Below are 104,726 nucleotides of genomic sequence, written 5' to 3' on the forward strand. Positions count from 1 at the left end.
GCCGAAGAAGTTCGTCATCGATCCGCACGGCAGCGTGAAGAAAGCCGCATAGAGCTGGAAGTTGTTACGAGGCGCTCGACTGCTCCTCTCCTTCGGGCGCCCCGATCCGTCACATGAGGCGGGTGAGATAACCGGACGGGTCACCGACTCGCGAGGGCGCCCGAGATAATGGAGCAAGAAGTCGTGGCAAGCAATCTCGGCGTCGTCTATCGAGCTCCCGGCAAAGTCGCCGTCGAGGCCCTGCGAGACCCAGCTCGCGCGCAAGCTGGATCACGGGGTCTAACAGACCTTGGCAATTTCCTGCTGATAGCAGCCATCCGCCGAATCGCAGGCGCGAACGACCCATGTTCGGCTTTCGCGATGCGCGTCGCACGCAGGCGTTTCTCGCATGCTTGGGCCGATCAGGCAGCACGTCGCCTTGCCCAGACATCAGATGAACGCGGCATGTCATCACGACATACTCAAGAAACGCATCACCGCCTGGCATGGTTGGACCGTCGACGATGAAATCGAGCAGGATACCCATGTTTAATCAGAAACATAGCCTATGCAGCGCCTGAGCCGGTCCACTACGCATTCAGGATACCCGCCTATACGATGATCAACCTGCGCCACTACGACTGGGCGTCAGTGAGCGCAAGGCGCCACCAACAGGCGCGTCATTGCCCTATGGTTTCCTGACGATATTGGTGTGTTGAACAACACTCGCCGGCTGCAACTAAAACTTTCATTTTTGTGGAGTACGTATGAAAGCTGTGGTCTATAACGAGTCGGTCCCGCTCGGTTCACCGGATGCCCTGACCGACACCACATTGCCCGAGGCTGAGCCAACCGGGTACGACCTGTCGGTGCAAGTGCATTCGGTCTCGGTGAACCCGGTCGACACCAAGATCCGTGGCGGCGTGCTGCCGCCCCCAGTGGTGCCAAAGGTGCTGGGTTGGGATGCGTCCGGCGTGGTACGCGCCGTGGGCGACAAAGTCACCCTGTTCAAACCCGGCGATCGCGTCATGTACGCCGGTTCGCTGTTACGGGCGGGCACCAACAGCGAGCTGCACCTGGTCGACGAGCGCATCGTCGGTCCGATGCCGAAGAGCCTCAGCTTCGAGCAAGCGGCCGCGCTGCCGCTGACCTCGATCACGGCCTGGGAGTTGCTGTTCGACCGTTTGCAGGTGCGCGATGGCAAAGACCCGATCGGGACGCTGCTGATCATTGGCGGCGCCGGCGGCGTCGGCTCGATACTGACCCAGCTGGCGCGCCGGCTGACCGGCCTGACCGTGATCGCCACCGCATCGCGGCCGGAAACACGGGAGTGGGTGCGCGAGCTTGGCGCGCACCGTGTGATCGACCACACGAAGCCGATGCCGGCGCAATTGCGCGGCCTTGGCATTGACGAGGTCGATTACGTGGCGAGCCTCACCCACACTGACAGGCACCTGGTCGAGATCGCCGAGATGCTGGCGCCGCAGGGCAGGCTGGGGCTGATCGATGACCCCGTGTCGCTCGACGTGCCGATCCTCAAGCCCAAGAGCATCTCGCTGCACTGGGAATTGATGTACACCCGCTCGATGTACCAGACCCCAGACATGATCGAGCAGCACAATATTCTGGTCCGGGTCGCCGAACTGGTCGACGCCGGCGTACTGCGCACGACGCTGGCGGAGCATTTCGGCACCATCAACGCGGCCAATCTGCGCCGCGCCCATGCCTTGCTCGAGAGCGGCAAGGCGCGCGGCAAGATCGTGCTGTCCGGGTTTTGAGATTTCGAGCTCCCTTGCGTCGGGCTGACGGCCTGGCAGCCGGAGCACAGGAAACTGAAGCTGCAGCAGCCAAGGGCAGGCGGTCCTGATTACGGGCGCTGGCGGCGGCGTAGGGGGTGCGGTGCAGATGTGCGGCCAGGGCGACGCGCTTGCCTGGTTCATGCGCCTGACTCAGGCCCGCGGGGTCGATGCGCTGATCGATCTGGTGTCGGCTGACCCGGCCACGGCCCTGCTGCCGTTACTCCGCCACAACGGCGAGATGGTGTGCGTGGTCGGAATCAAGTGCCGCTTTGGCTATTTCCAGACGGATCGGGCGGTAGGCGCGAGGCTGCCCGTCAGCGTGTCCTCGCGTTCTTATCGGTGCGTCACTATGATCAATACACCCGGTGCGGAGCACGTATCATTGTCCGCCACCTCAATGCGTGCAACAGGAGCCATGTCATGGTCAAGACCGCGTTATTCGTCCGGCTGGAAGCGAAGCCGGGCAAGGAGCAGGAAGTAGAAGCCTTTCTGATGGGCGGATTGCCGCTCGTCGAAGCGGAGCCCGCAACGATCGCGTGGTTCGGCCTGCGCCTCGGTCCGTCCACGTTCGGCATCTTCGATACTTTTCCCGACGAAGCTGGCCGCCAGGCGCATCTCGCGGGCAAGGTCGCCGAGGCGCTGATGGCGAAAGCCGCGGACCTCTTTGCCAGGCCGCCCGAAATCGCGCGCATCGACGTGCTCGCGGCGAAGCTGCCCGGCTAGCTGGCCTGCGGATTGCTGCTCCGCAGCGGATGAACTCCCGTCCGAAACCCTTCCCCGAAACCGCGCGCGATGGCTTCGTGCGCGTGCGCGGCGCGCGCGAACACAACCTGAAGAATATCGACGTCGACATTCCGCGTGATGCGCTAGTTGTATTCACGGGCGTGTCCGGCTCCGGCAAGTCGTCACTCGCATTCGGCACGCTCTACGCCGAGGCGCAGCGGCGCTACTTCGAGTCGGTCGCGCCTTACGCGCGCCGCCTGATCGACCAGGTCGGCGTGCCCGAATTCGATTCGATCGAAGGACTGCCGCCCGCCGTCGCGCTTCAGCAGCAGCGCGGCACGCCGAGCGCGCGCTCGTCGGTGGGAAGCGTCACGACGCTTTCCAGCCTCGTGCGCATGCTGTACTCGCGCACCGGCAGCTATCCGCCGAAGCAGCCGATGCTCTACGCCGAGGACTTCTCGCCGAACACGGTGCAGGGCGCCTGCCCGACGTGCCACGGGCTCGGACGCGTGTACGAAGTCACCGAAAAGTCGATGGTCCCCGACGACACGCTCACGATCCGCGAGCGCGCGATCGCCGCGTGGCCGCCCGCGTGGCACGGGCAGAATCTGCGCGACATCCTCGTCACGCTCGGCTACGACATAGATACTCCGTGGCGCGAGTTGCCGAAAAAGGACCGCGACTGGATCCTTTTCACGGAAGATACACCTACGGTGCCCGTCTACGCCGGCTTGACGCCCGAGGAAACGCGGCGTGCGATCAAGCGCAAGATGGAGCCCAGCTATCAGGGCACGTTCACCGGCGCGCGCCGCTATGTGTTGCACACGTTCGCGAATACGCAAAGCGCGCTGATGAAAAAACGCGTGTCGCGCTACATGATCGGCAGCGAGTGCCCGGCATGTCACGGCAAGCGATTGAAACGCGAGGCGTTGTCCGTGACGTTCGCCGGACTCGACATCGCCGCGTTCTCGCAGATGCCGCTCGTGCGCCTCGCCGACCTGCTCGGCCCGATCGCGCGCGGCGAGCTGCCCGCGCACACCCACGGCATCGACGGCGACAGCGCAATCCTTGGCAGGCAGGCGATGCGCGAAGCGACCGAGAAGCGCGTCGCAGCGGGCGGCTCCGCGCACAAGGCGGCGCCGAACGTGCGGCGCACGCCCAACATGTCGGACGAGAAGCGCGTCGCAGCGCAACGCATCGCGGAGGAATTGCTCGAACGCCTCACGACGCTGATCGACCTCGGGCTCGGCTACCTCGCGCTGGATCGCTCGACACCTACGCTTTCATCGGGCGAGTTGCAGCGCTTGCGGCTCGCGACGCAGCTTGCCTCGCAACTGTTCAGCGTCGTGTACGTGCTCGACGAGCCGTCGGCAGGGTTGCATCCTGCCGATGGCGAAGCGCTTTTCACGGCGCTCGAGCGGCTGAAGGCGGCGGGCAATTCGCTTTTCGTCGTCGAGCACGATCTGAGCGTGATGCGACGCGCGGACTGGCTCGTCGATGTCGGCCCGGCCGCGGGCGAAGCAGGCGGTCACGTGGTGTACAGCGGGCCGCCGGCGGGACTCGCGAAGGTCGAAGCGTCGCAGACGCGCAAGCATCTCTTCGCCACGCACAAGCGTGCCGCGCACACTCCCCGCACGCCTTCAGGCTGGTTGCGGCTCGCGAAAATCACGCGCAACAATCTGCACGGACTCGATGCGGCGTTTCCGCTCGGCTGCTTCACGACCGTGACGGGCGTATCGGGCTCGGGCAAATCGAGCCTCGTCAGTCAGGCGCTGCCGGAGCTCGTCGCGGGACGCCTCGGCCGCACGATCACGCCGGACGCCGACGAAGAACTCGACCCGCTCCTCGCCGCCGATACACAGCCCACCAGCGGCGACATCGTCGAAGGAATGGAGGCGATCCGGCGGCTCGTGCGCGTCGACCAGAAGCCGATTGGCCGCACGCCGCGCTCGAATCTCGCGACCTACACAGGCCTCTTCGATCACGTGCGCAAGCTTTTCGCCGAGACGCCGGCCGCCCGCAAACGCCGCTACGACGCCGGTCGCTTCTCGTTCAACGTCGCGAAAGGCCGCTGCCCGACGTGCGAAGGCGAAGGGTTCGTCAGCGTCGAACTGCTATTCCTGCCGAGCGTGTATGCGCCCTGCTCCACCTGCCACGGTACGCGCTACAACGGGCCGACGCTCGAAATCGAATGGCGTGGCAAGAACATCGCGCAGGTGCTCGGATTGACGGTCGATGCCGCCTGCGACTTCTTCGCCGACGAAGCGCAAGTCATGCGCGCGCTGCAAGTGCTGCGGGACATCGGCCTCGGTTATTTACGGCTCGGACAGCCCGCGACGGAGTTATCGGGCGGTGAGGCGCAGCGCATCAAGCTCGCGACCGAACTGCAGCGCGCGCAGCGCGGTGACTCGCTCTACATCCTCGACGAGCCGACGACAGGCCTCCACCCCGCCGACGTCGACCGGCTGATGACGCAGTTGCAGGGTCTCGTCGACGCGGGCAACACGGTGATCGTCGTCGAGCATGACATGCGTGTCGCGGCGCACAGCGACTGGCTGATCGACATCGGACCGGGCGCGGGCGACGACGGCGGAAGGACGGTTGCGTGCGGCCCGCCTGCAGAAGTCGCGAAAGTGGCAGAAAGCCGCACGGCCGCTTATCTGCGCGAGCGTTTGTCGCAAACTTGAAAACTGCGGTGAAAACAGCGGTGAAAACAGCGGCCGAAGCCGCAGTGCTGTTCAGTTAAGTTATTCAGGTATTGAACGGTGTAGCGGCGAGGTCTGGCGCTGTGGAATCCGCTGACGGAAAACGTGATCGACAGCCTGGCCTGTCAACTGCTCGATGCCGTTCAGACATGGCGTCTCATCCAGGTCAGGCATCCAAAGCGGCCGATCGGTCCCGCCGCACAGGCGCTCATCACGTTTATCACTGACGAGATAAAGCGCGTGACGACGGGAGTTTTGGGGAAACAGGCGCCTTAGCGGCCGCGTCCCAACGGTTCGCGCGCACCACTCGGAACGTCGCTGCGCGTGCCGAACAGCGTGTCGCAGATCGGGAACGTGAGGTTGAAGTTCTGCGTCGCCATCACTTCGGGATCATGGTGTGTGGCGTGCAGGCGCCGCACTGTGTTGACGAACGGAACGCGGTCGAGGAACGGGCTGTCGGTGACGTGTGAGAGCGTATGCAGGCCCTCGTACATCAGAAAGTACGCCGCCATCGTCAGCAGCGCGATATAGCCTGCGTTGCGGGAGAATACGAACCCGATCACGAGCGCGAACGGCACGGCCGCCAGCACGAACGCAACGGGCGCAAAAGGCGGAAACAGCAGCGCGCGCCAGTGACGGTGGCCCTTGTATTCAAGCGTCACATGCGTGAAGAACCGGTGATGGACAGCGCAATGACGCTTGTAGATCATGCTGAAATACTTTGTCGGACGATGCAGCACGTAGCGGTGCGCCGCCCATTCCGCCCAGTTGCCGAACAGAAAGAGCGGAATGACGGCCAGCCATTCGGCGAGCGTCGGCGCATGAAGCTGCATCAGGCAATACACGATCACGCCGCCGGTGAAGAGCAATGTGAAGCCGAGGTGCATTTCGCCGCGATACCACCATGGCGTGGCATTGACATACTCGTCGCGGAACTTGTCGGAACGCGCACGAACGTCTTCTTCGTATTTCATCGATGTCTCCGGCTGTTGTGAAAGGCGTACGCCCGTTGGCGTCCGCCGTTATGCCCAATGACTCAGGAGGAACTGCGCGCGGAACCGCCTTCGAGCTTGCCGAGCGTCTCGGGCACGACGAAGGCGCCCACGAGAAAGATCACGCTGATCGCGCCGACGAAGATGGCCAGCGTCATCGGCAGCTGGCTCGCGTCCTTCGCCACCAGCGACACAGCCGTCGGCATCACTCCGCCGATCGCGAAACCGATATTCCAGGAGAGGCCCGTGCCCGTCGCGCGGATCGAGGTCGGGAAGCGTTCGTTCAGGAAGATCAGGATCGGCGCATAGCCGGCGCTGCCGAGCGCGCTGAGAAGGACTGCATAGACGCCGACCATCACGATGCTGTCCGCCGTAGGCAGCAGCAAAAATAGCGCGGGCAACGCGACGAGCCGGATCAGCCCGATCCACACGAATGCACCCTTGCGGCCGATGAACGTACTGAGGTGCCCTGCCGCGACCGATGCGATCACGACCGCGATGCTGCAGATCATCAGGATCGCTGCGGCGGCACCGTTGGGGGCGTGGCTAACTACCTTCAGGAACGTCGGCAGGTAGCCCGATGTCAGGTAGTAGCCGCTGCCGCCGCCGATCGTCAGGAGCAGGTTGACGAAAAGGATCTTGCGATAGTCGCGCGAGAACAGCGTCTTTAGCGGCGAGCGCACGACTTCGACGGGCGCGCTCTTGGCCTGCGTGGTGGCCCTCGCAGCCTTTTCGGCGGCGAGCTTCTTCCACAGAGGCGACTCTTCAAGGCTGTTGAACACGAAGAGACCCAGCACCGAGCTGATGATGCCGGTGAAGAACATGCAGCGCCAGCCCCATACGTCAAAGGCATCGCCGGGGAAAAGCGCCGACATCGCGAGGAACGTTACGGAGGCGAGCAGCGCGCCGAGCCCCGCCCCGCCACCGCCGATCAATCCCGATACCGCGCCGCGATACTTCGGCGCGACGGATTCCGTTCCAATGGTATGCGTCGAAGCAACCACGCCGCCGACAAACACGCCCTGGATGAGCCGCAGCAAGAGAAAGAGAATCGGCGCGAGCAGGCCGGCTTGAGCGACGGTCGGCAGCAGGCCGAAGGCCGCCGTCGACATGCCGACGCCGACGACCGCGACGATCATCGCCCCCTTGCGGCCGTGACGGTCCGCGTAAGAGCCAAAGAGCGCGGAGCCGAGCGGCCGCATCAAAAGCGTCACCGCAAAAGATGCGTACACCGCAGCGAGCGAAAGCATCGCGTGTTCGGACGGGAAGAACAGACGCCCGACAACCGGCGCGACGTACAACAACACGAACAGGTCGAACAGATCGAGCGCCCAGCCCATGCACGACGCCACCACTGCGCCCATGATCTGCCGCTGATTTACCGGAAGCACGGCGGCCCCGTCTTGCGCTGCTACAGACATTTGCATCTCCTTGTGTTTCACAGGCGCGCTTTGTTGGATGCGCGCTCTTGTCGAGGTTGAAAAATCGTCAGTGCTCGGCAACGGACGGCGATGCCACGCTCGCCCGTCGCTGGGCAACCATCGCGTCGGCGATTTTCTCGGCGATCATGATGGTCGGTATGTTCGTATTCGCCGATGGCAGTCGCGGCATCAGCGATGCATCCACGACGCGCAACCCTCGCGTGCCTCGCACGCGGCCTTGCGCGTCGGTGACGGCGTCGCGGTCCCGCGCGCCGCCCATGCGACAGGTGCCGCTCGCATGCCACACGCCGAACACGTTCGCGCGGATGAAATCGGCGAGCGCGCGCTCGTCGTGGATCAGCGAAGTTATCTTCAGGCCGCGCGTGAAGAAGCGGTCGATCAGCAGACGGCGCAGCGGCGCCGGTGTGTCGAGCAGCGCACCGAGGATCGAAGTCACAAAAGCATTGCCATCTCCGACCTTGCTCAGCGCCTTCACGCGCGGCGAGAAAGCCGCCGGAAAGAAGTCGCGCGCATCGCGTCCCAGACCCGATGCATCGACAACGCGCGCCAGCATCCGCACGCCAGCGGCGAGCCGTTGCAGATCGCGTTCGTCGTCGAGCAGATTCAGATCGACGCGCGGCGCAACGGCCGCATCGGGCGACGCCAGTTGCACGCGGCCACGCGAATACGGCCGGTTGCACCACAGGAAGAAGAGGCCGAGCCGGTTGCCGAGCGCATGCCACGCGGCGCGCGTCGCGCTCGACAGATACAGATCCGACTCGTCGCAGCCCGCGACGCCCGAACTCATGCGCGCGGCCATGATGCTCGCGCGGCGTCGCGCGAGCGGCATGCGAAAGCGCGGCTCGAGAAAATGACAGAACGTGAGCGAAGGATGATCCTGCAGATTGCGTCCGACGCCCGGCAAATCCACCGTACACGGAATACCCATCGTCACGAGTTGGCGCGCATCGCCGATCCCGGCGCGCATCAGCATCGCAGGCGACTGCAACGCGCCCGCGCTCAGCACCACTTCGTCCGCATCGAAACGCACGCGCTCGCCGTTCGCCGCAATCGCGACGACACCGCGCGCCGTCGCGCCTCCCATCACGATGCGTTCGACGCGCAGGTTCGAATAGATGTTGAGATTCGGGCGCTTGCGTGTGGCTTCGTCGAGATAGGCGATAGCCGTCGACACGCGCTTGTCGTCGAGGTTCGAGAACGCGCCCGGAAAGAAGCCGTCGCCGAATTCGCCGTTCTGGTCCTGAAGTTCCGCGAAGCCGTTCGCGCGCAAACCCTTCGCGAATGCATGACAGAACGCTGGCCAGTCCTTCGGCATGATGCGGCGAATCGGTACGGGACCGTCGCCGCCGTGCAATTCGCCGCCGGGAAAGTTCACGTCGCGTTCGAGCTTGCGAAAGTACGGCAGCACGTCGCGCCACGACCAGCCGTCGGCTCCGTTCGCGGCCCATTCGTCGTAGTCGCGCGGCAGGCCGCGATTGGCCGACTGCACGTTGATGCTCGACCCGCCGCCCATCACGCGACCCTGCTCGTAGACGCGCGGCGCGGCGTGCTGCGTGGCTTTCGCTTTCAGATCGGGCCAGATATACGTGTCGCCGCAGAAGACGGGCATCGGATAGCTGTCGAGTATCGCCGCGGGCACGGCGCCCGGCGGCGTGTCGGTGCCCGCCTCGATCAGTGCGACGCGCACCGACGGTTCCGCCGACAGCCGATGCGCAAGCACGCATCCCGCCGAGCCGCCGCCTACGATCACGTAGTCGAAGCGATCCATCGCGTTGTCTCCTCTTGTCTCGTCCGCTGCGCGGCGTGTCAGATATCAGCTGCCGCGAAACACCGGCTTGCGCTTGCCATGAAATGCTTCGACGCCTTCGCGGAAATCGTCCGACGCGCGCAGCCGGCTATAGCAATGCCCTTCGAGTTCGATCGCGATCGAAAGCGGCGAGTCTTCCGTATCGTTCAGCAGCTTCTTCGCGGTGCGCTGCGCGAGCGGCGAGAACGCGCGCAGTTCGTCGACGAGCGCATCGGTTGCCGATTCGAGTTCCGCGTCCGCGACGCAATCGACCGCGATGCCCCACTCGTACGCCTGCTTGCCCGGAATGCGGCGCGAGCGCATCACGATGTCCTTCGTGCGGCCGATGCCGACCATCGACTGCAGACGCGCCGAGCCGCCCGAGCCGGGAATCTGGCCGAGCTTTTGCTCCGGCAGCGCATAGAAGGTCGTATCGGTGACGATGCGAAAATCACACGCCAGCGACAACTCGAAGCCCACGCCGAAGCAGAAGCCGCGATTCGCCGCGATCACCGGCTTCGAGCACCGCGCGGGTGCCGCGATGTTCCACGCGAGCTTTGATACGTGCTCCGGCGAGGCTTCCAGAAAGCCCTTGATGTCGCCGCCGCTCGAAAAATGCTCGCCCTTCGCGCGCACGACGATCACGCGCACGCGGTCGTCCTCGTCGAGGGCTTCGAACACGGCGCGCAACTGGTCGCGTGCGTGCATCGAAATGACGTTGAACGGCGGCCGATGCAGGATGATGTCGGCGCGCTCGCGCTGCGCATCGATTTCGACCGAGAAGCCGTCGAGGTCTTGCAGCAGCGTCTGGCCGCGATGGTTGAGATCACTCATTGTGGGTTACTCCTTGGTGGTTTCTGCAGGTTGCACGGCCTGCGCTTTCGAATCGGGCGTGTACTCGCCCGCTTGCAGCTTGCGGCGCAGAATCTTGCCGACCGGCGACTTCGGGATATCGTCGACGAAGACGTAATCGCGCGGGCGCTTGAAGTTGACGAGGTCGGACTGGCGGCACCATGCATCGAGCGAGTCGGAATCGACGTACTCGCGGCGCTTGATGAATGCAACCACGCGCTGGCCCCAGCGCTCGTCCTTGACGCCCGCGACCGCGACTTCATCGACGGCGGGATGCAGCGACAAAACCGATTCGATATCCACCGGCGAGATGTTTTCTCCGCCGCTGATGATCATGTCGTCGACGCGGCCCGTCACGTACAGATCGCCGTCCCGGTCGAGATAGCCCGTGTCTCCGGTGAAGTACCAGCCCTCGCGCAGGCACTTCGCATTCGCGTCCGGGCGATTCCAGTAGCCTTCGAAGGCTTCGTCGCCGAGCAGGTCCACGATGATCTGCCCTTCTTCGCCGACTTCGGCGATCTCATTGGGCGCGAGCGCATCGAGCTTCACGACGCGCAGCCGCGTATTGATGCCCGCGCGGCCCGCGCTGCCGGGCTTCTTCGTCGCGTCCTGGTCGATGCTGAACGTGTAGACCTCGGACGAGCCGTAGTGATTGACGAACAGCTCCGGCTCGAACGCGGCCGAGAGGCGCTTGAGCAGGCCATCGTTCATCGGTGCGCCCGCGAAGCCGAGCTTTCTGACCGACGACGTGTCCGTGCTCGCGAACGCGCTGTCGCCGAGCAGATCGTGATAGAGCGTCGGCACGAGATAGAGGCAGGTGAGCGCGTACCGGGAGATGCATTCGAGCGCGAGCTTCGCGTTCCAGCGCCGCACGCAGACGAAAAGGCCATCGACGAGGGCCATCGCGAGCAGCGAGCGCACGCCCATCGTGTGATAGAGCGGCATCACGCCGAGCGTGCGTTCGCCGCGCCTGTACAGGTTCTGCGCGACGTGCGCGAGCGCCCCCGCGCGTTCATGCCGATGCCGGCGCGGCACGCCCTTGCCTTTGCCCGTCGTGCCGGACGTGTAAAGGATCAGCGAGATGTCGTCGGCGGTGGCGTGCGTCGTGTCGGTCACGTCGCCGCTGCCCGTTCGTTCGACGACGAGCGCATCGAAGGTGGCGGTGCGGCCGGGCGCATCGTCGAGTCCGACGCGCGGCACTTTTTGCGCGGCGGGACTCTGCGCGACGGAATCGGCGCTGACGGGTTCGTAGACGATTGCCTTCACCCCCGCGTCGGTCACGCAGTAGTCGACTTCCTCCGGCTTTGCGCGCCAGTTGAGCGGCACGATCACGATGCCCGCAAACTGTCCGGCCCAATGCAGCGTCGCCATTTCCCAGCGGTTTTGCAGCACGACGAGCAGCCGGTCGCCGCGTTGCAGGCCGAACTCGCGCAGGCCATCGGCGACATTCAGGATCAAGCGATGCCACTGCGCGTACGTCAGTTGCACATCGCCATCGACGAGCGCGAGCGCGTTCGGACTGCGCTCGACGCTTTGCAGAAACGTGCGGCCGAGATCAAGCATGTTCGACCTCTTCCGTGCTTGCCTCGGCCCGGCGGCGCGCCGCGACGTCGAGCACGGCGGCTACGATCGGCGTGTAGCCGGTACAGCGGCAGATATGACCCGAGAGCATCTCGCGCACTTGCGCTTCGGACGGATCCGGCACGCGCCGCAGATAATCCGCGCACGACATCAGAATGCCCGCCGTGCAGAAGCCGCATTGCAGCGCGTGATGCCGCTGGAACGCCTGCTGCAGGTCGCCAAGCGTCTGATCGGGCGCAAGGCCTTCGACGGTATCGATATGCCGCCCATCGGCCTGCACCGCGAGCATCAGGCACGAGCGCGCCGCGACGCCATCGACCTGCACGGTACATGCGCCGCACACGCCATGTTCGCAGCCGACGTGCGTGCCCGTCGCGCCAAGTTCGTGCCGGATGAAGTCCGACAGCAGTTCGCGCGGCTCGCAATACCCGCTTCGTTCGCGGCCGTTCAGCGTCAGCGCGATACGCTGCGCTTTGCCGTGCCGCATGATGGTGTCCGACATCTTGCTCACTTTGCCTCCTCGATCACACGCAATCCGAGTTGCCGGACCAGATTCCGGCGATATGTCGCGCTGATGTGCGCGTCGTCTTGCGCGTTCAGTTTCCAGCTCAAATCGTTCAGTGCGCCGCGCAGGTCATCGCCCTGCAGACGCGGCCATTGCTCCGTCACCGGCCGGTCCGCGACGCCGCCCACTGCTATACGGATCGACTCGTCGGTGACGACGGCCGCGCATGCGGCGATCGCGAAATCGCCGTGTCGCGCGGAAAATTCCGCGAACGCGTAGCGCTCGCCTGCCTTGCGCAGCGGGAAACGCACCGCTTCCACGAGTTCGTCGGGCTCGCGCGCGGTCATCAGCATTCCCTGAAAGAAGTCCTGCGCGGCGAGCGTGCGGCGCCTCTTTCGCGAGCGCAGCATCACGTCGCCGCCAAGCGCCGACAGCACGAGCGGCAACTCCGCGCTCGGGTCCGCATGCGCGATCGATCCGCACACGGTTCCGCGATTGCGAATCTGAAAGTGCGAGATATGCGGGAAGGCCATCGCGAGCAGCGGCGCTTCGTCGGTGAGCGTGCTGCGCCATTCGACGCTGCCTTGCGTCGCCGCGGCGCTCACGACGAGGTGCCCCGCCTGCTTGTCCACCCGCACGGCCTCGAGTTCGGCGGTGCGCGAGATATCGATGAGCACCTTCGGCTGCGCGAGCCGCATGTTGAGCACGGCCATCAGCGACTGGCCGCCCGCCAGCACGCGCGCGTCCTCGCCGTATTCCGCGAGCGCGTCGAGCGCGTCTTGCGCGCTCATCGCGCGCAGGTAATCGAACGGTGCGGGCTTCATGCGTGTCCCCTGAAACGTGCGAAGAGTCTTGCGATCCACGATCCATGCGCTTGCACGGGCTTGCCCGCCGCCTGCCGTCCGAGCGATTCGAACAACTGCTTCAGCACGACCTTCGCCGCGCCTTCGAGCATGCGGCCGCCAACCGCCGCGACCTTGCCTGACACCTGCGCTTCGTAGTCGTACGTGAGCCGCGTGCCGCTGCCTTGCGGCGTCAGTTCGACGAGACCGCTGCCGCGCGCGCTGCCGAGCGGCGAGTTTCCCGCGCCAGCGAGTCGCAAGCGGCGCGGCGCATCGATCTCCGACAAGCCGATACGCGCCTCGAAACGCGCCTTGATCATGCCGACGCCGACGGTCACATCCGCGCGATACTGGTTCGGCGCCGTCTCTTCGAGCGCGTGACAGCCGGGAATGACGTTCGCCAGTGCCTTCGGATCGAGCAGCACGGCGAATACAGCTTCGGGTGTTGCGGGCAGGTCGACCGCGCCCTGCGCCGTCAGCGCGCGCCCGCCGCCTGGCGTCGCGGGCTTCGTGGCGGCCGCTTCGCGGTATTCCGGACGCGACGGTTCGGGATCGTCCATGCCGATCATCGCCATCACTCGGGGCGGCGTGAGCGGCAGGCGAATGTCTTCGACGCCGAGCGCGTCCGCCACCGCATTCGCGATGCACGGCGGCGTGCTCATGTTGTTGCCTTCGCCGAGACCCTTCGCGCCAAGCGGCGTGAAAGGCGAAGGCGTCTCCAGGTGCACGATCAGCGGATCGGGCACTTCGCAGGTCGTCGGCATCAGATAGTCGGCGAGCGTGCCGGACTGGAAGCTGCCGTCCGCGCCATAGCGGAACTCTTCCATCAGCGCCGCGCCGACGCCTTGCGCGAACGCGCCGCGAATCTGGCCATCGGCGAGTGCGGGATTGAGGATGGTGCCGGCGTCGTGCACGGTCACATATCGGTCGACGCGCACGCGCCCCGTCACGCGATCCACTTCGACGCCGCACATGTCGAACGCGAAGCCATATGCCGCCGATGTATTGATGCGATCCTGTTCGTCGGGTGCATCCATGTGCGGCGGCGACCAGAACACGGTTTCGCGCAGACCCGGCTCTTCGCCCTCTGGCAGGAGCGCGGGCGCCCAGTGCGGCGCATTGCTCGCGGCGCGCGCGAACGGCAGCCCACGGTCTTCGGCGTCGTGCGGAAAGATGCGCGCGCCTTCGAAGCGCACGTCGCCGGGCGCGCAGTCGAACTGCTTCGCGAGCACGCGCGCGAGCTTGTCGCGCACGCGCGTCGCGGCGAGATGTACCGTACCCGCCACCGCGCCCGCGAAGCGACTCGAATAATTGCCCGCCGCGACGGACCAGGCGTCCTTGTGCGTATCGAATTCGACGTTGACGACGATGTCCTTCGGATCGAGCCCGAGCACATCGGCGACGACTTGCGCGCACACTGTCATGTGCCCCTGGCCCGCGGGCGTCGATGCGATCGTGACGACCACGCCGCCGAGCAGATCGACGCTGACGGTCGCGCTCGCGATCGCGCCGTTCTTCGGCCCGGCTTTCCTGCGCGCGTCGGCGGGCATCACGGTCGTGATGTAGCCCATGTTCGATACCGACGGCTCGACGATCGCCGCGAAGCCGATGCCATACAGCCGCCCTTCGTTGCGTGCGGCGTCGCGGCGCGCGACGAGTTCCCGGTATCCGCCTTCGTCGAGTGAACGGCGCAGCGCTTCCTGATAATTGCCCGAATCGAGCAGCGCGCCCGCCGCCGCGCGATACGGGAACGCATCGGCGGGAACGAAGTTGCGGCGATACACGTCGAGCACATCGAGCTTCAGTTCGATCGCGATGCGCTGAATCAGCCGCTCCAGCGCGAAGTACACCTGCGGCCCGCCGAAGCCGCGCACGAGCCCCGTCGGCGTCTTGTTCGTCAGCACGACGCGATTGCGCACGAGCAGATTCGGGATCGCGTACGCGCCCGTCAGGCAGCCGTGCATCCGGTAGAACGTCGCGGGCTCGGGCGCGCGCACGTAGCCGCCAACGTCTTCCATCTGGTCGTAGGACAGCGCGACGATGCGGCCATCGGCTTCGACGGCGGCTTCAACGGTCGAGAGGCGGGCCGTCGCCGATGTCGCCGCGCTCAAGTGTTCGAGACGATCCTCGACCCACTTCACCGGCGCGCCCGCCTTGCGCGACGCGAGGCACATCAGCACGACATATGGAAACACGGCCTGCTTCACGCCGAAGCTGCCGCCGGAATCGCGCGGGGCCTTATGACGCAGCCGATTGGCGGGCACGTTCAAGGCCATCGCCATGACCGCGTGCAGAGAGAACGGCCCCATGAAATTCGACGTGACGTCGTAGCCTTCGTCGCCCGAAAGATACTCGGCGATGACCACGCCGCACTCGATCGGCGCGCAGGTGTTGCGCGGATAATGCGCGACCAGCTTCACGCGATGCGGCGCGCGCTCGAAGGCCGCTTCCGGCTCGCCGTAGCGGAAATGCCGGTCGCTGATGACGTTGCTGCCGACGCGTTCGTGCAGCACCGGCGCGTCGTCCTTCGCGGCTTGTTCAATCGACGTCACGGGATCGAGCACCGCGTAGTCGACCTTGATCAGATCGAGCGCGTCTTCCGCGAGCGCACGCGATTCGGCCATCACGACCGCGACCGGCTCACCGACGTAGCGCACGCGGTCCATCGCGAGCGCCCACTGTTCCATCGGCGATTTCACGCCGACGACGAACGGTCTCGACCACGGACGCAAATCGTCGCGCGTGAGCACGGCGCGCACGCCCGCGAGTTTCGACGCGGCTTGCGCATCGATCGACAGGATGTCCGCGTGCGCGTGCGGCGAACGCAGAATCGCGGCGTGCAGCGTGCCCGGCTTGACAGCGATGTCATCGCCATAGCGGCCACGGCCCGTCAGGATCGCCGGGTCTTCGAGGCGCTCCATCGAGCGTCCGATGTGACGCTGCGGCGCGGTCGCTTCGCGCGCCTGGTTGCCGGCGACGCGCGCGTCCATGTCGGCAAATGCGGTTTCGCGCTGATTCATGACGTTACTCCTCGTGCGGCGCCGCCGCCGAATTCATCTGCGAGACCGCTCCAGCGGCGGGCAATCTCGTCGTGCTCGATGCCGAACAGATCGAGAATTCGCCCGACCGTGTGATCGACCACATCGTCGATAGTCTGCGGATGCGCGTAGAACGCGGGCACCGGCGGCATCACGATCGCGCCCATTTCCGTGGCGAGCGTCATGTTGCGCAAATGCGCGAGATTGAGCGGCGTTTCGCGCGCGACCAGCACGAGGCGGCGGCGCTCCTTGAGCATCACATCGGCGGCACGCGTAAGCAGGTTGTCCGCGAAGCCGTTTGCGACGCCCGCGAGCGTTTTCATCGAACATGGCGCAATCACCATGCCTTCCGTCAGAAACGATCCGCTCGCCACGGCCGCGCCGATATCGCGTACGTTGTGCACGACATCGGCAACGGCTTCGAGATCGCCGCGCGTGAAGCCGAGTTCCTGTGCGGCCGTCACCGCGCCCGACGACGACACGATGAGATGCGTCTCGTGCGTGCCGAGCCGGCGCAACGCGGCGAGCAAACGCACGCCGATCACCGCGCCGCTTGCGCCCGAAATGCCGACGACGATGCGCTTCTTTCGTTCAGCCATGATCGCGCGACACATAAGCGTCGAACGCGCTGTTGTCAGCGGCGACGAGTGCGTGCAGGTCGACCGTGTCCTGCCCCGGTATGCGCACGCGCGTGAACACATGCTCGGGATACACGACCGGGCGCGTCGCATCGAGACCCATCTTCGCGCTGACGCCTTGCAGATGCGACGGCGCATCGTCGGGCTGACCCACCGTCGTCGATGGATCGAGCGGCGAACCTTGCGCGCCTGCTATCACGACGAGGTCGCGATCAGCCTGGAAGCGCGTCGCGATCGCCCATTCGATTTCGGCGGGATCGTGCACGTTCACATCGGTATCGACGACGACGACCTGCTTGATGTCGTAATGCGCGCCGAACGCGCACAGGATGACGTTCTTCGCTTCGCCTTCGCGCTTCTTGTCGAATTGCACCCACAGGTGATAGCGGCACACGCCGCCCACCGACAGATGCACGTCCTTCACGGCGGGATGGCTGCGCTGAAGATGCGCGAGCAACGTGGCTTCGCGGGGAATCGCGCCGAGCAGCAGATGCTCCATTTCGGCGGGCACGATCGTATGAAAGATGGGATCGCGCCGATGCGTGACGGCCGTCACTTCGATGACTTCGCGTGCTTCCTTCGCGCTGTAGTACTTCGGAAATTCGCCGAACGGACCTTCCGGCTCGCGCACGTTCGGCAGAATGCGCCCTTCAATGACGATCTCCGCGAACGCCGGCACGTGCACGCCGCTCGTCACGCATCGCGCGACAGGCAGCGGCGCACCGTGCAGCGCGCCCGCGATTTCGAGTTCGTCGTGATCGATCGGCGTGATCGCTTGCGACGCGAGCATCGTCAGGGGATCGACACCAATCACGATGGCGACGTCGAGCGCATCGCCCGCGGCTTCCGCGTCGCGCTGGAATGCGTAGAGATGACGCGGCAGCAACAGGATCGCCATGCGATCGGGGCCGTGCACCTGAATGCGGTTGATCGAGACGTTCTGCACGCCGGTGCGCGGATTGCGCGCGATCACGAGACCGGCGGTGATGTACGGGCCGTTGTCGTGTTCGCTGTGGGTGGGAATGGGCAGCAATGCGTGCAGATCGATGCCGTTCGTATGCACGATCTCCTGACAGGGCGCGTCCGCTCGATCGACCACCCGCGATGCGACCGGCTGCGCGACCGCCGCCGAAAAGCGCGCGAGCAGGCCCGCTTCCTCGACGCCCAGCGCCTCCGCGATCCAGCCGCGCTTCGACATGAAGCCGGAGACGACCGGCACGCCCTTGCCGCCGGGCTGCGTGAAGAAAGCGGCCTGCGTACCGTCGAGCCGTTTGGCGATCGCGGCGAGCTCGTGCTCGAGCGCAACCGGCCGCTCGATGGTCGCCAGGCGGCCGGTCTTCGCGAGATGCGCGAGCCAGTCGCGCAGCGTGAGCGCTGACGTCTCTGAACGATTCGAGGCCCACGGAAGAGCAAAGGTGGAAAGGGTGCCGTGCGTCGCGGCGTCGCGAATATTCATCTGCGTCTCCATCAGTCCCTTGCGTTTTTGCAGCCGGAGCGCCGCGGCAAGGGATGAATGAAGCGTAGCGAGATCGCGATATAAGTTCTAATATTGTTTTTTGATGTCTTGGATCATTAATGTTGATATCAGCGTTAGCCCCAATGACACGGGTCTTTCATGCCGATATCAATACACGGGTGGCATCTCTGCGCACAGCACAGGGCATTTCATGAAATTGCCAGTAAGCCCGGCCTGCGATCACAGACTGATAACGCGGTCGAATGTTATTAGTCTTACTGATACAAATCCGAACGAGAAATGGACCTCAAGCAAATCCAGTACTTCATCGCGCTCTTCGAGGACGGATCGGTCACGCGCGCGGCCAAACGGCTGAACATCGTGCAGCCCGCACTCAGCATGCAGATCGCGAAGCTGGAGGAAGAGCTGCACCAGCAATTATTCGAGCGCGGCGCGCACGGCATGGCGCCGACGGCCGCCGGACGCCTGATGTATCGGCTCTTTCTGCCGATCATGCGCGACCTTGCGCACGCGCGGCAGCAGCTTCAGCAGCGCGACGAAGTGGTGACGGGGCATGTGAGCATTGGGCTCATCGCATCGGTGACGGAGAGCGTGCTTGCCGATTCGCTCTCGCGCTTTCATGCGCGTTATCCGCATGTCGAAGTGACGGTGGCGGACGGCTTCACCGCGACCTTCATTGACTGGGTCGCGGGTGGCCAACTCGATGCGGCCCTCATCAACAAGCCCCGCGCGCGCCTATCGCTGGATTCGCAGACGCTGCTCGATGAAGAAATGGTGCTGGCGACGAGCGTCGAGCACGGCCCTGACCTGCCGCACACGATCGAGCTTGCGCAGTTGCCCGAACTCGAACTCGTGTTGCCGACCAAGCGCCACGGCCTGCGCGGCGTGCTCGATACCGCCGCACAGCACGAAGACGTGCTGCTTGCGCCGCGTTTCGAAATCGACGTGCTCAGCACGATCGTGAAGCTCGTAGAGAGCACCCGCTTTGCGACGATCCTGCCGCGCATCGCCGTTGGGCGGGCCGTGCAGCGTGGGACACTGCGGGCCCATCCGATTCTCGCGCCACGCATCGTGCGGCATATCGTGCGCGTGAGCCACCCGCGCAGGCCGTTGTCCGCTGCGGCCGAGACGCTGATCGAGATCATCGCCGACGAACTGCATCGCGTGTCGAACGCATCCGTCACGAACGCCCCTCTTATCTCCAAGGAAACTGCATGAAAGCACCACACTGGATAGCCGGCGCATGGGTCGGCGTGCCTTCGGTCGACAGCATCAATCCCGCTACGGGCGAAAGCATCGGCCAGTTCGCCGACGGCGGGGCGGCGCAAGCCGATGCGGCCATCGCCGCGGCACGGAAGGTGTTCGACCGCACGACGTGGGCACAGGACGCGCGCCTGCGTCAGGACGTGCTGCTCGCATGGGCCGGCGCACTGGATGCGCAACGCGAGCCGCTTGCGACCCTGCTTACGCGCGAAAACGGCAAGGCAATCGCGCAGTCGCGCGGAGAGGTCGCCGCCGCGATTTCCGAGGTCCGATATTACGCGGGACTCGCTCGGCACATCGCGGGGCACGTGCTGGAACCAGAGCCGGGAACAATCTCGACAATGCTGCGTGAGGCCGCTGGCGTCGCGGCCATCTTCGTGCCATGGAATGCGCCCGCGGTGTTGCTGGTGCGCTCGCTCGCGCCCGCGCTCGCCGCCGGCTGCACGGCAATCGTCAAATCCGCCCCACAGACCCCGCTAGTTATCGCAGCCATGCTGCGCTGCTTCGAGCAGACCGCGCTGCCGAAGGGCGCAGTGAACCTCGTCAACGAGATCGGCTATGCGGCAGGCGAACGGCTGGTCGAGTCACATGACGTCGACGTGGTGAGTTTCACGGGATCAACCGCGACGGGCAAGAAGATCATGGCGGCCGCCGCCGAAAGCATGAAGAAGCTCTCGCTGGAACTCGGCGGCAAGTCGTGCTGCGTCGTCTTCGAGGATGCGGACGTCGCCGCGATCGCGCCGCGTATCGCGCGAGCCGCGACGATCATCTCAGGTCAGCAATGCACTGCTGCGCGGCGGGTGCTCGTACATGCCCGGCGAGCGGCGGAGATGCGTGAGCATCTGACGCGTGCGCTCGAAGCGCTGAAAGTGGGCGACGGCATCAACGAGGCAATGGACATCGGTCCGCTAATCGACGCGGCCACGCGCGACGCAGTCGATCAAACCATTGCCCGCGCCTGCGACGAAGCCGATCGCGTACTGCTGCGCGGCACGCGCTCAGGACACGCGTTCCTCTCGCCAACGCTCATCGAACACCGCGACCCGAAAGCATTCTTCTGTCAGGAAGAAATTTTCGGACCATTCGTCACGCTGGAGACGTTTGACACTGAAGCGCAGGCAATCGACAGAGCCAACGACACCGTATTTGGCCTCTCCGCGAGCGTGTGGACCAACGACGGCGCCCGCGCGTTTCGCATCGCGCGCGCGCTGCGCAATGGCACGGTTTGGATCAACGATCACAACAAGCTCTTTGCCGAAGCGGAAACGGGTGGCTACCGGCAAAGCGGTCTCGGCCGCCTGCACGGCTACGATGCCCTCGCCGACTTCACGGAAATCAAGCACATCTGCATGCCGGCCGGCGTTGCGGAAGGTATCGCGCCGTTGCGGTGAATGGCAGGAAGCGCTGAAAACGCCTGCGTTCTGGCGCGAAGGTGGCCCGGGAGATGGCGGGCAATGCAGTGAGCTGTCGCGCCTTGTAAGTGGAGCAGAAACGGATCTTGCGTGGTTTCTGCATGATGCGAAGCGTTCAGGATAGCAAAGCGAACGCCTCGTCGACACATTGGCGCCTGTCGCGGCATTGATCGCCATGCATGATGAAGACGTTGGTGAACCGGGTTCGCGCGGCAAAGGATGAAACGATTACCCCTTGTTCGAAATGCCAAGGCGCACCGCTTCCGGCGTGATGGGAATATGGCGAAGGCGAGCCCCCACGGCGACAAAAATTGCGTTTGCGATGGCGGGGCCAACGACGGTTGTCGCTGGCTCGCCCAAGCCGACGGGCACCTCGGTGCTCTCCACAAAACTGATGTCCATATCCGGCACATCGCCGATGCGCAGCGGCGTGTAAGTATTCAGATTGGTGTCCTTCACCTGGCCGTTCTCGAATACGGTGCCTTCGTACAGGGCCATGCTGAGCCCCCAAAGCGCGCCGCCTTCGATCTGCGCGCGCGCGCTTCCCGGATCGACGATGGTTCCAGCGTCGATTACGATCGTCAGCTTCTCCACCGTGACCACACCCGTTTGCCTGTCGACGCGGACGCGGGCCGCGCATGCCGACCAGGTCGGCATGTCGCGTTCCTGACCGAAACTGGTGGCAAGGCCGAGGCCAGTATCGGGCGGCAACGCAGCGCCCCAGCCGGCGCGCGCGGCAGCTCGGCGAACGACCTCCGCCTGCCGGTGCGCCCCGCCGACGGAGTTCGGTGCAGAACCGGCGTTGCGCCCTTCAGCCGTAAGTAGCTTCAGACGGAAGGCAACGGGATCGGTTTTCGTGTGGTGGGCAGCCTCGTCGATAAAGCTTTCCACTGCCCAATTGGTCCAACCCGGTCCCACCGAACGGAGCCAGCCGGGACGGAATGTGCTGTTGGCAAGATCGTTCGAAATAGCGCGGACCTTCTGTGCGCCGACCTCATACCAATGATCCGCGCCTGAAATGGCGAATGGATCATAGGGTGCGCCACCCTTCCCCTTCGGCATGAAGAAGGCTGCCATGATCTGGGTGGGCCACCCCGCAGCGGCGGCATGCTCCATCGCCGTCACCTGGCCATCCTCCCCGAAGGCCATGCGCAATGTCTGCACCGAGGGGGAGCGGACTGAATCGAAACGTGCGTCGTCTGAGCGAGTCAGCACCATCTTCACCGGCCGGCTCAGCGCTTTCGCCGCGAGCGCGGCGGGCACGGCGTAGTCGCCGTTCAGCCGTCGGCCAAAGCCGCCGCCGACCCGATAGGTACGCAATACGATACTCGTCTGTGGCCGGTCGAGCGCCTTGGCGAGCGTCGGCAGGATCAGGCTTTGCCACTGGTTGCCAGTGTGGATTTCAAAGATGCCGTCCTTCTCGAACGCGAGCGCGTTCAACGGCTCGAGCTGGAAATGCAGCACGGTCGCGGTGGTGTATGTCTGCTCCAGTGTCGATTTGGCTGCGCGGAAGGCCGCAGCCGTATCGGCGCTACCGGTGTCGAGCAGCACGCCGCTATCCGCCCGTCCGATCTGCTGAACGGCGTGATCCAGAATATTCTTCTCGGATACGGTTGCGCCGGGGCCAGGCGTCCAGTTGACGGTGATCAGATCAGCTGCCCGGATCGCAGCAGGATAGCTCTCCGCGATAACCATCACCCAGCCTGGCACCGTGTCCGACGGATCGTCGATCACGATGGTCTTGATGTAGCCTCTCACCTTGCGCGCCCGGCTGTCGTCGAACGAGTTCACTTTCGATCCGTTGCGCGTCGGTGGGATCTTGGGCCTGCCGTAGACCATGCCGGCTACTTTCGCGTCGATGCCATAGCGCGCAGTGCCGTTCGTCTTCTCGGGGACGTCCAGCGCGGCTACCGGTTTGCCCACCAGACGGCGCTCGGAAGCTGGCTTGATCGGCAGTTTGTCCAGTTCCTCGGGTGTATAGCGGCGATCGAGATTACCGCGTTTAACGATGTCGCCATACGCGATAGAACGGCTTCCTGCCACAACCGCGCCGGCACGGGCGGCGCAGTCGGCCGTCGACACGCCCAGGAGCTTCGCGCCTTCCTCGATCAGGACGATCCGGCCGGCCGCACCCGCGTGGCTGAAGACCGGCCACGTCTGCCAGGTCGACCAGCTTCCGCCCGTCACCATTAACCCCCATTTGGGATCCGTGTCGACATGGATGATTCGGACCTTATCCCAATCGGCCTCCAGCTCGTCGGCCAGAATACGGGCGAGCGCGGTGCCGACGTGCTGGCCCATTTCTGCGCGGATGATGTTGACGGTGACGATGCCGTCACCGTCGATGGAGAACCACACGGTCGGCTCGAACCGGAGATCGACAGCGGCAGGTGGCGGCACCCCGTCGGTCGCCGTGTGGTCCATCGCAGTGGCGGCGACGCCTGAAAACCCGAACGCGGCTCCCGCGCCTAGCGTGGCGATCAGGAAGTCGCGGCGGGTGAACGGTCGGGCACCCTCGCACATGAAGCGCGGCCTAGTCATGTGTTGCGTCACTCCGTAGGGCTGCTGCAGCTTGCTTGATCGCCGCGCGAATGCGCACATACGTCATGCAACGGCAGAGATTGCCGGACATGACCGCGTCGATATCCTGGTCGGTGGGGGACGGAAAATCCTTGAGCAAGGCTACGGCCTGCATGATCTGCCCGGATTGGCAATAGCCGCATTGCGGCACCTGCAGCGCTTGCCAGGCCTTTTGCACCGGATGCTCGCCCGCGGGATCGAGTCCCTCGATCGTCGTCACCTGCGCGCCGTCGATCGCGCTAACCGGCGTGATGCAGGAGCGCGTCGCCCTCCCGCCAACATGTACGGTGCATGCGCCGCACATGCCGATGCCGCAGCCGAATTTCGTCCCGGTCAACCCGATATCGTCACGGATCACCCACAAGAGCGGTGTGTCCTCCTCGACATCCATGGAGACGGCCTGGCCATTGATGGTGAATCGTGTCATGGTTGCAATGCTCCGGACTTCATCGCGGCCTCACTCTTGCCCACGGCCTTGCGCACGTATGGCGGCAACTTTTTTCTCGAGATCGGGCCAAGGTGCGAGGTTGGTGTGCGTCGCGCGAAGATAGGCAGCGATCCGCGCGACGTCTGCATCACTGAATCCATGAATAAATCCCGGCATCACAACGCCAGGCGCGCCTTCCTGCGCGCCGACTCCGTAGAAGATGACCTGGATCAGATTGGTTGGATCTGACAAGCTCACCGCGCTGACGATCGCGAGATCCGGGCGAAGTGGATGTGGGCCGTTGCCGCCGTTGTAATGACAGGATGCGCAGGCGGCCGTATAGAGCCTCACAGCGGGATCGTATTGCTGTCCACGGCCGCCCCGGTCAACAACAAGCGCTCGCTGGATCGCGGGCTGGACTTCTGAGCCGCGCCCAGCGGCATCATTGATATCGGCAAAATAGACAGCGAGCGCCTCGATGTCGGAATCAGGCAGTTTGGCGAGACCCTTGTGAACGACGGGTGACATCGGACCCATCACTGTGCCGTGAAAGCGGCTGATGCCGGTGCGCAAATAGGCAAAGAGCTCCTTCTGCGTCCACGGTACGGGTGAAGGGTTGGCCTTTGTCAGTGGCGGAGCCAGCCAGTTGTCAACCGCGGCACCCGAATAGGCATGTCCGCGCTCTTCGGCGCCCAGGCCGTTGCGCGGCGTGTGACAGGCGCTGCAATGACTGATGCCTTCGGCGAGGTAGGCGCCCCGATTCCATTGCGGCCCACGCGCCGGCTGCGTCTCGAACCGGCCTGGTCGGAAAAACAGCAATTTCCACCCAGCCTGCAAGGCGCGGATGCCTAGCGGGAATGGCAACGTATTTTCGTGCGCCGATGCGTTGACCGGCTCCCGAGTCATGAAATAGGCGTAGAGCGCCGAAATGTCGGCATCCGACATCCTGGTGAAATGGTCATACGGAAATGCGGGAAACAGATGCGATCCGTCGCGCGCCACCCCTTCTTGCATGGCCCGGCGAAAGGCCTCCTCGGACCATGTACCGATTCCCGTCTCCGGATCGGGGGTGATGTTCGTCGAATAGACGGTGCCAAATCCTGTCCGCATCGCATAGCCGCCAGCGAAGGGCCGGCCGCCCTTCGCCGTGTGACACTCCGCGCAAAAACCAGCTGCGGCCAGCACTTCGCCGCGCATGACAAGTTCACGTGCAAAGGCGGATGGGACGGGCGGCGAAATCGGCGCAATCGTTGGTCGCCAGGCAAAATAAAATGCGCCGATGACTCCGATGAGCAGAACAGCCGCCACACCGATAAGAATCCGCTTGAGAATGGGGCTAGTCCACACGATGCACCTTCTTTCCTCCAACGCAGGCTTGCTGGATTCTCATCGCTGCTCCTCGTCGGTTTGTGAATGGACTCACGCGCGCACGCGGGCCACGCCCAGCACCCCATAGGCATCCGTCTACGATCGGGCGCGCCGGGCCGATTTTCCCGCCACCGGTCGATGCTGCTACGTGAGGGTCCCGGTCTCGCAATCCTGGCTGCAGCAACGGTCGAATCCATCGAAAACGGCTGATGCGAGGATCATTCGGTTCCAGTTACCGGGCACACAGGTCGCGGTACGTCGAGGGCGGAATACCCGGTCGCCAAAGGCGATCGGACGGCCGGAAAGCGCGCAAGCGCCCTCGACACGTGCCAGTCCCAGCCGCCAGATCTGGTCAACGTAATGCCCTGTCTGTGAATCGCTCCAGCACACGCTCAAGGTGTGACCGCTCAACACCTCCTGAACGACAATTTGCGACGGTCGCGGCAGCCATTCGACCCAGTCGACACTGCGTTCACGCCGCGAATTACGGCGGCGGAACTTCTGTTTGAACGATGTTTCGACGGCAGGCGTCGCAGGCCGTGCGTCGGGGCACAAAAGGCGCAACAGCGCCAGCTCGAACAGACGAACGTCAGATGGATGACTCATAGTCATATCGATCTCGTTTCATGCGGAAAGGACTCAAACGCAACCCATCGATTTGCTCGATTTCTCTGGAAAATATGTGGAGACCCTTCCGCGGAATTACGGTTGAATTCATGCTCCGCGCCGCGCGCGAGCCGGCCTACCGCGCAGCAAGGCCGTTGACGCGATGACGATAACAACCAGACTAGGCTCTTGCCGGTCGCACTTCTTTCTCATTCCTGCGAAGACGTGTCGGATCTCTGCGCTCCTGCTGCGCGGCTTTCAGTTGCGAAAGTACAGCAGCATTACGCTGTGTCAGGTTGGTCGACAGGCGGCGGTGGAGTGAAGCAATGAACAAGACGAAATTGCTTTACCGCGCTCACCGGCTCCCTGCCATCGAAGCGGCGCGACAAGACCGCGGCCAGGCGCTTCTTTCGACATGTGCTGCGATCAAACCCGGTGCCGCGGAAGGTGTGCATTTCGTCGTCTTCGCCATGCTTATGCTTGTCCATGCAATCCGTCTAACGCCTGCCCAAGAAAGAACACCCAGTGAACGGCCTCGGGGAAAAGAAAGGCCTTACGCTGCGCCTGGGCAACATATCTCGCCGCATCGAAAATGAAACTCTCGACGCAAATTCAAAACCACTGGCAAGCGCTGAAGTCACCATTGAACATGGATAACCCAATAAACGGCCACGCTGCTCGGTGATACTGCTCCATATCGTGGAAATTCCGTTCGTTACCCGGCGGGAACGACGACGGATCGAATCATGCCTCACACATCCACACGAAGCACCCACCTTATAAATAACAACGACTTATCCAAATAAGGCGAGACGGGCGCCGTGGCATATACCGTAGTCCACAATACGGAATTCTTTGTTTTTGACACGCTTGAAAACAAATGTGGTGACTCTATAGTTGACTTCACGTACGAACATGACTGACCAAGGCGGACACTCCGCTACCTACCTCCGCCCAACTCCGAAGTAGCGGTTAGAAAATCGACCTACCAAGACGCAATCTAATGAGGATTCCCCAATGAGTATGACCAGTAGTCGGACCCAAAAAGTGGTTGTGGTCACCGGTGCCGGAATCGGGATCGGACGAGCCACTGCAAAGGCATTCGGCGCGTTGGACTATAGAGTGATCGTCACTGACGTTCTACAGGCAGAAGGAGAGACGGTCGCGGCGCAGATTCGGGAAGCCGGAGGACAAGCCGAGTTCTATCCGCTCGATGTTCGCGACACCAATGCCTGTAACGGACTCGTCGCGACCGTTGAGAAGAAGTATGGTGCAATCGATTCGGTGATCGCAAACGCAGGTATCGCCCATAGAGTTCCTCTCGATGAATTGACGGACGAGAAGTGGGATCTCACGATGGATATCGACCTGAAAGGCGTCTTTCGCATCATTCGCGCAGCGTTGCCGGGAATGAAGCAGAGGAAATCGGGAAGCATCGTGGCTGTATCTTCCATCATGGGCGTCGCCTACGGATGGGATGAACACGCACACTACTCGGCGGCAAAAGCTGGCGTAGTGGGTCTGGTACGCGGCCTCGCCGTCGAGCTGGGACGCCACGGGATCCGCGTCAATGGCCTCGCCCCTGGGTTCATCCGTACTGCGCAGGCACTGTCCGAGCAGCATTCGAAAGGAGAGGCAGGCCTTCAGGCTGTGTCGGCGTCAATCCCGCTCGGCCGTGTCGGTGAGCCGGAAGACATGGCGGATGTCATTACGTTCATGGTGTCGGATAAAGCCCGGTATCTCACAGGACAGACGATTATGGTCGATGGCGGCTTGGCCATCCAGAGCCATTAGCCAATTCAACCGCTCATCATCACGTTTGGAGGAAATCATGGGGAGCCTGGCCGGTAAGACTGCTTTGGTCACAGGCGCGGCGCGCGGAATTGGGCAAGCCATCGCCCTGGCCTTCGCGAAGGAAGGCGCACACGTCGCGGTACTTGATCGCCGGAAAGAAGACGCAGAGCAGACGGCAGCCCGTATCCGCGACCTCGGGGTAAGAGGCGTTGCTATCTCTGCTGATGTTGGCGAAGAATCGCAGGTGAACGCTGCGGTCGATACCGCTATCGCAGCGCTTGGCCGTATCGACATACTGGTCAACAACGCCGGAATCGAGTCCGCATCGCTCGTCGCCGATATGCCAACGGAAATGTGGGACAGGATGATGCTGATTAATCTGCGCAGTGTCTTCCTGTGTTCGCGAGCTGTCCTCCCTGGCATGCGCGCGCGCAAGCACGGACGAATTATCAATATCAGCTCTCAGCTCGCACATAAAGGGGCGAAGGAACTTGCCCACTATGCTGCAGCGAAGGCCGGCGTAATCGGCTTTACACGCTCGCTCGCGTATGAGGTGGCGGACGAGGGAATCACTGCTAACGCGATCTGTCCAGGACCGGTCGACACGGAACTGTTCCGTAGCCTCCCCGAAACGTTTCGACGCGCCAAGCTCGCGGAATTGCCGATCGGACGAGCGGCTTCCGTCGACGAAATCGCACCCGCTGCCGTATTGCTTGCGTCCGACGCCGGATCCTACTTCCTCGGCGCCACGATCAATCCTAACGGCGGCGACTATATGATCTGACGGCTGGCCGTAGCTGAGACGTTATCCACGCTCAAGCTACGGCTCACAGACCGACCAGGCAAGTGACTAAACTAGTTATTTCGCCATCCTAATTACATCTGAAGAAACACTTACTTTTGCCGTAAGGCGAAGGAGTATTTTTAAATGGCCAAGTTAAAAAGGACCTTTGACTTTCGGGTCGATCCGATACTGCCGAGTGACGTAAAGCGAGCCACCATTGTCGCGTTCTTCGCGTGGGTGTTCGCCGTCTATGACTTCATCCTGTTTGGCACGCTCCTTCCCGAGATTGGCGCTCATTACAAGTGGGACGCCGCGGAGCAAGCCGAAATAGCAACGTTGGTTGCGGCTGGAACCGCTCTGATCGCGTTTGTAATTGGGCCGATTCTCGACAAGGCAGGACGCAAGAACAGCCTCCTGTTCACCGTCGCAGGCGCGGCGGTCTGCTCCGGGCTCACTGTGGTCGGCGGATCTCTCGGGCGCTGGCCCCTGATTTTGATCCGCTCGCTTTCTGGTCTCGGGTATGCAGAAGAGACGGTCAATGCCACGTATTTGAACGAACTTTACACTGCGGCCAACGACGCGCGACTGAACAAGCGCAAAGGCTTCATTTATAGCCTGGTACAGGGTGGCTGGCCGATCGGCGCGCTCGTCGCCGCAGGCCTCACGGCTTTGCTGTTGCCGCGTGTAGGTTGGCAAGGATGCTTCGTCTTTGCGACGTTCCCTGCAATCGTCATTTTCTTCATGACGCGTCGTTTGAAGGAGAGCCCCCAGTTCCTGGTGCACAAGCACGTGAAGCATCTTCGTGACTCCGGCGAGGAAGAAGCTGCCCGCAAGATAGCAGCGCGTCACGGGATCGATTACGAACAACATTCTTCGGCTGGAATTGGGGCGGCCTTTCGCGGCGAATCGCTCCGACCCACGCTGGTTCTCGGCGGCGGCTTCCTCTTGAACTGGTCCGCCATTCAAGTCTTCGGCGTACTCGGCACGACGGTTTTGACGCAAGTCCACAACGTTTCATTCGAGAACTCACTGTTGATCCTCGTCCTGTCGAACGTGGTCGGCTACCTTGGTTATCTTTCGCACGGCTTCATTGGCGACAAGATCGGTCGGCGAAATACTCTGGCGCTTGGATGGATGCTTGGCGGCTTCGCATTCGCGGGGATGCTCTATGGTCCTCATGACCTCTACGTCGTGGTCGGGCTCTACAGCCTCGGCCTGTTCTTCCTGAATGGCCCGTACGCCGCGGCATTGTTCTTTATCGGCGAGAGCTATCCGACCGCAATTCGCGGCACCGGCAGCGCAATTGTCCATGCGATGGGGCCGATTGGCGCAATTTTCGCTGGCCTTGGTATCACGGCGGCACTCAGTTCGGGAAGCGACTGGCTCCACGCAGGTCTGTTCTTCGGCGCAGTTCCGTGCTTCCTCTCCGGTTTGCTGATCTTCGCGACGCGTCACGTTGATCCGGAACAGCATACGTGGAGCGAGGCAGTGCATGAACCGAGCTTTGTGAAGGCGCAGGAAGCTGGCCGCTATGACACAGTAATCGAATAAGCCAAATCAATCTGACGCCAGGCGCCGGGATCAAACAACCGTGCGCCTGCGTTTTGTCCCATGTTCCGCCGCCAATTACGAGACTGCGTCGCCTCTGCCGAGTCACGCGGCTAGACGCGTCCGCGCAGGTCCGAGATGTCGAGGTTAGCCTGGTGCACGAGGTTCTGAATTTCGCGCGACTCAGTGCGTAGAAGTGAAACCAGTTCTTGCTGGCGCGCTTGCGACAGACTGCCAGCAAGTGCAGTAACGCTAAGCGCGGCCAGCGGAGCACCAGCACTGTCCCGGATGACTGTGCCCACTCCGCTGAGACCGGGAATAAGACTACTGTCGTGCGTTGCGTACCCGACGTCCTGAGAGTGCTTCACGATCTTCAGCAATGACGGCACGGACAACCCGCCATAGGTGAAGAGCCGCTTCGCGTTTGCGTGGCAAATTCGGGAAATCTCGTCATCTGGGAGGAGCATCAGCAGCGCAAGACTTCCTGCGCCCACCCCCAGCGGTCGATGCACACCGATCTGTATGGCCGGTACAGTCACGGGCTCGCCGCCCTCGGCTCTCGCGATCGAAATGGCGTCCGAGTCGCTACGAATGGTCAAGAACGCGATGTCCCCGGTCGACTGGGCGAGCCGCTTCAACGACGGCTCGCAGATCGCCTGCAACTTGAACTGCGTTGCAGCGGTCAGTCCGAGTTCGTACAAGCCGTGGCCGAGCAAATACCGGCGCGTTTGTGGGTGCTGCATGACCAGCCCTTCCCTCACCAAACAGCTCAAGATTCGGTGGATAGTCGGACGCTCCAGCTTCAACTGAGTGGCCAGGTCCGATAAGCGCAAACCGTGCACGCTGAATGACGCGATCTCTCGCAAGATCCGAGCCGCGCGTTCGATGCTTTGTGTTCCCGATCCTTTGTTCATCGCTGACGATTGGCTCCCGATATCAATATCCATGTCGCTACATTCCCATTAAAGCAATCATCCTACACGCTTATAGTCCACAAAGCGGACTCATTTTTAGCGGTGCCCCGTTGTTCTTGGTAATTTGGGAGGTTATGGTTGTATCGAACGAACAGCGTTGATTAATCAGGGACTTGAGGATGGTTCCAGAGCGCTGACCCATGACCGATGGCCGCTAGAACTGTTGGTCATCTTCAGCCGTTGTCCGTATTGCGGATCTACGGCACAGAAGGTGCGCAGCGCATGCGCCCACCACCCCGCTCACTTCTGGAAAGAGACATTAGGGAGACTCACCATGCCGCAACGAATCGTCGATCTGACATTGACCCTGGCGGACAACATGCCCGCACACAAGCTGTTTCAGCGGCCCATCATTGCGCCTCACCTTACTCACGAAAAGTCACTCTCATTGGGCTTGGGCGTGCCAGAGGACCCGATGACTTTCGCGACCACCTTCATCAGCACCTTGGATCACATCGCAACGCACGTTGACGCCTTTTATCACACGAACCCGAAAGGCCAGCCAGTCGACGAGATGCCGCTGTCGATGTTCATGGGCAAAGCGGTCTGCCTGGACATGATGCACATCCCTGACCTTGGTGACATCGACGTCAGAGATCTTGAGGAAGGTGAAGAGAAGGCAGGCGTGAAGATCGACGGCCACATTGTGCTGATGAATACCGGTCTCCATAAGCGACACTATCCAGATCTGAAGGTCGTGTGGAGTAACCCAGGTCTGACTGCTGAAGCAACCCATTGGCTTGCGGATCGCGGCTCCAAGCTGCACGGAGTAGAGGGACCGTCCACGGACAAACCTTCGCATAACCTGTTTCCGAGCCATCGCGTATGTCGCGACCGGGGAATTACTCATTACGAGTGGCTGGTCAATCTCGAGGAACTGGTCGGTAAAGGTGAGTTCATGTTTTTCGGGCCGCCGCTCAAGATCCAAAACGGAAGCGGCTCGCCTGTCCGCGCCTGGGCCGTCCTCAACGACTGATCCTTGTCAAACCGGTGTACTGAGCAAGCAAAAGGGAATCTGATACGGGTTCCCTGCCGCACAACCACGCAATCGTGCAGGGCAATACCATGAACGCCTCCGCTGACAACGATCAACGCATCCCCATCACTCTTCTTACAGGTTTTCTCGGCGCAGGAAAATCAACCTTGGTGAACCACATTCTGTCGAACCCCGACTCGGGAAAAATCGCGGTCATCGTGAACGAGTTTGGGGAAGTCGGTATCGACGGCGATCTGATCAACAGGGCCTCGGAAGACATGTTGGAACTGAGTAACGGATGCATCTGTTGTTCCAGCAAGGATGACCTCATCGAGTCGCTGTACAAGCTATATATGCGAAAAGCGGGACTTTCAGAGCCCAGGATCGAGTTTGATCGTGTGCTTATAGAGACCACAGGGATCGCAAATCCTCTCCCGCTTGCGCAAGCTTTCTACAGCGATATGTCGCTGAGCCTTACCTACCGCCTGGACGCTATCGTCACGCTGGTCGACCTGAGACACGTGAAAGATCAGTTGCAGAACGCGCCGGAGGCAGAGCGGCAGATTGCACTTGCAGACAAGATCATATTCAACAAGCGCGATTTGGTCGATGACGAGCAATATCACTCGGCAATCTCACTGGTACAAGCACTGAATCCGATTGCAGCGAAGACTACCACCAGTTTCAGCGACGTGGCTGCCACCGACTTGCTGGACCTCGGTTTATTTGATCCAAGCACACGCGAAGAAGCAGTCGCAAGCTGGATCGGCATGGAGAGTGAATCGGAAAGCGCGTCCGAGAACGCGTCCTGTACCTTGTGCGCTTCTGGAGAACATCACGACCACCATGATCGGCTACATCCTCATGCTGACGTGTCGTCTGTAAGTTTTCGTGAGCCTGAGGCAGTTGATTATGAAAAATTTCTCGCATTTTTGACGGAGCTGACGCAGAGCTACGGTACGAATCTTTATCGCGTCAAAGGATTGATCAAGTTCTCTGGAGCGGACCGTCCCGTCATCGTACAGGGCGTTCAGACCGTCTTCAGCCCCCTTACCTACGCGGAGGCGTGGCCTCGAGGCCTATCAGAGACTCGCTTCGTCGTAATTGGAAAGCGCCTCGAACGGGAGAGGATCATTGCAGGTTTCAGATCCTGCATCGCGAATGAATGCGACGTCGTAAAAGACGGCGTGATCATGATCTAAGAAGAAGATCTTTGACAATGTACTCATCCGATTTCACCACCGCGCTCGAAATGCGCGATTCAATTGCGAGGAAACAGATCTCGCCTGTCGAGTTATTGAAGGACGTCTACGAGCGCATCGACGCGCTTGAGCCGAAGTTAAACTGCTTCACAACGTTGACTCCGGAACTTGCCTTCGAAAGCGCTCGACGCGCTGAGCAGGCCGTCATGAGAGGCGAGTCACTCGGGCCACTGCACGGGCTTCCCGTCTCGGTCAAAGATCTCATCGCTGTCGGCGGCGTTCGCCAAACCTTTGGTTCAAGGGTAATGGCGGACAACCTCGCCGCCGGCGACGCCCCTTCAGTTGAGCGGATTAAAGCTGCTGGAGCCTGCATCGTCGGCAAGACAACAACCAGCGAGTTCGGGTGCAAAGCCGTTGGGGACTCGCCGCTCACGGGCGTTACCCGAAACCCATGGGATCTGTCCAAGACTCCCGGAGGCTCCAGTTGTGGCGCCGCAGCGAGCGTCGCGGCCGGCGTCACTCCGTTTGCCCTGGGCACGGACGGCGGCGGCTCAATTCGCGCCCCGGCCTCATTTTGCGGAGTTTTCGGAATTAAGCCTCAATTTGCGCGTGTACCTGTGTTTCCTGTTTCAGCAACACCTACACTAGGTCATGTCGGCCCCCTCGCAAGGAGCGTTCGGGACGCAGCATTGTTGCTGTCAGTCATTGCCGGTGGAGACCGACGCGATCCGTTCTCGCAGCAAGGCCCCGTTCCAGATTTCCTGGGCGCGTGCGAACACGGCGTCGAAGGCATGCGCATCGCGTGGAGTCCAACTCTTGGATACGCAAGGGCGGACTCCGAGGTCGTGAAGATCGCCGAAACTGCACTCCGCACGTTCGAGGATATGGGTTGTGAAGTCGTCGTTCTAGAGAATGGAATTGGAGATGACCCGGCCGACATATGGACGGCTGAGTTCTATGCTGGAGTCGGCACCAGTTTGAGACACGTACTTCTTGAGTCCCGGGAACTACTGGACCGGGCGGTAGCCGGAGTACTAGACAATGCCCTCGAGCAAAGCCTGTTGCAGTATTACGGTCGTGTTTTCGAACGCTACCAATTCCGCGAGAGGGTGCGGACCATATTTGAACCTTTCGACCTTCTGCTGTCGCCTACTGTTCCAATACCGGCATGTGATATTGGCATCGAGATTCCCGGGCAAGCGCAGGGAAGAAACCTTTGCACCTGGCAGTGCTATACCTACCCGTTCAACCTGACCGGTCAGCCCGCCGCGTCGATCCCAGTCGGCTTTACAACCAGCGGACTCCCCGTAGGCCTGCAAATGGTCGCCAAAACCGGCTGCGAGACTGACATTTTCCGCGCGGCCGCTGCGTTCGAGGTTGCTCGACCCTGGCTTCACAAAGCACCACCCTTAAACGGGGAACGGACTGCGAATATTCAAGAACAGGATCGTGTCCGTCACTTATAGTAGATAGCGCTCGGATCGGCTTGTCGTGCAGCTCTTGGGCCGGCGGCGATCAAGATCGACGACGCTTGATGACATGAGTCCGATAACGAACTCCGCAACTTCTTTGGACCAAGACCTGATTGCCGATACGAGCGCCTGCTGGCCGTCGCCGATCCAGCACCTAAGCGCGACGAATGATCCGGCAGCATGCGAAAATCCGTGCACATAGTGTGCTGATAGATGTACATCTTTCTCTAATTCGTGTCGACTTCGCATGCAGGCTTATCTCGCAGTTGCGCTGGTGTTCATGATCAACATGGCAGGCACGACGCTGCCCACGGCGATCTACCATGATTACCAGACGGCCTTCGGCTTTAGTCCGGCGACCATCACGGTGATCTTCGCGTCTTATGCGGTCGGCGTGCTCGGCGCGTTGCTGACGATGGGAAACTGGTCCGATCTGCTCGGTCGCAAGCGCATGCTGATGACGGGTCTCGCGGCATCCGCTGTCTCCGCCTTGACGTTTCTTTTTGCCGACTGCCTCGCCATGCTCCTGCTCGGACGCCTCATCTCAGGCATCTCGGCGGGTATCTTTACCGGCACGGCGACTGTTGCAGTCATTGAATCCAGTCCGCCCGAATCGCGTGCGAAAGCGATGCTCGCTGCGACGTCATCGAACATGTTGGGACTCGGCCTCGGACCCGTGCTGAGCGGCGCGCTCGTCGAATTCGCGCCTTGGCCGATGCGTCTTTCCTACGTCGTGCACATCGCCTTGTTGCTAATCGCCGTGCTGTTGCTGCGCAGCGCGCCGGAGACCGTGCGCGTTGCCGAGCATCCGAAGCTGCGGATGCAGCGCCTCGCGCTGCCGCGTGAGGTGCGTGCCGCGTTCCTTCCCGCGGCCTTGTCGGGTTTTGCGGGATTCGTCGTCGTCGGCTTCTTCACCGCTGTGTCGCCGCAACTGATGCGCAATGTGCTCGGCTACGGCAGCAGCTTGCTGATCGGGCTCGCTGTGTTTCTGATCTTCCTCTGCTCGGCGATCGGGCAGGCGGTCGAGAAGCGCATCGCGAGGAAATGGCGCCCGCGTGTCGGTTGCGCGGCGCTCGTGGTCGGTTTGGTGTGTCTAGGCGTGTGCGCGTGGCTGCGCTCGACCACTGCGTTCGTGATCGGAACAATGCTGTGTGGAATCGGGCAAGGAATCAGCTTCCGGGCGTCATTGAGTGAGTTGTCGATTCGCAGCCCGGCCGAGCGCAAGGCCGAAGTGACATCGGCCTTTTTCGTGGTGCTCTACGTGGCGATATCCCTACCGGTGATCGGCATCGGCGTCGCGGTGCAGAGCCTCGGCATCGCGCGCGCGACGATCATGTTTGCCGTGATCACGATCGTCATCGTGCTGATATCGCTCGTGCTGCTGCGGCGGGTGGAGAAGGCGCAGTGATGCGGAATCCCTTTCGAGGAAATAACCTACCCCTAGCGAAGCTAGCTTAGCTTCCCTGATAAATATCGCACGACAGTCCGATCACGCACGGTTGACCTCCCCGGGTTTTGCCATAACCATTCCGTCCGCCGGGCTGGGCGCCGTAGTCCCAGATATTGTCGCGGTCCTTCGGTCTCGCCGACTGGGTTGCATTCGTCGGCTGCTGCCCGGATGACTGGTCAACAGTGCCCGACGGCTGCATTCCTTGAGCGTCGGCGGCACCAGCCGCCGCGAGCAGAAATATCGCAACGACTGCGGACGGTTGCACTCTCATTTCATCACCTCTTCGTAGTCAACGGGTCGCGTCAGCGACACCGGTTTAGCTGGGGAACAAGTCCCCACGAGAGAACGGACGACTGAACCGTCGCTTCAAGTGAGCCGCGCCGAGAAAGCCTGATCGACGCGAAAAGAGATTGGCCCTTGAGCGCAGCCAAGATCTACTTCATACCCCGCGTCTATCGCCAGCAACTATTTCGAACTCGAGCTTCCCGAGCGAACAAGCGGTCGCTATGACGCCATTTCCGCTTGCTCTTGTAGTCGGGCGAGCCTGTCGCGTGTCGAGGCACATCGGCTGTCAGAATTTTCCAGACCCCGAAAGAATGGCACCGCATACGGTAAGCCGGACCAAGAATTTCGTTCCCGCTCAAGACGGACATCCGCTGCTTTCCGACTTGGTTCACGCTTTAACCCCATCCAAAGAAAACGTAGCATCACTTAGCTTGAGCTGCCGCGCTTTGCTGTCAGGCGCGTCGAGGCGCTTGAGGCGTCTCTTGCGAAAGCGCCCCCCGCCATGACAAACGCCCGGCAGAGGACGCGACCATCGGTCGCAACTTTATGTTTGCGCCTTAAACTACGTTGAATCTCCATCGGCATGTAGTGATCGCCTCTGCAAGTATGTTATAGCGCAGGAAATGACACAGGGTTAGCGAATAATTGATTCAGCTATCCGGATAATGTGGAGAAGGCCTTTGGCGGCTAGATCAAGTTGGCCGCAGCTAGTTGCTCTGCGCTCCAACTTCGCTATCTGATCATCGTTCTAAGCGTGTCACAGCCTGGAAATTTGACCGATCGCCTTGCAGCGTCCCGACTACCAATGAAGGGGTTTTGTAGCCCCGTTGCACCAAAGAGCGCGTCGCTCTGCTGGTCTTTCATCGCGAAACAATCCAGATGACTCACTCGTTTGTTCTCAGCTCTGCTATTGAACCTGTCACCAACGTCTCTACGCCAGCCACGCCGTGTGCCCGCACACATCCGTCGACAGTACAGTGTGCCCGCTGTCATTTCTTCCCGGCGCGTGCGCAGTTATGTCGAAATACCGATCCAGTAATTGCGCGACGAAGCAAAATTTCGACATGTTTTGGCAGGAACTGGAAAGAAACGCCGCCCCCCTCCAGCCTACACTTAGACTTGGGGTTGAAATGATTTCGCAATGCCTGCGGGACGGTCATGGCGCGTCGATGCTTGGCTTCGACCGTTTCAGGAGCGGGGCCACCGCAGGAACGGGCGTTGAGTCGATGCATCGTATTCGCAAGGGGCAACTTCGCATGACCGCTTGTACCTCAAAGATGCCATCAATCCCTACCGGCTGGAATGCGACCCTGACTGTTCAATACGGTATCCTTATCTGTTTCGCTTATTGCCGAAATCATCTATTTGCATCACAACCTTCTCCAGTACGCGGCGCTACTGCCCGCACGGGAAAGTGCTGGTGCTCGCTTTTGATCGCAAACACGCGCTGGCGTTGGTCAAACACGACGCCGACTACATAGTGCAGGGAAATCTTGGAGTCCGCCCTGCTGCTAGCCGTCGGGCTGTGCGTTCCAGGTGGCTTTGAAAGCGCTGATTAGATACTTGCTCACAGGCGTTTTTTCGGCCCCTCATGAATCTATATTTTGAAATATGTGGGCCAGAGCATGTTTACTCCGAGTTCCATTCCCTATCAGCAACAATCAGGCTTTCAGCGCACCTACCGCCAAGGCCGCCTGAGCCTGGGTCTTTTCTTTCCGCTCGAAGCCTTCACGGGCGATACGCCGAGTATGCTCGACCAGGTGAGCCTGGCCCAACGTGCCGAAAAGCTGGGTTTCTCTGCCCTCTGGTTTCGCGACGTGCCATTACGCGACCCCAGCTTCGGTGATTCGGGCCAGGTCTTCGATACCTGGGTCTACCTGGGTTTTATGGCGGCACACACTCGCTCGATCGCGCTGGGTACGGCGTCGGTCATCCTGCCAATCCGCAATCCCCTACACACCGCCAAAGCGGCGACCAGTGTCGATCAGCTCAGTGGTGGCCGCCTGCTACTCGGCGTGGCTTCCGGTGACCGTCCAGTAGAGTTTCCAGCATTCGGTGTCGACCCGGAGCAACGCGGCAGCCTGTTCCGCGAATACCTCGAGGTATTTCGCGCGGTTCAGCTCACCAGTTTCGTGCCTTTGGCCTGGTCCGGCGGCAGGCTTGAGGGTGCAGATCTGATTCCCAAGCCAACCACGGCGGAGATTCCTTTCTTCGTCACCGGCCATAGCCGCCAGACGCTGGAGTGGATCGCCCGCAGCAGCCATGGCTGGATCACCTATCCGCGTGTACCGAACGCTCAGCAGATGATTGTCGAGCGCTGGCGCACGGCGGTTCGTGCCGAATGTGGTGAACAGTTCAAACCCTTCACCCAGTCTCTATACATTGACCTGACAGATAACCCGCAGATACCACCGCGGCCGATCCACCTTGGCTATCAACTGGGGCGATATCACCTGATCGCGCTGCTGCACAGCTTGCAGGAGGAGGTCGGCGTTAACCATGTGATCGTCAATCTGAAATTAGGTCAACGCCCCGCAGGGGAGGTCATCGAGGAGCTCGGTGAGTTCGTTCTGCCTGACTTCGTCATGTCAACGTGAGCCGGCATCGTGCTGGAAAGCGACGACGGGCGCTTTCTATCCGGTCACGTCCACGCGCGGCGCATCGGCACTGCCCGTTCAAGGTGGGCAAAACCTAACCAAGGGAGGCCAGGGTGCGAGCCTCGATACTCTCGCGCGGCGCGACTCCCGGCTGCGTATGGGATCCTCGAAAGGGGCGGTACGCAGGGTGAAGCGGGCACCGCCGAGTAGCAGATGCCGAAGTCGCGATTGGCTGAATATTCTCGTCACGAATCTCTGGAGAGCGGACGAACATGAAAACGGTAGTCGTAGCCGGCGCGGTCGGCGTTATCGGACGCGGAGTACTCGTGCACTATGAAACCAAGGGCGTCGATCTGGTAGCCGTTTCCCGACGCGCACCTGATTTCCCGACGCGTGCCAGGCATTTGGCGGTCGACTTGCTTGACAGAGAGTCGTGCGAGGCGCTACTTGCACAAGTACCCGAAGCGACGCATCTCGTGTTCGCAGCCTACCAGGAGAAGCCGACGCCTGCGGAACTGGTCGAGGTGAATCTGCGGATGTTGAAGAACATGGTTGAGGTCATGGAGAAGCACGCTCCGAACCTGCAGCACGTCACCCTTATGCAGGGAGGCAAGGCATACGGCGTGCATATTGGCCCGTTTCCGTCGCCCGCGAAGGAGAGCGACCCGCGTCATATGCCACCGAACTTCTATTACGACCAGGAGGATTTTCTTCGGGAACGTTCAGTCGGCAAATCATGGTCCTGGACTGCATTTCGTCCCGAGGGTGTTGCAGGAATTGCCGTGGGCAATCCCATGAATCTGCTGATGGTGATTGCTGTCTATGGAACATTAGCGAAGGCCCTGGGCGTTCCAATGTCTTTTCCCGGCTCGCGTGCCGCTTACGACGCGCTCTATCAGATTACGGATACTCGAATTCTCGCGAGCGCCGTCGATTGGGCAGGCGAGACCGATGCATGCCGAGGCGAGATTTACAACATCACGAATGGTGACTACTTCAGATGGTCTCGCGTCTGGCCGCGTCTGGCGGAGTTTTTCGATGTGTCGGTCGGTGAGCCGTTCCCGATGCTGTTACAGCAGATGATGCCCGACAAGGCAGAACTGTGGAACAGGCTGGTCAAGAAGCACAACCTTCGAGACTACCCGTACGACCAAATCGTGTCGTGGAAATTTGGCGACATGATTTTCAAAACGACCTTTGACAACATTTCTAGCACGATAAAGGCGCGCAAACATGGCTTTCATGATTGCATCGATTCAGAGGAAATGTATATCGAGATGCTGACCGATCTCAGGGAGCAACGTTATATTCCCTGAAGGTTCTGTCGTGCGAAGGCCGTCATATGAAAATCCGGCGACCGAAACTGGCGACGCATCCGCGTCTGGCGGGCACTCCATGGCGAGGAGCGCGAGCTTGTGTTCCGACAGGGCATTCTGCCTTACCGTACCGGTCAACTCTTCCCTCTACGCGCACGGAACAGCAGGCGGCGTCATTGACAATAGACCGTCCTCGGCCCAACTGGGAAACGCCTGCACCTCGCGGCCACACGTCCTCGTGTCTGGCGGCCTCGTGGACCGACGCATGATTCCCCGACGGAACCGCTTCCCGCAACGCCTCATCTCGCCCGGGTAGCGCGTTTTCAGCCGCGCGAACTGTCCGCGCATGGTTTGCGTGTCCGGCCGGTTTGTCACCACGGCTGGAGAATCATCGTGACCCCGTGCTGGCGCAGCAACGTTGGGAGTCCGGTTGAACCGACCATGTGCAAAGCACCTACGATTATGAGTCCAGGGACTGGTTGACGAACGCCCTATGTGCCGTACGACGTGGCAGGCTTTCAGTAAGCGGCTTCTCCCTCTTCGTGCTCTTCTCGCTCGCGGAACGGCGGCGTGCGCCACTGCTTCGCGAGCGGGTTCGACGCATGCTTACCAGTGGTAATTCATGCCCGCAAAAACCTGGCGTCCATAACCGAACGCGCACCAGCTTCCGTAGTAGCACGACGCGACATATTCCTTGTTGAACAGGTTCTGCGCGTTCACGTAGATTTCGGCACCCTTCAACTGCGAAGCAGCACGGCCGAGATCGTAGCGCGCCGTGGCGTCGACGAGGAAGAAGCTCTGCACCTTGAAACTGTTGTCGCTGCTGTAGGTCGTGCCCGTGTAGCGGCCGCCCGCACCCAGCGACAGACCGGCAAGCGGACCCCGGTCGATCGTGTAGTACGCCCACAACGAGGCCTGATTCTGCGGGATGGCAGCCAGATGCTTGCCTTCGAGCCCGCTGTTGTCCTTCGTGTAGACGGTGTTCAGGTATGTGTAGCTCGCCGTGACGTCCAACGAGTTGGTCAGGCTGACCTTCCCTTCGAGCTCGACGCCGCGCGAGCGCGCCTCGCCCGCTTGCGACTGGAAGTTCGGGTTCGCCGCGTCCGTCGTCAGCAGATTCGAGCGCGTCAGGCTGAATAGCGCTGCCGTGAACATCGCGTTGTAGCCCTTCGGCTGGAACTTCACGCCGACTTCATACTGATGGCCGCGCTCGGGATCGAACGCCTTGCCGTTGATGTCGGTGCCCGCCTGCGGCGTGAACGACTGCGTGTAGCTGACATACGGCGCGATGCCGTTGTTGAACACATACGTCAGGCCGGCGCGGCCCGTGAACGCGCGATCGAACTGGTGTGACGCGGTATCGTAGGTCGTGTTGCGCGTGTCGCTGCTGGCCCAGTCCTCGCGTCCGCCCAGCGTGAGGATGACGTTGCCCAGACGCGCCTGATCCTGTGCGTACACGCCGTACTGCGTGCCGCTGAGGATCTGATGGTAGCGGTCGGGCGCCGTGATCGTCTGGTAATACGTGGGCGCGAACAGGTCGATCGACGGCGCCGTGCCGAAGCCGGCGTCGAAGTTGCTCGCGTAGTGCTGGTAATCGAAACCGACCAGCAGCGTATGGTCGATCGGCCCCGTGGAGAAATTGCCTTCCACCTGGTTGTCGATCGCGAAGGTGTTCAGATTATCCAGCGATGCCGCCGTCCCGCGGTCGAGCGTGCGCAGATCGTCTTCGAGCGCGGAGCCATAGACGCTCTTGTAGTCCTGCGCGAGATGCAGGAAGCGGGCGTTCGAGCGGAACGACCATTTGTCCGTCAGACGCCGGTCGAACTTGTAGCCGATCGACTCCTGCACGCGATTGAAACTCTCGAAGTTCGGGTCGCCGTCGTAGAAGTTGCCCGGCAGCTTGCCGTTCGGGTTGAACAGCACCGTGCCTTGCGGCGGCACGCTGCCGTACGACGTGCTGCGCGGATCGTGCTGATAGAGGCCGAACAGCGTCAACGACGTCGCGTTGTCCGGGTGCCACGTGAACGTCGGCGCAAACGCGATGCGCTCGTTCTTCGTCATGTTGACCTGGCCGTCTTCCTTGCGCGCGATCCCCGTCACGCGAAACAGATAGCGGTCGTCGCCGGCAATCGGGCCGGAGAGATCGAATTTACCCTGCACATGGCCATAGTTGCCGAATTCGACGCCGACTTCGTGCAGCGGCTGCACGGTCGGCATCTTGCTCTCCATATCCAGCAGGCCGCCCGCCGCCGCCTGGCCGTACAGCACCGAGACCGGCCCCTTCACGACTTCGACGCGCTCCATCATGTACGGGTCGAGCTGCGGCACGGCGTACCAGTTGTTGCCGATCAGCTTCAGGCCGTTCCAGTACGTGTCGGCGTCGAAGCCGCGCACTTTCAGCATGTCGTAGCGCGTCGCGATGCCGCCGCGCGTCTCCGGCGTCACGCCCGAGGTGTAACGCACGACGGCGTTCAGCGTCTGCGCATTCTGCTGGTCGATCTGATCGCGGGTGATCACCGACACGGACTGCGGCGTCTCCAGAATCGGCGTGCCGGACTTCGTTGCGCTCGAGTTCCATTCCGCGACGTAGCCGTGTGTCGGCCCATACGGCTGGTCCTGGTCGTTCTGTGCGCTCACGCTGACGGCCGGGAGCGTGGCTTCTGCCTGGCTGTCCGCCGGTTTGGGCACAGGCGGCGTGTCCGTGGACTGCGCCCCTGCGTGATGGGTCGCGAACGCAAGCAGAACGGCGATCGTAAGGGGCCGCAGTACAGTCGAATTGATCTTTCCCGTTTTCATTTTCCTCTTGCCAGCCTCATAAATGCGAATGATTATTATTCGCGACGCATTTTGGCCTGCCGTTTCGCATTTGTAAAGTTGTGTTGGAAAATTGTTGGGTATGCGCGTCGGCTAAAAATCCGATTTCCCTGCGGACATTGCTCGATGCGAACTGACGGAAAGGTCCGCAGCGCCCCCATCGGGCGATGGTTGCGGTCGCACCTTTTTGCCACAGGCGGCGACATGTCAGCCGATCATTGGGATGGCGCCGCCGGCCGCGTCGAAACAACGGCCGGCCGCTGACCGGGACGCTTCAGCGAGCGCCGCGCGGCAAGGTTGCCGGTAGGAGGATGGGTAGTGGTGAGCGCGCCGCGTCGGGTGTCGGCCTGGCGCGTTTGATCTCGTTAGGTCGCGGGGGCCTGGATCATTTTCCAGCCGTTGCCGGCGGGGTCGCGGAAACCGGCATCGACGCTGCCGAAGCGCTCCACCGGCTCCTGGATGAACTCGACGCCCCGTGCCTTCAGTTGCGCATAGCTCGCGCGGCAGTCAGCCACCGCAAGCACAAGGGGCGGCATGGCGCCCTTCGCAATCATGGCGCGCAGCGTTTGAGCCGTGGCCTCGTCATGCACGGGCGGGCCGGGCGTAAACAGGCCGAGCTGGAACGAAGGCTGTTCCGGATGCTGCACCGTGAGCCACCGATACGCGCCGTTGCGCACGTCCGTATGGATGCGAAATCCGAGCTTGTCGACATAGAACGCGAGCGCTTCGTCCTGATCGTCGACATACAGGCCCACTACGTTGATTCCCTGGTTCATTTCGACATCTCCTCGATAGGTGGTCGAAATGTACCTTTCGCCTTGCGTCGGCGCTTCTCCAAAACTGCTGTAGTGAGGTCCGGCCGCTGCGCGGCCTTCAGAATGCACGCCGGCACATGGGCAAGCTGGCGCCCGTTGGCACGCGCCTCGACGCGCATCGCGCCGGGGCTTCGGCCCGTCACGTCGCGAAACGTGCGGCCAAACGTGCCGAGGCTCTCCCAGCCGGTGGCGAAGGCAATTTCCGTGATGGTGAGCCCGGTGTCGCGAAGCAGTGTCGTAGCTTGCTCGATGCGCCGGGTCAGCAGGTATCGATGCGGCGGAACGCCGAAGGCTCGTTTGAAGCAGCGCGCGAAATGGGCCGTGGAAACACCGCCGATCCCGGCAAGGCGCTCGACGGGCCAGGCCTCGTGCGAGGCTGCATCCATGCGGTCTTTGGCGCGCAGCAGGCGGCGCAGCAGAGCTGGGTCTCGCAACGGGTCATCGACCGCTTCGGCCGGCGGGTGCGCGTCGTGGTCGTGGTCGTTGCGAGCGTGCATGGTGGCGGGAACGGGCGGCGAGAGGCTAGTTTAGGCCGACCGCCAGCACCCGCAAAGCGGCGCCTGCTTCGCGCCATGCTGCTGCCGTTCGCGTCGGCGCGCCTGTCATCGCTTCGAATCGACGACTATCCGATCCAGGGCAGCACGTCGCTGTTACTTTGGAAAGAGAGGTCGGCATGTTCAAGAGTCGAGTGACAGGAACGGGACAACACGCATCGCTGCCCGCCACGCATACCGGCACGAAGGACGATAAAGCGACACTCGACAATCAAACGCGACGGTCCGCTGCGCCGTCGCAATTCAGTCCGTTGCTCGCGCGAAGAGGCAGCAGCAGTTCGATCTCGTCCGAGGGTTCGTCGTCGGGCGACACCGAAGCGTCCGGCGACGAGTCGGACGTGGGCAGTCCCGCATCGTTTCGCCACGCGAGTTTCTCGACATCGGATTCGCGCGCGCGCTCGCCGACAGGCCGATATTTCGAGAGCCACACGTCGTTGAGCGACTTCGTCAGCGAAGACTTCGAGAAGCGGCATCTCGCCGCGAGCGACGAAGAAGCGAAGACCAACGCCAGGCAGCGGCTCACCGGCAACTCCCGTCTGACAAACAGCACCGTGGTGGTGCTTTCCAGCGAGGACAGAAACACACTGCGCGACGAATTGAAGTTTCGAAACGAAACCGGCCACTTCAAAACGTGGCCGTCAGGCAAGATCGACGGCGTGGATCATCGGCTCGTCGCCACCGACCACAATCCGCCCAGCAAGCCCGGCAAGCCGGTCAAGGAAGGGCCAGTCGAGAACCTGACGTACCGGACCAATCATCCTTATCGGTTCTACAACATGAAGAAAGGCGATAGCGAACCTGTGGAAGACAGCGGCCATCTGCTCTACAACGTCACAGAAAATGGACATACGCGTGTCGCTTCGCATCTGACGGGAATCGATCCCGTCAACCTCGATGAAAACGGAAAGGCGACTCCAAAACCCGGTTATGAGCAGTACACGACAACGCTCAAGCGAATGGATGACAAGAAACAGGCGGACGGTTGAACGACAGCGCGCCGCCCATCACAGCACCGGCAGCATCAGGCGGATGTGCTCCGCAAACGCTGCCGTCAACAGCGACGGACGCGCCCTCGCGAACTTCAGCGAAACACCGATAGCAGGCAACGCCGGAAGCCCGGCATCGGCATTGAGCACGCTCAGATCGGCGGGCACCGCCGTCTGCGTCATGACGGCGAACGCCTGCCCCGAGCGAACCAGCGCGATGAGACCCGCCAGACTGCTGCTCGCATACGCGATGCGGTAGGACCTGCCCGCGCGTTGCAGCGCGTCGCGGGCCGCGATGTGATCAAGCGTGTCCGGGTCGGAAAGCGCCAGCGGCAACGGTTCGAAATCCGCCGTGTCCAGCCCCGGATAACCAATCCAGACAAGTTGCTCGCGTCGAATGATGTCGTCGTGCGCGCCCCCTTCGGGCAACGAAATCATCGCGAGATCCACCGCGCGCTTTTCAAGCCGCTCCAGCAGCCGTGGCGTCGGCCCGCACACGACTTCGACCAGCGCCTGCGGATGCTGGCTCGAAAACTGCCGCAACAAGGGCGGCAGGAACACAGCGGCATAGTCGTCCGGACAACCGAAGCGGATCGTTCCCGACAGCCCCTTGCCGGATAGATCGGCCATCGCTTCATCGTGCAGCCGCAAGATACGTTGCGCGTGAATCAGCAGACGCTCGCCGGGATTCGTCAGCACCACGCCCCGGCCGGTACGCTGAAAGAGCGGCTGATCGACGATCTCTTCGAGCCGCTTCATCTGCTGGCTCAACGCCGACTGCGTTCGGCCGACCCGTCCGGCGGCGCGGCTGAACGCCCGTACCTCGGCGATCACGGCAAACGACCGCAACAAATCGATCTCCAGAGCAAGACTCAAGATATTAGATCCTCTTCTATCTCACATTAAAACTATTCGATTCTATAAAACCAGAGAGCCGCCTAGACTGCAAGCTATTCCCACCCTCGGCGAGGAGAAGCACGGTGTCCAACAATAACGACGCAGCCTTCTGGCACAACGCCCGGCAACACCTGATCCGCTACGGCGGCACGTTCGAGCCGATGATCATCGAGCGCGCGCAGGGCAGCTTCGTCTATGACGCGGACGGCCGCGCGATCCTCGATTTCACGTCGGGACAGATGAGCGCGGTGTTGGGGCACAGCCATCCCGAGATCGTGTCGGTGATCAGCGAGTACGCCGGCAAACTGGACCACCTGTTCAGCGGCATGCTCTCGCGCCCGGTCGTCGATCTGGCCACCCGGCTGGCCGACATCACGCCCGACGGACTCGACCGCGCGCTGCTGCTCAGCACGGGCGCGGAATCGAACGAAGCGGCCATTCGGATGGCGAAGCTCGTCACCGGGAAATACGAAATTGTCGGCTTTGCGCAGTCGTGGCACGGCATGACGGGCGCCGCCGCGTCCGCCACCTATAGCGCGGGCCGCAAGGGCGTCGGTCCCGCTGCCGTCGGCTCGTTCGCCATCCCCGCGCCGTTTCTGTACCGGCCGCGTTTCGAGCGCGACGGTCATTACGATTACCTCGCCGAACTGGACTATGCGTTCGATCTCATCGATCGTCAGTCGAGCGGCAATCTGGCGGCCTTCATCGCCGAGCCGATCCTCAGTTCGGGCGGCATCATCGAGCTTCCCGAAGGCTACATGGCGGCGCTCAAGCGCAAATGCGAAGAGCGCGGCATGCTGCTGATTCTCGACGAGGCGCAAACGGGCGTGGGCCGCACGGGCACGATGTTCGCCTGCCAGCGCGACGGCGTGACACCCGACATCCTCACGCTGTCGAAGACGCTCGGCGCCGGTTTGCCGCTCGCGGCCATCGTGACGTCCGCGCAAATCGAAGAGCGCGCGCACGAACTCGGCTACCTGTTCTACACGACGCACGTCTCCGATCCGCTGCCTGCCGCAGTCGGTCTGCGCGTGCTCGACGTGGTTCAGCGCGAAGGGCTGGTGGCGCGGGCCAATGTGATGGGGGACCGGCTCAGGCGTGGGCTGCTCGATCTGATGGAGCGCTTCGAATGCATCGGCGACGTGCGCGGGCGCGGCTTGCTGCTGGGCATGGAGATCGTCAAGGACCGCCGCACCAAAGAACCTGCCGACGGACTCGGCGCGAAGATCACCCGCGAGTGCATGAATCTGGGGCTCAGCATGAACATCGTACAGTTGCCCGGCATGGGCGGCGTGTTCCGGATCGCGCCGCCGTTGACGGTGCGCGAGGAAGAAATCGATCTGGGTCTGGAGTTGCTCGGGGAAGCTATCCGGCGCTCGGTGTAGTCCGTCGAGCGCGGGCAACGCGCGTCATACCACGCCGCCCACCCGAAACACCGCGACCTGCCGGGTCAGGTCGCGCGACTGTTCGTCGAGCAGTTGAGCGGCCGCGCTGGCCTGCTCGACGAGCGCCGCGTTCTGCTGCGGGATCGAATCCATCATGCCGAGCGCGGCATCCACCTGTTCGGTCCCGGTGCGTTGTTCTTCGGCGTCGGCGGCAATGCCGCTCATCATCTCCGTGATACGGCAAATCTGGATCACGTCCTCGAAAATGCCGAAGAATCGCGGCCTTCCCGTTCAAGCCATGCACAAAACGTGATGACCAGTTCATCCGCAGACTTCGCGTCCGGCACATACATGCAATAGCTGCGCGACGGCAAACGCGGATGATCGAACGGGATGACGAGCCGGCCCGCGGCGAGGTCGTCGGCGATCAGCGCGGTCGGCCCCATTGCAATGCCGATACCATCGACGGCAGCCTGCAGCGCGAGATAGAAGTGATCGAACGTGAGGTTGGCGGCGGGGACGAGTGCGGGCATCTCGACCTTCGTCAGCCAGTTCGGCCAGAGGCGCGGCAGACTCGACGTGTGCAGGAGCGTGTGCTGACGCAGATCGTCGAACGTTCGAAGGGGGATGCGTTCGAGCAGCGCCGGACTGCAGACGGGAATCCTTTCCTCGGAAAGGAACGGCCGCATCGTGTAGCCGTAAAACGTATCCGGGCCGCCGCGGATGATCACGTCGTAAGTCTCTTTCAGGTTTTCCAGCGGTTCGTTCGACGTTTCCAGCGTCACGTCGATTTCCGGATGCGCGTCACGAAAGCGCGCGAGCCGCGGCACCAGCCAGCGCAGCGTGAAGCTCGCCACGCCATTGACGGTCAGCGTGCGCGGCACCCGTCCCGCTACGCCGTATCTCGCGGTGGCCTGCGCGAGCTGCTCGAACATCGGGCCAATCTCATCGAGGTAGGCCTTTGCGGCCGGTGTAAGCTCGACGCGCCGGTTGTGCCGCTCGAACAGCGGCGCGCCGAGCCACGCTTCGAGCAGACGCACCTGCTGGCTCACCGCGCCATGCGTGACGTGCAATTCCGCGGCGGCGTCCTTGAAGCTGCCCAACCGGCCGGCAGCCTCGAAAGCGCGCAACGCATTGAGCGGAGGCAAGGCTCGTTTCATTCGGGTTAGTTTATTTAGCGCGAATGGCCAATTTATCCGGTTTGCCGGGTCGTCACAAGATAGATATCCTCGTGTCAGATCACGGGGAGCGAACCATGTCCGCAGGCGTCATGCTGCTCGTGCTGCTCGCCGCGTTGCTACTCTTTGGTCTAAAGGTTAGGATCGGCCCGGCACATCACCCGCGAAATCTTGCACACACAACTGCATCCGGACGTCCCATCTACACAGGCGGAGCGCCATCATGCACATCGCAAGTCTGATATTGCCGATCTTCGCGATCATCCTGACGGGCTGGGTGGCCCGCATATCGGGCTATCTGCCGCACACGGTCGCGGGGCCGCTGATGCAGTTCGCCTACTACGTCGCGATGCCGGCGCTCGTCTTCCTGACCGTCGCCAAAGAGCCGCTCGAATCGCTGCTGGAGTGGCGCTTCCTCGCCGCGTTCGGCGCGGGCTCGCTGATCTGCTTCGCCGCCGCGCTCGTCGTCGCACGCATCGTGTTGCACGCGAGCCTCGGCAAAAGCGCCATGCTCGGCGCAATCGTTTCGATGACCAACACGGGCTTCGTCGCGCTGCCCATTCTCAGAGCGCTGCAAGGTCAGCATGGCGTGCTCGCCGCAGCCGTCGCGACGGTGTTTGTGGGCGCAATCATGTTTCCCGCCCTCGTCGTGCTGCTCGAAGTCGATCAGCAAAGCGGTTCGCACAAGATGCGCGGCAGCGCGCTCGCCAAGCAGATCGGTACGAACCCGGTGATTCTCGCGACGATCCTCGGCTTGCTGTGGTCGGTCAGCGGGCTCACGCTGCCCGCGCCCGCCGTCACCTACCTCGGCATCCTCGGTGAAGCGTTGACGCCTTGCGCGCTGTTCGCCATCGGCCTCGACCTGTCGATCGACGAACTGCGCGGCCATCCGGGCCGCTACGCGTTGCTCGCGGCACTCAAGCTGATTGCGATGCCGCTCGTCGTGTATGGCCTGTGCGTAGCGGTCGGGCTGAACAGAACGACGACCCTCGCGGCAGTGATCTGCGCCGCCGTGCCGACGGCCAAGAGCGCCTACGTGCTTGCGGTCGAGTACGACGTCGAAAAGACATCGACAGGCGCCGCCATTTCGACGACGACGCTGTTTTCGATCGTGACGCTGCTGGCGTGGCTCTACGTGCTTTAGATAGACGCCGCTGCTATGCGGCCAGTGACTCGAGCGCGCGGGTGACCTGCCCGGCCGTTGCATAGCCCGAAGTGAGCCGGCCAATCTTCCCGTCCACCTCGACGAACAACGACGGAAAGCCTTGCACGCCCAGGCGGCGCGTCAGAGCGAAATCCTGCTGCGCGGCATCGATTGCCTCGTCCGAGCTGAACACTTCGAAGAACGCATCGGCCGTCACGGCGATGTCCTGCTCGGCGATCGCCTTCGCGCCGATTTCGGCGAGCACGTCGCCATCCGTCGTATCGAGTCCGTCGACGTAAAACGCGCGTTGAAACGCACGGAACACCTTCAGCAGATCGACGCCGGGCGCGACCATCCGCGCCGCCACGACAGCGCGGCAAACCGGCTCCGTATCGTAGACAAAGTCCTTGCGCGCCATCAGCGCTTCGCGGTTGAACTCCGCGCCGCTCATCTGCTCGACGCGCGCCCAATGCGTGAGCCTGAACTGTTTCGCCGCGTCGTCGAGCACCTGGGTCGATCCCGCCGCCATGCCGCCCACGACCACCTGCACGTCGAGATCCGGCATGCTTTGCGCAATCGCGCTCATTTCCTTGCCGAAGCCATAGCACCACGAGCACATCGGGTCGCCGACAAATATCAGTTTCATACGCTGTTCCATTCTCATCTGATCGGGCGCGGCCCGGCGGACCGCGCGTATCAGTCGGCGACGCATCGCCGACGCTCGGGCCGACTATACGTTCGACGCGCGAAGACATGAACGGCGTACGACTCACATCACTCTTTACACGGTGTAAGTCCGCAGGCTCAGAAAAACGCAATGTCGTAGCCGAAACGCGATGCGGCGCTGACGATATGCCGCCCCATGAGTTCGCGCGCAGCAGCGGCATCCTTGTCGATGAACGCCTGAATCAGCGTCTCGTGCTCCGCGCGCGCCGTATTGGGGATCTTGCCGAACATCGGCCCTTGCCGCGCGAAGTTGGCCGCGATCAGCGGGCGCATCGGTTCGAGCACGATGCGGATCATCGCGGCGAGGTAGTCGTTGCCCGACGCGGACGCCACCGCGCGATGGAAGTCGAGATCCGCGTTGACGGTGTCCGACGTCGGCGCGCCTTCGTAACGCATCCGTTCGACGGCTGCCTGAATCGGTTTCAGCCTGCGCGGCGTCATGTGCACGGCGGCGAGCGCGGCGGCCTGACTCTCCAGCACGGCCCGCACTTCGAACATGTTGCGGATCGTATCGTCGCCTTCCAGCAGTTGCGAACTCACCGGCTGCAGCGGTTCGGACGGCTGGCGCGCCGCCGCGACGAATGCACCGATTCCCTGGCGCGACTCGATCAGGCCTTGCGCGCGCAGGCTCGCAATCGCCTCGCGAACCACGTTGCGGCTGACGCCGAAGTTCTCGGAAAGAAAGTGCTCGGTAGGCAGACGGTCGCCGGGCTTTAGCCGCCCGGATGCGATCTCGTCGCTCAGCGAGCGTGTGATGTGTTCCGCGAGATGGGGCCGCCGTTCGACGCGCCGCACGTTGAGTTCGCTCATGGTCGTGTAGGGCTGTTCCTTGTCTTCATATTCTACATCTGGACGCAAACGCCGCCCTTGGCCGCGCGCGGAGCTTTACCCGTCGATACGCCCACAGCCTTGTCATCACGCCCTATGTTGCATGCCGCGCTCAAGTGATTTGCGCAAAAGGAACAACTTGTTCACTTGAAGGACAACAGGATGTCTCATACCATGCAAAACATACGGCGGGCTTTCGCCGGCCCGCCCCGCAACCCGATCGAGGTACGTCCAGATGAAAATTGCCAGCATCGAAACCCTTCCCCTGCGCATTCCCTTTACGACGGGCGGACCGTCTGCGGGCGGCGTGTGGGGTCCCAAAGACCTGCAAGTGGTCGACTCCCTCGTCGTCAAGGTCACCACGGACGACGGCACGGTCGGCTGGGGCGAAACCTTCGGCTTCACGGCGATTCCGGCCGTGAAGCGCGTCATCGACGGGATGCTTGCGCCTGAGCTGATCGGCCGCGACGTCGCGTTGCGCGAGAAGTCGATAGTCGAGTTGCAGAAGAAATTCCACGTATTCGGCCGCAGCGGCGCGTTCATCTATGGCCTGTCGGCAATCGATATCGCGCTGTGGGACATCGCGGGCAAGGTTGCAAACCAGCCGGTTCATCAACTGCTGGGCGGCGCCGAGGCGACGTCGCTGGCGTGCTATGCGAGCCTGATCCGTTACGCCGACCCGGAACTGGTCGCGCGCAACGTGCGGCGCGCGGTGGAAAGCGGCTACCGGCATCTGAAGCTTCATGAAGTCACGGTCGAAACCGTGCGCGCCGCACGCGAAGCGGCGGGCACCGACATCGAGATCACGCTCGACGTCAATTGCCCGTGGACGGTCCGCGAAGCGCTCGACATGACCGCGCAATTCCGCCCGTTCAATCTGCGCTGGATAGAAGAGCCCGTGTGGCCGCCTGAAAACTACGCGGGTCTCGCCACGGTGCGCAAGCAAGGCGGCATTCCTGTCGCAGCGGGCGAAAACGCGTCGACGCTGATGGACTTCCGGCATCTGCTCGAAGCCGGTGCCGTCGATTTCATCCAGCCCAGCCCCGCGAAGATGGGCGGCATCACCGAACTGCAAAAGGTCTTTGCGTTGGCGAATGCGCACAACGTGACCGTGATGGTTCACACCTTCTACGACGGCCCTGGCCTGCTCGCGAGCGTGCACGCCAGCGCGGCCCTGGGCGGCCCGAAGTCGCTGATCGAATGGCGCTACTTCGATCTCGAAGCGCAGCTCTATGGCGACGCCATCATTCCGCGCAATGGCCGCATCGACGTGCCGCAAGGCCCCGGCCTCGGCATCGAGCCGAACCCCGATGTGATTCGCGACTATCGCATCGACCTTTGAACGAACCGCTACGGCATCGCATAACAAAACTTGGAGTCAGGAGATGTTAGACAGGATTGTTGGTCCGCTTTTACCCGTTGCGTTCGTGATCGTGCTCGGCTTTATCGCCGGCAAGCGCAAACGGCTGAATCATTCGGACAGTCTGCTCATCAGCAGGCTGGTGCTCGGCTGGATTTTCCCGGCGCTGCTGCTGGTCGGCATGGCGAGCACGCCGCGCTCGCAGCTGTTCGACTTCAAACTGATTCTTGCAACGTTCATCGGCATCATGGGGATGTACACGGTCGCGCTGCTGCTCGGCTGGTGGCGCTACCGCGAACTGAAGGCAGCGACGCTCAAAGGTTTCGTGAATGGCTACCCGGATGCCGCATTCATGGGCATTCCAATCCTGCAGGCGATGTTCGGTCCCGGCAGCATCTATTCGGTGCTCGTTCTGAATCTGATCGCGAGCCTGGTGATGATTCCGTTGACGACCATGCTGCTGACCGTTGCGAGCGGAGAAGGAAGCGGCACGCAGGCGTTTCTGGCGAGTATCAAGAGCGCGGTGCGCCGTCCGTTGATGTGGGCGCCGGCGCTTGGCATCGTCTGCTCGCTGTTGCAGATCAAGTTTCCGCCCGTGCTCGCCGAAGCCTTCAATCTGCTCGGCAAGGCTACGCCAGGCGTTTCGCTGCTTTGCCTTGGGCTGATCATGTCGTCGGTCAAGCTGAAACTGTCCGGCGAAGTCTGGGCCAATCTCGGGCTCAAGCTGTTGATTCACCCGCTGTTGATGTTCGCGGCGACGGTCCTGCTCGGCGTTCACGGACTCTACGCGCAACAGATGATCCTGCTTTGCGCGCTGCCGTCCGCGACCATTCCCGCCATGTTCGCCAACGAGGCGGGCGCCTATCAGAGCGAAGCCGCAACGTCGATTCTCATCAGTACGGTGCTGTCGATCGTCACGTTTTCGGCGGCTATCTATCTTGTTGATGGCGGCCTCGCCGCTGCATGACGACAGATAGCGAAGCACCCGCTTCGCTATCTCATCAGGTCACGCGCAATGGCAATCAGTGCGGCAGCCGGTTCGCCACTTTGGCGACACCCGCAGCCGCACACACTTCATCCTTATCCCCGCCCGGCGCTCCGCCGATTCCCAGCGCACCCACCATCTCGCCGCCCGCCTTGAACGCCACGGCGCCCGGCAGCGCGATCACGTTGTGAACCGTCGCGAGTTGCGGCGCGTAAGGACTCGTTTTGACCAGTTCGAAGAATCCGCTCGAACGGTCGAAGCCGAATTCGGGCCCCAGCGTGACGACCGTAAATGCTTTTCTGAAACTCGACTCACCCGTGTGCACCGTCGCGTGATCGCCGCGTATGACGACTTGCGGCACACCGTCCATATCGACCACCGTGGCCGTCACCCAGTACTGCTTCGCTTCACATACGCGAATCGCTTCTTGCGCTGCCTCGACGGCAAGACTGGTCGGCAATGTGTAGTGATATCCGGGCTGAGGCTGAGGCGGCTGTTGCGAATGTACCGGCATACACGTGATCGACAAGCCGCACACTAACGCGAACGATAAAGTCAATTTCATATCAACCTCCAGCACGAATCAAAGGAATACAACGGAAGCGGCCGGCGATCGTTGCACAAGCGGGCGCACATCGGCTGCGCCCGCTACGAAGCGGCGCCCCGGTTCTCGCGAATAGAGACAGTCTCATTCTTTTCCAACCTCTTCAAATGCCATACAGGCTTCATTTCAACGGAGTGCAAATTATTGCCCCGTTTGCGGCACTTGCAGGCGCGAATTTGACGACACAGATGAAACTGTCTTTTGAACAGATGGAAATAGGTGTTGGCACAACGAGCGCGAGCGGCGCAAGGTGCGACGCGAATCAGTTCGAACTCGGCTGCCGTTGATCGATGCCAAGCGCCTCCGCTTTCCGAACGAGATCGGGAAGCGAGCGCGACACCATTTTTTTCATCACCTGGCCACGATGGATCTTCACGGTGATTTCGCTCAGATGCAGTTCATAGGCAATCTGCTTGTTCAACATACCGGCCACCACGAACTTCATCACCTCGCGCTCGCGTTGCGTCAGCGATTCATACGACTCCTGCAGCGTCGCCAATGCCTGTTCCGATTCGCGGCGTTCGGCGTCGCGCTTGAGCGCGTGAGCGATCGCGTCGAGCATGTCCTGATCGCGGAATGGCTTGGCGAAGAAATCCAGCGCGCCCGCCTTCATCGCCTTGACCGTCATCTCGATGTCGCCATGCGCCGTGATGAACAGGATCGGCATGCGTACGCCGCAGCGATGCGCCTCCTGCTGAAACGCAAGACCGCTCTCGCCTCGCAACCGGACGTCGAGAATCAGGCAACTGGGTGCGTCGTACTTCGGAAACGCGAGAAAATCTTTGGGTGACTCGAATGTCTCCACATGCAGACCTACCGATCGCACCAGCCCATTCAATACAAACCGGATCGATTCATCGTCGTCGATAACATACACGACTGACGACTTGCCTTCGCCATTTCTCGTGATTGAAGTCGAACTCGGTCCTGAGACCATTTCGCCTCCTTATTAACGATTGAGGAATCCTTTCTCAGACCGCGGATTGACCGATGCAGATACGGCAACACGCTACATTGTTGTCCCAAACCGCGACGAGCGCAAAGCAAGGTCGCGCATGGGTTGCTGTGTGAAGGAATAAAGCGAGGGCAACGTCAAACTGGAGACGTTCAGACGCTATCGCTTGGCGCGCAGCGATTGCAGCAGCAATGGCGCGCAACGATAAACCGATATTTTGCTTATTGGTTTTGGGCTGAAAGAAAGCCGCGTATCAGGCGGCTGTCGTGCCATGTCTGGCCCGAAGCAGGCGCACTGCTGATCGCGGCAGTCAGCAACAAGCCGAACAACGAGCGGATTCGAACCCTTTCCATCATGAACGGCTCCCGGTTGAATGCAGCAAGATTCTTCAGAGTGCAAACACGAAATCAAGGCAGTGGTCCCGCCTCGGACCGCGCGACATCGAGAAACGCCCGCATCGCGTTCGACAGATAAGCGTCGCGCCGCCGCACGAACAGCGTCTCCATGCGCGCCGTGTCGGACGCGAGTGCGTGGACCGCGACGTGATTCCTCTGCGCCGCATTCGACACGAGGCCGCGCGGCAACAACGTAATGCCGATGCCCGCCGCGACGCACGAAAGAATCGCGTCGATCGAGCAGAATGCGAGCGCTGCGACCGACAGTATCCCCATTTCGGCGAGCAGCAAATCGAGTCGCTCGCGATACGAACAGCCCTGACTGAATACGATCGTCTTCAGATTTCCAACGTTTCCCACTTCGGTCAACGAGCGCATTGCCGCTGGTGTCACGAGCACGAGTTCCTCGCGAAAGACCGTCTCGACATCCAGGCCGGGATCGTCCTGTGGACCTGCAACGAATGCGCCATCCAGACGGCACCCGGCGACAGCGTCCGTCAGCCCGTCGCTCGTGCCTGTCGTCAACGACAATCCGACTTGCGGATACAGGCTCGCGAAGCAGCTGAGCGCACGGCTCAGCTGCAATGCACCCGTGGTCCACAGCGCACCAATGGCGAGCGTGCCGGACGGCGGACCGTCGTCGAGTGCCGCAAGGCGCGCGTCGGCGACCAGCCGCGCCGCTCGCGCCGCGTAGGGCAGCATGCGCTGCCCGGCGGGCGTCATCCTCACGCCTCGCACATGCCGCTCGAACAGCGCGACGCCTACTTCTCCTTCTAGAGACCGGATTCGTCCCGTGACATTCGACTGCACCGTATGCAACTCCAGCGCTGCGCGGCTCATGCTTCCGAGGCGAGCGACAGCGTCGAATACCTTCAGATCCGCCACGTCCATGATGTGCACCCCGATGAATCGCCATCGAGCACAAGGGCTCGCGTCGATGTCTTTCGCGTCAGCTCACTTCCCCTGATCCAACAGGAATAGCCTAACGAGCGCGCAACGGCCGCACCAGCCTACTATTGCTTGCACTTTGACCCACCATCGCATGACGCGCTCATACCGTCGTATATAACGGGCAGGCACGATAAACGCATGCATCTTCAGTTGGCGGCGTCGCCGGATGGAAGCGTGAAATGGAAGCGCGCGCCGCCGTGCATCGAGCCGTTGTCGGCTGCGATGCGTCCGCCATGCGCTTCGATAATCGTGCGGCAGATCGGCAGGCCCATTCCCATGCCGTTTTCCTTGGTCGTGTAAAAGCTCTGAAACAGCCGGTTGAGGTCTTCCGGCGCGATGCCGGGTCCGCTGTCTTCCGTCGCGCAGTAGACGGTCGCGTCCTCGCGCGTCTCGGTGCGGATCGTGATCTTGCGCTCGGAGCTGCCCGCCTGCTCCATCGCCTGCATCGCATTGACGAGAAGATTGACGATCACCTGCTGCAACTGAATGCGATCGGCGAACACCATCGGCAGCACGGCGGCACGCTGGCGCAACACGACGACGCCGCGCGACTGCACTTCATGCTGGAGAAAAATGAGGGCTTCGTCGATCAGTTCGTCGAGTTGCGCGACCGCCCGCTGCGGGCCGCGCCGCAGCGCCATGCCGCGGATGCGATCGACGATATCCACCGCGCGCCGCGCATCGGCGCCGATACGCATGTTGATCTGCCGCGCCTCCGCGACATCGGGCACGGCACGATCGAGCCAGCGGTTGCCGATCGCGCTGTTCATCGCGATAGCGGACAGCGGCTGGTTCAGTTCGTGAGCGACGGAGGCCGTCAGCTCGCCGAGCATCGAAATGCGCGCGGCGTGCGCGAAGTCGGCCTGGAGGCGCTGCAACATGTCCTGCGCGCGCACGCGCTCGGTCAGATCGACGAGACTGATGAGCGCAATGCCCAGGTCTTCGGCGGAACTCGGGCGCGCAATCGTAAAGAGAACGTCGATAATCCGCCCATCCAGTGTGGGCAGCTTGGTCGTTTCCTGAAAGATCGCCTTGCCGCCGTAGCGGCTTTCGAGCGCGCGCCGGAACGTTCCGGGGCTTTCCCGCCAGACCCACGGCAGCGGACCGAGCAACGCGCGCCGGTCCTTCGCGCCGAACATCTGCGCCGCGTGGTGATTGACCTCTTCGACGATCAGCATTTCCATCGCGCGGTCCAGCCAGCCCGGATGGTCGTCGATATACGCGGACAGATCGTCGACGCCTTGCGCGCGCAATTCCGTGAGCAGCGCCATCAAGGGCTGTGCCTCGATCTGCCACAGGCCCACGGGCATATCGAAGAACAGGCTGCGATAGCGGTGCTCGCTGCGTTCCAGCGCCGCATGCGCCCGCTTGCGCACCGTAATGTCCTTGAGCGCGCCGAGCACGCGCAAGCTGCTTTCGGTGTCGACCACGACGCGCGCCACCACCTGCAGATGCCGGATCGACCCGTCGGGCATCAGCAGCCGGTGCTCGACGTCGAACGGCTGGTGGTCGTGCGTTGCGCGGTCGAAGGCGAGACGCACGACGGTGATGTCGTCGGGATGCACGCGGCCGAACATCATGTCGACGGTGGGCGTGGCGCCGGCGTCGAAGCCGAAGATCCGGAAGCTCTCTTTCGACCAGATCAGCTCGCCGCTCGACACATGCCAGTCGAAGCTGCCCGTGTGGCTCAGTTGTTGCGCGTCGGCCAGCAGCGCTTCCGCGTCCTGCAGATCGGCGTAGAGGCGCGCCGTTTCGAGCGACAGCGCGGCCTGCGACGCGAGCAGCCGCAGCACCGCCGTGCGCGCGGGCGTGAAGGCGTCGGAGGTCAGATTGTTTTCGAGGTACAGCACGCCGATCAGCCGCGTCTGCTTGACGAGCGGCAGACAGAGAATCGAGCGGCAATCGTGACGGCGCACGTACTCGTCGGAAGAAAACGGGCTGCGCGCCGACGCATCGTCGAGCAGCACGCTATCCCCCGTGCGGATCACGTAGCGCAGCACCGACTCGGGAAGCTCCGCGGCCGTCGCGCGAATTTTCGGCAGGCGCACCTCCACGCCGTCGTGAGTCGTCATCGCTTGCGCTTCGATGCGCAACTCGTTGCCGCGCCTGAAGATCAGCAAGCCGCGATTCGCGCCCGCGTGCTCGAGCGCGAGCACCATCAGCGTATGGATCAGCTCGTTCAGGTCGATGCCGCTGAAGATCGCGCGCGACACGTTGACCACGGTCGCGAGATCCAGTTGTTCGTTCGACGTGGCGATCGTGCCTTCGAGACTCGCCGGATCATGCCGCAACTGAGCGTACGTTCGTGCCAGTTGATGCACCTTGCCTTTGGCGCCCCAGCGCTCATAGCAGGAACGCGCGTTGAAAAGGTAGGTGTCGGCGATGGTTTCGAGGCCGCGCGCCGCATGAAACTGCGCGGCCAGTTCATGGGCGAGCGCCTGATACTGGATGAAGCCGTGCTCGCGCGCCGCGCGTATCGCCTCCTCATAGCAATGCATCGCATCGGAATCGCGGCCTTCGATGCGCGCGATTTCCGCAGCGAGCAGCGCATGACGATGCCGAAAATTCTCGGGACAGTGCGTGCTCCACGATTCGAACCTAGCCAGTTTTTCCGCGAGCCGGTCGCGCGACGCGTGCTGCTCTTCCTTGCTGGCAGCGGCATAACGCGCTGCCAGCGTCAGTGCGTCGAAGAAGTGAAACGTCGGCTCGATGGGCAGCGCCATCGCCGCGCCCAGCATCGGCGCTGCTTCGCTCGCGGCCTTCGACGCATCGTCGTACCGGCCGTCGTGAAACGCGAGAATCATCTTCATGATGTGATAGAAGACGATCCCGCAGCCGAAATTGGCCTTCTCGATCGCGCTGAAACAGGCTGCCTCGTCGAACGTCGCGTCGCCCAGCTTGAGCGGATCAGACGTGACGCCCCGCAGACTGGCGACGAATTGCTGTTCGAGCCGGATCGTTTCGAGCACGGCGTCGTTGCGGCTTTGCCGCGCGAACGCAGCGTGCTTCTCCGATAGCGGCTGAACCTCGTCGAGCACGGCGCCTTTCTCGATGGTTTGCCATACGGTGGTGAACGCGAGGTATCCGGCGAACACCAGGTCGCCTGTTTCGAGGCACGCGACGCTCGCGCGCTCCAGGATCGGCAGATCGGTCACGATATGCCTCCGCCAGAAGTTGATATGGTTGCCGTGCAGGTGCAACAGCTTTCCGTAGAAGCGCCGGTTGTCGAACTTCTCGTTCAGGCGCAGGGACATGTCCGAAAACTGCACGGCAGAGGGAATATCGCCGATGCTCGACACCAGCATGAGCGCGTAATTCCCGTAGGCAAAACTCGAGTTGTCGGTATTGCCGTGCTGCAGCGACAGGATGACGGCCTTCAGCGTGATGAGCGGATAGTACGCAGGCCGCGCAATAAAGGCGCACGGCATCGCTTCGACCAGAAGATCGACCACCGCGCGTATGGCGGGGTCTTGCGCGACGGGCGCATCGACGAGTTCGCCGATCGCCCGGCCCGCGAGATACGACGGAATCTGCTGCAACACGGCAGCGACAGCGGGCGCGACATCGTGCTCGGCGTCGGGCAGCAGCACGCCGAAATCGCGCAGCGCAAGCCGCGCGGCATCGAAGCTCTCGTCGAACCGGCCCGCCACCTGGCAGGCCGACATGCGCAGCGCGAAGACCTTCGCGCGGTCCAGATTCGAGCGGGCGCGCTCCAGCAGCATGTCGAACAGCGCATCGGCATCGGTGAAGTCGCCGGCGAGATATTCGCATTCGGAGTAGGCCAGATACACATCGAACGTGCTTTCGTAACGTTGCGTCCAGGCATCTTCCGGGAGCAGCGCGACGCCTTGCGCCAGATAGCGTCGCGCCGAGGCATACGCGGTCGATCGCATCGCACGCCTGCCCGCAATCAGATTCAATGCCACGGTGCGCTCGCGCTCTTCGTCCGTCTCGATCAAAGCGGCGCCGCGATTGAGTTGATTGACGATATCGAAGATCGATTCTTCGAGCGCCTCAGGCGCCGTGCGCGACGCGAGCGCGCGGCCGATCCGCACATGCGCCGCCGCGCGTTGCTCCACCGGAATGAGCGCGTAGGCCGCCTCCTGCACGCGGTCGTGCGCGAACACGTAAGCCCCGTCAAGACGAAAGATGAGCCCGGCCCGCACGGCCAGCCATAGCTTCGCGTGTATCGACGCCTCGGGTTCGCCGTGCACGAGCGTGAGCGTCGCGAAGTCAGCGGCGTTGCCGAGGCTCGCAAGCTGCCCCAATGCATCGCGCGTCGCATCGGGCAGACGCGTCAGCTTTGCGGCCATCAGGTCCGCCACGTTCTCAGTGAAGCCCTTCGCACGGATGCGCGGCAAGTCCCAGGTCCATCGCGAAGCGTCGTGGTCGAAGGCGAGCAGCGATTCGTCGGCAAGCGCGCTCAGGAACTGGATCGCGAAGAACGGATTGCCGCCCGTCTTCTCGTGCACCAGTTGCGCGAGCGGGGCCGCCATTGCGCCCGGGCAGTGCAACGCGTCGGCGACGAGTTGCACGACGCTGTCGGGCGCGAGCGGCGCCAGCTCGATCCGATGCACGTTGCCGCCAGCACGGGCAATCGCGTCCAGCGTGCGCGCGAGCGGGTGGGCGTCGTCGACTTCGTTGTCGCGGTAGGCGCCGACCAGCAGCACATGCTTCACATCGGGGTGTGCGACGAGATGTTCGAGCAGATCGAGGGTGGCGGCATCGAGCCACTGCAGATCGTCGATAAACAGCGCGAGCGGATGCTCGTGCCGCGCGAACACACCGAGAAAGCGGCGAAACACGATCTGAAAGCGGTTCTGCGTCTCTTGCGGCGGCAGCGACGGAACGGGCGGTTGCTCGCCGATGATGAGCGCAAGCTCCGGGATCAGATTGACGATCACCTGGCCATTCGGCGCCAGTGCCTCCAGCAGCGCGCGCCGCCATGGCTCGATCTCCGCGTCGCTCTTGCTCAGCAGATCGCGCACCAGCGACTGAAAAGCCTGCGCGAGCGGCACGTACGGAATATCCCGCTTGTACTGATCGAACTTGCCGGATGCGAACAGCCCGCGCGGCGGCACCAGCACCTTGTGCAACTCGTTGACGACCGACGACTTGCCGATGCCGGAGTAGCCGGAGATCAACACGAGCCCGCTCGGGCCGCCCGCAACGACTGCGTTGAACGCGGCCACGATCTCGTCGATCTGCGCCTCGCGCCCGTACAGCTTTTCGGGGATCAGCAGCCGGTCGGATACATCGCGCGTGCCGAGCGCGAACGGCGGGATACCCGTGTCCGTTTCGCACGCGGCGAGGCACGCACGAAGATCCGCCTCGACGCCGGCCGCCGTTTGATAGCGGCTTTCCGCCGTCTTCGCGAGCAACTTGAGCACGATCTGCGCGACAGGCGCCGGAACATCGCTCACGCGCTCTTCCGGCGGCACGGGACGGCGCGCGATATGGCAATGAATCCACTCCATCGGGTCGGCAGCCGCGAAGGGCAGCGCACCCGTGAGCATCTCGTAGAGCGTGACGCCGAGCGAGTACAGGTCGCTGCGTGCATCGATCGACCGGTTCATGCGGCCCGTCTGCTCAGGTGCCATGTACGCAAACGTGCCCGCGATGATTTCAGGCGACGCCGGCGGCTGATGCTCCAGCAGCAGTTGCGACGCGATGCCGAAGCCAGTGAGCCGAACGCTGTCGTCGCCGTCGACAAGCACGTTTGCAGGCTTGATGTCCTTGTGAATGAGGCCGCGTCCATGCATCTGGCCGATTGCATGCGCGAGATTGGCGGCGACGCGCAGGCATCGCGTGAGTTCGAGCGGCCGACCGAGCAGGCGCACCAGCGGGCCGCCGCCGTTGTCGTCGAGAAGCAGCATCGGCGGCACTCTGCCGAGGTCGAGCGCGACGGGTTGCGCGGCCCAGCGCGTATCGAGCAGCGAGGCCAGTTCGTATTCGTGCTCGAGCCGCGTGACGCTTTGCGATGCCGGCCGCGTGGCGATCAGCGCGAGCAGCGAGACTGGGTTGTCGGGCCGTGAGGCGCGGCACAACGATAGATCGCCGTCGTCGTGGAGCAGCTCCAGCTGAAACCCAGTGAAGTCCATGACGAAGCTCCCCGGTTTCGCCTCACGTAACGAATCGGGAACAGCCTAACATGCAAGAATGCGATCGCGCCCCGAAGGGCCGCGTTGCTCGACACGACGGTTGCGGCCACAACGGGCGCGCGCAACCGTCGCCGGAGAAACGCGTGGTCTTGCGGGCTAGCGCCCCAGCGTGCCGGTGTAATAGCCGAGGCGCGCTTCCACATCGTGGTTTTTCTGCAGCCCGAGCTGCATCAGCTGCGCGATCCGTTCCTGTGCCTGCGGACGGCCAACCGATGCGATGAAAGCATCCCATTCGGGCGCGACGTCCTTGTCCGACGGCAAGGTCACGGCATTCACCTGACGCTTGATCGCGACGAGCGCCTCTTTGTCGAACGATGCGATTCTCGACGCGAGCGCGTCCACGAATGCATCGAGTTCGCTGTCCGCGAAGGCGCGGTTGACGTAGCCGTAGCGCTCCGCCAGTTCGCCGTCGATGTCGTTGCCGCTCAACAGCACTTCCAGCGCCCGCCCGCGTCCGATCATTCGCGACAGGCGAGTCATCGGCCCGCCGCCCGGCACCAGCGCGGCGCCGACTTCCCACTGCGAGAGCAGCGCCTTTTCGCGGCTCGCAAAACGCATGTCGCTGGCGAGCGCCAGTTCGCTGCCGACGCCCGTCGCGCGGCCGCGGATCGACGCGATCGATACGACAGGCGCCCGTCCCAGCCGCGACAGCATGTCCGGCAACGGCGGCATGCCAGTCGGCCCCGGCGGCATGCTGGTGGTTTCCTGCAACGGAGGAACGAAGTCGTAATGCGTGAGGAAGAAATCCGGTACCGCGCTGTCGAACACCACCACCTTGACTTCGGGATCGGTTTCGAGCGCAGTCACGACGGCATTCAACTGCGGCATCGAGTCCGGCCCGAAGATGTTGAAAGGCGGGTTGTCGATGATGACTCGCCAGTAGGCCTGGCTGCGACGTTCAATCCGAAACTGCTGATGCGAACTGGCGTTGCTCATGTCACTCTCCATCCTTCAGTCCGAAGCGGCCCTTCTTTCGGAGCAGCCAAGTTCAATGGGCACAACGCTCGTTATTTCGCATGCAACTGATCGAGCACTTTGAGCAGATCGCGCGCACCGGCTGTCGACGAAGCGGGATTCTGCCCCGTGACGAGGCGCCCATCGACAATCGAAAAGCTCTGCCAGTCGTCGACCTTCTCGAACAGCCCGCCCAGCCGCTTCAGTTCGTCTTCGACGAGAAACGGCACGACCTTCGTGAGTTGCACGGCTTCTTCTTCCGAATTCGTGAACCCGGTCACGCGCTTGCCCTTGACGAGCGGCTCGCCGTTCACCTTCACATGCCGAAACACGCCGGGCGCATGGCACACGGCCGCGACGGGCTTGCCGGCGTTGTAGAAGTTTTCGATCAAAGCAATGGATAGCGGGTCTTCCGCGAGATCCCACAATGGGCCGTGTCCGCCCGGATAGAACACCGCGTCGTAGTCGTCGGCTTTGACCGTGCTGAGCTTCACGGTGTTGGCGAGCACCTTTTGCGCGGCGGGATCGTTCTTGAATCGTTCCGTCAGCTCTGTTTTACCTTCCGGCGTGTCGCTCTTCGGATCGAGCGGCGGCTGTCCGCCCTTAGGTGAGCTGACGGTTACGCTCGCACCTGCATCCAGAAACGTGAAATAGGGAGCCGCGAATTCCTCTAACCAGAAACCGGTCTTCTTCCCGGTGTTACCGAGTTGATCATGAGACGTCAACACCATCAGAATCTTCATTGTCGTACTCGCAGATGAAAGAATGATGTAGCTGCCGATTGAACGGGGCGATCCACGTAACGTGGCAAGTGCAATATAGACCTTGCCGGAAGCGCCGACAAACGAGGGGCCGTGCGCTAATACCAAAGTATAGGTGTCGATACGTATGTGCTATCGACTCGATCAGGCACTTGCGGTTTCATCATTCCAGTTGCCGCATCTATCGCCGACAGGCCGCTCGCCTTTACGACTCTCGTGCCTTCTGAACTGATGCGGACCATTCGCGAAGCAGTTGTCTACTCGTGAGAACGAACATGAAGGCCAGTAGCATCGACGTCAATCTGTCGACCCGGGAAATCCAGGTACGTGGGACAGCCATCCCGTTGGGCAGCCGCGCATTCGATATTCTTACCGTGCTGATGGCGGCGCACGGCCAGGTCGTGTCGCTCGAAGATATTCTTCGTAAGGTGTGGCCCGACACGGTCGTCGAGGAATCGAACATACGCGTGCACGTTTGCGCACTGCGCAAGGCATTGGGTGAAGACCGGCGCCTGATTCAGAACATACCCGGACGCGGCTACCGGCTGACGCCCAAATGCGACATGCCGGCTGCAAGAGCCGGCATGTCGATGGCAAACGAAGAGCGGTAGCCGGTCATTTGCGCGAGCGTCATCGCGACAGGCGCGGCACGATTCGAACCGGGTGCGTCCGCAGCGAATTGCGTTGCGGCGCAGTTCGTGCAGCAGTCAGCGTGCCAACGCGTCAGAACGATTCGCCGGCCATTTCTTCCGTCTTGCGCCACAACGCCTCGGCGTTGCCCAAGTCGAGCGCATACTGGCGCACGCCTTCGCTGACGGGCGTGATGACGACGTCGTCGGCTACGACTTCGCTCACGTGGCAGTTCTCGCAGTATCGGCCGCCGATCTCTTCCGCCGATGCCGCCACGCCCGCCCATACGGAAGTCGCGGCACCCTGCGCAACAGTCTTGAACTGGAACGGCGCCTTGCCTTCGGACGCAAGCTGGCTGTTGATTCTTTCCAGCAGCCCGGCCATCTGCCCCTCGTCCATATGACGGCCGAGTTCGGTCTGAATGCCACCCGGATGGACGGCTGCCGCGCGTACGCCGCGCGCCCGGTGCCGCTGGTCGAAGGCGACCGCGAACAGGATGTTCGCCGTCTTCGCGCGTCCATATGCAACGAAGGGATCGTAGGGCGTGTGTTCGAAGTTCGGATCGTCGAGATCGACATTCGCGAAGCGGTGCCCCGACGACGCCAGCATGACCACGCGCCCACCCGGGCGCAACAGCGGAGCAAGACGGTTCACCAGCACGAAGTGGCCGATATGGTTCGTGCCGAATTGCGTTTCGAATCCATCCGCTGTCTTGCCAAAGGGCGTCGCCATCACGCCCGCGTTCGCAATGATCACGTCGAAGGGCTTGCCTTCTTCGAGCAGTTTGGCGGCGCACGCGCGCACGCTTTCGAGACTTGCGAGATCGAGCGATATCAGATCGATGCTGCCTTCGCCCGCGGCCGCTTCGCGGCGCGCTGCGGCGACGGCGCGCGCCGCCTTGTCGAGGTCTCGCGCAGCGCCGACCACGTTCGCGCCACGCGCGGCCAGCGAACGCGCCGTCTCGACGCCGAGTCCCGCCGACACGCCCGTGACGAGAATCCGCTTGCCGCGTAGATCGATGCCCGACAGCACGTCGTCCGTCGTCGATGTCGCACCCAATTTTTCAGCCATTTCCGCCTCTCTGTTTGCCGTAAGGTTGACGTTTTGCGTCACGAGGGATAAAAACGGAGTCCCTCTCCGTTTTTATATACTAAACGGAGACAGTCTCCGTTTGCAAGCATCAAGAGATAAAACGAAGGATTAAATGAATCACTCGACGCCAAGGGAAAAGAAACCCCGAGCCGATGCACTGCGTAATCGCGAGCGCATTCTCGAAGAAGCGAAGAAGGCGTTCACGCGCGCGGGCGCCGATATCAGTCTCGAAGAGGTTGCCCGTCAGGCGGGCGTCGGCCCCGGCACGCTGTACCGGCACTTTCCGACCCGCGACGCGCTGCTGGAGAGCGTCTACCGCGCCGAAGTCGAGAAACTCGCGAAGGAAGAGCGCAGGCTGAGCGAGACGATGCCGCCCATCGACGCGCTGAAAGCGTGGATGCTGCTGTTCGTCGACTACATCGCGACGAAGAAGATCATCGCGCCCGCGCTGAATTCGTTGGTGGGCGGCCCGTCGAAAGTGTTCGAATCGTCGGGCGCGCAGATCGTGGACGCGATTCATGCGCTCGTCACGCGCGCGATAGAAAGCGGCGACATCCGCGCCGATCTCGATCCGCTGGACCTGTTTCGCGCGCTGGTCGGGGTATCGAATGTGGCGTCGGCCCCGGACTGGCAGCAAAGCGCGCGCAGGCTGGTGGATATCCTGCTGATCGGCTCGCGGCCCGGCGCGTAAGTCGCGTCTGGCGTAAACGATGCCAAAAAAGTCATTTACGGCAATAGCTGGGACGCGGTTTTCTGATTACATTGATCCCGTCCTGACCCAGGCGACATCCATCCATCTTCGCAGCAGCTGGAGCAACCATGAGCAGCACGGCGCATCGTTCGACAACAGCCCATCTCGACCGCCCGATCTGGACGGCGCTCACGACGCGCCAGGCGCATCTCGGACTCGGCGATGCGCTCGCGCGCCGCTATCACCCCGATGTCGCGCCGTTTGCGGCATTGGCATCGGACACGCCCGCTGCCTACGAGGCGTTGCATCGGCTTCTGCAGCCGCATGAACAGGTTGCCTTGCTGTCGCTGGCGCCGCTCGCCGGCATCGACAGGCTTCAGGTCGAGCATGTTGGCGCGCTGTATCAGATGGTCGCCATGCGTCGCGACGCCGAAACCGTGGACGATCAGGATGTAACCCGTCTGGCCAACGCCGACGCGAAAGAGATGCTCGAACTCGCGCAAAAAACCAAACCGGGGCCATTCGGGACGCGCACGCACGAGATGGGCCGCTACATCGGCATTCGCGACCAGGGGCGGCTGGTTGCGATGGCAGGCGAACGGATGCGCCTCGACGGATACGTCGAAATCAGCGCCGTCTGCGTGGATGACGACTGGCGCGGCAAAGGCCTCGCGGGCCGGCTGATCAACATCTTGCGCAGGGAAATCACAGAGCGCGGCGAGACCCCGTTTCTGCACGTGTTGAGCCACAACACGACAGCGTTCCGCCTCTATGAAAAGCTCGGCTTCGAGTTGCGCCGCGAGTTCGTGCTCAATCGGATCGGCCACGCCGATGCAAGCGTGAATGCCGTTCGTCACACCTGATTCGCGGTCTATCGGGCTGCCGCGCGGCGCACGAGGATTACGCGGCGGCAGAGGCCGCGTCAGCGTGCGCCAGCACGAGCCGGTTGCCGCCCAGCGACTTCGCGCGATACAACGCCTGGTCGGCGGCGGCCAGCAGATCGACGAGCGCGGAAGCGCCGCTTGCGGACTGCGCAAGTCCGACGCTGACCGTCGCCTCGACGCCGAGTCCGTTGACGCTGAGCGTGGTCGTGCCACCGAAGGCAACCACCAGCGCTTCGCCCGCTTCTTTCGCGCGAAAGCTGTCGTGGCCCGGCAGCAAGGCCGCAAATTCCTCGCCGCCGATGCGCGCGAGCAGCGCATCCGGTCCGAGCACGCTGCGGGCAATGTCGGCGAATGATTTCAGCACGCGATCGCCCGTCTCATGACCGTAGCGGTCGTTGATCTTCTTGAAGTGGTCGAGGTCCACGGCAAGCAGCGACACGGGCTGCGCCGCGCCGCCTTCACCGAGCACGCGCGAGCCCTGCTCGAAGAACCATCGGCGATTGCCGATGCCAGTCAGGAAATCCGTCTGCGACTGCTGCAGCAGTTGCCCGTGCGATTCGTCGCGCACGAGGCGCAGCAAGGTCATGGGGAGAACGACGGAATACAGCACGCCCTCGTACATCGTGATCTTGCTCGCGGTCATCAGGAAGTCGAATCCGAACTTCGCGACGAGCCAAGGCAGGATCAACGCCCTGAATGCGTACAAGACGGCATGCGCGCCCGACACCAGCATCGCGATCTGCTGCGCCTGCAAGTGCTTTCTGCCGTCGCCGCGCGCCAGTTCGAATGCCGTCATGCCGGATGCGAACGAGATTGGAATCGCGCTCGGATACATCCACATCACGTCCTGCCATTTCGTGCCGGCAATGACCCACGCAAGCGCCAGCAGCCCGAGCACGGCGAGCGAAAGCCGCACGTGCTTGCGGCCGTTCAGTGCCGCCACGCCATGCAGAACCAGCAGATAACCGCTAACAATGACGAGATTGCTCAGCGCGGAACCGAGCGCGCCGGGAAGCTCGCGACGCCAGGAAGCCGCCGCGCAGCCGATGGCCAGCGTGGCGAATCCCGCTGCGAGTATTCCCAGTTCCCTGCTGCGCTTCGGGTGAACACGTCGCTCCCAGAGCGTCATCAACGCACTGGCGAAGAGAGTCCCGATCAGGAGGAGATAAAGCGTATTAAGATCGACATGCATCGCTGACGTAAGGGCACTACGCCGGTACATCGCGGCGGCAGTCGCATTTTACGCTGAAAATAAGCCTGCATCGTGATCGTCAGGTCCGCGCCGCATTACGCTTGCCAACGCGGGCACGCTCCATGCTGCGCGATGCACGCCGCCCGCAAAGTGGTGCCAACGAGCGTCTGTCATCCATGTCGTCTTATGACCGATCCGATCGATCCTGAGCACAACGCAGCACGAGCCGCAGCCGACGCGGACGCCGATCGCGATCCCACCGATGCATCCGGCATCGACGACGCAGACAGCCCGGCGCCGCGCCGCCGCGCGCCCCGCCCTCGCAGGATACCGAAAGCGCGCGCCGCGCCCGCGCCGGACGCCTTCACGCCCGCCGCCTATGCGCCCGATCCCGACAGGGCAAAGGAGCCCTTCGACGCCCGCGTCCAACAGTGGTTCGATGCGCGCGACTGGCAGCCATTCGATTTTCAGCGCGAAGTCTGGCGCGCGATTGCAGCGGGTTCCAGCGGACTGCTGCATGCGACCACGGGCGCCGGTAAGACATGGGCCGTCTGGTTCGGGGCGATGGCCACATTCGGCGATCACACGCCGCGCGCGCTCGCGGACCCGCTCACCGTGTTGTGGATTACGCCGATGCGCGCGCTCGCCGCCGATACCGCCCGCGCGTTGCAAAGCGCTGCGCGCGAACTCGGCGTGCCGTGGACGATCGGACTGCGCACGGGCGACACCGGCTCGACGGAGCGGGCGCGCCAAAGCCGGCGCATGCCGAGCGCGCTCGTCACGACACCCGAAAGCCTGTCGCTGATGCTCACGCGCAGCGATGCCCGCGAAGCGCTGAAACACGTGCGCCTCGTCGTCGTCGACGAATGGCATGAACTGCTCGGCAACAAGCGCGGCACGCAAACGCAGCTTGCAATCGCGCATCTCGCGCGGTGGCGAACGGATCTTCAGGTATGGGGACTGTCGGCGACGCTCGGCAATCTTCCGTTCGCCGCCGACGTGCTGCTCGCGCCCGTTCGCACGCCGCGCGTGACGGTGAGCGGCATGCAGCCGAAGACGCTGATCATCGACACGCTGATTCCCGCGACGATCGAACGCTTTCCGTGGGGCGGCCATCTCGGCACGCGTCAGGTCGGCCCTGTCGCCGAGGGCATCGACGAAGCGCGCACGTCGCTCGTCTTCACGAATACGCGCTCGCAGGCCGAGATCTGGTATCAGGCGCTGCTCGCGTTGCGCCCCGACTGGGCCGGGTTGATCGCGCTCCATCACGGCTCGCTTGCGCAGGAAGTACGCGAATGGGTCGAGGACGGCCTGAAGACGGGCAAGTTGAAGACCGTCGTCTGCACATCGAGCCTCGATCTGGGCGTCGACTTTCTGCCCGTCGAACGCGTGTTCCAGATCGGCTCGCCAAAAGGCGTCGCTAGGTTGATGCAGCGCGCGGGACGCTCGGGGCATGCGCCGGGCCGCGCGTCGCGCATCACGATCGTGCCGACGCACGCGCTCGAACTCGTCGAAGCCGCAGCGGCGCGGCGTGCCGTCGAAGCGCGGCGCATCGAAGGCCGCGAGACGCCGCGCAAGCCGTTCGACGTGCTGGTCCAGCATCTCGTCACGGTCGCGATCGGCGGCGGTTTCAAGTCGCCCGAACTGTTCGACGAGGTTCGCACGACGTTCGCGTATCGCGAGCTGACCCAGAAGGAATTCGACTGGGCGCTTGCGTTCGTCGAACGCGGCGGACCGTCGTTGCGCGCTTACCCGGACTTTCACCGCGTCGTGCGCGACGATGACGGCGTGTATCGCGTGTCGCGCGACGATCTGATCCGCCGGCATCGCAGCAACGTCGGCACGATCGTCGCCAATGCGACGCTACATGTCGCGTGGGTCACGGGTGGACGGATCGGCTCGATGGAGGAATCGTTCATCTCGCGCCTGAAGCCCGGCGACGTGTTCACGTTCGGCGGCCGCGCGCTCGAACTGGTGCGCGTGCGCGACATGACGGCCTATGTGCGGCGCGCGGCTTCATCGCGCGGCGCGATGCCGCAGTGGGCGGGCAGCAAGATGCCGCTCTCGTCCGAACTGGCGGACGCGACGCTCGCGATGCTCGCCGAGGCCGATCGCGGCGTGTACGTCGAGCCGGAGATGATCGCGATCCGGCCTTTGCTGGAGTTGCAGGCGAGCTGGTCGGCGCTGCCGGAAACGGGGCTGCTGGTCGCCGAAATACTGCGCACGCGCGAAGGCCATCACTTCTTCTGTTACCCGTTTGCGGGGCGGGTCGCGCATATCGGCCTGGCGTCGCTGCTCGGCTGGCGCGCGGCGCGCGACCGGCCGGGCACGTTCTCGATCTCGGCCAACGACTACGGCTTCGAACTGTTGTCGTCACAACCGTTCGACTGGGCGACGCTGATCGCCGAAGGTCTGTTTGCTTCCACGCGCCTTGCCGACGACATCATGGACAGCCTCAATGCCTCCGAACTCGCGATGCGCCGCTTCCGCGAAATTGCGCGCGTCGCGGGTCTCGTCTATCAGGCGCATCCGGGACAGCAGAAAAGCGCACGGCAGTTGCAGGCGTCGAGCGGTCTCTTTTATGAAGTGTTTCGCAAGCACGACAACGGCAATCTGCTGCTGACGCAGGCCGACGCCGAAGTGAAGTTGCAGGAACTCGATCTCGATCGCATCCGCCGCGCGCTCGACACGATGCGCGCGAGCCGGCTCGCGTTGACGTACCCGAAGAAGCCGACGCCGTTCGCGTTTCCGCTGATCGTCGCGCGTATCCGCGAAAAGGTCAGCACCGAAAAGCTCGCGGACCGTATCGAGCGGATGCTGGCTGAACTCGACAAGGCAGCGCACTGATGACGTTCGAAACCGTGACCGTCGAAGTGAATGGTTATCCGCTGCAACTGTCCGCGCAGCGCGCCGCGTTCGATCCGCAACTGAAAAGCCTGTTCATCGCCGACGCGCACTTCGGCAAGGATGCCGTGTTTCGCGCGCATGGCCTGCCCGTGCCGGCAGGCGCGACGGCCGACGATCTCGCGCGGCTCGATGCGCTGATCGCCGCGCACGCGCCCGAGTCGATCGTGTTTCTCGGCGATCTGCTGCACGGACCCGAATCGCTCGGCAGCGCGACGATGCAGGCGCTCGGCGAATGGCGCGCGCGGCATGCGTCGGTGCGTGTCGTGATGGTCGAAGGGAATCACGACCGGACTGCCGGGCTGCTGCCGCTCGCGCTCGGTGTCGAGACGGTGTTCGAACCGTGGCGGCACGGGCCGTGGGCGTTGTGCCATTACCCGCAGGTGATCGACGGCGCGTACGTGCTCGCGGGCCACGAGCATCCCGTCTATGTGATCGCGAGCCGCGCGGATTCCGTGCGCGTGCCCTGCTTCCGCCTTGCCGCGCGATGCGGTGTGCTGCCTGCGTTCGGCGCGTTCACGGGCGGTTTCGTCGTCAACCAGTCCGCCGACGACGCGGCGATCTATGCGGTCGCGCAGAACCGCGTGATCGCGGTGCGCGAGCGTCGATAGAAGCGTCGCGGATTGGACGGGCTCCAGGCGCTTCGTATCGCGCGACATGCCTGCGCGTGCTCACGGCTTCACGCGCCGCTCCCGGCCAGACTGTGCGGACGCTCAATGTCCGGATCGTCCCGGGAGGTCGTTTCATCATGCCCAAAGTCAACGGCAGTTCGCCGTCCCCTATCGCCGCCACGCCGGCTGCCGGCCCGAGCCAGCCGGCGCCGTCGACTGCCGGCGTCAAGCGCCGCGCCTCCAGCCCGTTGCCCGGCATGCCGCCATCGGCGAAGCAGAAGAAGACGGCGTCGGCGAACGACGCTCCCGCCGACTGGCATACGGAAGCGACGCGGTTCGGCATCTCAGGAAACGGCATTGCAAAGGCGCCGGGCGGTAAAGGCAAGTCACTCGCGACGCACGGCGAGACGACGCTGCAAGACCCGTCGGCCTCACCCATCGGCGCGCTCGGCGCAGCCAGGCCGGACGATCTGATCAAGAAAACAGACGCGCCGAATGCGGGCGATCACTCTCCGTCGATTTCATCCGTGAATCGCACGCAGGCTGACGAGGCGAAAGTGCTCGGCCGTGGCGCCACGGCGGTTGCCGGCGCCTTCAACGTCCGCGAAAGCGACGTGCCGACCTTGCAGTTCAGCAACGAAAAATTCCAGATCGACAAGGACAACCATAACAAGCCGAGAGACTCCGCCGCGCACAGTGCATTTACGTCGTTGCGCGAGATGCACGGCGTCGGCGAGAAAAGCGCGCACGCGAACATGGACTCGCTGCTCGATGCGACAGCGCGCGCCTACTCGCCGTATAACGCACACGGCGAGCCGGCAAAGGGCGGTGTAGCGCTACCCAAGACCAACGTTCACGCGGAAAGCGCGCGCGGTGTGAGTTTGCACAAGTCGTCCCAAGGCGTCGATCCGATGGTCGGCCAGCAGATGATGAACATGTGGTATCGCCAGAACATGGACGGCAAGCCGATGCTCGACGAACTCATCAGAAACCGTCAAGCGAACGCCGCGAACAACGCCACCGACGATCCGATGGACACGACGTCATGAGCGCGCGCCGTCACGCGTGGCCGCGAAACGTCGCGCAGATTCTGAACGCATCCTCCGACAGCGGGATCTCTTTCGCGCGGCAATAGCGCGTGGTCAGCTTCAACAGCTCCTTGATGTCGCGCCCGCTCGATTGCGGCCACGCGTTGGTGAGCGCCTCGATCAGTTCATCGCCGAGGTCCGCGCCCAGTTGCGCGGCCAGCAGCGTCCACAAGCGGATCGCGTCGGCTCTCGGCGGCGTCTCGTAGTGAATCTTCGCGATGCAGCGCGACAGGATGGCGTCGTCGACATCGTCGATCCGGTTGGTCGTCATGAACAGCAAGCCGTTGAAATACTCGAGCGTGCGCAGGAACTCGGCGACGATTGCGTTGTGCTCCAGATCGTTGTCGCGGCGGCGAATATAGACGTCGGCTTCATCGAGCAGCAGGATCGCGTTCCAGCGCGTCGCGCGCTGCAGGATGCCTGACAGCGCCGCGCCCACCGACGCCGCCGTCGTCCCGAGTTGCCCCGAATGCACGCGATACAACGGCTTGCCGACCACTTCCGAATAAACCTCCGCCGTCAGCGTCTTCCCCAGGCCGGGTGCGCCCTGGCAAAGAATCGTCGTGCCGCCCGATTTACCCGGCACGAAGTCCTGCACGAACACATTCGTCTTCGACGTGAGAATGTCGATCAGATCACGATGGTGGGACGGCAGGACCAGCTTGTCGCGCAGTTCGGGCTGATAGCGATACGCAGCCATGTGCTGGACATGCACCCAGATATCGCGGTGCCATTCCATGTGAAAGAGGCACACGTAACAATGCAGAGGCACCTTGTCGAAGCCGCTGTCGATGTTCGCGTCGCGCCAGAAACCGGCATCGGCTGTCATCAGGAAGCGGCGCTCGAGCGTCTCTTCGTCGTTCACGCACTTTGCGCTCACGCCTTCGGGAATGCGGATCAGTTCGGCACCTGCCTTCGCGTCGATCGCATACGCGGCCTTCGACACCACGAACTGTGCGCCGAAACGCGGCTGGAATTCGAGGAAGCGCTGCGCGTGGCGTTCGTATTCGAGCTTGAATTCGGGGCATTCCTTGTAGAAGCCGAACTCGGCGAGCAGTTCGGGAATCGTGCGGTTCACGATGTCGTGCCGGTTGATCACGAGCGACGTCGTCATGCCGGAGTGCCGCAAATGATGCTCGGTGCGCTCGGAGTTCGCGGATTGCATCGTATTGGCCAGCATGTCGACGACGACATACGGCATGCCCTGCTCGGGCTCGACTACGCGCATGCGGCGCACGAGCCACGGCAGCAACGTGCCGTCCTTCGCGCGGCTGTATAACCAGCCGTCGATCGCGTCGCGCGCCAGATAGGCAACCAGGCCCGGCACGAGTTGATCGAGGCCCGGAATGATGCGCGCTTGCGGCGCGTTGTAGATGTTGTCGAGCGCGAGCATCTGGAACATCAGCGCGCGCTCGTTATTCGCCTTGCTCAGCGAATACAGCGTATTCAGCGATCTCGAATCGAACAGCGCGCTCGACACCACCATGCTGCCGTGACATGCACCGTGCTGATTGAGCTGTCTGGCTAGCGGCGATCCCGATTCGATCATCGCAAGCAGCGGATGCACCAGTGATTCCGGTATTTCAAAGTCCATAGACGCACTCGTATCTGAGAGTGGCACGACGCGTAATGACAGCTGCGCGCCGGCTAGCCGAGAAAGAACTCGATCGCCATGCCTGCGATGGCTGGCTGGATCGCATGTGGTCCGTTGAATTCGATGTAGCTCACGTCGTAGCCCGCGGCCTTCAGCCTGGCTGCGTTCGCGCGGCCGCTGGTTTCGATGGGCAGTTGCTCGTCGGCCAGGCCGTGCGCGATGAACACCTTGGGCGCACCTTCCTGTGTGAAGACCGACATGAAGCCGCCGGAGAACGCAATCACATGACTCGCGATATCGCCGTTCGTGATGCCGATCGACAGTGCGTAGCTCGCGCCGTCCGAGAAGCCGGCAAACGCGAGACGGTTACGATCGATCCGGTAGCGAGACGTGACTTCGACGAGCGCTCGATCGAGCCGCTCCAGGTCCGGGCCGCTGCCGCCGATCACGATGTCCCAGGTCGCGTACATCGAATGCGGCGCGAGGACGAGAAACCTGTCGCGCTCGGCGTGCTCTTCGATGAAGGGCAGAACCTTCTCGGGAAATCCGCCTGCGCCATGGAACATCACGATTAGCGGCACCCGCTCGCGCGCATCGAGGCCGGACGGGACGAACAGGATGGCGTCGCGCTCACCGGCGATGCCGAGCCGGTTGCGGCCCGGCGGTAGCGGCGGTTTGGCCGCGTCGGCGGGAGTGAAGGACAGGCGGCCAAGCAGCGACGGATCGAACATGGTGAGACCTGGATTGGCGCCTGTGGCGCGCATGCATGAGTATGACCGCCCGTTGCGGCTACGAGCCGTGCAGGCGGTTGAGGCGCTGCTGCTGATGCTGGCGGTAGCGCCTGTTGTGTGTTGATATGTAATATATCATGGTTGAAGGAAGATGGGGTGGTGAGGCGGCCACTGTGGTGACTGATCCGAAACATACAAATTTGACGTGTCGAATCTAGACAAGCAGATCTGATCGCGACGCTGATTTCGCGCGTACGGACAGCTGCAAATAAATCCGATCCGAACACAAGGTATTGTTTTAACGTTTATCTCACTTGTCGTCACATCGACGAAGGCGATCGCCTAAGTAAGCGATGGAGCGCAGTCCACCGCGCTCGGTTCAGAAAAGCGCGACGGGTGCGTTGCGCACGGCGTGCGGCACCCACGTGCCGTGGAAGGCATCGCGCAGACGCATCGGTAGCCGGATGCGCGCGATAGGCGGCGCATCGATTTGCGCGGCGTCGAGCACGAGCACGGAACCGTTGCCGGCATCGTGATGATCGACGATCACGAGCAAGTAGCCTTCGTCCGTCGCGTCGCCTGCGGGGACGAACTGCGGTTCCTGAAACGTCGTGTGATTGTCGAGATACAAGGTCTGCAGCGCGCCCGTGCGTGCATCGAGGCGCGCGAGCGTGTTCGCGCCCAGTCCCTGCGGACCTGCCACCAGTTGCGAACGCTCAATATCGAGCGCACCGTAAAACACCGCGCCCGTTGCTTCAAAGGCATGCCGGTCGTCGATGCGCGGAAGCTCGCCCGGCAATGGACTCAGCACGCGCGACTCGAACGTTTCGCCGTCGGCCGCAAGATTGAAGGTCCAGCGCGTCAGGAACGGCGCCCCCTCTTCAGGATTGAACGGCGCACCCGACACATCGGCGATGCCTGGAAAAGCGTTGCGTTTCGACACGCATAGATCCACATACACCGTCGTGCCTTCGTTGAAGCCGTTGATCACGTGAAAGACGTTACACGCAGGGCCCTTGAACCAGCGAATCCCGTCGATACTCCCCTGGCGCGGCACGATGGCTACATACGTCGGCTGGCTCGCGTCCCATTCCCAATGCGCGCCGCCCGCCTTCATCCGGTCGAGGTCCGCGATGGTCGGACAGACCGGGAACACCACATAGTCGCGTGTGACCGCGAAGTCGTGCTGGAAACTGGCGAACGGGACCTTGAACCAGTCTTCGCGTATCAACGCGCCTTCGGCATTCGCGACGCAGAACGCCACGTCGCGCGACGCAAGTCCGCTCGCTTCGTAGCCGAAGAAGATCCATTCGCCCGTAACGGGATCGACCTTCGGATGCGCGGTGACCGTCTGGCTACGCAGCGTGTCGCCGAACGTATGGCGGCCATGCGTGGCGAGCGAATCGGCATCGATCACATACGGCAGGCTGTCTTCCTTCAACGCGAACAGCTTGCCTGCGTGCCAGAATGCGGTCGTGTTGGCCGTGCCCCGATCAACGCCCTGTACCGATGCATCGTCCGTAAAGGGGTTTCGATAGCGGCCGAACAGTGCGTGGCCCACCTTGCGTTCGGCTCGATACTTCTCCGTCTGCACATAGCGCGAACGATAGTCGACGCGGCCCTGATAAAAGCGAAACGCGCTCATCATGCCATCGCCGTTCACGTACAGGTCGTCGTCGAACATCGGCGGATGTTGCGGGTCCGGGCCGCATCGATACCATGTGCCTTCGAGCGCGGGAGGCAACGTGCCTTCGACGTCGAGGTCGCTAAGATCGCACTGCAGACGCGATGGCGCGTTCTGGCCAGTGAATTGCGGCAAAGAAGGAAAACAGGATTGCTTGCTCATGGGCATTCCACGTTGCGTTGAATTGGTTGCTTTTCGGCACGCGCCGCACACTGATTTGCGGGGCGCACTCACGTTCGTCAGAACGGGTAGCAAGGCGGGACGTCCTGAACGGTGACCCACTGCCATTGCGTGAACTCATCCCAGTTCGCGTGCCCGCCATGCCGGCCACCGTTGCCCGACGCGCCGCGGCCGCCAAAAGGAATATGGCCTTCGTCGCCGACGGTCTGATCGTTGATGTGCAGGAGCCCCGTCGGAATGCGATTGCCGATTGAAAGCGCTCGCGTCACCGACCGGCTCACGATGCCGAGCGACAATCCATATTCGCTGTTGTTACCCAGTTCGACCGCTTCGTCATCGTCGCGGAACGTGACCACCGACAGCACCGGGCCGAACACTTCATCATCGAATGCGGACGTACCCGGCCGTACATTGGCGAGCACGGTCGGCTCGTAGAATAGCCTGTCGAACCTGCCGCCAGCGAGCAGCTCGCATCCCTGTGAAAGGCTCGATTCGACGATCTGATGCACACGATCGCGCTGCCGTTCGTTGATGATCGGACCGAGTTGAACGTCGCGACCAGCGGGGTTGCCGACGCGCAGATTCTTCGCCTTTTGCACGAGCTTCTGCGTGAACGCTTCGGCCACGTGTTCATGAACCAGCACAATGCCCGTTGCCATGCAGATTTGCCCTTGATGCAGATAGCCGCCCCATGCTGCGCACGATGCCGCGAGATCGAGGTCCGCATCGTCCAGCACGATCAAGCGGTTCTTCCCGCCCAGTTCGAGCGTCACTTTCTTCAGATGGCGGCTCGCCAGTTCACCGACCCGGCGCCCCGCGCCCGTCGATCCCGTGAACGAAATCATCGAAACATGGCGGTCTGTCACGACCGCTTCACCGACATCCGCGCCGCCGGGCAGCACATGGAGGCAACCGCGTGGCAATCCCGCCAGTTCGAACAGCCGCGCAATCAGGAAGCCGCCCGTGATGGCCGTTTGCGGGTCGGGTTTGAGCAAGACCGCGTTACCCGTGGCGAGCGCGGGTGCGGCTCCGCGAATCGACAGGATCAGCGGTACGTTGAACGGCGAGATGATGCCTACGACGCCATGCGGCAGACGGCGCGCAAAACTCAGACGCTCGCCATCGCTCGGCAACATGACGCCATGACTTTGGGTGAGCATCGCGGCTGCCTCATGCAAGACCACGCTGGCACCCTGAATCTGGAACTCGGCGAACGGTGCGATCGCGCCCGTTTCACGTACGATCCAGTCGATCACTTCGCCACGATTCGCTTCGAGGAGCGCGGCTGCGCGCCGAAACACATCCGCACGTTGCAGATACGGCATCGAAGCCCACTTGCGCTGCGCCGAATGTGCGCTGCGTGCGCTTTCGGCGGCCTGTGCGGGACTAGTCCAGCCGATCGTCGTCAGCGGCTCGCCAGTCGCAGGTTCCACGATGGATTGCGACGATGCGCCGTCGACCCAGTCGCCGTTGAAAAACTTGCCCTGCCATTGAGCCGCGTCAAGCAGGCGCACTGTGTGTCCGTCCATGTCGTCTCCACGAAATGAGTTGCTGATTCGTGTAGAGAGAGTAGGACGTTCGCGTTCGCGGGTCTTGTCTGCAGAGGCGGTAGCTTGACTGGGGAAGACGTCAGCGCGAGAGGTGCTGCACGAAACGCATTGGCTGTCAGCAAGCGGCGACACGTGTACGCGTCGCGCGTTGTGTCGTCAGGTCGTGGCAGGCATATCGGCGCCGAGCGACGCTTCGATTTCCTGCGCGCCGCTCTGTGCGATTGCGGCGAGACGCTGGCAGGCGCGCATCTCGGTCTTGTCGCCGACCACGTAGCTCAGGCTGCCGATCGCACGTTTGTCCTCATCGAGAATGGGTGCTGCGATGCCGATACAACCCGCGTCGATCTCGGCTTTCGTGATCGCGTATCCCGCTTTGCGGATAGCAGCGAGCGTCGCGCGAAATTCGTCGAACGTGGCGCCAAGCGCCGCGGCCGCCGCGTCGGACGCATGCGCTTCGTACAGTGCGCGCAGCCACCTTGCAGGCTGATTTGCGAGAATCACCTTCGACGTCGCGCCCGCAAAGAGCGGCATCGGACGCCCACGCTCATAGCTCACGGGAGGATGAGGGCCGGCCGTGAAGATCTGACGCATGCACAGTACGCTCTCGCCGTACGAGCGGCACAACAGCACCGCCGATCCGTCGGGCCCGTACTTGCGCAAATCGTCCATCACGGGCGCGGCGGCCGACAACAGCGGATCGGTAAGCTGGATCTGCCGGTCGAGCTGGATGATGGCGGGCCCCAGCGCGTAGACGCCCTTGCGCATCGAAGCGATCAGCCCGGCGTCCTCGAGTGTGCCGATGAAGCGGTACGCGGTGGCGGGTGACACGCACATCGCGGCGCCGATCTCGTCCGCCGTCCACGTCGGCCGCTGCAAGGTGAATAGCTTCAATACGCCGAAGGCGCGATCCGAAGTCGTCATGACAGCCTTTCAGTCTCTTACCGCTGGTTGCAATTCAACCCTCATTAGTCTCATTATCGTCGATTTTTAATCTACCCTATCAAGCAGAATTCTCATATTTTGATAAGGGTTTTAGCGCATAGACCTTTGTCACGTCATTTGCGACGATCCTGCGCATATCGAAGGGGTACAGGCTATGGCTGCAATCCGAAAGGTCACAACGGATTCGAGTGCGGACCCGCTGTGTGCCACCCACTGGAAATCCTGGTTGAGCGAGCACGTCGCGCGTGCGCCCAACGACGTCGAGTTGCCCGGCATCGAATTCCTGCCCGAACCTTCGACACTGTTCAAAGGGAGCATCGAGGCGGCTGATCTCGGGTCGTTGCCGGTTTGCCGGGTGTCGATGTCGGCGAGTCAATACTGGCGCAAGCAGTCGGCGATACCCGATGACGCACCGCTCATGGTCGTGATCCAGACGCGAGGCAGCAGTCTGTTCGAGCAGAGCGGCACGGGCGCCGTACTGTGCCCCGGCGACTGGAGCGTGTTCGACACCGCCCGGCCGTTCAGCGTGAAAACCGCCCGTGAGAGCGAACATATCGTACTGATGCAGCGTCGTGATCTTGCACCAGCCGACATTCTGTCCGCGTCGCTGGCATCGAAGCGCTATGGGCGTGCGGGTGTCGCGCGGCTCGTGCACGAGATGGCCGTATCCGCGTTCCGTGAGTGCGAGAAACTGAGCGCGCGCTCGGCGGATGCAACGGCTGATTCGCTCGGACGTCTCGTTGGCCTCGCGATTGAAGAGTCGGCGGCCGAACAGAAGATCGCGAGCCGCCTCGAGCTGATTACCGACTACATCGACGAGCATCTCGCGGACCCAGCACTCGATGTACGCAGCCTCGCCCACGCACTCGACTATTCGCCGCGACAGATTCACCGCGTTTTCGGCGAACAGAGCGACATCACAGTGACGGATTACATCTGGAGGGCCCGTCTTGATCGCTGTGTTCACGCGCTGCGTTCCCCGGACAATGCCCATCTGACGATCACCGACATCGCCTATTCGTGGGGATTCACCAGCTCCGCCCATTTCAGCCGCGCGTTTCGCGGGGCCTTCGGGGTATCGCCGAGTGCATACCGGAAGAGCCACTGAGCGTTGCCTGGTATTACACGAACGTCCCGGCGGCGCCAGCTACCGGGACGTCCTTTCATTTCGCGGTCGCCACGCGATGCGCGCGCGCCGCCCGGGCTCCCGTCACGTAGACGGACAATACGACGCATAGCAGATAGATCGCGGCGGACAGCCAACCCACCGCGCGAAAGTTGCCATCACCGACGACGATCGCAGCAGCTATCGGACCCAGACCCTGCCCCACAAAAACGGCTGCGTTCGATATGCCCGTGAGGCGCCCTGTCGGGTCGAGTTCAGCCGTCAACGCGAACAGGTACGTGAGTCCGAAAAACCAGGCGGCCATCAACACGAACGCCGCAGCCGTGAACGCCTCGCTGGTCTGTCCATACACGACGACGAGCGATGCGGCAATCGACCCTCCAAATGCCGCGAGCTGCGCGGTCTTGTGACTGATCCGGCGACCGAGCACGCCCGCCAGCGCCGCGCCTGCCGCACCCGCGAGAATACCGCCGCCGAGAACCACGCCGATCGCCTGTTGGGACATGCCCAGCATGTGTCCGATGCGTTCCTGGTAAATCCATAACGCGCCATGTCCGCCGAACAGCAACGCGAACAGCGCGAGAAGTGCGAGCACGCGAGCGTCGAAGCGAGAACCTGACTTGCCTGTCGCTCGCTGCATGGTGGCTTCCGTCGCATGACGCGGAATGCGGGAGAGTCCCGGCAATGCGATGAGCGCCATGATCACGAACGAGTAGTACACGGCGGCAATACCCAGCTTTTGCAACACGACGGGCACGACGCCGACCGTGAACGCGCCCCAGACCAGCAACGCAATATTGATCGCGGCGAACGTCTGGTCCTTTCGTGCTCGCGCTGCCGTCGTCGCATATACGACCGCTTGCAGCGCGCCGCCTGCCGCACCGGCGATCGCCCGGCTCGCACACATCGCGGAATACACCGTCGATAACGCACTGCCGATGCTCGCAACGGCCAGAACGCCCAGCATCGCGAGGCAGAACGTTCGGCGGTCGACGCGGTTCATCGCCAGTGCCGCGGCACCGCACCCCAGCGCCATCGCGATCAGTTCAAGACCGAACAGCATACCCATCTGTCCAAGCGTAATACCCGTACGGTCAACCAGTGCACCGCCCAGGACAGGCTGCAACTGCAGCGTGCCTAAGCCCGTCACCATCAGCCAGGCGAGCATGCCCAGCGTTCTTTTGGCATCTACCGCATTGAGAGCTTTCATTGTCTCCTCCAGTTGAACGGGCGACAGCCATCATGTGACTGAGCGCCACTGTTAGTGGTTTTGCCGCGCAGCAATCACGCAGTTGCCTCGTGCGCCGTCAGAACGAAGTCGCGATTTGCGCCTGCAGAATGAAGTTGTTCTTCAGACGGTTGCGTACGGCCGTCTCGGTATAGGCGTTCACCCATAGCGCGCGCGTCTTGCTCAGTTGCCAGAAGATGCCAGGGCCGATGCCCAGCACCTGCTCGCGCGAATCGCTCATCGCGGAGCCGTTGACCTTGTCATCCGTGAACTGGCGGAAGAAGTAGCCATTGATGCCCGCGTGAATCGACGACGTAATCTGATACGACGCAGTGAAGTTGATCCAAGCCGCCTGCCCTGCCTGCGTCGTGTCGACCGGCATACCCTGGAACGCGGTCGGGCTGCTCGACGCGGGGTCATGATTTTTGAAGTTGTATAGATATTGGAGGCGCCAGCTGACTTCCGTTTTAGGCGCCGGGAAAATCGACGCAGCCCAGTAAGGGTTCAGCGAGAAGTAACCCGAACTCTGGTTCAGATCCGCGTTGTGCTTGTATTGCCCGGTTGGCGCGATGACGTCCACTTCGAAGCGCTGCACGAACACCGGCCTGCCGCCTTCACCGATCACGGGCGCCATCTGCAGTTGCGGACCGAAGGTCAGATCGCCGAGCGCAGTACCGTTGCCGACCAGCGATGCACCCGGCTGGTCGGTCCTTCCGCGCAACCAGATGATCGGCAAAATCGCGTTGACACCCAGCGTGCCGCCCAGAAAGTGATAAGGCGACGTGTACGACACGTGATGAACCATCGAGAACGTATCGACGCGAGGATTGCGGAACGCAGAAACATCGTTTCCGCTGTTATCCTTGATCGACGTACCGCTCGTGTAGCGCAGCACACCGAGATAGGAAAAGCCCGGCGGCCCGGAGAAGCCATCGTAGAAGCTGGTGATGCCGAGATTGATGCCCTGCGGCTCGCTGACGCTTGGGGTCGCCTGAGCGACGGCAGCCGTCGAAGCGGTGGCAGCCGCGCACAGGATCGCCATCGAGGCGACGGATTGTCTCCCTTTGCAGCGTGACATTGCTGTGTCTCCTTGAACTCTTATAGTCATGTCAAGCCGCCTTATGCGGCCTTGTGTGAAGAGTAAGGAGCGGCTGGGCCGAGGTCTTTTCCGGCAAGGACAACGAGTTGACTGTGCGTGCCGGCTGCCTCTATGAGAAGCGGATAGACGGCAGTGCTGTTCCGCGTAAGGTCCGGTCTGCCTGGTCACACTCGGCGGGCAGTGCCGGGTCGACTGATCTCCGCTGTAGTCACGCCAGACGTATCGAGGGCGAAAGTCGGGCGCCGTCGTTGGAGAGAAAGTCCGAGTTGCGCTCTTGCGGACGCCGCTCGACAGGTGCCCGTCATCCTCGTGCCGTCACGTGTTTTATCCACAGCAGGCGACCACCCCCTTCTTTCGTCGTCGTTGCGAAAGCGGTACATCGATCTCGTACGGTTTCGGCATCGACCAAAGCGAATCAGCGGTCGTTGCGGAGCGCCGGGCCGTCCGCCATTGGACGCTGAGCTGCCAGTCAGATCTCGCGGCGCATGTGATAGTGCTCTCGGCCACAAGGCGACCGCATTCGATCCGAAAGCGGTCGTCGCATTCAGGAAACAACATGCGGTTGCGGTCCTGATCGGTAGATCGCGCTGTGGAACGTCGCCGCCATATGACGCGTGCTTTGTCTGGAAAGGCTCGTCGCTTCGCTACACTGGGGATTTTCGCTAACGACCTGCCAGGAGGATGCACATGGACCGCATGGTGGCAATGGAGACGTTCGTAACAGTTGTCGATGCAGGTTCATTTTCTGCCGCTGCACGCCGGTTGAAGCTGGGCCAACCAGCCGTCTCAAAGGCAGTCGCACAGTTGGAGGAACGCTTGGGCGCGCGTTTGCTCTTGAGATCGACGCGTGGCCTGACGCCCACGGATGCTGGTCAGCGATTCTATGAGCACGCGCTCAGGGCCATCGACGAGGCAGAGCAGGCAGAACAGGCCGTGCGGGAGTCATCGGATGGCTTGTCAGGACGACTGCGCATAGGTGCAGCCGTTACCTTCGCCCGGCTGCACGTGTTGCCGGCACTGAAGTCTTTCCTCGATCAACACCCGAATCTGACCATCGACATCGTGCTTGATGACCGGTCAGTCGATTTGCTCGAAGAAGGGGTTGATGTCGCATTGCGTATGGGCATGCTGGACGATTCCACCATGACCGCACGTCGCATCTCTACCGGGCGGCGGCTCGTCGTCGGCACGCCGTCGTATTTCGCGGAAGCCGGACCTCCGCGCACACCTGCCGACCTTGGCCGGCATCAGGCGGTCGTTTACTCCGTGCGAGGCGGCGGTGAATCGTGGCTGTTCAGCCGCGGTGACGGCTCCGATTCAACCGTGACCTTGTCCGGCCGAATAAGCGTAAACGCAGCCGAAGGCATGCGCACGGCAGTACTGGGGCACATGGGTCTCGCCGTTGCTTCAGAATGGATGTTCGCCCCCGAACTCGCGAGCGGCACAGTTCAGGCCGTCCTGACCGACTGGACGCTGCCGCCCATCGACCTGTGGGCAGTTTTCCCGTCCGGCCGCATGGCAACCACGAAAGCGCGTGCCTTCGTCGCGTTTGTCGAGCATCTTCTTAACGGGCGCAAATCCAGCGAGGACTTCACCGCCTAGCCGCTTCCCACGTGGGCGCCGACTGTCCGGTCTGCCCCTCGCAGCAGGAATAAAAGCTATTCCCGGCCCGCGACTACCGCGCGATGCCACCAGAGCGGACGATACGCATCAACCAATGCACGAAAACATTGGTTCCGATGCAGCAGTCCCTTCGGCCGTTCAAGCCGGAGGACCGCTTCGAAACCTACCTGTTGAGGAAAACCATGACTCAAGCTCTGAAAGGCAAACTCGCCCTGGTTACCGGTGCTTCGCGCGGAATCGGCGCCGCGATCGCGGCACGTCTTGCGCGCGAAGGCGCGTCGGTCATCGTTCACTATGCGTCGAGTTCAGCGCGGGCCGAAGCAGTCGGCAAGGAAATCCGCGATGCTGGCGGCGAGGCCGAAGTTGTGGGCGCCAACCTGTCGCGGCCGGAAGGCATAAAGAACCTCATCGCGTCGCTGAACGGCGCATTCGGTGGCCGCTTCGAGGGGCGGCTCGACATCCTCGTTAACAACGCGGGCACGGTCGAGTATGGGCCATTCCTCGATTCTTCGGAAACGTCATACGACACGCACTTCAACCTCAATGTTCGTGCGCCGATCGAACTGGCAAAAGACGCGGCAGCACGAATGGTCGCGGCCGGCTGGGGACGCATCATCAACGTAGGCTCCGCCTTTGGTGAAGCGGCGCCGCTGCCTGGCGTGACGCTCTACATCGCATCGAAGTTCGCTCTCAGAGGTTTCACTCGCGGGTTATCACGCGAGCTCGGCAAATACGGCGTAACTGTCAACGCCGTTCAGCCCGGCCCGATCGATACCGAACTTGCTCCGCAACCCGGCACAGAAGACCACGCGACGATGACAAAGCTCGCCAGCGTGGGTCGTTTCGGCAAACCGGAAGAAATCGCGGCGGCCGTAGCCTACCTCGCCAGCCCAGAAGCAGGCTACACGACCGGCGAAAGCTTGACCGTCGACGGTGGATGGATTGCCTGACGCGGGCCGCCCAGCCGAGTGCTATTCGAACGCCGCGTGCATTCCGGATAGCGTCAAGGAAACGCCGCGACAAAGGCATTGATGTGCAATCGGTATCTACCTCGGCCTCGTCGATACCGATAGCCCTTGTCGATGCCATTGGTACTGCGTGGCAGTATCGGCAGCCGTGACCTGGAACCGTCGTTATTAGTTTAAGACGGTACTAACGGGCCGTCTGGTACAACTTTCACTCAGGAGCGCCAGACATGGCCACATACATTGTTTTTACACGCGAACGCACCCAGGATCAGCGGGAGTTGGACGCCTATCAGGCAGGTGTCGCAAAGACCTTTGTCGGCCATCCCATCAAAATCCTTGCCGCCTACGGAACGCAACAACTGCTCGAAGGAGAGGCACTGAGGGAGTCGTGATCGTTGAGTTTCCCGATACGCCGTCTGCACGCGCATGGTACGACAGCGAAGCATATCAGGCGATCGCAAAGCATCGGTTCAAGGGTGCAACCTACCGGGCGATGATGGTTGAGGGACTCGCACACGGTTGACGGAAGTAGTAATAGAGACCGTCCGGAGCGGCTGCACATCGCCAGTGCGACCGCTTTTGCGTCCGCTCCTGCCGGGCAATGTCGGTGCCGATGGCTGACTGATTTGGGTCGCGAGTACTCGTTCACTCGCATCGGCACCTGACATTCAAGGCTACGACGGCGCGAACGGCGGCAAAGCGCCTATCACCTGTCTAACAATGATCGGCACCCCAACGTCCGCTTCGGCCGATGACTTGCCGCCGAGCGACGATACGGAATGACCGTTTTCACTCTGGTACCTGCCCTCAGAGCGCCGCCTGTTCGACCAGCAGTATGTCTGTCTTTTCAGACGTGGCCACGCGCTCGAAGATGCACCGCTCACGCTTGCAGCCTGGTCTGAACCATCTGGTGCTCGTGTCCGCCGGCACGGGACATGGTCAGGTCGACGATTGGCTAAAGCAGCGAGGCGTGCAGCGCCGGGTGCGATTGACGGTGCCGCACTTCATGAGCGTCGGCTACATCCTGCAACGCACTGGCCCGATTGTCACGTTGCCCGAGCGATTGGCGTTGCAACTGACAGCGCCCTTCTCACTGAGCCTGCGCGCATTGCCCTCGAAGTGGCCCGCAGCGCCGATCCATTTGCCGTGGCACGCGCGAGTCCATCAGGACGAAGGCAACCGCTGGCTGCGCGAGAGAGTGATCGACCTGCTCGCCGACCCGGCAATACGATCGCGCAGAACAAAGACGGTGCAAAAAGGCTCGTAGTTCGAAACAGAACGGGCTACGGCTTCACCAGAAACCAAGCATCTTCCACCAGAGGCTGCCGACCACCGCGAAGATCAGCAACTCCACCGCACACATCACAAAACCGATGCGCCACCAGGTCCCCATCGTGACATAGCCGCTGCCGAAGATGATCGGCGAGGTGCCCGTCGCATAGTGGGTTAGCGTCATCATGATCGCCGAGCCGGCCGCCATCATCAGCATGAACGGCGCCACATACTCGGGTGGCATCAGATGGACCCCGACCGTCAGGAAGGCGAGCATCATCGCGCTGATGTGCGCCGTCGTGCTGGCGAACAGGTAGTGTGAAAATACAAATGCCAGTACCAGGATCGTAGCCGTGGCGCCCCAGCCGATACCGCTGGCAACGATCGCGCTCTTCATGGCTTCCGAGAACCAGGTGATCACGCCTTGCTTGTTCAGTTGCTCAGCCAGCATGATCAGCGCGCCAAACCACACCAGCGTGTCCCAGGCGCTCTTCTCCGACAAGACATCGTCCCAGTCGATGGTGCCCGTGATGATCAGCAAGAACAGGCCGACGAAGGCAACCACCGTCGGATCCAGGATGAACGACGGACCGAACATCATCGCCGGCACGTCGGCCCACAGCAGCAGTAGCAGCGCGAAGGTCCCCAACATGACCATTTCCTTCGGCGACATGGGACCCATCTTCGCCAGTTCAGCGCGGGCATACGCTACCGCGTTGGGTGTAGCATGGATCTGCGGCGGCGCCAGCAGATAGATCACCAGTGGCATGACCAGCATGCACAGAAGGCCGGGCAGCAGCATGCACAGCGCCCAGCTCGTCCAGGTCAGATGCAGGCTCTGATTGGTCGCCTTCGCGATGTAGTCCACCACCAGCGGATTGGGCGCGGTGGCGGTCAAAAACATCGCCGAGGTGATCGGGTTGGCGTGATAGTTGACCATCGCCAGATAGGTGCCGACCTTGCCCTCGGTGCCCTTGGCGGGATCCGAGTCGAAAGCGTTGGCGATCGACTTCATGATCGGATGCACGATGCCGCCGCCGCGCGCGGTATTGCTCGGTGTGAAGGGCGCCAGCACCAGTTCGCAGACGGCCAGACCATAGCCGATGCCTACCGTGCGCTTGCCGAGCAGTGAGATGAAGATCAGCCCGATGCGGCTGCCCAAGCCGGTCTTCTTGAGCCCGCGAGAGATCAGGATGGCCACCACGATCAACCAGATCAGCGGACTATCGAAGGCGGTCAGCGCATCGGCGATCGCCCCCTTGGATGAGGTCGAGGTCACCTGTGACAGCGAGAGCACGACGATTGCCATCACCGCCATGACCCCGATCGGCATGACCTTCAAAATGATCGCGACGATTGTTGTCAGAAATATGGCAACGAGGCCCCAAGCCTTGGGCTTTAGCCCTTCGGGCACAGGGAGCAGCAACAGGATTACCAGCACGGCCGTTGTGATCAGCGCGGGACCCAGTCGGAACGGGACAACGCTGTTGAAGTAGCGGAACGTCGCTTTTAGTTTCGAGAGCATTCTGCGATCCTTCCCGGAATAGTTGGCCGCGTCGGCTGGAACATAGTTCAGAGAGACCTGTCTGGCAATGGGCAACCTGGCTTTCCAGCACGTTCGGGACGACGAAAACGCTGATTTCTCATGACGTGCACGCCGCAAGCATACTATTCAACGGATACCCGAAGGAAACGCGATGCGCAGGCGATGAGCTGCATCAATTTGATGCCGATTTGCCGAGCAGGCGACGTTATCGATCTGCGCCAGGACGATGAGCGGATACGTCAGTTAACTCATCTGTCGAAAATGCGGTTCATCGTTGCGGTTTCGCAAACGTGCGCCCGCGCCGATGCGCTGGATCGATGCGGCGAGTTTCGTTGGACTCGATTACGCTACACGTCATTGACGCGGACTACGCGTTGAACCATCGCTCCATCCGGGAGGACAGCGCCATGAGCACACTGCTGGGCAAACTCAAACACGAAATCCTGAAAGCGCTGCCCCCTACGATCTTCTTCTTTGTCATTCTTCACATCGTAGCCATCATCCGTGCGTTGATGATCAAAGGCACGGGAATATCCATGCCCGTCTCGGGCTCAGTGCTGATCGCGTCGCTCGTGCTCGGTAAATCAGTCCTTTTCGCAGACATGTTGCCGTTCATCAATCGCTTTCCAGAAAAGCCCCTGGTCTGGAATGTCGCGTGGAAAACGCTGATGTACGCGCTCGTTGCCCTCGCGGTTCACTATCTGGAGCGGCTGTATGAATCCTGGAAGGAAGCGTCCAGCTTTGTTGCGGCGAATTCCCTTCTATGGGCAGACGTGAACTGGGCTCGCTTCTGGGCAGTGCAGATTCTGCTCGTCACGCTGATCCTGATGTACTGCGTGATTGCGGAACTTGCACGCGTTATCGGTCGCGACAAGCTCAGGTCGATGTTCTTCGGTCCCATCGCAGCAAACTGACAACCCCGCAAAGCGACCGCGTATTAGACCAAAGGTCAATATCCAATTGAACGCGCAGTTTTCATCCTGGGTACACGACCGCGCCGTGTTAAGCGATTCGCCAATACTCACCGAAGGTCGCTTCGTAACCGGTAACGCCGATTAAGCGCACGGCATATCGGTTCACTGCACGGCAGCGACGAACTTGTCGAGCATGATGTTCCGCCCGCACAGCACCACGGCAACGGCCTGACCACGGTACGCAGGCGCGACTTGCAAGAAGCTGGCAAGCGCGACGCCTGCGGCTCCTTCCACCATCCAGCGGTCCGTCTGCGCGAGCCGTTTCATCGCCGACCTGATTTCATCTTCGCTGACCAGCACGCAACGGTCGATCACCCGTTGCGCGATCGGCAAGGTAATCGTGTCTGGCTCCACCCCGCCCGCCGTGCCGTCCGAAATCGTGTCCGTCTCCTCGACATCGATCACCTTGCCTGCCTGAATGCAGCGATAGAGCGTCGTCGCATTCGCGGGCCAGCATCCCACTACGTCCGTACCCGCGCCCGACGCCTTGATTGCCGAGCCGATGCCGGAAATCAGCCCGCCGCCGCCCACCGAAGCGAACACTGCGGCAAGACCGGGCAGTTGCTCGTTCAGTTCGACGCCGATGGTCCCCTGCCCGGCAATCACATCGATGTCGTTGTAGGGCGAGACAAACGGCAACCCTGCGTCTTTTGCGCGCCGCGCCGCTTCCAGTTCGACCTCCAGCGTGGATGCGTCGATGGTCACGACAGATGCGCCGAGCGCGCGTATCGCGTTCAGCTTGACGGGCGAAGCGGACACCGAAGCATAGACGGTCACGGGCACGCCCGCGAGCTTACCCGCGAGCGCGACGCCCTGGCCGTGATTGCCCGTCGATACCGTCGCGACGCCGCGACGTCGAACGTCGGCATCGAGCAGCCGCAACTTGTTCGACGCGCCGCGAAACTTGAACGACCCGGTATGCTGCAGATGCTCGCACTTCAGATAGACGTCGCACCCCGTCTGCTCCGACAGCAGCGCGCTGTGTTCCAGCGGCGTCACGCGCACTTGCGGACGGAGCGCCCGATGCGCGTCGAGAATGCGTTCGTAGAGGTCATCCATCGTCAGGCCCTTTAGAAATCGTTCAACAGATTGCCAGCCTTGCGGCCCGGCAGCGGCACGATGCCGGCGAGCAGCGCAATGCGCTGCCCCGCTTTCACGAGCTTGAAATGCTGTGCAACGACGAAGAGGCCGTCGACATCGCTGAGCACGACGTCGCGCGGCGCATCTGGCAGCGCATCGATACGCACGATCTCCGCGATCGCATCGCCGCGCGCAACGGCATCGCCCGGTTGCTTCCGATACACGACAATGCCCGTGGACGGCGCACTCACATGCGAAACGCCTTCAAGAGGATAGACGCGCGGCTCGACTTCGCCATCCGTAGCGCGTTCGTCGTAGTCGATGATCGACTCGGCTGCGAGAAAGCGCAGGATGCCCTGCGCATCCGCGATGGCAAGCTCGTCGCTGACGTCGCCCTGGCCCCGCAACTCGATGGACGCGCCAAAGCCGCTGTGCTCCGCATCGACGAGACCCGCCGACGACAACACGTTCCAGGGCTCCATGAACGCCTCATCGAACGGTCCGCCGCCGGCGCGGTCTTCGAGAAACACAGCCTCGATACGCAGCGCTTTCGCGAGGCGCAGCGCGCGCGCTTGTTGCGCGCGAGTGCTGTACAGATGCAGGATGCCGCTCGTATCGCAATGCAGATCGAGCAGGATGTCGTGCCGCAACGCTTCGCGCAGCAGATGCGACTTCATGGCCCGGACAGGATCGCGCGGTTCGTGCGCTGCCAGCAACCCGTCGAACAGCGACTTGAAGGGCGCGACCTCGTTGCGCTCGAAGCGCGTTTCATCCAGCGCCTGTTCGACTGCGCCCGCAATCGACGGAAAATGACGGTTGAAGTTTTCGCCGTTCTCGAGATTGAAGCGCCCCGTCGGCATGCCGAAAATGCGCTGGCTCATTCCGATCGGGTTTGCAAACGGCAACACGACCACGCGCCCTTTGACGCGCGCGTCTTTATCGAGCGCCGTCAGCATGCGCAGCAGATGATGGACGACGAGCAGGCCAGGATGCTCATCGGCATGTAGCCCCGCCTGGATATAGGCGCTGCGTGGTGTCTCGCCTGATCCGTCGAATGTGTAGCTGATCAGCTGATGCGCCGCGCCGGGCGCAACCTGAGGCAGGTCCGTCGTCTCTTTGCGTACCGTCACGTCGATCTCGCCCCTTTCAAAGGTTGGTCGAAACGTCCACGTTCACCGTTGGAGACTACGAAGTCTCATATGGACATTTACGTCCATAATAGACCACCTACGATTTATTTATCAAGCGCGACCCGTCGGAAGAGTAGTCCGGGCCACTGGTGGCGCAGAGACATCACGCGGACAGATTCCAGTGCCACGCATCCAGCGCCATTTTCGTGCCGAGCGCGAAAAGCATCGCGCCCATCACGCAGCGTTGCGCGACGAGCCAGGTCGGCCGTGTCGAAAGAAACCTGGCGAGATTGCCCGAGAACGTCGCGACGGCCGTATTGACGGAAGCGAACGCGAAGATCAACGAAAAGCCCAGCGTCAGCGACTGCCCGAACACGCCGCCCGCCCGATAGTCGATGAACTGCGGCAGTAACGACAGAAAGATGAGTGCAAGCTTCGGGTTCAGCAGACTCGTCGTCGCGCCCATCGCGAACAGGCGGCGCGGCCTTTCGATCGACGCCGCCTCGATCTGCAACGGCGAGCGCCCGCCCGGCCTGAGCATCTGCCACGCCAGATAAAGCAGGTAGAGCGCGCCAGATACGGCGAGCACGCGGCCTGCGCCGGGTATCGCAAGAAACAGCGTGGTGATCCCGAACGCAGCGCCGAACATATACGTCAGATAGCCGAGCATCACACCCGCCAGCGAGATCAGCCCCGCCTTCGTGCCCTGCGAGACCGAACGCATCATCACATAGACCATGTTGGGACCGGGCGTCACGGCCAGCATGCCACCCACCGTCATGAATTCGACCATCGTTCTCATGCGCTACCTCGTCACGTCCGTGATGCCTATCGCGATTGCAGTATCGGAGTGCACGAAAGCTAAGTAAAACGATTTAAACTGAATGAATTATTCAATTTTTCTGACTGATGAAAAAACTCGATCTCGACGTGCTGGAAATGGTCGTCGCCGTGGCCGACACCGGCTCGTTTGCTCGCGCCGCGACGTCCCTGCATCGCACGCCTTCCGCTGTCAGCATGCAGATCAAGACTATCGAAGAAGCGCTCGGTAAGCCGCTCTTCGTGCGGACGACGCGCAACGTCGCCCTGACCGAGGAAGGCAGGACGCTGATCGATTACGGCCGGCGCATGCTGGCGATGCGCGAAGAAGCGTGGTCGTCGGTGGTGCGCCCGGAAATACGCGGGCGCGTGACGATCGGCGTTCCCGACGACTACGCGTCGTCGCTGCTGCCAACCGTGTTGCGCAAATTCGCGGTTGCACATCCGCGCGTGCAGGTTCGCGTGCTCGGAATGCCGAGCAGCGCGCTCGTTCCCCTGCTCAAGGACAATACGCTCGATCTGGCGTGCATCACGAAGACGCGAGGCGTCACAGGCGCGCCGATACGTTCGGAGCCCATGGTGTGGGCCGCCGCGCGTGGCAACCAGCAGATATGGAAAGAGCGCCCGCTGCCCATCGCCGTGTTTGCGCCCGGCAGCACGGCGCGCGCGCATGCGATCGGCGCGCTGCAGCAGGCCAACATCAAATACCGGATGTCGTATGAAAGCCCTAGTCTGCTAGGGCTGATCTGCATGGTCGAAGCAGGTCTCGCCGTGGCGCCGCTCGCGCGATGCAGCGTTCCGGCGCATCTGGCGCAACTTGGGGAAGCCGAAGACTTGCCGCCGCTGGGCGCACTCGAAGTCATTCTTGCTCGTAGCGCGCGTTCGGCCCGGCCGCCGTGCGACTTTCTCGCCGAGCAGATGTTGGCCGATCTGAGACCGTAAGTCTTTCCGTCGCGCTTCAGGCGAAAGGCTTTACGCCGATCAGCCAGCCGTGCAAGAAGAACGCGAACGCAACCCAGATGATGACACCCGCAACGACGGGCACTACATCGCCCGACAGTCGCCCTGTCGGATACACCACGCCTTCCGCACGATCCCGTCGAAGCGCAGCAGCCATATCGAAGACCGCCCAAACGAAAAACGCGCCGAACAGCACCAGCGCGTTCAAGGTCCCGTTCGCCAGCAGATGCGCCAACGCCCATAAAACGACGGCCAAGGTCATCGGATGCCTGAAGATGGCCTTGAAGTGGTTGCCGGGTGCATGCGCAGCGGGAAATAGAATGAACGCGGCAAACGTCAACAGGCCCGCGAGATGCGGCGCCCATGCGGGCGGCGACCAGAGCACGACCGGCTCGCGCCGCGCGATGCCATAGCCCCAGATAATCAGCACGAAGCCGACCAGCGACACCACCGAATACGCCGCCTTCCATTTCTTCTCGCCCATCCGCGCGATGCGCGCCTTGCGCCAATCTTCCGCGAAGATGCGGACGGAATGTCCGCCCAGGAATAGCAGCAACCCCAAGATCAGTATCGACATGACGGCTCCTCATGACAGACATCGACGGATGGCGACGGTTGTCACGCATGATGGCACGCCATGCCCATTTCGTGGTGCGGCAGGCGCCCCATCATTGCTCATGCGACAATGACGCGCTTTCTCGCGCTATCGCCTTACTCCTGAAAGAAAGCAACGGCATGCTCGATCGTGCTTCGAGACTTGCCGGCGTGTCATCGTAGAATTTAACAATCAAAAGCGATGTTGAATCTTTCTGTCATCAGGCGGCTCATCGGCGTCGCCCTGTTCGTCGTATCCGGGATAGCTGCCGCGCATCCGCACGTATGGATACGGTTTTCGGCGCGTGTGCAAATGCAAGGCACGTCCGTGATTTCGATAGCGCAAACGTGGCGCTTTTCAGAAGGCTTTCCGGTTCAGCTCGTCGGTATCGATACCTTGCCTGACAACGGGCCGCTCGACGCCAGGCAGACCGCGATCTTCCGCGAACAGGCATTTTCATCGCTGGCGGGCGCTCAGTACTTCAATCATCTGTTCGTCGACGGCGAGGCGCAACACCTGGCGGAGCCCGCAGGTTTTCGCGTATCGGTGGACCATGGCAAGCTCGTCTACACCTTCACGTTGGCGCTGAAAAAACCAGTCGACGTGAGCACGCACAAGGTTTCACTCGGCATCTGGGACGATTCGTTCTTCGTCGATTACGAACCCGACGGCGCAAACGCGGTGACGATAGACGGACACGCCGCGTCCAGCTGCGCAGCGAAACCCTTCCAGGACCGCGCGCATCCGATCTTCAACGGCATCGTCGTGCCGCAAGCGACAGCAATATCATGCTGACAGTCGAACGCGCAGTCCTGCATATCCTGTTTGCGTTTTGCGTCGCAGTCGCAAGTCTTGCGCTCGCGGCGCCGTCGCATGCAGCATCGGCCGCCGTCGATGTTTTCGGCCGGTCCGTTCAATCGGCATCGTCACCGGCGCAAAGCGCGAGCCCAACGCACGCGCCATCTGCCAGCGAGACCCGTCACACTTTCGTGCTACCCGAGTTCGCACGCACGGCGCTGGCGACATCGATCATCTGGCAAGGCAGGCTCAACGCGCGCATCGCCGACGCCGCGCAACAACTGCACCGCGCGTCGACGCCCTGGACATGGCTCACGTTGATCGGCCTCGCATTCCTTTACGGCGTGCTGCATGCGCTCGGTCCAGGACACGGCAAGCTGGTCGCCGGCACCTGGCTCGGCTCGCGCGACACGCGCATCGCGCAGGCCGTCGCGCTGGCGAGCTGGAGCGCAACCGTCCAGGCGATGAGCGCGATCGTGCTCGTGTTCGGCGCGGTGTGGTTTGCGAAGGCGGGCGTCTCGAGCGTGCTGTCGAACGCGGCATCGCTCGATATCGTCAGCTATGTTCTGCTTTGTGTCGCGGGCGGCTGGACGATCTACGGCACCCTCGCGCGCCGCGACTGCTGCGTCGACACACGCGCACTGAAGCTCGTGCCCGCTGAGCGCCAGGCGGCCGCGTCGCCGACGTCCGAACACGAACCCGCTTATCTCGGCACGAAACTGCAACTGCACATGCGGCAATCCGGCGGCGCAACGCGATTCGGGACATCGAAATTTTCAGCGACGTCCCAGATCCTTGCGACCGGGTTTGCATCGGGCGTGCGGCCGTGCGTCGGGTCGATCTTCGTGCTGATCGCATCGGTTGCAGCGCACGCGCCGTGGATAGGCATCGCGGCGACGTTTGCCATCGGCGCGGGCGTGGCAGTGACCGTTAGCCTCTTCGGCCTGAGCGCCGTGGGCGCGAACCGGTTCATCATGGCGCGCAGTTTTCGTCTTCGCGCGCGGATCGAAACGACCAGGCGCGTTGTCGCCATCACGGGCGCACTCGTTATCGTACTGTTCGGCGCCGTGCAAGCTGCGCTTATTCTGAGCGGCTACGTGCAACCTGCATTGACGTAACAGAAGAACACGCCGGCGCTTTACGGACTCGCAAATTCCACCCGGTTTCGCCCGCCGCGCTTGGCGCGATAGAGCGCGGCGTCCGCGACGCCATACGCGGTGTCGAAACTGGTGCCCGCAGGGTTCGCACTGACGCCGAAGCTGGCCGTGATGTGACGGTCCACAGGCGACGCAAAGACATGCTTGCCGATCGCCTCACGCATGTTCTCGGCTAGCCGAAGCGCATCGTCCACTTCATGCCCCGGAAGCAACACGGTGAATTCTTCGCCGCCCACGCGCCCGATAAAGCCCCGCTCGCCGACGATTCGCCGCAAGCACGCAACGATACCCATGATCACGGCATCGCCCGCCGGGTGGCCGAAATCGTCGTTGACCCGCTTGAACTCGTCGATATCGAGAATGATCATGACCGCGCTGTCACGACGCAAGACCTTCGACGCCCGCTCGATCACCGCGCTACGGTTGAACACACCCGTTAGCGCGTCGTGCGTCGCGCGATGCGCCAATTGCTGGGCAAGCGCCTGCATCTCGCGTTCTGCGCGATCGCTACGGCCGATCAGGCGCCGCGTCTCGCGCATCAGACGCTCGAAATGCCCAATGAGCTCGCCTAGCGACTGGCGATAATCGTCCGCATCCGCAGCCGCCGTTGCTTGGATTGCACGTGCCTTCTCGAGCGCCTCGTTCTCATTCTGGAACAGATCCGGCGCATCGCTTGCGGGCGCATCCACTGAGGAAATGCGCGGCACCTTATTGTCCCTGGTGAGCGACTGGGCGATCGGTGAATTCGATCGCGTGGAAATCGGCCTTCAGCTCTTCGCCGAACTCGAAAATGGTTTCGTCTTCTTCGTCGCGATACCAGTTCATCAGCACGCGGCTGCCCGATTGCGCGGCTTCGTCCAGTGCATCGAACACGCTGAACAGCATTTTCGTGCTGGAGCTATTGAAGTAGGTCAGAACGACGTCGACGGTGACCACCGCGCCGGCCGACTCCGCGAGGTACTGACGCAACTGTTCGATGATCGGCGCGTAGAACGCCGCTGCATTCTCTGGGTACGACTCGCCCCTGAGCAGCAGCGAATGCTGGTCGAACCGAAAGTCGACTTCCGGAGAGGTCACCGTTGCGTCAATGTAGAGATTGTCCATAGCTCGTGCGCCTTTTACTCAGATGATGGCTTTGAGGCAAAACAGCGTGGTTCCGGGTTCGTCGGCACGCGGATGAAAAGCGAATTCAAGCGGCGCGCTTGCGTCGCGCGCCATCGTCAGGAAACCCAGACCCGCGCCCTTGCTTTCCTCGGGCGTGTCGGCCCTCAATGTGATCTTGTAGGCCTGCTTGATCTCTTCAACCGACATGCTGCGCAGCGGCTCCAGCTTGTTGCGCAAACCGTCGACATCTTCCGCTGCAATGGGATTGACGCACATCATCAGATGTCTTTCGCCGTCGGTGGTGATGCACACCGCGCCTTCGCGAATGGAGCCGCCGCCGTCGTTGCCGGGCTGCAGGGAATCGGACGAATAGTGGACGATGTTCTGCGACAACTCGACAAACGACGAGAACAGCTTGCGTCGCGTGGGCCCGCTCACGCCCGCGATTTCCAGTTGCAGTTTCACGACCTCGCCCATGGCGGCTACGATGTTATGAGAGAAATAACCCTTGTGATAGAAGAGGACGTTTCGCCGCTGCGCCAGATCGAAAAAGGCGCTGTCTTGATCGAGTAGTTGAGACATGCTTATTGGTCGGTAATGCGGGCACAAAACAGGGTGAGGTCATCGCGGCGTGGTTGCGCGCCTTGCCAATCGGCAAGCGCCTGCCGCAGTTTTTCGCAGATTGCCGACGGTGCTTCGCCACGGTTCGCGAGAATCAGGTCTAACGCGCGGCGGCGTCCAAAGCCGATATTCTTCGGACCGCCAATCTGGTCGATGAGACCGTCCGTGCAAATGAACAGCAGGCTGCCGGGCGGCACTGCAATCTTGCGCAGCTTCCATTCGTAGTCGGCAAGACTGTCGACATAGCCAACACCCATCCGGTCGCCCGCAATTGTTTCGAAGTGGTCGGCCTGAGGCGCGAGAATATGCAAAGCGATCCTCGCGCCGGCGAAATGCAGCTGGCTTTCCCTTGCATCGAACCAGAAGAATGCAGCGTCGAGGCCGTCATCGGATTGCGACACTTCGGCCGCGCTGTGCACCTGGCCCAGCAAGCTCTTCACGTTGCGGTTGACTGCCGCAAGCAAGGCAGCGGGGTCGCGCGGTCCGATCTGTTCGAGCGCCTGCGACAGCGATGCCGATGCGAGCAGCGTCATGAATGCGCCGGGCACGCCGTGACCGGTGCAGTCGGCTGCGGCACCGAACCAGCCATGCGGGAACGCAGCAAAATGATAGAAGTCGCCGCCGACCACATCGCGCGGCTCCCATACGAGTGCCGCATCGGAAAGCCTCTCGGCCAGCGTGTCCCGCGACGCACGCAGCATCGCGCGCTGGATCACGCTCGCGTACTCGATGCTCTGCATGATCTGCCGGTTTCTTTCCGCCTGCATTTCGGCCACTGCGCCCAGAAGCTGAAGTCCGCTTCCAAGCCCTGCAAAGTAGCCGTCGCGCGTCACGATAAAACCGTCCACCAGCGCCTTTTCGCCGACTTCGACGGTCTTGAAGGTAAGCGCTTCAATGCTCATGTCGGCGTCGACGACGAGCGGTTCCTTATCCATGAACGCGATGCAGCTCTTCTTGTCGTAAAGCTCGCGGTGGAAAGGCTTGCTCATTTGCGACAGGAAGATATCGCGATTGATCAGCCCGATGGGCCGATTGCCTTCGATCACAGCGAGACTCTTCATGTCGTGACGCGAAGAGAAAATCTCCATGACCACCGAGTTCGGATCTTCTGCGTCGACGGATGGAACCTGCTGACACAGGTCGCCGGCAGAGTGAGGTTCTCCCTGTGCGGACGGACGGCGTAACCGTGAAAACGCGGGATGCATGGCGATGCGAGCCAGTCGGTGAAGAAACCCTGCACGCTAATATTTCTCTGTGTACTTTGCGTGACAGCGAGTCGTTTCTTTAGACAATAAATAGAAAATTGGCTCGCCCTTTCTATTCAATTTTCAGATTGAAACTGTAAAAGAACTACTCTTTAGCGATATTCACCGCAATACATGTGCGTGCAAACGTTTGCTATTCTGGAAAACGAAATGCGGTTGACGTACTGCCGTTTTGCGTAACACCAACAGACTTGAAGCCGTTCTTTTACACACGACATATTCATTGCACTCAATACATCGCAAACGATTGCCTGATGCGAACTGTACCGGATTACTTCAGAAAAAAGAATGACACTCCTGAAGAAATACAAATCAGGAGTGTTCAGAGTCATTAGCGAAACATCAAGCCGTCGATCTCCACAACCCGCTTCTCCCTGATCGACTGCTCAGCTGCCAGGCCGATTACGACAGCCTTCAACCCATCCTGCACCGACACCCGACCGTTCAGCCGCGCGCACGTCGACGTAGGCTTCGAACTCGTCGTGCGCGCCAACACGTCAAGCGCCGGCTCGGGTCACGACGCGTAATCGGAAGCGCTAAGGGCGACGCGGGACGGACACGGCAAAACACGCTCGAAGGAGCCGGAGGAATCGGGCCACGCGAGGCAGGTGCGGGCTTCCCGACAGTATCCGCGTGTTTTGCGTTAAAATGTACGAACTAGTTAGTTTTATGTGAAGCGCGTCGTCGTTTCAGGCGCGTTCGCCTACATCGCATCCGTCGCGCCCCAGCCATCGCCCGGTGCGCGATGCGGCGATGCTCACGGCTCAGTGCAAAGAGGCTTCGCGCCGTTAGAAGCGCGTGCCAATGCGTGCTGCGTAAGCTCCGACCGAACTCCCGCCCGAGCCAACCCGTCTCGATGGAAGCGAACGCGCGTCGACCTCGCGGCCGGCTGCACGCGAACGCCTGGCCCCGTGGCGCCTCGCATACCCCAACTTTTGCGTACCCATAAAGACAAGCAATGTCCAAGCAACCTCAAACTAAGCCACTATCGACGACGGCCCGCGTCGGCCTGGCGCTCGCCGGCGCGCTCGGCCTGCTGCTCGGCCTGTACTTCGCGATCGGCGGCGCGCTGCTCGTCGCGCGCGGCGGCACCTGGTATTACCTTCTGATGGGCCTCGCCGTCTGCGCGACGGGCATCCAGCTCGTGCGACGCAAATCGAGTGCATGCGTGATCTTCGCGCTCGTGATCATCGCGACCGTGTTGTGGGCAATCTGGGAAAGCGGATTCGACTTCTGGCCGCTGCAGGCCCGCATCTTCATGTTCACGATGATCGGCATGCTGCTCGCGCCCGTGTACCCCGCGTTGCGCCGCTTCCAGGGCAAGCGCCCGGCGAAGGGCGCCGCGTGGACGGCGGGCCTCGCGCTGCTCGCGTGCAACGCGCTGTTCGTGTACGGCATGTTCGTGCCGCACGGCACGTTCGGCACCGGGACCAACGCGATCGACGCCAGGGGCGATGCCGGCCCCGGCGACTGGTCGGCGTACGGCCATTCGGCGGGCGGCGATCGCTTCGTGGGCTCCTCGCAGATCGATCGCAACAACGTGAAGAACCTGCAGGTCGCATGGACCTACCACACGGGCGACGTGCCCGTCAGCCCGGGAGGCGGCGGCGCGGAAGATCAGGAAACGCCGCTGCAGATCGGCGACACGCTGTTCCTGTGCTCGCCGCACAACACGGTCATCGCGCTCGACGCCGCGAACGGCCGCGAGAGATGGCGTCATGAATTCCCGACGAGAACGACGGTGTGGGTGCGCTGCCGTGGCCTCGCGTATTTCGACGCGACGAAACCCGTGCAGCAGCCGAGCGTCGCCGGCTCGACGCCCGTCACGCCCGTCGCGCTGCCGGACGATCACGCCGCCTGCCGCCGCCGCATCTACATGAACACGATCGACGCGCAACTCGTCGCGCTCGATGCGGACACGGGCAAGCTGTGCGAGGACTTCGGCAAGCACGGCGTGATCGACCTCAAGGCCGGCCTCGGCCACGCGGCGAGCCCGCTGTACGAACTGACGTCGCCGCCGACCGTCGCGGGCACGACCGTCGTGACGGGCGGGCGCGTCGCGGACAATGTGTCGCTCGACATGCCCGGCGGCGTGGTGCGCGGCTTCGACGTGATCACGGGCACGATGAAGTGGGCGTTCGATCCGGGCAACCCGCAAGACAAACAGGCGCCCGCGCCCGGCAAGACCTTCGTGCGCTCGACCCCCAATGTGTGGGCGCCGATGTCGTACGACGCCGCATCGAACACCGTGTACATGCCTGTCGGCAGCGCGGCGATCGATCTGTGGGGCGTGAAGCGCACGAGGCTCGATGAATCCTACGGCGCCTCGATTCTCGCGCTCGACGCAACCACCGGCGCCGAGAAGTGGCACTTCCAGACGGTCCACCACGATCTGTGGGACTACGACGTGCCGATGCAGCCCACCCTCGTCGATTTCCCCGTCGACGGCAAGACGGTGCCGGCGCTGATCGTCGGCACGAAGATGGGCCAGTTGTTCGTGCTCGATCGTCTGACGGGCAAGCCGCTGACGAAGGTGATCGAACAACCGGTCAAATCCGCGACGGTTCCAGACGAACCGTATGCGAGGACCCAGCCGTTGTCGGTCGGCATGCCGCAGATCGGCGCCGATGTGCTGAAGGGCGCCGACATGTGGGGCATGACGCCCGTCGATCAGATGATGTGCCGCATCATCTTTCACGGCATGCGCTACGACGGACTGTTCACCGCGCCGGACACGGACACGTCGCTGAGTTTCCCCGGCTCGCTCGGCGGGATGAACTGGGGCGGGCTGTCGTACGACCCGAACGCGGGCATGATCTTCGTGAACGACATGCGCCTCGGGCTGTGGGTTCATCTCGTCAAGGAAGAGCGCAAGGGTGGCACGTCGAACGGTAACGAAGCCGTCAACGCAGGCATGGGCGCGGTGCCGCTCGGCGGCACGCCGTATTCGGTGACGAAAGACCGCTTCTTCTCGCCGCTCGGCATTCCGTGCCAGAAGCCGCCATTCGGCAGCCTGACGGCGATCGATCTGAAAACGCGCAGCATCGCGTGGCAGGTGCCGCTCGGCACGGTGCGCGACACGCGCCTGTGGGGCGTGCAGATGCACATGCCCACGCCGATCGGCATGCCGACGATCGGCGGTTCGCTCAGCACGGGCGGCGGCCTTGTGTTCTTCGCGGCGACGCAAGACTACTACCTGCGCGCGTTCGACAGTTCGACGGGCAAGGAAGTCTGGAAGGCACGGCTTCCCGTGGGCAGCCAGGGCACGCCGATGAGCTACGTGCTCAACGGCAAGCAGTACATCGTGATCTCGGCGGGCGGCGCGCGTCAGTCGCCGGATCGCGGCGACTATGTGATCGCCTACGCGCTGCCGCAATAACGCGTGCAGTGCGAGTCCGATGCGCGTGCGTTCGCTGCGCGCATCGGATGCTGGCCGGCGTGCCGGTTTCGCACAGACTCCTCTCTTCCCTCATGAAACGTTCATTACTTGCGTCGCCTGCTGTGCGACGCACGTCCATTGCATTCGCCGTGCTCGCCGCGCACGTCGCCAGCGCTCACGCGCAAGCGTCCGTCACGCTGTACGGCGCACTCGATACCAGCATCGAAATCACCAATCCGGGCGCGGGCTACGTCGCGCGCATGGATTCCGGCGCGTATCGCGGCTCGCGGGTGGGACTACGCGGCGCGGAAGATATCGGCAACGGTGTGCAGATCGTGTTCGACCTGGAGAATGGATTCAGCTCGGGCAACGGCTCGCTTGCCGTCGCGAATACGATCTTCAATCGCCAGGCGTGGATCGGCGCAACGACGCCGTATGGCGCTGTGCGCATCGGTCGCCAGTATTCGCCGATTTACATCCCGTTCAAGGGACAACTCGACGCGTTCGGTGCAGGCACGATCGCCTCGGGCCTGAACAATCTGTCGAAGATCACGCCGTACGCGAGCAACGCGATCACCTATCTGTCACCCGAATTCCACGGCTTCTCGACGACACTGATGGCGATGGTGCGCGACGCCGCCGACGGAGACGGCAACGGCCTCGCGGGACATATCGAAACCTTCGCGTGGCGCAACGGCCCGTTGCGGGTTTCCTATGCGCATCAACAGATGCATGGCGACGGCGCGTTGCGGGCCAATCTTGGCGGCATGTCGTACGCGTATGGGGCGTTGACCGGCTTCGTCTCGTTCTTCAATAGCGACGGCGGCACGCCGCGTTATCACAACGACGGTGTGTCGGTGTCGGCGCGCTACGCGGTCAATGGGCGGTTTCGCGCTTCGCTCGGCTATGCGTATCTGCGCGATCGCTCGGGCGGCGACAATAATGCCGACCAGTTTAGTGCTGCCTGTGAATATGATCTGTCGAAACGCGTATTGCTTTATGCGAGCGCGGGCTGGTTGAGAAATCATGGGCAAGGTGAATTCACGCTCAAGGGTGTGAATGTCGCGGGACTAACGCCGTCGTGGCCGGGGGCGGCGGTGCGAGGCGTGCAGTTGGGGGTGATTGATCGCTTTTAGGTGGGGGGGCATTGCGTTGCCGTTCGGTGGTTTGGGTTTTGGGTTTTGGGTTTTGGGTTATGGGTTTTGGGTTTTGGGTTTTGGGCTGGCATCCGCGATTTGTTAGCTCGCTTCACGCGTCGGTGTTCTGGGGTTTTCGCTGGCATCCGCGTTACGTTAGCTCGCTTCACGCGTCGCCCCTGTGCGGGGCGGCACCTACTTTTCTTT

Annotated in this window: 81 protein-coding genes and 4 pseudogenes; 38 read left to right on the forward strand and 47 right to left on the reverse strand. The window is 62.3% G+C overall.

From position 1 onward, the window contains the following. Positions 1-746 precede the first annotated feature (746 nt). The 4 genes and pseudogenes from KFO72_RS11170 to KFO72_RS11185 form a co-directional block, all read left to right on the forward strand. Positions 747-1,757, forward strand: coding sequence for a zinc-binding alcohol dehydrogenase family protein (locus KFO72_RS11170; protein WP_225032088.1), 1,011 nt, complete (start codon positions 747-749; stop codon positions 1,755-1,757). 441 nt (positions 1,758-2,198) lie between these two features. Then, on the forward strand, positions 2,199-2,501 hold the full coding sequence (locus tag KFO72_RS11175; protein ID WP_060609100.1) for a putative quinol monooxygenase: 303 nt from the start codon (positions 2,199-2,201) through the stop codon (positions 2,499-2,501). A 29-nt stretch (positions 2,502-2,530) separates the two neighbouring features. After that, positions 2,531-5,188 (forward strand): excinuclease ABC subunit UvrA, encoded by a 2,658-nt coding sequence (locus tag KFO72_RS11180; protein WP_054931161.1) that lies wholly within the window; start codon positions 2,531-2,533, stop codon positions 5,186-5,188. Positions 5,189-5,362: 174 nt separating this feature from the next. Continuing rightward, positions 5,363-5,482: pseudogene (locus KFO72_RS11185) on the forward strand (LysR family transcriptional regulator); the annotation flags it as partial. On the opposite strand, the gene KFO72_RS11190 reads toward KFO72_RS11185, so the two are convergent. The 10 genes from KFO72_RS11190 to KFO72_RS11235 all read right to left on the reverse strand — a co-directional run bounded on the left by KFO72_RS11190 (position 5,479) and on the right by KFO72_RS11235 (position 18,338). Beyond that, positions 5,479-6,180, reverse strand: coding sequence for a sterol desaturase family protein (locus KFO72_RS11190; protein ID WP_225032089.1), 702 nt, complete (start codon positions 6,178-6,180; stop codon positions 5,479-5,481). The pseudogene KFO72_RS11185 and the gene KFO72_RS11190 overlap by 4 nt on opposite strands. A 62-nt stretch (positions 6,181-6,242) precedes the next feature. After that, positions 6,243-7,619: an MFS transporter gene (locus KFO72_RS11195; RefSeq protein WP_054931230.1), complete on the reverse strand. Its 1,377-nt coding sequence runs from the start codon at positions 7,617-7,619 to the stop codon at positions 6,243-6,245. Between the two features lie 67 nt (positions 7,620-7,686). Continuing rightward, positions 7,687-9,408 carry a GMC family oxidoreductase gene (locus tag KFO72_RS11200; protein ID WP_225032090.1) on the reverse strand — a complete coding sequence of 574 codons (1,722 nt, stop codon included), beginning with the start codon at positions 9,406-9,408 and terminating at the stop codon, positions 7,687-7,689. Between the two features lie 45 nt (positions 9,409-9,453). Beyond that, positions 9,454-10,260 (reverse strand): enoyl-CoA hydratase/isomerase family protein, encoded by an 807-nt coding sequence (locus tag KFO72_RS11205; protein WP_054931164.1) that lies wholly within the window; start codon positions 10,258-10,260, stop codon positions 9,454-9,456. A gap of 6 nt (positions 10,261-10,266) precedes the next feature. Next, positions 10,267-11,841: an AMP-binding protein gene (locus KFO72_RS11210; protein WP_060609111.1), complete on the reverse strand. Its 1,575-nt coding sequence runs from the start codon at positions 11,839-11,841 to the stop codon at positions 10,267-10,269. Further along, positions 11,834-12,370: a (2Fe-2S)-binding protein gene (locus KFO72_RS11215; protein ID WP_062918654.1), complete on the reverse strand. Its 537-nt coding sequence runs from the start codon at positions 12,368-12,370 to the stop codon at positions 11,834-11,836. The genes KFO72_RS11210 and KFO72_RS11215 overlap by 8 nt, the downstream gene beginning before the upstream one ends. Next, on the reverse strand, positions 12,367-13,188 hold the full coding sequence (locus KFO72_RS11220; protein ID WP_054931166.1) for an FAD binding domain-containing protein: 822 nt from the start codon (positions 13,186-13,188) through the stop codon (positions 12,367-12,369). Before KFO72_RS11220 ends, KFO72_RS11215 begins: the two co-directional genes overlap by 4 nt. Continuing rightward, the gene (locus tag KFO72_RS11225) at positions 13,185-16,226 is read right to left on the reverse strand and encodes a xanthine dehydrogenase family protein molybdopterin-binding subunit (protein ID WP_225032091.1); all 3,042 of its coding nucleotides are present in this window, start codon (positions 16,224-16,226) and stop codon (positions 13,185-13,187) included. The genes KFO72_RS11220 and KFO72_RS11225 overlap by 4 nt, the downstream gene beginning before the upstream one ends. Next, positions 16,223-16,843, reverse strand: a complete 621-nt coding sequence (locus tag KFO72_RS11230) for a UbiX family flavin prenyltransferase (RefSeq protein WP_054931168.1) — start codon at positions 16,841-16,843, stop codon at positions 16,223-16,225. Before KFO72_RS11230 ends, KFO72_RS11225 begins: the two co-directional genes overlap by 4 nt. Continuing rightward, a complete protein-coding gene (locus tag KFO72_RS11235; RefSeq protein WP_054931231.1) occupies positions 16,836-18,338 on the reverse strand; it encodes a UbiD family decarboxylase in 1,503 nt (500 codons plus the stop codon). Before KFO72_RS11235 ends, KFO72_RS11230 begins: the two co-directional genes overlap by 8 nt. Positions 18,339-18,638: 300 nt before the next feature. Between KFO72_RS11235 and KFO72_RS11240 the strand changes: the two genes are divergently transcribed. Next, the gene (locus tag KFO72_RS11240) at positions 18,639-19,577 is read left to right on the forward strand and encodes a LysR family transcriptional regulator (protein WP_060609122.1); all 939 of its coding nucleotides are present in this window, start codon (positions 18,639-18,641) and stop codon (positions 19,575-19,577) included. Further along, positions 19,574-21,013: an aldehyde dehydrogenase family protein gene (locus tag KFO72_RS11245; RefSeq protein ID WP_054931170.1), complete on the forward strand. Its 1,440-nt coding sequence runs from the start codon at positions 19,574-19,576 to the stop codon at positions 21,011-21,013. Before KFO72_RS11240 ends, KFO72_RS11245 begins: the two co-directional genes overlap by 4 nt. A gap of 249 nt (positions 21,014-21,262) precedes the next feature. Here KFO72_RS11245 and KFO72_RS11250 read toward each other — a convergent pair whose 3' ends face one another. The 4 genes from KFO72_RS11250 to KFO72_RS11265 all read right to left on the reverse strand — a co-directional run bounded on the left by KFO72_RS11250 (position 21,263) and on the right by KFO72_RS11265 (position 26,021). After that, the gene (locus KFO72_RS11250; RefSeq protein WP_225032092.1) at positions 21,263-23,575 is read right to left on the reverse strand and encodes a xanthine dehydrogenase family protein molybdopterin-binding subunit; all 2,313 of its coding nucleotides are present in this window, start codon (positions 23,573-23,575) and stop codon (positions 21,263-21,265) included. Further along, positions 23,568-24,041, reverse strand: a complete 474-nt coding sequence (locus KFO72_RS11255; RefSeq protein ID WP_054931172.1) for a (2Fe-2S)-binding protein — start codon at positions 24,039-24,041, stop codon at positions 23,568-23,570. The genes KFO72_RS11250 and KFO72_RS11255 overlap by 8 nt, the downstream gene beginning before the upstream one ends. A gap of 30 nt (positions 24,042-24,071) precedes the next feature. After that, positions 24,072-25,388, reverse strand: a complete 1,317-nt coding sequence (locus tag KFO72_RS11260) for a c-type cytochrome (protein WP_225032093.1) — start codon at positions 25,386-25,388, stop codon at positions 24,072-24,074. Between the two features lie 165 nt (positions 25,389-25,553). Next, positions 25,554-26,021, reverse strand: a complete 468-nt coding sequence (locus tag KFO72_RS11265) for a DUF3331 domain-containing protein (RefSeq protein WP_225032094.1) — start codon at positions 26,019-26,021, stop codon at positions 25,554-25,556. Positions 26,022-26,381: 360 nt separating this feature from the next. Between KFO72_RS11265 and KFO72_RS42495 the strand changes: the two are divergent. The 4 genes and pseudogenes from KFO72_RS42495 to KFO72_RS11285 all read left to right on the forward strand — a co-directional run. Continuing rightward, positions 26,382-26,465: pseudogene (locus tag KFO72_RS42495) on the forward strand (IS6 family transposase); the annotation flags it as partial. Between the two features lie 567 nt (positions 26,466-27,032). Beyond that, positions 27,033-27,809, forward strand: coding sequence for an SDR family NAD(P)-dependent oxidoreductase (locus KFO72_RS11275; protein WP_054931174.1), 777 nt, complete (start codon positions 27,033-27,035; stop codon positions 27,807-27,809). A gap of 37 nt (positions 27,810-27,846) precedes the next feature. Beyond that, entirely contained in the window at positions 27,847-28,593 is a 747-nt protein-coding gene (locus KFO72_RS11280; protein ID WP_225032096.1) for an SDR family NAD(P)-dependent oxidoreductase, read from the forward strand. Between the two features lie 144 nt (positions 28,594-28,737). Beyond that, positions 28,738-30,144, forward strand: coding sequence for an MFS transporter (locus KFO72_RS11285; protein WP_054931175.1), 1,407 nt, complete (start codon positions 28,738-28,740; stop codon positions 30,142-30,144). A 110-nt stretch (positions 30,145-30,254) separates the two neighbouring features. Here KFO72_RS11285 and KFO72_RS11290 read toward each other — a convergent pair whose 3' ends face one another. Further along, positions 30,255-31,088 (reverse strand): IclR family transcriptional regulator, encoded by an 834-nt coding sequence (locus tag KFO72_RS11290; protein ID WP_225032097.1) that lies wholly within the window; start codon positions 31,086-31,088, stop codon positions 30,255-30,257. Positions 31,089-31,389: 301 nt separating this feature from the next. Here KFO72_RS11290 and KFO72_RS11295 point away from each other — a divergent pair, with 301 nt between their 5' ends. The 6 genes from KFO72_RS11295 to KFO72_RS11320 all read left to right on the forward strand — a co-directional run bounded on the left by KFO72_RS11295 (position 31,390) and on the right by KFO72_RS11320 (position 40,413). After that, a complete protein-coding gene (locus KFO72_RS11295) occupies positions 31,390-32,091 on the forward strand; it encodes a cyclase family protein (protein ID WP_225032098.1) in 702 nt (233 codons plus the stop codon). Positions 32,092-32,180: 89 nt separating this feature from the next. Next, positions 32,181-33,293 (forward strand): CobW family GTP-binding protein, encoded by a 1,113-nt coding sequence (locus KFO72_RS11300; RefSeq protein ID WP_225032099.1) that lies wholly within the window; start codon positions 32,181-32,183, stop codon positions 33,291-33,293. A 17-nt stretch (positions 33,294-33,310) separates the two neighbouring features. Next, positions 33,311-34,759 (forward strand): amidase, encoded by a 1,449-nt coding sequence (locus tag KFO72_RS11305; protein ID WP_225032100.1) that lies wholly within the window; start codon positions 33,311-33,313, stop codon positions 34,757-34,759. A gap of 253 nt (positions 34,760-35,012) precedes the next feature. After that, on the forward strand, positions 35,013-36,173 hold the full coding sequence (locus KFO72_RS11310) for an MFS transporter (protein WP_225032101.1): 1,161 nt from the start codon (positions 35,013-35,015) through the stop codon (positions 36,171-36,173). Between the two features lie 1,952 nt (positions 36,174-38,125). Further along, positions 38,126-39,097: an LLM class oxidoreductase gene (locus KFO72_RS11315; protein WP_225032102.1), complete on the forward strand. Its 972-nt coding sequence runs from the start codon at positions 38,126-38,128 to the stop codon at positions 39,095-39,097. A 272-nt stretch (positions 39,098-39,369) separates the two neighbouring features. After that, positions 39,370-40,413, forward strand: coding sequence for an SDR family oxidoreductase (locus KFO72_RS11320; protein ID WP_062918661.1), 1,044 nt, complete (start codon positions 39,370-39,372; stop codon positions 40,411-40,413). 606 nt (positions 40,414-41,019) lie between these two features. Here the strand turns inward: KFO72_RS11320 and KFO72_RS11325 are convergent. The 3 genes from KFO72_RS11325 to KFO72_RS11335 all read right to left on the reverse strand — a co-directional run bounded on the left by KFO72_RS11325 (position 41,020) and on the right by KFO72_RS11335 (position 44,539). Continuing rightward, positions 41,020-43,209 (reverse strand): TonB-dependent siderophore receptor, encoded by a 2,190-nt coding sequence (locus tag KFO72_RS11325; RefSeq protein WP_225032103.1) that lies wholly within the window; start codon positions 43,207-43,209, stop codon positions 41,020-41,022. Positions 43,210-43,592: 383 nt separating this feature from the next. Then, entirely contained in the window at positions 43,593-44,003 is a 411-nt protein-coding gene (locus tag KFO72_RS11330) for a VOC family protein (protein ID WP_054931184.1), read from the reverse strand. Next, positions 44,000-44,539 carry a helix-turn-helix transcriptional regulator gene (locus KFO72_RS11335; protein WP_225032104.1) on the reverse strand — a complete coding sequence of 180 codons (540 nt, stop codon included), beginning with the start codon at positions 44,537-44,539 and terminating at the stop codon, positions 44,000-44,002. The genes KFO72_RS11330 and KFO72_RS11335 overlap by 4 nt, the downstream gene beginning before the upstream one ends. Before the next feature lie 176 nt (positions 44,540-44,715). On the opposite strand from KFO72_RS11335, the gene KFO72_RS11340 reads away from it, so the two are divergent. Next, entirely contained in the window at positions 44,716-45,582 is an 867-nt protein-coding gene (locus KFO72_RS11340) for a hypothetical protein (RefSeq protein ID WP_225032105.1), read from the forward strand. An 18-nt stretch (positions 45,583-45,600) separates the two neighbouring features. On the opposite strand, the gene KFO72_RS11345 is transcribed toward KFO72_RS11340, so the two are convergent. Further along, positions 45,601-46,458: a LysR substrate-binding domain-containing protein gene (locus KFO72_RS11345; protein WP_225032106.1), complete on the reverse strand. Its 858-nt coding sequence runs from the start codon at positions 46,456-46,458 to the stop codon at positions 45,601-45,603. A gap of 104 nt (positions 46,459-46,562) precedes the next feature. Here KFO72_RS11345 and KFO72_RS11350 point away from each other — a divergent pair, with 104 nt between their 5' ends. Beyond that, a complete protein-coding gene (locus tag KFO72_RS11350) occupies positions 46,563-47,864 on the forward strand; it encodes an aspartate aminotransferase family protein (protein WP_054931189.1) in 1,302 nt (433 codons plus the stop codon). A gap of 24 nt (positions 47,865-47,888) precedes the next feature. Here the strand turns inward: KFO72_RS11350 and KFO72_RS11355 are convergent, their stop codons facing one another. Together KFO72_RS11355 and gcvA are read right to left on the reverse strand one after the other, a co-directional pair. After that, a complete protein-coding gene (locus KFO72_RS11355; protein WP_225032107.1) occupies positions 47,889-48,092 on the reverse strand; it encodes a hypothetical protein in 204 nt (67 codons plus the stop codon). Positions 48,093-48,115: 23 nt separating this feature from the next. Continuing rightward, the gene (gcvA, locus tag KFO72_RS11360) at positions 48,116-49,024 is read right to left on the reverse strand and encodes a transcriptional regulator GcvA (RefSeq protein WP_225032108.1); all 909 of its coding nucleotides are present in this window, start codon (positions 49,022-49,024) and stop codon (positions 48,116-48,118) included. Between the two features lie 241 nt (positions 49,025-49,265). Here gcvA and KFO72_RS11365 point away from each other — a divergent pair, with 241 nt between their 5' ends. Then, positions 49,266-50,186 carry an AEC family transporter gene (locus KFO72_RS11365; RefSeq protein WP_062918667.1) on the forward strand — a complete coding sequence of 307 codons (921 nt, stop codon included), beginning with the start codon at positions 49,266-49,268 and terminating at the stop codon, positions 50,184-50,186. Positions 50,187-50,199: 13 nt separating this feature from the next. Here KFO72_RS11365 and KFO72_RS11370 read toward each other — a convergent pair whose 3' ends face one another. Continuing rightward, the gene (locus tag KFO72_RS11370) at positions 50,200-50,832 is read right to left on the reverse strand and encodes a DsbA family protein (RefSeq protein ID WP_054931233.1); all 633 of its coding nucleotides are present in this window, start codon (positions 50,830-50,832) and stop codon (positions 50,200-50,202) included. A 158-nt stretch (positions 50,833-50,990) separates the two neighbouring features. Next, positions 50,991-51,722 carry a FadR/GntR family transcriptional regulator gene (locus KFO72_RS11375; protein ID WP_054931193.1) on the reverse strand — a complete coding sequence of 244 codons (732 nt, stop codon included), beginning with the start codon at positions 51,720-51,722 and terminating at the stop codon, positions 50,991-50,993. A gap of 253 nt (positions 51,723-51,975) precedes the next feature. Between KFO72_RS11375 and KFO72_RS11380 the strand changes: the two genes are divergently transcribed. Together KFO72_RS11380 and KFO72_RS11385 are read left to right on the forward strand one after the other, a co-directional pair. Continuing rightward, positions 51,976-53,082, forward strand: a complete 1,107-nt coding sequence (locus tag KFO72_RS11380) for a mandelate racemase/muconate lactonizing enzyme family protein (protein ID WP_225032109.1) — start codon at positions 51,976-51,978, stop codon at positions 53,080-53,082. A 43-nt stretch (positions 53,083-53,125) separates the two neighbouring features. Beyond that, positions 53,126-54,067, forward strand: a complete 942-nt coding sequence (locus KFO72_RS11385; protein WP_054931195.1) for an AEC family transporter — start codon at positions 53,126-53,128, stop codon at positions 54,065-54,067. 55 nt (positions 54,068-54,122) lie between these two features. Here KFO72_RS11385 and KFO72_RS11390 read toward each other — a convergent pair whose 3' ends face one another. From KFO72_RS11390 to KFO72_RS11415, 6 genes are all read right to left on the reverse strand, one after another. Next, positions 54,123-54,650 (reverse strand): GlcG/HbpS family heme-binding protein, encoded by a 528-nt coding sequence (locus KFO72_RS11390; RefSeq protein WP_060609164.1) that lies wholly within the window; start codon positions 54,648-54,650, stop codon positions 54,123-54,125. Positions 54,651-54,951: 301 nt separating this feature from the next. Beyond that, positions 54,952-55,626, reverse strand: coding sequence for a response regulator transcription factor (locus KFO72_RS11395; protein ID WP_225032110.1), 675 nt, complete (start codon positions 55,624-55,626; stop codon positions 54,952-54,954). 425 nt (positions 55,627-56,051) lie between these two features. Next, entirely contained in the window at positions 56,052-56,930 is an 879-nt protein-coding gene (locus tag KFO72_RS11400; protein ID WP_225032111.1) for a LysR family transcriptional regulator, read from the reverse strand. Positions 56,931-57,136: 206 nt separating this feature from the next. Continuing rightward, positions 57,137-63,091: an ATP-binding sensor histidine kinase gene (locus tag KFO72_RS11405; RefSeq protein ID WP_225032112.1), complete on the reverse strand. Its 5,955-nt coding sequence runs from the start codon at positions 63,089-63,091 to the stop codon at positions 57,137-57,139. A 156-nt stretch (positions 63,092-63,247) separates the two neighbouring features. After that, positions 63,248-64,087, reverse strand: a complete 840-nt coding sequence (locus KFO72_RS11410; protein WP_062918675.1) for an enoyl-CoA hydratase/isomerase family protein — start codon at positions 64,085-64,087, stop codon at positions 63,248-63,250. A 71-nt stretch (positions 64,088-64,158) separates the two neighbouring features. Then, positions 64,159-64,848: a type 1 glutamine amidotransferase domain-containing protein gene (locus tag KFO72_RS11415; protein ID WP_060609173.1), complete on the reverse strand. Its 690-nt coding sequence runs from the start codon at positions 64,846-64,848 to the stop codon at positions 64,159-64,161. A gap of 293 nt (positions 64,849-65,141) precedes the next feature. Here KFO72_RS11415 and KFO72_RS11420 point away from each other — a divergent pair, with 293 nt between their 5' ends. Then, positions 65,142-65,477, forward strand: a complete 336-nt coding sequence (locus KFO72_RS11420) for a winged helix-turn-helix domain-containing protein (protein WP_054931201.1) — start codon at positions 65,142-65,144, stop codon at positions 65,475-65,477. A gap of 112 nt (positions 65,478-65,589) precedes the next feature. Here the strand turns inward: KFO72_RS11420 and KFO72_RS11425 are convergent, their stop codons facing one another. Then, positions 65,590-66,567: an SDR family NAD(P)-dependent oxidoreductase gene (locus KFO72_RS11425; protein WP_225032113.1), complete on the reverse strand. Its 978-nt coding sequence runs from the start codon at positions 66,565-66,567 to the stop codon at positions 65,590-65,592. 133 nt (positions 66,568-66,700) lie between these two features. Here KFO72_RS11425 and KFO72_RS11430 point away from each other — a divergent pair, with 133 nt between their 5' ends. Beyond that, positions 66,701-67,279 carry a TetR/AcrR family transcriptional regulator gene (locus tag KFO72_RS11430; RefSeq protein ID WP_054931203.1) on the forward strand — a complete coding sequence of 193 codons (579 nt, stop codon included), beginning with the start codon at positions 66,701-66,703 and terminating at the stop codon, positions 67,277-67,279. Positions 67,280-67,407: 128 nt separating this feature from the next. Beyond that, positions 67,408-68,142: a GNAT family N-acetyltransferase gene (locus tag KFO72_RS11435; protein ID WP_225032114.1), complete on the forward strand. Its 735-nt coding sequence runs from the start codon at positions 67,408-67,410 to the stop codon at positions 68,140-68,142. Between the two features lie 37 nt (positions 68,143-68,179). On the opposite strand, the gene KFO72_RS11440 is transcribed toward KFO72_RS11435, so the two are convergent. After that, positions 68,180-69,355, reverse strand: coding sequence for a sensor domain-containing diguanylate cyclase (locus KFO72_RS11440; RefSeq protein ID WP_225032115.1), 1,176 nt, complete (start codon positions 69,353-69,355; stop codon positions 68,180-68,182). 186 nt (positions 69,356-69,541) lie between these two features. On the opposite strand from KFO72_RS11440, the gene KFO72_RS11445 reads away from it, so the two are divergent. The 3 genes from KFO72_RS11445 (at position 69,542) to KFO72_RS11455 (ending at position 73,919) form a co-directional block, all read left to right on the forward strand. Continuing rightward, positions 69,542-72,202: a ligase-associated DNA damage response DEXH box helicase gene (locus KFO72_RS11445; RefSeq protein WP_225032116.1), complete on the forward strand. Its 2,661-nt coding sequence runs from the start codon at positions 69,542-69,544 to the stop codon at positions 72,200-72,202. After that, positions 72,202-72,870, forward strand: a complete 669-nt coding sequence (pdeM, locus tag KFO72_RS11450; protein WP_225032117.1) for a ligase-associated DNA damage response endonuclease PdeM — start codon at positions 72,202-72,204, stop codon at positions 72,868-72,870. Before KFO72_RS11445 ends, pdeM begins: the two co-directional genes overlap by 1 nt. A 137-nt stretch (positions 72,871-73,007) precedes the next feature. Further along, positions 73,008-73,919 carry a hypothetical protein gene (locus tag KFO72_RS11455; protein WP_176053225.1) on the forward strand — a complete coding sequence of 304 codons (912 nt, stop codon included), beginning with the start codon at positions 73,008-73,010 and terminating at the stop codon, positions 73,917-73,919. 10 nt (positions 73,920-73,929) lie between these two features. On the opposite strand, the gene KFO72_RS11460 is transcribed toward KFO72_RS11455, so the two are convergent. The 5 genes from KFO72_RS11460 to KFO72_RS11480 all read right to left on the reverse strand — a co-directional run bounded on the left by KFO72_RS11460 (position 73,930) and on the right by KFO72_RS11480 (position 80,618). Then, entirely contained in the window at positions 73,930-75,552 is a 1,623-nt protein-coding gene (locus KFO72_RS11460; RefSeq protein ID WP_225032118.1) for an AAA family ATPase, read from the reverse strand. Between the two features lie 53 nt (positions 75,553-75,605). Then, positions 75,606-76,283 (reverse strand): alpha/beta hydrolase, encoded by a 678-nt coding sequence (locus KFO72_RS11465; protein ID WP_054931208.1) that lies wholly within the window; start codon positions 76,281-76,283, stop codon positions 75,606-75,608. A 379-nt stretch (positions 76,284-76,662) separates the two neighbouring features. Continuing rightward, a complete protein-coding gene (locus KFO72_RS11470; protein WP_225032119.1) occupies positions 76,663-78,129 on the reverse strand; it encodes a carotenoid oxygenase family protein in 1,467 nt (488 codons plus the stop codon). Positions 78,130-78,206: 77 nt separating this feature from the next. Further along, complete coding sequence (locus KFO72_RS11475) at positions 78,207-79,676, reverse strand: benzaldehyde dehydrogenase (RefSeq protein ID WP_263627371.1); 1,470 nt, start codon at positions 79,674-79,676, stop codon at positions 78,207-78,209. 177 nt (positions 79,677-79,853) lie between these two features. Then, on the reverse strand, positions 79,854-80,618 hold the full coding sequence (locus tag KFO72_RS11480; protein ID WP_054931211.1) for an IclR family transcriptional regulator: 765 nt from the start codon (positions 80,616-80,618) through the stop codon (positions 79,854-79,856). 175 nt (positions 80,619-80,793) lie between these two features. Here KFO72_RS11480 and KFO72_RS11485 point away from each other — a divergent pair, with 175 nt between their 5' ends. After that, entirely contained in the window at positions 80,794-81,747 is a 954-nt protein-coding gene (locus tag KFO72_RS11485; protein WP_082433832.1) for a helix-turn-helix domain-containing protein, read from the forward strand. Positions 81,748-81,802: 55 nt separating this feature from the next. On the opposite strand, the gene KFO72_RS11490 is transcribed toward KFO72_RS11485, so the two are convergent. Both KFO72_RS11490 and KFO72_RS11495 read right to left on the reverse strand, forming a co-directional pair. Continuing rightward, a complete protein-coding gene (locus KFO72_RS11490; RefSeq protein ID WP_225032120.1) occupies positions 81,803-82,975 on the reverse strand; it encodes an MFS transporter in 1,173 nt (390 codons plus the stop codon). A 97-nt stretch (positions 82,976-83,072) separates the two neighbouring features. Further along, positions 83,073-84,071 (reverse strand): transporter, encoded by a 999-nt coding sequence (locus KFO72_RS11495; RefSeq protein WP_225032121.1) that lies wholly within the window; start codon positions 84,069-84,071, stop codon positions 83,073-83,075. Positions 84,072-84,779: 708 nt separating this feature from the next. Here KFO72_RS11495 and KFO72_RS11500 point away from each other — a divergent pair. The 4 genes and pseudogenes from KFO72_RS11500 to KFO72_RS11515 form a co-directional block, all read left to right on the forward strand. Next, a complete protein-coding gene (locus KFO72_RS11500; RefSeq protein ID WP_060610600.1) occupies positions 84,780-85,694 on the forward strand; it encodes a LysR family transcriptional regulator in 915 nt (304 codons plus the stop codon). Between the two features lie 137 nt (positions 85,695-85,831). Beyond that, the gene (locus KFO72_RS11505; protein ID WP_225032122.1) at positions 85,832-86,665 is read left to right on the forward strand and encodes an SDR family NAD(P)-dependent oxidoreductase; all 834 of its coding nucleotides are present in this window, start codon (positions 85,832-85,834) and stop codon (positions 86,663-86,665) included. Between the two features lie 245 nt (positions 86,666-86,910). Further along, a pseudogene (locus KFO72_RS11510) lies at positions 86,911-87,206 on the forward strand (DUF1330 domain-containing protein). Between the two features lie 287 nt (positions 87,207-87,493). After that, positions 87,494-87,950 (forward strand): annotated as a pseudogene (locus KFO72_RS11515) (LysR substrate-binding domain-containing protein); the annotation flags it as partial. A 24-nt stretch (positions 87,951-87,974) separates the two neighbouring features. Here KFO72_RS11515 and KFO72_RS11520 read toward each other — a convergent pair. Further along, positions 87,975-89,480, reverse strand: coding sequence for a DASS family sodium-coupled anion symporter (locus KFO72_RS11520; RefSeq protein WP_060609208.1), 1,506 nt, complete (start codon positions 89,478-89,480; stop codon positions 87,975-87,977). 428 nt (positions 89,481-89,908) lie between these two features. Between KFO72_RS11520 and KFO72_RS11525 the strand changes: the two genes are divergently transcribed. Next, positions 89,909-90,415: a hypothetical protein gene (locus KFO72_RS11525; protein ID WP_054931238.1), complete on the forward strand. Its 507-nt coding sequence runs from the start codon at positions 89,909-89,911 to the stop codon at positions 90,413-90,415. 162 nt (positions 90,416-90,577) lie between these two features. Here the strand turns inward: KFO72_RS11525 and KFO72_RS11530 are convergent, their stop codons facing one another. From KFO72_RS11530 to KFO72_RS11540, 3 genes are all read right to left on the reverse strand, one after another. Further along, positions 90,578-91,534 (reverse strand): threonine/serine dehydratase, encoded by a 957-nt coding sequence (locus tag KFO72_RS11530; RefSeq protein ID WP_054931217.1) that lies wholly within the window; start codon positions 91,532-91,534, stop codon positions 90,578-90,580. 11 nt (positions 91,535-91,545) lie between these two features. Continuing rightward, positions 91,546-92,685 (reverse strand): succinylglutamate desuccinylase/aspartoacylase family protein, encoded by a 1,140-nt coding sequence (locus KFO72_RS11535; RefSeq protein WP_225032123.1) that lies wholly within the window; start codon positions 92,683-92,685, stop codon positions 91,546-91,548. 163 nt (positions 92,686-92,848) lie between these two features. After that, entirely contained in the window at positions 92,849-93,487 is a 639-nt protein-coding gene (locus tag KFO72_RS11540; RefSeq protein ID WP_060609216.1) for a LysE family translocator, read from the reverse strand. 107 nt (positions 93,488-93,594) lie between these two features. On the opposite strand from KFO72_RS11540, the gene KFO72_RS11545 reads away from it, so the two are divergent. Next, positions 93,595-94,446 carry a LysR substrate-binding domain-containing protein gene (locus KFO72_RS11545; RefSeq protein WP_225032124.1) on the forward strand — a complete coding sequence of 284 codons (852 nt, stop codon included), beginning with the start codon at positions 93,595-93,597 and terminating at the stop codon, positions 94,444-94,446. Between the two features lie 16 nt (positions 94,447-94,462). Here the strand turns inward: KFO72_RS11545 and KFO72_RS11550 are convergent, their stop codons facing one another. Next, positions 94,463-95,041, reverse strand: a complete 579-nt coding sequence (locus KFO72_RS11550; RefSeq protein WP_225032125.1) for an NnrU family protein — start codon at positions 95,039-95,041, stop codon at positions 94,463-94,465. Between the two features lie 219 nt (positions 95,042-95,260). Between KFO72_RS11550 and KFO72_RS11555 the strand changes: the two genes are divergently transcribed. Beyond that, positions 95,261-95,854 (forward strand): DUF1007 family protein, encoded by a 594-nt coding sequence (locus KFO72_RS11555; protein WP_060609221.1) that lies wholly within the window; start codon positions 95,261-95,263, stop codon positions 95,852-95,854. Beyond that, positions 95,848-96,975 (forward strand): nickel/cobalt transporter, encoded by a 1,128-nt coding sequence (locus KFO72_RS11560; RefSeq protein WP_225032126.1) that lies wholly within the window; start codon positions 95,848-95,850, stop codon positions 96,973-96,975. The genes KFO72_RS11555 and KFO72_RS11560 overlap by 7 nt, the downstream gene beginning before the upstream one ends. Positions 96,976-96,995: 20 nt before the next feature. On the opposite strand, the gene KFO72_RS11565 is transcribed toward KFO72_RS11560, so the two are convergent. From KFO72_RS11565 to KFO72_RS11580, 4 genes are read right to left on the reverse strand one after another with little or no spacing between them, the layout of a single operon-like run. Further along, positions 96,996-97,721 carry a GGDEF domain-containing protein gene (locus KFO72_RS11565; RefSeq protein ID WP_225032127.1) on the reverse strand — a complete coding sequence of 242 codons (726 nt, stop codon included), beginning with the start codon at positions 97,719-97,721 and terminating at the stop codon, positions 96,996-96,998. A 1-nt stretch (position 97,722) separates the two neighbouring features. Further along, entirely contained in the window at positions 97,723-98,118 is a 396-nt protein-coding gene (locus KFO72_RS11570) for a DUF1987 domain-containing protein (RefSeq protein WP_225032128.1), read from the reverse strand. 18 nt (positions 98,119-98,136) lie between these two features. Beyond that, positions 98,137-98,700, reverse strand: a complete 564-nt coding sequence (locus KFO72_RS11575; RefSeq protein ID WP_225032129.1) for a SiaB family protein kinase — start codon at positions 98,698-98,700, stop codon at positions 98,137-98,139. A 2-nt stretch (positions 98,701-98,702) separates the two neighbouring features. Next, complete coding sequence (locus tag KFO72_RS11580; protein WP_412101774.1) at positions 98,703-99,944, reverse strand: SpoIIE family protein phosphatase; 1,242 nt, start codon at positions 99,942-99,944, stop codon at positions 98,703-98,705. Positions 99,945-100,962: 1,018 nt separating this feature from the next. On the opposite strand from KFO72_RS11580, the gene KFO72_RS11585 reads away from it, so the two are divergent. Further along, positions 100,963-103,383: a membrane-bound PQQ-dependent dehydrogenase, glucose/quinate/shikimate family gene (locus tag KFO72_RS11585; RefSeq protein WP_225032131.1), complete on the forward strand. Its 2,421-nt coding sequence runs from the start codon at positions 100,963-100,965 to the stop codon at positions 103,381-103,383. Between the two features lie 92 nt (positions 103,384-103,475). Then, the gene (locus tag KFO72_RS11590) at positions 103,476-104,519 is read left to right on the forward strand and encodes a porin (RefSeq protein ID WP_225032132.1); all 1,044 of its coding nucleotides are present in this window, start codon (positions 103,476-103,478) and stop codon (positions 104,517-104,519) included. Positions 104,520-104,726: the final 207 nt, after the last annotated feature.

The organism is Paraburkholderia sp. XV, assembly GCF_020177535.1.
GTDB classification, from domain to species: Bacteria; Pseudomonadota; Gammaproteobacteria; order Burkholderiales; family Burkholderiaceae; genus Paraburkholderia; species Paraburkholderia caribensis.

What these genes read in the sequence shown, in the direction of transcription:
- gcvA (WP_225032108.1), bottom strand. Translation starts at nt 49,024, where the DNA reads ATGAAACGAGCCTTGCCTCCGCTCAATGCGTTGCGCGCTTTCGAGGCT.
- KFO72_RS11240 (WP_060609122.1), top strand. Translation starts at nt 18,639, where the DNA reads ATGGACCTCAAGCAAATCCAGTACTTCATCGCGCTCTTCGAGGACGGA.
- KFO72_RS11425 (WP_225032113.1), bottom strand. Translation starts at nt 66,567, where the DNA reads ATGGCTGAAAAATTGGGTGCGACATCGACGACGGACGACGTGCTGTCG.
- KFO72_RS11390 (WP_060609164.1), bottom strand. Translation starts at nt 54,650, where the DNA reads ATGAAATTGACTTTATCGTTCGCGTTAGTGTGCGGCTTGTCGATCACG.
- KFO72_RS11355 (WP_225032107.1), bottom strand. Translation starts at nt 48,092, where the DNA reads ATGATGAGCGGCATTGCCGCCGACGCCGAAGAACAACGCACCGGGACC.
- KFO72_RS11480 (WP_054931211.1), bottom strand. Translation starts at nt 80,618, where the DNA reads ATGACGACTTCGGATCGCGCCTTCGGCGTATTGAAGCTATTCACCTTG.
- KFO72_RS11325 (WP_225032103.1), bottom strand. Translation starts at nt 43,209, where the DNA reads ATGAAAACGGGAAAGATCAATTCGACTGTACTGCGGCCCCTTACGATC.
- KFO72_RS11265 (WP_225032094.1), bottom strand. Translation starts at nt 26,021, where the DNA reads ATGACTATGAGTCATCCATCTGACGTTCGTCTGTTCGAGCTGGCGCTG.
- KFO72_RS11440 (WP_225032115.1), bottom strand. Translation starts at nt 69,355, where the DNA reads ATGCATGTCGATCTTAATACGCTTTATCTCCTCCTGATCGGGACTCTC.
- KFO72_RS11295 (WP_225032098.1), top strand. Translation starts at nt 31,390, where the DNA reads ATGCCGCAACGAATCGTCGATCTGACATTGACCCTGGCGGACAACATG.
- KFO72_RS11520 (WP_060609208.1), bottom strand. Translation starts at nt 89,480, where the DNA reads ATGCTCTCGAAACTAAAAGCGACGTTCCGCTACTTCAACAGCGTTGTC.
- KFO72_RS11235 (WP_054931231.1), bottom strand. Translation starts at nt 18,338, where the DNA reads ATGAATATTCGCGACGCCGCGACGCACGGCACCCTTTCCACCTTTGCT.
- KFO72_RS11430 (WP_054931203.1), top strand. Translation starts at nt 66,701, where the DNA reads ATGAATCACTCGACGCCAAGGGAAAAGAAACCCCGAGCCGATGCACTG.
- KFO72_RS11545 (WP_225032124.1), top strand. Translation starts at nt 93,595, where the DNA reads ATGAAAAAACTCGATCTCGACGTGCTGGAAATGGTCGTCGCCGTGGCC.
- KFO72_RS11190 (WP_225032089.1), bottom strand. Translation starts at nt 6,180, where the DNA reads ATGAAATACGAAGAAGACGTTCGTGCGCGTTCCGACAAGTTCCGCGAC.
- KFO72_RS11170 (WP_225032088.1), top strand. Translation starts at nt 747, where the DNA reads ATGAAAGCTGTGGTCTATAACGAGTCGGTCCCGCTCGGTTCACCGGAT.
- KFO72_RS11570 (WP_225032128.1), bottom strand. Translation starts at nt 98,118, where the DNA reads ATGGACAATCTCTACATTGACGCAACGGTGACCTCTCCGGAAGTCGAC.
- KFO72_RS11315 (WP_225032102.1), top strand. Translation starts at nt 38,126, where the DNA reads ATGTTTACTCCGAGTTCCATTCCCTATCAGCAACAATCAGGCTTTCAG.
- KFO72_RS11320 (WP_062918661.1), top strand. Translation starts at nt 39,370, where the DNA reads ATGAAAACGGTAGTCGTAGCCGGCGCGGTCGGCGTTATCGGACGCGGA.
- KFO72_RS11205 (WP_054931164.1), bottom strand. Translation starts at nt 10,260, where the DNA reads ATGAGTGATCTCAACCATCGCGGCCAGACGCTGCTGCAAGACCTCGAC.
- KFO72_RS11285 (WP_054931175.1), top strand. Translation starts at nt 28,738, where the DNA reads ATGGCCAAGTTAAAAAGGACCTTTGACTTTCGGGTCGATCCGATACTG.
- KFO72_RS11505 (WP_225032122.1), top strand. Translation starts at nt 85,832, where the DNA reads ATGCAGCAGTCCCTTCGGCCGTTCAAGCCGGAGGACCGCTTCGAAACC.
- KFO72_RS11400 (WP_225032111.1), bottom strand. Translation starts at nt 56,930, where the DNA reads ATGGACGTGGCGGATCTGAAGGTATTCGACGCTGTCGCTCGCCTCGGA.
- KFO72_RS11180 (WP_054931161.1), top strand. Translation starts at nt 2,531, where the DNA reads ATGAACTCCCGTCCGAAACCCTTCCCCGAAACCGCGCGCGATGGCTTC.
- KFO72_RS11250 (WP_225032092.1), bottom strand. Translation starts at nt 23,575, where the DNA reads ATGACTAGGCCGCGCTTCATGTGCGAGGGTGCCCGACCGTTCACCCGC.
- KFO72_RS11575 (WP_225032129.1), bottom strand. Translation starts at nt 98,700, where the DNA reads ATGTCTCAACTACTCGATCAAGACAGCGCCTTTTTCGATCTGGCGCAG.
- KFO72_RS11410 (WP_062918675.1), bottom strand. Translation starts at nt 64,087, where the DNA reads ATGAGCAACGCCAGTTCGCATCAGCAGTTTCGGATTGAACGTCGCAGC.
- KFO72_RS11540 (WP_060609216.1), bottom strand. Translation starts at nt 93,487, where the DNA reads ATGAGAACGATGGTCGAATTCATGACGGTGGGTGGCATGCTGGCCGTG.
- KFO72_RS11200 (WP_225032090.1), bottom strand. Translation starts at nt 9,408, where the DNA reads ATGGATCGCTTCGACTACGTGATCGTAGGCGGCGGCTCGGCGGGATGC.
- KFO72_RS11560 (WP_225032126.1), top strand. Translation starts at nt 95,848, where the DNA reads ATGCTGACAGTCGAACGCGCAGTCCTGCATATCCTGTTTGCGTTTTGC.
- KFO72_RS11415 (WP_060609173.1), bottom strand. Translation starts at nt 64,848, where the DNA reads ATGAAGATTCTGATGGTGTTGACGTCTCATGATCAACTCGGTAACACC.
- KFO72_RS11550 (WP_225032125.1), bottom strand. Translation starts at nt 95,041, where the DNA reads ATGTCGATACTGATCTTGGGGTTGCTGCTATTCCTGGGCGGACATTCC.
- KFO72_RS11490 (WP_225032120.1), bottom strand. Translation starts at nt 82,975, where the DNA reads ATGAAAGCTCTCAATGCGGTAGATGCCAAAAGAACGCTGGGCATGCTC.
- KFO72_RS11375 (WP_054931193.1), bottom strand. Translation starts at nt 51,722, where the DNA reads ATGAGCGAACTCAACGTGCGGCGCGTCGAACGGCGGCCCCATCTCGCG.
- KFO72_RS11255 (WP_054931172.1), bottom strand. Translation starts at nt 24,041, where the DNA reads ATGACACGATTCACCATCAATGGCCAGGCCGTCTCCATGGATGTCGAG.
- KFO72_RS11300 (WP_225032099.1), top strand. Translation starts at nt 32,181, where the DNA reads ATGAACGCCTCCGCTGACAACGATCAACGCATCCCCATCACTCTTCTT.
- KFO72_RS11475 (WP_263627371.1), bottom strand. Translation starts at nt 79,676, where the DNA reads ATGGACGGACACACAGTGCGCCTGCTTGACGCGGCTCAATGGCAGGGC.
- KFO72_RS11455 (WP_176053225.1), top strand. Translation starts at nt 73,008, where the DNA reads ATGCCCAAAGTCAACGGCAGTTCGCCGTCCCCTATCGCCGCCACGCCG.
- KFO72_RS11220 (WP_054931166.1), bottom strand. Translation starts at nt 13,188, where the DNA reads ATGAAGCCCGCACCGTTCGATTACCTGCGCGCGATGAGCGCGCAAGAC.
- KFO72_RS11590 (WP_225032132.1), top strand. Translation starts at nt 103,476, where the DNA reads ATGAAACGTTCATTACTTGCGTCGCCTGCTGTGCGACGCACGTCCATT.
- KFO72_RS11385 (WP_054931195.1), top strand. Translation starts at nt 53,126, where the DNA reads ATGTTAGACAGGATTGTTGGTCCGCTTTTACCCGTTGCGTTCGTGATC.
- KFO72_RS11530 (WP_054931217.1), bottom strand. Translation starts at nt 91,534, where the DNA reads ATGGATGACCTCTACGAACGCATTCTCGACGCGCATCGGGCGCTCCGT.
- KFO72_RS11210 (WP_060609111.1), bottom strand. Translation starts at nt 11,841, where the DNA reads ATGCTTGATCTCGGCCGCACGTTTCTGCAAAGCGTCGAGCGCAGTCCG.
- KFO72_RS11585 (WP_225032131.1), top strand. Translation starts at nt 100,963, where the DNA reads ATGTCCAAGCAACCTCAAACTAAGCCACTATCGACGACGGCCCGCGTC.
- KFO72_RS11525 (WP_054931238.1), top strand. Translation starts at nt 89,909, where the DNA reads ATGAGCACACTGCTGGGCAAACTCAAACACGAAATCCTGAAAGCGCTG.
- KFO72_RS11405 (WP_225032112.1), bottom strand. Translation starts at nt 63,091, where the DNA reads ATGGACTTCACTGGGTTTCAGCTGGAGCTGCTCCACGACGACGGCGAT.
- KFO72_RS11420 (WP_054931201.1), top strand. Translation starts at nt 65,142, where the DNA reads ATGAAGGCCAGTAGCATCGACGTCAATCTGTCGACCCGGGAAATCCAG.
- KFO72_RS11470 (WP_225032119.1), bottom strand. Translation starts at nt 78,129, where the DNA reads ATGAGCAAGCAATCCTGTTTTCCTTCTTTGCCGCAATTCACTGGCCAG.
- KFO72_RS11500 (WP_060610600.1), top strand. Translation starts at nt 84,780, where the DNA reads ATGGACCGCATGGTGGCAATGGAGACGTTCGTAACAGTTGTCGATGCA.
- KFO72_RS11290 (WP_225032097.1), bottom strand. Translation starts at nt 31,088, where the DNA reads ATGGATATTGATATCGGGAGCCAATCGTCAGCGATGAACAAAGGATCG.
- KFO72_RS11365 (WP_062918667.1), top strand. Translation starts at nt 49,266, where the DNA reads ATGCACATCGCAAGTCTGATATTGCCGATCTTCGCGATCATCCTGACG.
- KFO72_RS11280 (WP_225032096.1), top strand. Translation starts at nt 27,847, where the DNA reads ATGGGGAGCCTGGCCGGTAAGACTGCTTTGGTCACAGGCGCGGCGCGC.
- KFO72_RS11335 (WP_225032104.1), bottom strand. Translation starts at nt 44,539, where the DNA reads ATGCACGCTCGCAACGACCACGACCACGACGCGCACCCGCCGGCCGAA.
- KFO72_RS11305 (WP_225032100.1), top strand. Translation starts at nt 33,311, where the DNA reads ATGTACTCATCCGATTTCACCACCGCGCTCGAAATGCGCGATTCAATT.
- KFO72_RS11435 (WP_225032114.1), top strand. Translation starts at nt 67,408, where the DNA reads ATGAGCAGCACGGCGCATCGTTCGACAACAGCCCATCTCGACCGCCCG.
- KFO72_RS11445 (WP_225032116.1), top strand. Translation starts at nt 69,542, where the DNA reads ATGACCGATCCGATCGATCCTGAGCACAACGCAGCACGAGCCGCAGCC.
- KFO72_RS11245 (WP_054931170.1), top strand. Translation starts at nt 19,574, where the DNA reads ATGAAAGCACCACACTGGATAGCCGGCGCATGGGTCGGCGTGCCTTCG.
- KFO72_RS11495 (WP_225032121.1), bottom strand. Translation starts at nt 84,071, where the DNA reads ATGTCACGCTGCAAAGGGAGACAATCCGTCGCCTCGATGGCGATCCTG.
- KFO72_RS11555 (WP_060609221.1), top strand. Translation starts at nt 95,261, where the DNA reads ATGTTGAATCTTTCTGTCATCAGGCGGCTCATCGGCGTCGCCCTGTTC.
- KFO72_RS11275 (WP_054931174.1), top strand. Translation starts at nt 27,033, where the DNA reads ATGAGTATGACCAGTAGTCGGACCCAAAAAGTGGTTGTGGTCACCGGT.
- KFO72_RS11465 (WP_054931208.1), bottom strand. Translation starts at nt 76,283, where the DNA reads ATGTTCGATCCGTCGCTGCTTGGCCGCCTGTCCTTCACTCCCGCCGAC.
- pdeM (WP_225032117.1), top strand. Translation starts at nt 72,202, where the DNA reads ATGACGTTCGAAACCGTGACCGTCGAAGTGAATGGTTATCCGCTGCAA.
- KFO72_RS11395 (WP_225032110.1), bottom strand. Translation starts at nt 55,626, where the DNA reads ATGGTCTCAGGACCGAGTTCGACTTCAATCACGAGAAATGGCGAAGGC.
- KFO72_RS11370 (WP_054931233.1), bottom strand. Translation starts at nt 50,832, where the DNA reads ATGAAACTGATATTTGTCGGCGACCCGATGTGCTCGTGGTGCTATGGC.
- KFO72_RS11225 (WP_225032091.1), bottom strand. Translation starts at nt 16,226, where the DNA reads ATGAATCAGCGCGAAACCGCATTTGCCGACATGGACGCGCGCGTCGCC.
- KFO72_RS11230 (WP_054931168.1), bottom strand. Translation starts at nt 16,843, where the DNA reads ATGGCTGAACGAAAGAAGCGCATCGTCGTCGGCATTTCGGGCGCAAGC.
- KFO72_RS11340 (WP_225032105.1), top strand. Translation starts at nt 44,716, where the DNA reads ATGTTCAAGAGTCGAGTGACAGGAACGGGACAACACGCATCGCTGCCC.
- KFO72_RS11460 (WP_225032118.1), bottom strand. Translation starts at nt 75,552, where the DNA reads ATGGACTTTGAAATACCGGAATCACTGGTGCATCCGCTGCTTGCGATG.
- KFO72_RS11195 (WP_054931230.1), bottom strand. Translation starts at nt 7,619, where the DNA reads ATGTCTGTAGCAGCGCAAGACGGGGCCGCCGTGCTTCCGGTAAATCAG.
- KFO72_RS11380 (WP_225032109.1), top strand. Translation starts at nt 51,976, where the DNA reads ATGAAAATTGCCAGCATCGAAACCCTTCCCCTGCGCATTCCCTTTACG.
- KFO72_RS11485 (WP_082433832.1), top strand. Translation starts at nt 80,794, where the DNA reads ATGGCTGCAATCCGAAAGGTCACAACGGATTCGAGTGCGGACCCGCTG.
- KFO72_RS11175 (WP_060609100.1), top strand. Translation starts at nt 2,199, where the DNA reads ATGGTCAAGACCGCGTTATTCGTCCGGCTGGAAGCGAAGCCGGGCAAG.
- KFO72_RS11310 (WP_225032101.1), top strand. Translation starts at nt 35,013, where the DNA reads ATGCAGGCTTATCTCGCAGTTGCGCTGGTGTTCATGATCAACATGGCA.
- KFO72_RS11580 (WP_412101774.1), bottom strand. Translation starts at nt 99,944, where the DNA reads ATGCATCCCGCGTTTTCACGGTTACGCCGTCCGTCCGCACAGGGAGAA.
- KFO72_RS11330 (WP_054931184.1), bottom strand. Translation starts at nt 44,003, where the DNA reads ATGAACCAGGGAATCAACGTAGTGGGCCTGTATGTCGACGATCAGGAC.